The organism is Idiomarina sp. ST20R2A10 (assembly GCF_051842345.1).
Taxonomy (GTDB): Bacteria; Pseudomonadota; Gammaproteobacteria; order Enterobacterales; family Alteromonadaceae; genus Idiomarina; species Idiomarina loihiensis.
The window spans coordinates 1-115343 of sequence record NZ_JBNIEY010000005.1; the positions used below are offsets into that span (position 1 = coordinate 1).

Annotated in this window: 114 protein-coding genes and 1 other RNA gene (1 of these 115 running past the window's edge); 82 read left to right on the plus strand and 33 right to left on the minus strand. The window is 47.9% G+C overall.

All coding sequences use genetic code 11. The annotated features are described in order from the left end of the window. Both ACP7H9_RS08660 and ACP7H9_RS08665 read left to right on the plus strand, forming a co-directional pair. On the plus strand, window positions 1–70 hold a 70-nt coding region (locus ACP7H9_RS08660), incomplete at its 5' end, for a hypothetical protein (protein WP_317498017.1). A 208-nt stretch (window positions 71–278) separates the two neighbouring features. Beyond that, a complete protein-coding gene (locus ACP7H9_RS08665; RefSeq protein ID WP_243734927.1) occupies window positions 279–1034 on the plus strand; it encodes an amino acid ABC transporter substrate-binding protein in 756 nt (251 codons plus the stop codon). Here ACP7H9_RS08665 and glsA read toward each other — a convergent pair. From glsA to uvrA, 3 genes are read right to left on the minus strand one after another with little or no spacing between them, the layout of a single operon-like run. Continuing rightward, entirely contained in the window at window positions 1031–1987 is a 957-nt protein-coding gene (gene glsA, locus ACP7H9_RS08670; protein WP_011233613.1) for a glutaminase A, read from the minus strand. The genes ACP7H9_RS08665 and glsA overlap by 4 nt on opposite strands. After that, window positions 1977–2384 (minus strand): acyl-CoA thioesterase, encoded by a 408-nt coding sequence (locus ACP7H9_RS08675; protein ID WP_034818742.1) that lies wholly within the window; start codon window positions 2382–2384, stop codon window positions 1977–1979. The genes glsA and ACP7H9_RS08675 overlap by 11 nt, the downstream gene beginning before the upstream one ends. Before the next feature lie 12 nt (window positions 2385–2396). Next, window positions 2397–5222, minus strand: a complete 2826-nt coding sequence (gene uvrA / locus ACP7H9_RS08680) for an excinuclease ABC subunit UvrA (protein WP_439222573.1) — start codon at window positions 5220–5222, stop codon at window positions 2397–2399. A gap of 116 nt (window positions 5223–5338) precedes the next feature. Between uvrA and ACP7H9_RS08685 the strand changes: the two genes are divergently transcribed. From ACP7H9_RS08685 to ACP7H9_RS08705, 5 genes are all read left to right on the plus strand, one after another. Continuing rightward, window positions 5339–6715 carry an MFS transporter gene (locus ACP7H9_RS08685; protein WP_034818730.1) on the plus strand — a complete coding sequence of 459 codons (1377 nt, stop codon included), beginning with the start codon at window positions 5339–5341 and terminating at the stop codon, window positions 6713–6715. A gap of 44 nt (window positions 6716–6759) precedes the next feature. After that, window positions 6760–7320 (plus strand): single-stranded DNA-binding protein, encoded by a 561-nt coding sequence (ssb, locus tag ACP7H9_RS08690; RefSeq protein WP_011233617.1) that lies wholly within the window; start codon window positions 6760–6762, stop codon window positions 7318–7320. A gap of 170 nt (window positions 7321–7490) precedes the next feature. Beyond that, window positions 7491–7979 (plus strand): MarR family transcriptional regulator, encoded by a 489-nt coding sequence (locus tag ACP7H9_RS08695; protein WP_034818727.1) that lies wholly within the window; start codon window positions 7491–7493, stop codon window positions 7977–7979. After that, a complete protein-coding gene (locus ACP7H9_RS08700) occupies window positions 7976–9037 on the plus strand; it encodes an HlyD family secretion protein (RefSeq protein WP_034818725.1) in 1062 nt (353 codons plus the stop codon). The genes ACP7H9_RS08695 and ACP7H9_RS08700 overlap by 4 nt, the downstream gene beginning before the upstream one ends. 13 nt (window positions 9038–9050) lie before the next feature. Next, window positions 9051–10079: a DUF2955 domain-containing protein gene (locus tag ACP7H9_RS08705; protein ID WP_110013547.1), complete on the plus strand. Its 1029-nt coding sequence runs from the start codon at window positions 9051–9053 to the stop codon at window positions 10077–10079. A gap of 89 nt (window positions 10080–10168) precedes the next feature. Here ACP7H9_RS08705 and ACP7H9_RS08710 read toward each other — a convergent pair whose 3' ends face one another. Then, entirely contained in the window at window positions 10169–11401 is a 1233-nt protein-coding gene (locus tag ACP7H9_RS08710; RefSeq protein WP_417439063.1) for an adenosine deaminase family protein, read from the minus strand. 100 nt (window positions 11402–11501) lie between these two features. On the opposite strand from ACP7H9_RS08710, the gene ACP7H9_RS08715 reads away from it, so the two are divergent. From ACP7H9_RS08715 to tldD, 28 genes are all read left to right on the plus strand, one after another. Further along, window positions 11502–12083 carry a thymidine kinase gene (locus tag ACP7H9_RS08715; protein WP_011233622.1) on the plus strand — a complete coding sequence of 194 codons (582 nt, stop codon included), beginning with the start codon at window positions 11502–11504 and terminating at the stop codon, window positions 12081–12083. An 86-nt stretch (window positions 12084–12169) separates the two neighbouring features. Further along, a complete protein-coding gene (gene pyrC, locus ACP7H9_RS08720; protein ID WP_034818719.1) occupies window positions 12170–13204 on the plus strand; it encodes a dihydroorotase in 1035 nt (344 codons plus the stop codon). A 130-nt stretch (window positions 13205–13334) separates the two neighbouring features. Beyond that, window positions 13335–14246 (plus strand): Type II secretory pathway component, encoded by a 912-nt coding sequence (locus ACP7H9_RS08725; protein WP_114982039.1) that lies wholly within the window; start codon window positions 13335–13337, stop codon window positions 14244–14246. Beyond that, the gene (locus tag ACP7H9_RS08730) at window positions 14243–14851 is read left to right on the plus strand and encodes a PilN domain-containing protein (RefSeq protein WP_114982040.1); all 609 of its coding nucleotides are present in this window, start codon (window positions 14243–14245) and stop codon (window positions 14849–14851) included. The genes ACP7H9_RS08725 and ACP7H9_RS08730 overlap by 4 nt, the downstream gene beginning before the upstream one ends. Then, window positions 14844–15479, plus strand: coding sequence for a Type II secretory pathway component (locus tag ACP7H9_RS08735; RefSeq protein ID WP_114982041.1), 636 nt, complete (start codon window positions 14844–14846; stop codon window positions 15477–15479). The genes ACP7H9_RS08730 and ACP7H9_RS08735 overlap by 8 nt, the downstream gene beginning before the upstream one ends. Further along, complete coding sequence (locus ACP7H9_RS08740) at window positions 15472–15813, plus strand: Type II secretory pathway component (protein WP_439222574.1); 342 nt, start codon at window positions 15472–15474, stop codon at window positions 15811–15813. The genes ACP7H9_RS08735 and ACP7H9_RS08740 overlap by 8 nt, the downstream gene beginning before the upstream one ends. Then, on the plus strand, window positions 15810–17495 hold the full coding sequence (gene mshL / locus ACP7H9_RS08745; protein ID WP_439222575.1) for a pilus (MSHA type) biogenesis protein MshL: 1686 nt from the start codon (window positions 15810–15812) through the stop codon (window positions 17493–17495). The genes ACP7H9_RS08740 and mshL overlap by 4 nt, the downstream gene beginning before the upstream one ends. A 10-nt stretch (window positions 17496–17505) precedes the next feature. Next, a complete protein-coding gene (locus tag ACP7H9_RS08750) occupies window positions 17506–18414 on the plus strand; it encodes an ExeA family protein (RefSeq protein WP_114982044.1) in 909 nt (302 codons plus the stop codon). Then, window positions 18411–19484, plus strand: coding sequence for a tetratricopeptide repeat protein (locus tag ACP7H9_RS08755; RefSeq protein ID WP_439222576.1), 1074 nt, complete (start codon window positions 18411–18413; stop codon window positions 19482–19484). The genes ACP7H9_RS08750 and ACP7H9_RS08755 overlap by 4 nt, the downstream gene beginning before the upstream one ends. Continuing rightward, complete coding sequence (locus tag ACP7H9_RS08760) at window positions 19481–21196, plus strand: GspE/PulE family protein (protein WP_439222577.1); 1716 nt, start codon at window positions 19481–19483, stop codon at window positions 21194–21196. The genes ACP7H9_RS08755 and ACP7H9_RS08760 overlap by 4 nt, the downstream gene beginning before the upstream one ends. Next, complete coding sequence (locus ACP7H9_RS08765) at window positions 21196–22434, plus strand: type II secretion system F family protein (RefSeq protein ID WP_034818698.1); 1239 nt, start codon at window positions 21196–21198, stop codon at window positions 22432–22434. The genes ACP7H9_RS08760 and ACP7H9_RS08765 overlap by 1 nt, the downstream gene beginning before the upstream one ends. Then, complete coding sequence (locus ACP7H9_RS08770) at window positions 22434–22883, plus strand: hypothetical protein (RefSeq protein WP_034818696.1); 450 nt, start codon at window positions 22434–22436, stop codon at window positions 22881–22883. The genes ACP7H9_RS08765 and ACP7H9_RS08770 overlap by 1 nt, the downstream gene beginning before the upstream one ends. Before the next feature lie 75 nt (window positions 22884–22958). Further along, on the plus strand, window positions 22959–23552 hold the full coding sequence (locus tag ACP7H9_RS08775) for a prepilin-type N-terminal cleavage/methylation domain-containing protein (protein WP_227016354.1): 594 nt from the start codon (window positions 22959–22961) through the stop codon (window positions 23550–23552). 30 nt (window positions 23553–23582) lie between these two features. Further along, on the plus strand, window positions 23583–24104 hold the full coding sequence (locus tag ACP7H9_RS08780; protein WP_034818692.1) for a type II secretion system protein: 522 nt from the start codon (window positions 23583–23585) through the stop codon (window positions 24102–24104). 51 nt (window positions 24105–24155) lie between these two features. Continuing rightward, the gene (locus ACP7H9_RS08785; protein WP_439222578.1) at window positions 24156–24578 is read left to right on the plus strand and encodes a prepilin-type N-terminal cleavage/methylation domain-containing protein; all 423 of its coding nucleotides are present in this window, start codon (window positions 24156–24158) and stop codon (window positions 24576–24578) included. Next, entirely contained in the window at window positions 24568–25089 is a 522-nt protein-coding gene (locus tag ACP7H9_RS08790; RefSeq protein ID WP_439222579.1) for a type IV pilus modification PilV family protein, read from the plus strand. Before ACP7H9_RS08785 ends, ACP7H9_RS08790 begins: the two co-directional genes overlap by 11 nt. Then, window positions 25089–25889, plus strand: a complete 801-nt coding sequence (locus ACP7H9_RS08795; RefSeq protein ID WP_439222580.1) for a prepilin-type N-terminal cleavage/methylation domain-containing protein — start codon at window positions 25089–25091, stop codon at window positions 25887–25889. Before ACP7H9_RS08790 ends, ACP7H9_RS08795 begins: the two co-directional genes overlap by 1 nt. Then, on the plus strand, window positions 25879–26325 hold the full coding sequence (locus ACP7H9_RS08800; protein WP_439222581.1) for a Type II secretory pathway component: 447 nt from the start codon (window positions 25879–25881) through the stop codon (window positions 26323–26325). Before ACP7H9_RS08795 ends, ACP7H9_RS08800 begins: the two co-directional genes overlap by 11 nt. A 1-nt stretch (window position 26326) precedes the next feature. Next, entirely contained in the window at window positions 26327–30814 is a 4488-nt protein-coding gene (locus ACP7H9_RS08805; protein ID WP_439222582.1) for a DUF6701 domain-containing protein, read from the plus strand. Window positions 30815–31011: 197 nt separating this feature from the next. Next, window positions 31012–32871, plus strand: coding sequence for an SUMF1/EgtB/PvdO family nonheme iron enzyme (locus tag ACP7H9_RS08810; protein WP_439222583.1), 1860 nt, complete (start codon window positions 31012–31014; stop codon window positions 32869–32871). Window positions 32872–32930: 59 nt separating this feature from the next. Beyond that, the gene (locus ACP7H9_RS08815; protein ID WP_011233642.1) at window positions 32931–33974 is read left to right on the plus strand and encodes a rod shape-determining protein; all 1044 of its coding nucleotides are present in this window, start codon (window positions 32931–32933) and stop codon (window positions 33972–33974) included. A gap of 3 nt (window positions 33975–33977) precedes the next feature. Next, window positions 33978–34835 carry a rod shape-determining protein MreC gene (gene mreC, locus ACP7H9_RS08820; RefSeq protein ID WP_439222584.1) on the plus strand — a complete coding sequence of 286 codons (858 nt, stop codon included), beginning with the start codon at window positions 33978–33980 and terminating at the stop codon, window positions 34833–34835. After that, window positions 34832–35317 (plus strand): rod shape-determining protein MreD, encoded by a 486-nt coding sequence (mreD, locus tag ACP7H9_RS08825; protein WP_011233644.1) that lies wholly within the window; start codon window positions 34832–34834, stop codon window positions 35315–35317. Before mreC ends, mreD begins: the two co-directional genes overlap by 4 nt. Continuing rightward, window positions 35317–35913 (plus strand): Maf family protein, encoded by a 597-nt coding sequence (locus ACP7H9_RS08830; protein ID WP_439222585.1) that lies wholly within the window; start codon window positions 35317–35319, stop codon window positions 35911–35913. Before mreD ends, ACP7H9_RS08830 begins: the two co-directional genes overlap by 1 nt. Next, window positions 35903–37372, plus strand: coding sequence for a ribonuclease G (gene rng / locus ACP7H9_RS08835; RefSeq protein WP_011233646.1), 1470 nt, complete (start codon window positions 35903–35905; stop codon window positions 37370–37372). Before ACP7H9_RS08830 ends, rng begins: the two co-directional genes overlap by 11 nt. A gap of 5 nt (window positions 37373–37377) precedes the next feature. Beyond that, on the plus strand, window positions 37378–41247 hold the full coding sequence (locus ACP7H9_RS08840) for a YhdP family protein (protein WP_439222586.1): 3870 nt from the start codon (window positions 37378–37380) through the stop codon (window positions 41245–41247). Next, window positions 41219–42016 (plus strand): carbon-nitrogen hydrolase family protein, encoded by a 798-nt coding sequence (locus ACP7H9_RS08845; protein WP_286822980.1) that lies wholly within the window; start codon window positions 41219–41221, stop codon window positions 42014–42016. Before ACP7H9_RS08840 ends, ACP7H9_RS08845 begins: the two co-directional genes overlap by 29 nt. After that, entirely contained in the window at window positions 42013–43434 is a 1422-nt protein-coding gene (gene tldD / locus ACP7H9_RS08850) for a metalloprotease TldD (RefSeq protein ID WP_114982056.1), read from the plus strand. The genes ACP7H9_RS08845 and tldD overlap by 4 nt, the downstream gene beginning before the upstream one ends. 15 nt (window positions 43435–43449) lie before the next feature. Here the strand turns inward: tldD and yjgA are convergent, their stop codons facing one another. Next, window positions 43450–43965, minus strand: a complete 516-nt coding sequence (gene yjgA / locus ACP7H9_RS08855) for a ribosome biogenesis factor YjgA (protein ID WP_011233650.1) — start codon at window positions 43963–43965, stop codon at window positions 43450–43452. A gap of 54 nt (window positions 43966–44019) precedes the next feature. Between yjgA and pmbA the strand changes: the two genes are divergently transcribed. Continuing rightward, entirely contained in the window at window positions 44020–45366 is a 1347-nt protein-coding gene (gene pmbA, locus ACP7H9_RS08860) for a metalloprotease PmbA (protein WP_011233651.1), read from the plus strand. 12 nt (window positions 45367–45378) lie between these two features. Here pmbA and mgtE read toward each other — a convergent pair whose 3' ends face one another. From mgtE to ACP7H9_RS08915, 11 genes are read right to left on the minus strand one after another with little or no spacing between them, the layout of a single operon-like run. Next, the gene (gene mgtE / locus ACP7H9_RS08865; protein WP_011233652.1) at window positions 45379–46740 is read right to left on the minus strand and encodes a magnesium transporter; all 1362 of its coding nucleotides are present in this window, start codon (window positions 46738–46740) and stop codon (window positions 45379–45381) included. Between the two features lie 2 nt (window positions 46741–46742). Then, window positions 46743–47018, minus strand: a complete 276-nt coding sequence (locus ACP7H9_RS08870) for an HPr family phosphocarrier protein (RefSeq protein ID WP_011233653.1) — start codon at window positions 47016–47018, stop codon at window positions 46743–46745. Continuing rightward, window positions 47011–47862 carry an RNase adapter RapZ gene (gene rapZ / locus ACP7H9_RS08875; RefSeq protein ID WP_011233654.1) on the minus strand — a complete coding sequence of 284 codons (852 nt, stop codon included), beginning with the start codon at window positions 47860–47862 and terminating at the stop codon, window positions 47011–47013. The genes ACP7H9_RS08870 and rapZ overlap by 8 nt, the downstream gene beginning before the upstream one ends. Continuing rightward, complete coding sequence (gene ptsN, locus ACP7H9_RS08880; RefSeq protein WP_011233655.1) at window positions 47853–48323, minus strand: PTS IIA-like nitrogen regulatory protein PtsN; 471 nt, start codon at window positions 48321–48323, stop codon at window positions 47853–47855. The genes rapZ and ptsN overlap by 10 nt, the downstream gene beginning before the upstream one ends. 3 nt (window positions 48324–48326) lie before the next feature. After that, window positions 48327–48614, minus strand: a complete 288-nt coding sequence (hpf, locus tag ACP7H9_RS08885; RefSeq protein WP_011233656.1) for a ribosome hibernation promoting factor — start codon at window positions 48612–48614, stop codon at window positions 48327–48329. Between the two features lie 27 nt (window positions 48615–48641). Beyond that, window positions 48642–50102: an RNA polymerase factor sigma-54 gene (locus ACP7H9_RS08890; RefSeq protein ID WP_110013569.1), complete on the minus strand. Its 1461-nt coding sequence runs from the start codon at window positions 50100–50102 to the stop codon at window positions 48642–48644. A 21-nt stretch (window positions 50103–50123) separates the two neighbouring features. Continuing rightward, window positions 50124–50849: an LPS export ABC transporter ATP-binding protein gene (gene lptB / locus ACP7H9_RS08895; RefSeq protein ID WP_011233658.1), complete on the minus strand. Its 726-nt coding sequence runs from the start codon at window positions 50847–50849 to the stop codon at window positions 50124–50126. A gap of 1 nt (window position 50850) precedes the next feature. After that, entirely contained in the window at window positions 50851–51393 is a 543-nt protein-coding gene (gene lptA, locus ACP7H9_RS08900) for a lipopolysaccharide transport periplasmic protein LptA (RefSeq protein ID WP_439222587.1), read from the minus strand. Further along, complete coding sequence (gene lptC / locus ACP7H9_RS08905) at window positions 51362–51925, minus strand: LPS export ABC transporter periplasmic protein LptC (RefSeq protein ID WP_439222588.1); 564 nt, start codon at window positions 51923–51925, stop codon at window positions 51362–51364. Before lptC ends, lptA begins: the two co-directional genes overlap by 32 nt. After that, entirely contained in the window at window positions 51922–52476 is a 555-nt protein-coding gene (gene kdsC / locus ACP7H9_RS08910; protein WP_439222589.1) for a 3-deoxy-manno-octulosonate-8-phosphatase KdsC, read from the minus strand. Before kdsC ends, lptC begins: the two co-directional genes overlap by 4 nt. Further along, entirely contained in the window at window positions 52476–53453 is a 978-nt protein-coding gene (locus ACP7H9_RS08915; protein ID WP_011233662.1) for a KpsF/GutQ family sugar-phosphate isomerase, read from the minus strand. Before ACP7H9_RS08915 ends, kdsC begins: the two co-directional genes overlap by 1 nt. A 156-nt stretch (window positions 53454–53609) precedes the next feature. Between ACP7H9_RS08915 and ACP7H9_RS08920 the strand changes: the two genes are divergently transcribed. The 8 genes from ACP7H9_RS08920 to murA all read left to right on the plus strand — a co-directional run bounded on the left by ACP7H9_RS08920 (window position 53610) and on the right by murA (window position 58884). Continuing rightward, the gene (locus ACP7H9_RS08920; RefSeq protein ID WP_011233663.1) at window positions 53610–54185 is read left to right on the plus strand and encodes a TetR/AcrR family transcriptional regulator; all 576 of its coding nucleotides are present in this window, start codon (window positions 53610–53612) and stop codon (window positions 54183–54185) included. An 84-nt stretch (window positions 54186–54269) separates the two neighbouring features. Continuing rightward, window positions 54270–55070: an ATP-binding cassette domain-containing protein gene (locus ACP7H9_RS08925; RefSeq protein ID WP_034818661.1), complete on the plus strand. Its 801-nt coding sequence runs from the start codon at window positions 54270–54272 to the stop codon at window positions 55068–55070. Then, window positions 55067–55846: a lipid asymmetry maintenance ABC transporter permease subunit MlaE gene (gene mlaE, locus ACP7H9_RS08930; RefSeq protein WP_082815427.1), complete on the plus strand. Its 780-nt coding sequence runs from the start codon at window positions 55067–55069 to the stop codon at window positions 55844–55846. The genes ACP7H9_RS08925 and mlaE overlap by 4 nt, the downstream gene beginning before the upstream one ends. Window positions 55847–55848: 2 nt before the next feature. Next, window positions 55849–56316: an outer membrane lipid asymmetry maintenance protein MlaD gene (gene mlaD, locus ACP7H9_RS08935; protein WP_034818660.1), complete on the plus strand. Its 468-nt coding sequence runs from the start codon at window positions 55849–55851 to the stop codon at window positions 56314–56316. A gap of 17 nt (window positions 56317–56333) precedes the next feature. Then, window positions 56334–57005 (plus strand): MlaC/ttg2D family ABC transporter substrate-binding protein, encoded by a 672-nt coding sequence (locus tag ACP7H9_RS08940; RefSeq protein WP_439222590.1) that lies wholly within the window; start codon window positions 56334–56336, stop codon window positions 57003–57005. After that, on the plus strand, window positions 57005–57316 hold the full coding sequence (locus ACP7H9_RS08945) for an STAS domain-containing protein (protein ID WP_439222591.1): 312 nt from the start codon (window positions 57005–57007) through the stop codon (window positions 57314–57316). Before ACP7H9_RS08940 ends, ACP7H9_RS08945 begins: the two co-directional genes overlap by 1 nt. Before the next feature lie 37 nt (window positions 57317–57353). Then, window positions 57354–57608: a BolA family protein gene (locus ACP7H9_RS08950; protein WP_011233669.1), complete on the plus strand. Its 255-nt coding sequence runs from the start codon at window positions 57354–57356 to the stop codon at window positions 57606–57608. Window positions 57609–57624: 16 nt separating this feature from the next. Then, a complete protein-coding gene (gene murA, locus ACP7H9_RS08955) occupies window positions 57625–58884 on the plus strand; it encodes a UDP-N-acetylglucosamine 1-carboxyvinyltransferase (protein WP_439222592.1) in 1260 nt (419 codons plus the stop codon). A 15-nt stretch (window positions 58885–58899) separates the two neighbouring features. Here the strand turns inward: murA and ACP7H9_RS08960 are convergent, their stop codons facing one another. From ACP7H9_RS08960 to ACP7H9_RS08970, 3 genes are all read right to left on the minus strand, one after another. After that, a complete protein-coding gene (locus ACP7H9_RS08960; protein ID WP_439222593.1) occupies window positions 58900–59949 on the minus strand; it encodes a trypsin-like peptidase domain-containing protein in 1050 nt (349 codons plus the stop codon). A gap of 63 nt (window positions 59950–60012) precedes the next feature. Further along, window positions 60013–61368 (minus strand): DegQ family serine endoprotease, encoded by a 1356-nt coding sequence (locus ACP7H9_RS08965; RefSeq protein ID WP_011233672.1) that lies wholly within the window; start codon window positions 61366–61368, stop codon window positions 60013–60015. An 87-nt stretch (window positions 61369–61455) separates the two neighbouring features. Further along, window positions 61456–61917, minus strand: coding sequence for a YhcB family protein (locus tag ACP7H9_RS08970; protein WP_011233673.1), 462 nt, complete (start codon window positions 61915–61917; stop codon window positions 61456–61458). Window positions 61918–62036: 119 nt separating this feature from the next. Between ACP7H9_RS08970 and zapE the strand changes: the two genes are divergently transcribed. From zapE to ACP7H9_RS09010, 8 genes are all read left to right on the plus strand, one after another. Continuing rightward, window positions 62037–63131 carry a cell division protein ZapE gene (gene zapE / locus ACP7H9_RS08975; protein WP_153849944.1) on the plus strand — a complete coding sequence of 365 codons (1095 nt, stop codon included), beginning with the start codon at window positions 62037–62039 and terminating at the stop codon, window positions 63129–63131. A gap of 197 nt (window positions 63132–63328) precedes the next feature. Then, window positions 63329–63757, plus strand: a complete 429-nt coding sequence (gene rplM, locus ACP7H9_RS08980; RefSeq protein WP_034818651.1) for a 50S ribosomal protein L13 — start codon at window positions 63329–63331, stop codon at window positions 63755–63757. Window positions 63758–63774: 17 nt separating this feature from the next. After that, window positions 63775–64167: a 30S ribosomal protein S9 gene (gene rpsI / locus ACP7H9_RS08985; protein ID WP_011233676.1), complete on the plus strand. Its 393-nt coding sequence runs from the start codon at window positions 63775–63777 to the stop codon at window positions 64165–64167. Between the two features lie 225 nt (window positions 64168–64392). Continuing rightward, a complete protein-coding gene (petA, locus tag ACP7H9_RS08990; protein WP_011233677.1) occupies window positions 64393–64983 on the plus strand; it encodes a ubiquinol-cytochrome c reductase iron-sulfur subunit in 591 nt (196 codons plus the stop codon). After that, a complete protein-coding gene (locus tag ACP7H9_RS08995; protein WP_034818647.1) occupies window positions 64983–66251 on the plus strand; it encodes a cytochrome b in 1269 nt (422 codons plus the stop codon). The genes petA and ACP7H9_RS08995 overlap by 1 nt, the downstream gene beginning before the upstream one ends. Continuing rightward, window positions 66248–66982, plus strand: a complete 735-nt coding sequence (locus ACP7H9_RS09000) for a cytochrome c1 (protein WP_439222594.1) — start codon at window positions 66248–66250, stop codon at window positions 66980–66982. Before ACP7H9_RS08995 ends, ACP7H9_RS09000 begins: the two co-directional genes overlap by 4 nt. Window positions 66983–67066: 84 nt before the next feature. After that, window positions 67067–67690 (plus strand): stringent starvation protein SspA, encoded by a 624-nt coding sequence (gene sspA / locus ACP7H9_RS09005; RefSeq protein WP_414018896.1) that lies wholly within the window; start codon window positions 67067–67069, stop codon window positions 67688–67690. A 26-nt stretch (window positions 67691–67716) separates the two neighbouring features. Beyond that, on the plus strand, window positions 67717–68109 hold the full coding sequence (locus tag ACP7H9_RS09010; RefSeq protein WP_439222595.1) for a ClpXP protease specificity-enhancing factor: 393 nt from the start codon (window positions 67717–67719) through the stop codon (window positions 68107–68109). Window positions 68110–68121: 12 nt separating this feature from the next. Here the strand turns inward: ACP7H9_RS09010 and dolP are convergent, their stop codons facing one another. The 4 genes from dolP to ACP7H9_RS09030 are packed head-to-tail and all read right to left on the minus strand — an operon-like array spanning window position 68122 to window position 71462. Further along, on the minus strand, window positions 68122–68697 hold the full coding sequence (gene dolP, locus ACP7H9_RS09015) for a division/outer membrane stress-associated lipid-binding lipoprotein (protein ID WP_439222596.1): 576 nt from the start codon (window positions 68695–68697) through the stop codon (window positions 68122–68124). 5 nt (window positions 68698–68702) lie between these two features. Next, window positions 68703–69245 (minus strand): SIS domain-containing protein, encoded by a 543-nt coding sequence (locus ACP7H9_RS09020; RefSeq protein ID WP_439222597.1) that lies wholly within the window; start codon window positions 69243–69245, stop codon window positions 68703–68705. A 2-nt stretch (window positions 69246–69247) separates the two neighbouring features. After that, window positions 69248–69598 (minus strand): YraN family protein, encoded by a 351-nt coding sequence (locus ACP7H9_RS09025; RefSeq protein WP_034818631.1) that lies wholly within the window; start codon window positions 69596–69598, stop codon window positions 69248–69250. Further along, on the minus strand, window positions 69576–71462 hold the full coding sequence (locus tag ACP7H9_RS09030) for a penicillin-binding protein activator (RefSeq protein WP_439222598.1): 1887 nt from the start codon (window positions 71460–71462) through the stop codon (window positions 69576–69578). Before ACP7H9_RS09030 ends, ACP7H9_RS09025 begins: the two co-directional genes overlap by 23 nt. Window positions 71463–71537: 75 nt before the next feature. Here ACP7H9_RS09030 and rsmI point away from each other — a divergent pair, with 75 nt between their 5' ends. Further along, window positions 71538–72392 carry a 16S rRNA (cytidine(1402)-2'-O)-methyltransferase gene (rsmI, locus tag ACP7H9_RS09035; protein WP_034818626.1) on the plus strand — a complete coding sequence of 285 codons (855 nt, stop codon included), beginning with the start codon at window positions 71538–71540 and terminating at the stop codon, window positions 72390–72392. Window positions 72393–72438: 46 nt separating this feature from the next. Beyond that, an RNA gene (gene rnpB, locus ACP7H9_RS09040) (RNase P RNA component class A) lies at window positions 72439–72788 on the plus strand. Window positions 72789–72800: 12 nt separating this feature from the next. Here the strand turns inward: rnpB and ACP7H9_RS09045 are convergent. Beyond that, the gene (locus ACP7H9_RS09045) at window positions 72801–74939 is read right to left on the minus strand and encodes a putative bifunctional diguanylate cyclase/phosphodiesterase (protein ID WP_439222599.1); all 2139 of its coding nucleotides are present in this window, start codon (window positions 74937–74939) and stop codon (window positions 72801–72803) included. A 224-nt stretch (window positions 74940–75163) separates the two neighbouring features. Between ACP7H9_RS09045 and mraZ the strand changes: the two genes are divergently transcribed. The 16 genes from mraZ to lpxC all read left to right on the plus strand — a co-directional run bounded on the left by mraZ (window position 75164) and on the right by lpxC (window position 92893). Beyond that, entirely contained in the window at window positions 75164–75622 is a 459-nt protein-coding gene (gene mraZ / locus ACP7H9_RS09050; protein WP_011233688.1) for a division/cell wall cluster transcriptional repressor MraZ, read from the plus strand. Beyond that, window positions 75622–76569: a 16S rRNA (cytosine(1402)-N(4))-methyltransferase RsmH gene (rsmH, locus tag ACP7H9_RS09055; RefSeq protein WP_439222600.1), complete on the plus strand. Its 948-nt coding sequence runs from the start codon at window positions 75622–75624 to the stop codon at window positions 76567–76569. Before mraZ ends, rsmH begins: the two co-directional genes overlap by 1 nt. After that, a complete protein-coding gene (gene ftsL / locus ACP7H9_RS09060; protein WP_034818618.1) occupies window positions 76562–76879 on the plus strand; it encodes a cell division protein FtsL in 318 nt (105 codons plus the stop codon). Before rsmH ends, ftsL begins: the two co-directional genes overlap by 8 nt. Then, window positions 76870–78603, plus strand: coding sequence for a peptidoglycan D,D-transpeptidase FtsI family protein (locus ACP7H9_RS09065; RefSeq protein ID WP_417439113.1), 1734 nt, complete (start codon window positions 76870–76872; stop codon window positions 78601–78603). Before ftsL ends, ACP7H9_RS09065 begins: the two co-directional genes overlap by 10 nt. Further along, window positions 78600–80066, plus strand: a complete 1467-nt coding sequence (gene murE, locus ACP7H9_RS09070) for a UDP-N-acetylmuramoyl-L-alanyl-D-glutamate--2,6-diaminopimelate ligase (RefSeq protein ID WP_439222601.1) — start codon at window positions 78600–78602, stop codon at window positions 80064–80066. Before ACP7H9_RS09065 ends, murE begins: the two co-directional genes overlap by 4 nt. Further along, window positions 80063–81466, plus strand: coding sequence for a UDP-N-acetylmuramoyl-tripeptide--D-alanyl-D-alanine ligase (locus ACP7H9_RS09075; RefSeq protein WP_034818614.1), 1404 nt, complete (start codon window positions 80063–80065; stop codon window positions 81464–81466). The genes murE and ACP7H9_RS09075 overlap by 4 nt, the downstream gene beginning before the upstream one ends. Continuing rightward, complete coding sequence (gene mraY / locus ACP7H9_RS09080; RefSeq protein WP_114982068.1) at window positions 81460–82542, plus strand: phospho-N-acetylmuramoyl-pentapeptide-transferase; 1083 nt, start codon at window positions 81460–81462, stop codon at window positions 82540–82542. The genes ACP7H9_RS09075 and mraY overlap by 7 nt, the downstream gene beginning before the upstream one ends. 6 nt (window positions 82543–82548) lie before the next feature. After that, window positions 82549–83940 carry a UDP-N-acetylmuramoyl-L-alanine--D-glutamate ligase gene (gene murD / locus ACP7H9_RS09085; protein ID WP_034818610.1) on the plus strand — a complete coding sequence of 464 codons (1392 nt, stop codon included), beginning with the start codon at window positions 82549–82551 and terminating at the stop codon, window positions 83938–83940. Next, window positions 83924–85153 (plus strand): putative lipid II flippase FtsW, encoded by a 1230-nt coding sequence (gene ftsW / locus ACP7H9_RS09090; protein ID WP_011233696.1) that lies wholly within the window; start codon window positions 83924–83926, stop codon window positions 85151–85153. The genes murD and ftsW overlap by 17 nt, the downstream gene beginning before the upstream one ends. After that, a complete protein-coding gene (gene murG, locus ACP7H9_RS09095; protein WP_034818606.1) occupies window positions 85150–86238 on the plus strand; it encodes an undecaprenyldiphospho-muramoylpentapeptide beta-N-acetylglucosaminyltransferase in 1089 nt (362 codons plus the stop codon). The genes ftsW and murG overlap by 4 nt, the downstream gene beginning before the upstream one ends. Beyond that, on the plus strand, window positions 86231–87703 hold the full coding sequence (gene murC, locus ACP7H9_RS09100) for a UDP-N-acetylmuramate--L-alanine ligase (RefSeq protein ID WP_034818604.1): 1473 nt from the start codon (window positions 86231–86233) through the stop codon (window positions 87701–87703). Before murG ends, murC begins: the two co-directional genes overlap by 8 nt. After that, window positions 87693–88622 (plus strand): D-alanine--D-alanine ligase, encoded by a 930-nt coding sequence (locus tag ACP7H9_RS09105; RefSeq protein WP_034818602.1) that lies wholly within the window; start codon window positions 87693–87695, stop codon window positions 88620–88622. The genes murC and ACP7H9_RS09105 overlap by 11 nt, the downstream gene beginning before the upstream one ends. Window positions 88623–88624: 2 nt before the next feature. Next, window positions 88625–89371, plus strand: a complete 747-nt coding sequence (locus ACP7H9_RS09110) for a cell division protein FtsQ/DivIB (protein WP_011233700.1) — start codon at window positions 88625–88627, stop codon at window positions 89369–89371. A 6-nt stretch (window positions 89372–89377) separates the two neighbouring features. Continuing rightward, entirely contained in the window at window positions 89378–90610 is a 1233-nt protein-coding gene (gene ftsA, locus ACP7H9_RS09115) for a cell division protein FtsA (RefSeq protein WP_114982071.1), read from the plus strand. 39 nt (window positions 90611–90649) lie between these two features. Then, a complete protein-coding gene (gene ftsZ, locus ACP7H9_RS09120; protein WP_110013578.1) occupies window positions 90650–91849 on the plus strand; it encodes a cell division protein FtsZ in 1200 nt (399 codons plus the stop codon). A 123-nt stretch (window positions 91850–91972) separates the two neighbouring features. Next, window positions 91973–92893 (plus strand): UDP-3-O-acyl-N-acetylglucosamine deacetylase, encoded by a 921-nt coding sequence (gene lpxC / locus ACP7H9_RS09125; RefSeq protein ID WP_114982072.1) that lies wholly within the window; start codon window positions 91973–91975, stop codon window positions 92891–92893. On the opposite strand, the gene ACP7H9_RS09130 is transcribed toward lpxC, so the two are convergent. Then, entirely contained in the window at window positions 92890–93294 is a 405-nt protein-coding gene (locus ACP7H9_RS09130; protein WP_227016357.1) for a DUF721 domain-containing protein, read from the minus strand. The two genes, lpxC and ACP7H9_RS09130, sit on opposite strands and share 4 nt — an antisense overlap. An 88-nt stretch (window positions 93295–93382) precedes the next feature. On the opposite strand from ACP7H9_RS09130, the gene ACP7H9_RS09135 reads away from it, so the two are divergent. The 3 genes from ACP7H9_RS09135 (at window position 93383) to mutT (ending at window position 97539) form a co-directional block, all read left to right on the plus strand. Then, window positions 93383–94315: a M23 family metallopeptidase gene (locus tag ACP7H9_RS09135; RefSeq protein WP_439222602.1), complete on the plus strand. Its 933-nt coding sequence runs from the start codon at window positions 93383–93385 to the stop codon at window positions 94313–94315. An 83-nt stretch (window positions 94316–94398) separates the two neighbouring features. Then, complete coding sequence (gene secA, locus ACP7H9_RS09140; protein WP_034818594.1) at window positions 94399–97116, plus strand: preprotein translocase subunit SecA; 2718 nt, start codon at window positions 94399–94401, stop codon at window positions 97114–97116. A 6-nt stretch (window positions 97117–97122) separates the two neighbouring features. Continuing rightward, entirely contained in the window at window positions 97123–97539 is a 417-nt protein-coding gene (mutT, locus tag ACP7H9_RS09145) for an 8-oxo-dGTP diphosphatase MutT (RefSeq protein WP_011233707.1), read from the plus strand. Between the two features lie 35 nt (window positions 97540–97574). Here mutT and yacG read toward each other — a convergent pair whose 3' ends face one another. The 8 genes from yacG to nadC all read right to left on the minus strand — a co-directional run bounded on the left by yacG (window position 97575) and on the right by nadC (window position 104002). Next, entirely contained in the window at window positions 97575–97769 is a 195-nt protein-coding gene (yacG, locus tag ACP7H9_RS09150) for a DNA gyrase inhibitor YacG (RefSeq protein ID WP_011233708.1), read from the minus strand. Next, entirely contained in the window at window positions 97766–98530 is a 765-nt protein-coding gene (gene zapD, locus ACP7H9_RS09155) for a cell division protein ZapD (RefSeq protein ID WP_034818590.1), read from the minus strand. The genes yacG and zapD overlap by 4 nt, the downstream gene beginning before the upstream one ends. A gap of 40 nt (window positions 98531–98570) precedes the next feature. Then, complete coding sequence (gene coaE / locus ACP7H9_RS09160; protein ID WP_439222603.1) at window positions 98571–99179, minus strand: dephospho-CoA kinase; 609 nt, start codon at window positions 99177–99179, stop codon at window positions 98571–98573. Between the two features lie 2 nt (window positions 99180–99181). Next, on the minus strand, window positions 99182–100042 hold the full coding sequence (locus ACP7H9_RS09165) for a prepilin peptidase (RefSeq protein WP_439222604.1): 861 nt from the start codon (window positions 100040–100042) through the stop codon (window positions 99182–99184). Between the two features lie 15 nt (window positions 100043–100057). Continuing rightward, the gene (locus ACP7H9_RS09170; protein WP_439222605.1) at window positions 100058–101236 is read right to left on the minus strand and encodes a type II secretion system F family protein; all 1179 of its coding nucleotides are present in this window, start codon (window positions 101234–101236) and stop codon (window positions 100058–100060) included. After that, a complete protein-coding gene (locus ACP7H9_RS09175) occupies window positions 101223–102536 on the minus strand; it encodes a GspE/PulE family protein (RefSeq protein WP_439222606.1) in 1314 nt (437 codons plus the stop codon). The genes ACP7H9_RS09170 and ACP7H9_RS09175 overlap by 14 nt, the downstream gene beginning before the upstream one ends. Continuing rightward, window positions 102536–103033, minus strand: a complete 498-nt coding sequence (locus ACP7H9_RS09180; protein WP_439222607.1) for a pilin — start codon at window positions 103031–103033, stop codon at window positions 102536–102538. Before ACP7H9_RS09180 ends, ACP7H9_RS09175 begins: the two co-directional genes overlap by 1 nt. A gap of 99 nt (window positions 103034–103132) precedes the next feature. Beyond that, on the minus strand, window positions 103133–104002 hold the full coding sequence (gene nadC / locus ACP7H9_RS09185) for a carboxylating nicotinate-nucleotide diphosphorylase (RefSeq protein WP_110013584.1): 870 nt from the start codon (window positions 104000–104002) through the stop codon (window positions 103133–103135). Between the two features lie 67 nt (window positions 104003–104069). Here nadC and ampD point away from each other — a divergent pair, with 67 nt between their 5' ends. From ampD to ACP7H9_RS09230, 9 genes are all read left to right on the plus strand, one after another. Next, window positions 104070–104618 (plus strand): 1,6-anhydro-N-acetylmuramyl-L-alanine amidase AmpD, encoded by a 549-nt coding sequence (gene ampD / locus ACP7H9_RS09190; protein ID WP_110013585.1) that lies wholly within the window; start codon window positions 104070–104072, stop codon window positions 104616–104618. A gap of 10 nt (window positions 104619–104628) precedes the next feature. After that, window positions 104629–105453: a beta-lactamase regulator AmpE gene (ampE, locus tag ACP7H9_RS09195; protein ID WP_439222608.1), complete on the plus strand. Its 825-nt coding sequence runs from the start codon at window positions 104629–104631 to the stop codon at window positions 105451–105453. Window positions 105454–105538: 85 nt separating this feature from the next. Continuing rightward, window positions 105539–106285 (plus strand): pyruvate dehydrogenase complex transcriptional repressor PdhR, encoded by a 747-nt coding sequence (gene pdhR, locus ACP7H9_RS09200; RefSeq protein WP_011233718.1) that lies wholly within the window; start codon window positions 105539–105541, stop codon window positions 106283–106285. Between the two features lie 25 nt (window positions 106286–106310). Further along, a complete protein-coding gene (aceE, locus tag ACP7H9_RS09205) occupies window positions 106311–108983 on the plus strand; it encodes a pyruvate dehydrogenase (acetyl-transferring), homodimeric type (RefSeq protein ID WP_011233719.1) in 2673 nt (890 codons plus the stop codon). Window positions 108984–108995: 12 nt separating this feature from the next. Next, the gene (gene aceF / locus ACP7H9_RS09210) at window positions 108996–110774 is read left to right on the plus strand and encodes a dihydrolipoyllysine-residue acetyltransferase (protein ID WP_439222609.1); all 1779 of its coding nucleotides are present in this window, start codon (window positions 108996–108998) and stop codon (window positions 110772–110774) included. 111 nt (window positions 110775–110885) lie between these two features. Beyond that, the gene (gene lpdA, locus ACP7H9_RS09215; protein WP_011233721.1) at window positions 110886–112313 is read left to right on the plus strand and encodes a dihydrolipoyl dehydrogenase; all 1428 of its coding nucleotides are present in this window, start codon (window positions 110886–110888) and stop codon (window positions 112311–112313) included. Window positions 112314–112447: 134 nt separating this feature from the next. Continuing rightward, a complete protein-coding gene (locus ACP7H9_RS09220) occupies window positions 112448–114517 on the plus strand; it encodes a M13 family metallopeptidase (protein ID WP_439222610.1) in 2070 nt (689 codons plus the stop codon). A gap of 11 nt (window positions 114518–114528) precedes the next feature. Next, window positions 114529–114882 carry a hypothetical protein gene (locus ACP7H9_RS09225; RefSeq protein WP_145914804.1) on the plus strand — a complete coding sequence of 118 codons (354 nt, stop codon included), beginning with the start codon at window positions 114529–114531 and terminating at the stop codon, window positions 114880–114882. Between the two features lie 43 nt (window positions 114883–114925). Then, window positions 114926–115343 carry the beginning of an efflux RND transporter periplasmic adaptor subunit gene (locus ACP7H9_RS09230; RefSeq protein WP_273024561.1) on the plus strand. 824 nt of this gene lie beyond the right edge of the window, so the window shows 418 of its 1242 coding nt (coding positions 1–418); its start codon is at window positions 114926–114928; its stop codon lies beyond the right edge, outside the window.

Below are 115343 nucleotides of genomic sequence, written 5' to 3' on the forward strand. Positions count from 1 at the left end.
TCTGCGTTTCGCTATCCGTGAGGGTGGCCGTACCGTAGGTGCAGGCGTTGTATCAAAAATCATGGACTAAGCAGTCCTGTTGATTTTAAGAGCCCGGCTTTGGCCGGGCTTTTTTATGCCTGCTCATAATTTTTCATCAAAATAGCTTATCAAAAGTAAGCGAAGGCTCGCTCAAGTATTGACATTCAAGACTAAAAAATGAACTATTGAGATAGATACTCAACTTATAGTCAGCCAATCAATTGAAATTACTCAGATACTTTTCTGTGTTCGTTTTTATGGGACTAAGCTGTTCTGCTACAGCACAGGTACCGGTCTATGTTGCTGCCTACGATTACCCTCCTTATTTTTCCGATGTACTGCAAACGGATCTTACCCGTGAACTGATAAGTTTGTTGAATGAGCATCAGGACAGCTACGAATTCCGCATTCAGGTGATTCCCCCTGCAAATCGTCATAAAGCCCTGAGTGTGAAAGGGTGCTGTGATGTTATATTCTTCGAATCGCCCCTTTGGGGTTGGGAAAAAAGTGGAGTAGGGTTTCAGCAAACAATGCCTTTAGTCAGAGGACAAGAGCGGCTGGTCGCCTTACAAAAAGCAGACAGAGACCAGACGTTTTTCGATACATACGATGGCAAAACTTTAGGTGGGGTTAAGGGCTATCATTACCTGTTAGGCGGAGAACTTCTGGCCTCAGATGAAGTTCAGGAAAAGTATACGACGTATTTGGCAGATTCCCGAATTATCAACTTGCAGATGATATTGGGCGGTCGAATCGACCTTACTATTATCAATGATGAACTGCTGGCTGCTTTAAAAGGCTCCAATCAAATTAAGGTAGACGGTTTATTGTTATCCGATAAGGTTAGTCTGGAGTACAAGCTGCACTTACTTGTTGGCGAGAATAAGAGTATCAGCGCAGATACATTACAGAGACTACTGCGGGAGCTTGGCCGACAGGGAGAGTTCGAAATACTCTTTAGACGATTTAATATGGAACGATTTCAGTTATATCGGCCGACAATAACGCGCTAGTAAACACTAAGACCCAAGCGGTTTGCCAGCTCGCGCACCATGTACATTCCACGGGCACTGTTACCGTAGCTGTTTAACCTTGGGCTCCATGAACAAATAACGCCAAAGTCAGGAACAACTGCAATCATACCTCCGCCAACGCCACTTTTTGCCGGAACGCCTACGGTAAAGGCAAATTCACCGCTTTGGTCGTACATGCCGCTGGTTGATAGCAAAGCATTAATGCGTTGTGAGTCTCGTTTTGACATAATTTTCTTTTTAGAAAAAGGACAAATTCCGTCATTAGCAAGAAACGTAAAAGAGCGAGCGAGGTTTTCGCAAGACATGGTTAACGCACACTGCCAAAAGTAATGATCCAGCAGTTCATCAACCTCTGCGTCAATATTACCAAAGCTTTTCATTAGGTGAGCAAGGGCCGCATTGCGATGGCCGTGTTCTTTTTCTGACTGGTGAACAATGTTATCGGCGTAAACGTTGTCGTTGCCGCATAAAGTACGAACCAAACTCAAAACCGCATTTTTACTGGCAGAGTAGCGGCTAACGAGTACGTCGCTAACAACAATAGCTCCGGCATTTATCATAGGGTTGCGCGGAATGCCTTTTTCCCACTCTAGCTGCACTATAGAATTAAAGGCCTGGCCTGAAGGCTCCATTTTAACTCTGTCCCACAAATCTTCTCCAAGGCGCTCCATTGCCAGCATAAGGCCAAAAATCTTCGAGATGGACTGGATAGAGAATTGCTCCTGGGTATCACCGACGTTAAATACCTCGCCGTCGAGGGTGGCCAGAGTGAGTCCGCAGAGCTCGGGGTCGACCTCTGCTAACGCCGGAATGTAATCAGCAACATGCCCCTCGGTGATCTTCATGGCCTGCTGATGAATCTCCTCCAGCAGGCTTTTGAGATCATCCGGGGCATGTATTTGCTGCCCGCCACTGACCAGATCACGCGTCAAGAGAATGCTCCGGATGCGTGATGGTGGACAGGCGGTCTTTTAATTCGTCAGACAGCTTCACAGAACGTTCCTGTTGAAAATCAAAGTACACCAATACCGTTTTACCTTTAGCGCACATTTTTTCTTTCTGCCAAATTTCGGTAGTGATATCAAACGAGCTGCCACCTAAGCGGCTGACGTAAGTATTCACCGTGACATGACCGCCAAAATAAATAGGTAAGAGGTAATCTACTTCCAGCCGCGCGACAATTAAGCTTTGTGTCTTCGGAGACATTTCTCCAAAGAACTCAAAAATAGGTAAACGTCCGGTTTCTATCCACCCCGGTATAACCGTGTTATTGACGTGCCCAAGGGCATCGGTTTCATAAAATCTTACTTTAAAGTCTTCCGTTAACATATTGCGTCCTTTTTATGACAGCTTAAGCATAGGTTTTAAGAAACGAGCCGTGTGAGAGCGCTCATTTTCACAGATATCTTCTGGTGTACCTTCGCAAAGAATTTCACCACCGCCGGAACCACCTTCAGGACCTAAGTCGATGATCCAGTCAGCGGTTTTTATCACGTCTAAGTTGTGCTCAATAACCACTACCGTGTTGCCGTGGTCACGCAGACGATGAATCACCGCCAGCAATTGCTTAATGTCGTGGAAATGCAGACCTGTGGTCGGTTCATCCAGAATGTATAAGGTTTTGCCAGTATCACGCTTGGACAACTCACGTGACAATTTGACCCGTTGCGCTTCACCACCAGAGAGTGTTGTCGCTGACTGGCCTAACCGGACGTAAGACAAGCCCACATCCATTAAGGTTTGCAACTTGCGTGCAATAGCCGGAACCGGGTCGAAGAACTCACGAGCGTCTTCAATGGTCATATCCAGTACTTCGTGAATATTCTTGCCTTTGTACTGTACTTCCAGCGTTTCGCGATTATAGCGCTGACCTTTACAAATATCGCAAGGAACATAAACATCCGGCAAGAAGTGCATCTCAACTTTAATGACTCCATCGCCCTGACAAGCTTCACACCGACCGCCGCGTACGTTAAAGCTGAAACGACCGGGTTTGTAACCGCGGGCACGTGATTCCGGCACACCTGCGAACAGTTCGCGAATTGGTGTGAAAATACCGGTGTACGTCGCCGGGTTGGAGCGCGGCGTACGACCTATTGGGCTCTGGTCAATGTCTACCACTTTATCCAGCAGTTGCATGCCATCGACACTTTTGTAAGGAGCAGGCTCCCCGGTCGTTGCGCCATTAAGTTCACGATGCGCAATATGGAACAGCGTATTGTTGACCAGCGTTGACTTACCTGAACCTGATACTCCAGTCACACAGGTCATAATACCTAATGGTAAATTAAAATCGACATTCTTCAGGTTGTTCCCGCTGGCTCCATGAATGGTTAACCGGCGTTTATCCGGTTTGTGGCGTTGCTTAGGAACTTCTATTTCTTTTCTGCCGGACAGATAGTCGCCGGTTAGTGAATCTTCACTTCCGACAATATCTTCAACCTGACCCTGAGCAATAATTTCACCACCATGTACGCCGGCACCAGGGCCAATATCAATAACGTGATCGGCCTGACGAATAGCGTCTTCGTCGTGTTCAACCACAATCACGGTGTTACCGAGGTCACGCAGGTGAGTCAGAGTGTTCAACAGCCGTTCGTTGTCGCGCTGGTGCAAACCAATACTGGGTTCATCCAGTACGTACATAACACCAACCAGCCCCGCACCAATTTGGCTGGCCAGACGAATACGCTGCGCCTCACCACCAGACAAGGTTTCTGCGCTACGGGACAAACTTAAATAGTTGAGTCCCACGTTTACTAAGAAGCGTAGACGGTCATTAATCTCTTTTAGAATTTTCTCTGCAATTTGCGCACGCTGACCTTCCAGGCTCAGTTGCTGGAAGAACTCAAGTGCGTCGCCAATGGACTGCTCAACAACTTCCGGCAGGGTTGTACCCTGAATAAACACATGACGAGCTTCGGTACGTAAGCGGGTGCCACCGCAGCTTTTACAGGGTTGCGTCGCTACGTATTTGGACAACTCGTCGCGCACAGCCTGTGATTCAGTCTCGCGGTAACGGCGCTGCATGTTAGGAATAATCCCTTCAAACGGATGCGCTCTGACCACTTTGTCGCCGCGGTCGTTCATGTAAGTGAACTTTATTTCTTCTTTACCGCTACCAAACAGAATTTTTTCGCGAATGTCATCGGGCAATTCGTTGAAAGGCTGCGACAATTTAAACTCGTAATGCTTCGCCAGTGACTGCAGCATTTGGTAATAGTAGAAGTTGCGCTTGTCCCAGCCGCGAATTGCACCGCCTGTTAGCGACAGCTCTGCATTAACAACAACTTTGGCCGGATCAAAAAACTGCTCAACGCCCAGACCGTCACAAGTAGTACAGGCACCGGCCGGATTGTTGAACGAGAACAACCGTGGTTCCAGTTCCTGCATACTGTAACCACAATGCGGGCAGGCAAAGTTCGCTGAGTAAACTTCGGCATCACCGTCGCCTTCCATAGGCACGACTAAAGCCGTTCCGCCACTAAGCTCCAGTGCGGTTTCAAAGGACTCCGCCAGGCGCTGCTCCATGCCGTCGCGAACTTTAAAGCGGTCAACGACCACTTCAATGGTGTGCTTCTTTTGCAGCTCTAACGTGGGAGGATCGCTTAAATCACAAATTTCACCGTCTATACGGGCGCGGATGTAGCCCTGCAAGGCGAGGTTTTCTAGCACTTTCAAGTGCTCGCCTTTACGGTTCTGAATAATAGGCGCAAGCAACATGCGCTTTTCGCCTTCAGGAGCTGCCAGCACGTTATCGACCATTTGCGATACGGTCTGTGCCGCCAGCGGCACGTCGTGAGTCGGACAACGCGGCTCGCCCACCCGGGCAAACATCAGACGTAAATAGTCGTAAATTTCCGTAATAGTACCGACCGTCGAACGCGGGTTATGCGATGTCGACTTCTGCTCAATTGATATAGCGGGTGATAGACCCTCGATACTGTCAACATCAGGCTTTTCCATCAGTGACAAAAACTGACGTGCATAGGCAGAGAGCGACTCAACATAGCGTCTCTGTCCCTCTGCATATAGGGTATCGAAAGCAAGTGATGACTTACCCGAACCGGATAAGCCGGTGATCACAATCAGCTTATTGCGGGGGATGGTCAGATTGAAATTTTTTAAGTTGTGCGTGCGCGCACCGCGTACTTCGATAGTATCCATAATTCCCGTCTGTTGTTCAGTAAATGACTGACGACAAAACGCTATTATCGCACAGTGTTAGGCATCTGGTACAATAACGGCATCATTTATCATGTTACTGATATAAAAGCAGTGAAATGACGCCGCAAAAATTAAATAAAACAGAGAAAAAAGCCGCTTTAGCACTAGCTTCCGTCTTTGGTATACGGATGTTAGGGCTGTTTTTGATCATGCCAGTTTTAGCGGTTTATGCACAAGACTACCCTGACTATTCCCCGCTTTGGGTCGGTATTGCTCTGGGTGCCTACGGCCTGACACAGGCACTGTTGCAAATTCCGTTAGGTATGCTGTCTGACCGCCTTGGCCGAAAGCCGGTTATTGTCGGTGGTTTGCTGGTCTTTATTCTAGGCAGTGCGGTGGCAGCTCAGGCTGATACTCTATTGGGTGTATCCATTGGTCGGGCGCTACAGGGGCTGGGCGCTATTGCGGCTGCTATTCTGGCATTGGCAGCTGACTTATCGCGTGACGAACAACGGCCGAAAGTGATGGCCACTATTGGTATGTGCATTGGCCTGGCGTTCGCTATTTCGCTGGTAGCCGGACCTTTATTGGGCAATATTATTGGGCTTTCGGGTTTGTTCTGGTTTACCGCCGCCAGTGGCGCTCTGGGCATTCTGGTGTTGTTGCTGAGCGTCCCCAAAGTGGTGACAACTTCTGCGAGGCGTGAATCCTTACCCGTGTTGTCAGAACTGGGGCATTTGCTTAAACACAAACAACTGTGGTGCCTGAACAGTGGTATTTTTGTATTACACGCTATTTTAACGGCATGGTTTGTGACTTTACCCATGCAACTGCAAAACGCAGGTTTTGAAAGTCAGACTCATGCCTGGTTTTACTTACCTACGCTGGCAGCGTCCATTTTGTTCATGGTGCCAATGATTATCAGCAGTTCGCGTAATAATAATTCTGTGCAGTGGCTGCGGTTTTCTATTATTACTTTAATTGTTGCGCTGCTAATTATTGCCATAGCGGGGCAAAACCCCTGGCTGCTGGTTGCTGCTCTGGTTATATTTTTCACTGGCTTTAACTTTATTGAGGCCAGTTTACCTTCGTTACTCACCCGAATTGCGCCAGCGGGAAGCAAAGGCAGTGCCAGCGGAATTTATTCAACAGGTCAGTTTTTAGGCTCTTTTGTTGGTGGGGTCGTAGGCGGCTCAGTCTTACAGTTTTTTGGGATATCTGGCGTTGTTGTTTTCTGCCTGATCTTGCTAGTATGTTGGTTGCTAATCAGTTTAGTCATGGTTAACCCCGCAGGTGTCACCAGTGTCTCGTTATCATTGCCCGGGTTAACTGAAAGCAAGGCTACCAAGCTAAGTGAGCAGTTACTTACCGTAACCGGCGTTACGGAAGCAAGATGGGTTGAAGAAGATCAGGCCACTTATTTAAAAGTTGATAAAAAACATTACGATGAAAAGGCGGTTAATCAGTTGCTTAAAGAAGCATCGGTCGCTTAATAATTTGAAGCAGTTGTAACGCGTACAAGGAACAGGAGAATCTAATGGCCAGTCGCGGTGTAAATAAAGTAATTTTAATTGGTAACTTGGGCGCTGACCCAGAGGTTCGTTATACCCAAAACAGCACAGCGATAGCCAACCTGTCGATTGCTACCAGCGAAACCTGGAAAGACAAGCAAACAGGCGAACCGCGCGAACAAACCGAATGGCACCGTTGTGTGGCTTATCGTCGCTTAGCTGAAATTGCCGGTGAGTACCTGAAAAAGGGCTCTAAAGTTTATGTTGAAGGGCGTTTGCAAACGCGTAAATGGACAGGCCAGGACAACGTAGAGCGTTACACGACAGAAGTGGTCATTAACGAAATGCAAATGCTGGATTCTCGTGGCGGCCCGCAGGGTGGTGCTCCACAACAAGGCCAGGGTTTTGGTGGCGGTCAGCAGCAAGGCGGTGGTTACGGTGGTGGTCAACCACAACAGCAATCACAGCAACAACAGCGTCCTGCGCCTCAGCCAGCGCAGCAGCAAAATCAACAGTCACAACAAAAACCGGCAGAACCCGCGCCGTTTTCACCTGACAATGATTTTGATGACGATATTCCGTTCTAGTTTGCCGAGTATAGGATTTACCCGCTCGGGTATCTGTATCATGTGAAAAAAGCCCCTTTTGCAGGGGCTTTTTTTGTATCTAATTTTTAGTTCAAACCTATCGCTATTTTCATTTTAGTTAGCACGCTAAGTTTGTTATTATACTTAGCGTGCTAACTAAAGAGGTTGCTATGACATTAACACAAGAACAGCTCAGACAGTTATCTGTACCTGAACGACTCGGTCGCGTTGCGCGTCAGTGGCAGGCTATTGCGGATAAGGAACTGGCGCCGCTGGGGTTAACCTACCCGCGCTGGAGTGCTATGTGGAAACTGGCACGTATTGGAGATGGTGTCAGCCAAAAGCAGCTTGCGGAAGCGCTTGAGCTAGAACTTGGTTCACTCATGCGCACGCTCGCGCAACTGGAAGAGCAAGAGTTGATTACGCGCGAAGCAAGCCCGGACGACGGCCGTGCTAAGCAGGTGTTTTTGACGAAGTCAGGTCATGCGCTGGTTAAAAAAATGGAAGCGAAAATTCTAAAAGTACGAAGGGCGTTGCTGGCCAATATCGAAGACGAAGAAATTGAAACGGTTAAGAAGGTTCTGGCGATGATTTCATACAATGCGAATCACATGTCTGAAGCTCAGAAGCTTGACCAAAATAATGAGGAAAAAGTATGACCGCAGACGAAAAGTTTGCCCGTTGGGTTAAGCGGGCATTGGTGCTATTTGTGCTCGTATTTGCCTATTTTCTGTGGGCCGACTTGAGCCTGCCGCTAACCCCGCAGGCAATGGTGACCCGGGTGGTGACTCAAGTTGCACCGCAGGTGAATGGTACGGTAGAGAAAGTCTTGGTTAATAATAACCAGTATGTTGAAGAGGGCGAGCCACTATTTGAAATTGACCCGCGACCTTATCAACTGCAATTACAGCAATCAGAGCTGGCACTGGCTCAGGCGCAACAGTCAAACCAACAGTTTGATGCCCAAATTCGAACTGCTCGGGCAAAGTTAAAGTCAGCACAGGCAAAAGCTCAAGAGCTCAGCCGTGAGGCGCGGCGCATTAAAGATCTGGTAGAAGACGGTAGTTCGTCGCAACAGGCATATGACCGTGCGCAGAGCAGTAAGCTAGAGGCCCTGGCAAATGTTGAAGCCGCCCAGTCGCAACTACAGAGTCTAGAAGTGCAACGAGGTGCCGAGGACGATGCAAACAACTTACTTATTCAACAAGCTGAAAATGCGATAGAAACAGCGAAGCTTAACTTAAGCTACACCACCGTGCGTGCGAAACATGCCGGACGTGTCGGTAATCTAAAGCTCAGCGAAGGCGCTTATGCCCGTCAAGGCTCGCCGCTAATGGCGCTGGTATCACCCAATGCCGACATTGTCGCCGATTTTCGTGAGAAGAATTTACGGCACATAAAGTCCGGGCAGCAGGCTCTGGTGGTATTTGATGCTGAACCCGGCACGCTTTATGAGGTGAAAGTGGAGAGCATTGATGCCGGTGTCAACGCAGGTCAGTTAAGTGCCGACGGAGCCTTAGCAGCACCGGTTAACTCTAACCGTTGGGTGCGAGACGCGCAGCGACTTCGGGTTCACCTGAGTTTAGCAGAACAACCGGATTCAGAGCGCCCGGCCGGAGCGAAGGCCACGGTACAGATAGTTCCTGAAGGAAGCGTCAAAGCTGCTATCGCGAAAGCGCAAATCCGGTTGCTGGGCTGGTTACACTACATTTATTGATCAGGAAGGAACTATGGCAACTTCAGTCTTGAGTGAAAACGGCCTACGGCAATGCTTACGAATCGCCTTTGGTGGCTCCATCGGTTTTCTGGTCACGGCACTGTTTGACTTGTCTTATGGCGTGTTTTTTACCGTATTACCAATGCTGCTATTGGGGTTAGTGCCAATGATAAACCGGCAGGTCGCCAGGCAAATACTTGCGGCGTCGGTTATGTGCGGACTGGAAGTGGGTATTCTGGCGCAGATACTGGGCGGGCATTCAGTATTAATGACAATGGTCGCCTTTGTCTTATTTCTGTATAGGTTTGCTTTTATGGCGCGCGGCACGGCGTTCCTGTTCGGCGCAAATGGTGTACTGATGTTGAGTATTATGCTGCATTACGCCAGTTATCCGGGCACCGACGTTAATAACTTAATAGCCAGTAACTTCTTTGCGTCGATACTGGCAATAGCCATTGCCTTTGTTATGCATGCGATTATACCCAATAAAGAACATAACGCGGCACCACCGCCTTTGCCGGACAAGTCACCTAACCGCGTGCGCCATGAAGCTATTTTGGGCGCTACGGTGACAACCCTGTCGTTTTTGGTGTTTCAGCTGTTCGATTTGCAGGATTCTATTTCTGCGCAGGCCACTACTATTTTGGTGCTATTTCCCATGAACTGGAACGGGGCATTAACTTACGCGCGCAAGCGAGCGGCAGGGACTCTAATTGGTGTTATGTTTGGTCTAGGTGCTCAGGTTCTACTTTACGGCTGGTATGACATACTGTGGTTGATTGTGCCGTTGTTCTGGCTTGGGGTGATGTTGTTTGCCCGCATTCATGTACTTGAAGCTTCGGGAGCCGGAGTGGGTTTTGGGGCAATGACCACTATGGGCATTCTTTTCGGTCAGTATTTATCGCCGGCACAAGACTTGGTGTATTCCGGTCTTTACCGTTTGAGCAGCACCTTTGTCGCAATTATTGCGGCTATGATGGTGTGCTATTTGGTACACAAACTCTTGAATCAGTTTGCGGGAACGCGATTTGGCGCTGCTTAAAATTGATACCCATAGTGCCTGGAAGAGCATGCAGCCACTTAATCAGCTGCATGCTTGTCTAAAATATCTAAACTCGAACGGTTTTTTACTTAGCTTGCGTCGTTTAACCCAAACTGTTTAACCACTTTGTCAAAATACTCCAGGTTTTGCTTAGCGTAATCGCGTTTTTCTACATAGCGACCCGGGAAGAAGTTTTTCTTAAAGCCGTAGGCGACAATGTCTTTCAGGCGCTTCAGCGAAATATCAAAATTATCCACAGCTAACTGATATTCGTTGCTGACCGTGGTACGAGAAACCAAACGGTTATCGGTACAAATAATGGTAGCTAAGCGGTTATCCAGCATATGCTGGAAATTGTGGTTTTTAATGTCGCCAATATCGGGATTAGTTTGCAGGTTACTGGTCAGGCAAACTTCAACGGCAATACGACGGTCAGCAATATAAGAGGCCAGGCTTTCACCATAAGCTTTTGGGTCTTCAATAGACGGGTCCTGAGTCATTTCAGGAGAGAATAAGGAATAACCATGACCTAAGCGGTCGGCATGGCACTTGGTTAACGCCTCAAAAATGCTCTCAGCGCCGTAAGCTTCTCCGGCATGTACGGTTTTCAGCAGAAAGTTCTCGTGCGCGTATTCGTACACTTCTTTGAACTCGCCTGCCGGGTAACCAATTTCCTGACCGGCAATATCCAGCCCGACAATTGGCATGCCTTCTTCGTCACGCATACGGACGCTGGCGCGAACTAAGTCCATTGCGGCCGTTTTAATAACCTGCATAGGTTCAAAGTCACGCATTAACTGAAACATTTGTGTGTAATAAGGGGAAAACCCTTTTTTACCAAACATCCGCATGGCGCAGTTGATAATGCCGTAGTCAAATGGTGGCTTATCGCCGTTTTTAACGTCTGCGCTGTTATTGTACTCTTTCTTTGCGCGCAAAAGGCCGTCGTTTACTACGTGCATTATGGTGTCAAAAGTAACACCTTTACCTGGGTCCATGAGTAGCTGAGGAGCAAAACGTACCTCAATGTAATTAACCCCTTCGTTTTGATTATCGACGGCTAATTCATAAGAGGCTTGCTCCAGGTTTTCTAAATCGCGCAAAGCGGCACAGGTGTACTGAAACCCATTTAGGTATTCACCCAAATTGTTGTAATGCGATTTAAATACCAGATCAAACAGGCCTTCTTCGGTATAGCTTGGAAGTTCGATATCAGCGCGCTTAGCCATATCAATTAAGCTGCTGGCACGAAGGCTTCCATCAAGGTGCAAGTGCAAGTCAGCTTTAGGAATGGCTTTGATAAATTCGGGGGAATATTGCATTGAGAACTCCTGCCTTAAGGTTGCTTTGTCCCATAATGCCATAAAATCGTGCTAATCTCTGCCAGGATCTGACCACATTAACTTAAAAAAATAGAACAAAATGGCTTCTCTATATTTCACTTATTCGGCAATGAATGCAGGCAAAAGCACGTCGTTATTGCAAGTGGCGCACAACTACGAAGAGCGCCAACAACATGTCCTGCTGATGACGCCAGCTTTAGATGACCGGGCAGGTAAAGGGCGTATTGCTTCCCGATTAGGTATTGGTCGCGATGCGGTGTCTTTCACACACCGGACAGATTTAGCTGCCGTAGTCCGGGCTCGCTACATGCAACAGGCAATTGACTGTGTGTTAATTGATGAAGCACAGTTTTTAAGTGAAGAGCAGGTGTGGCAACTGTCCAGTCTGGCTGACACCGACAATATTCCGGTAATGTGTTACGGCATCCGCACCGACGCTTTTGGCAACGCCTTTCCGGGTAGTGCGGTGTTGTTGGCTATAGCCGACAAACTGGTGGAAATGAAAACCATCTGCCACTGCGGTCGCAAAGCGACCATGTCATTGCGGGTTGACGAACAGGGCAATGCGATACGCATGGGGCAGCAAATAGCTATTGGTGGCAATGATCGTTACGTTTCCTGTTGTCGTAAACACTGGAAAGAAGCCATGGGGCTGCGCTAAAACGGTCAAATAGAGTACGGAATATGGGTTTTAGCGAAGGCACTTGATGGTATACTGAGTTTCTCATTTTTTAGCCAGAAGTGACTATGCAAAGCTTAACAATTCCAAGACCTGATGACTGGCACCTGCATTTACGCGATGGTGCTATGTTACAAACAACCGTACCTGCAACCGCAGCAGTGTTTCATCGTGCTGTGGTTATGCCAAACCTGGTGCCTCCGGTAACAACCGTAGCGGCCGCTATGGAGTATCGTGAGAGAATTTTGGCCGAAATTCCCGCTGGTATGAGTTTTCACCCGCTTATGGCTCTGTATCTCACGGCAGACACGACTCCAGAAGAAATTGCTGAAGCTGCTGCGAACGAGCATGTTATTGGCTTCAAGCTATACCCGTCAGGAGCCACCACAAATTCTGCCGCTGGTGTAAAATCGGTAGAAGCTCTTGCTCCGGTGCTGGCTGCTATGCAGGAGCATCAGGTGCCTTTGCTGGTGCATGGTGAAGTAACCGACAGCGACGTTGATATCTTTGACCGCGAAAGAGTCTTTATTGAGCGGCATTTAATTCCGATAACCGAGCGCTTCCCGCAATTAAAGCTGGTGCTGGAGCACATTACCACCGCCGACGCGGTTAAGTTTGTCGAAAATGCCAACAGTAATGTCGCAGCAACAATGACCCCGCAACACTTACTGATGAACCGCAACGACTTGCTGGTCGGTGGTATTCGTCCACACAACTATTGTTTGCCAATTTTAAAACGCCAGTCACACCAGCAGGCTTTGCAGCAGGCGGCCTTGTCCGGTAACCCTAAGTTTTTCCTCGGAACTGACTCAGCTCCGCATGTGCAGGCAAGTAAAGAGACTGCCTGTGGTTGCGCTGGTTGTTATTCAGCTCCAGCAGCAATTGAGCTTTATGCCGAGTTTTTTAGTCAGCATAACGCGCTGGATAAATTGGCAAATTTTGCCAGTGTTTTTGGAGCTGATTTTTATCAGTTACCCCGCAACACTGAGACCATTGAACTGGTTCAACAACCATGGACTGTTGCTGAAACGGTAGACACGGCAACAGGGCCTATGGTGCCTTATTGGGCAGGGTCTGATTTGCAATGGAAACTGCGCGGCTAGCCATTAAAGTTGTAGTGCGAAAAATGGGTTATGACGAAGATCATAAACTGTAGCGAACCCGCGCTTTTTCTGATGAGCTTTGCAAAGTTTCTGTTAACATGGTTGAAAATAAAATAAAGGATGTTGTTGAGTGCTAGGATTTTCAAAGCAAAAACAAAATGATCACCGTATTTGCTTTCAAATAACGCAAAACAGCGTCCGTCTTCTCGTTGCTAAAGGCTCTGCTAACGCCCCCGAATTGATCGTTAATGACTACGAGCCAGTGCAGCGAGGTTCGTTACTTAAGCACGCGGATACCCTTTTGGGTAAATATTCCCGCTTGTCGTTAAAGCATGCGCAAGTCACCCTGGTGTTGGGAACGGATTTATACGAGTCGGTTCAGGTGGATAGGCCCATGCTGGATCCGGAAGAAATTTCGGAAAGCTTAAAATACAGTTTAAGCGACTTAGTGTCCTTTGCGGCTGATGAAATCATTGCCGACTATTATGAGTTTCCGGAGCAACCATCCGGTCAGGATAAAGTGGTTGCGGTTGCGGCGAATAAAAACGATTTAATGCCCTGGGTTGAGCTATTCAGTGAACATGACCTGAGCTTAACGGATATCGCCATTACTGAACTGACGTTACCGCGGTTAGCTGAAACTCAGAACCACGCTGAACTCACTTTATACCAAAATCCTGCTGGTAATTACCTTGCACAAATTAATACCCCCAAAGGGCTTATGTTTACTCGCTTGCTGCGCGGTGTGACCGATGTGTCTAAATACACAGAGAGTGAAATAGCAGCTGGTGCTTTAGAACCTTTGGCAACAGAGCTACAGCGCTCGGTTGATTATTTCGAAAGCCATTTGCGACAGGCCCCCATTAGCCGAATTATTATTGCCGTAGAACATATGACGCCGGCGTCCCTTGAAAAGAGCCTGGCTGAGCTGTTAGCAGTAGAGTGCACTATGTATCAGTACCCGCAATGGTCCGCTGACTTACGCGAGGGCGACTACTCCGATCTTGCCGGTTTAGGTGCGTTAGTTGAGGGCGATTTATGAAGCAATGGGTAAATCTGTACCGCAGTGAGCTGAAGCCGGTAAAGCAGAGGCTCACACTAACAAAGGTAAGCTCTGTTTTGGGTGTTTGGCTGGCGCTGTTGCTCATTGTGGTAGGTGTTACTCAGTGGCAAAAGGCAACAGTTGTGCAAAAGAATGAACAATTGTCAGCTACCCTGACTAAGCTCAATAATGACCTGGAGAGCAGTCGCGAGAGAATGTCCCGGCGGCAGCCAAGCCCGCAACTGCAGGCAGAAAAAGAGCAGTTGCAACAAGAATTGCAGGACGCCAGAAGTTTCAGTCAGCAAATTGCAGAGTTTCGGCAAAACCGGTCTTCATCCGTTAGTGAGTTTTTACAGGAACTTGCAGATATCACCCCGGAAGACATTTGGTTAACCGATTTTTCAATGTCTGGTGAAAATATCCGTTTACACGGGCAAGCTCTAAACAGTGAAGCCTTAGTGCTGTGGATGGATAAATTTGGTCAGTCGAGCTTACTGGCAAATAAACGTTTTGCGGTTGTAGAACTTAAGCGCAGTGAGCAGGGTTATCAGCAGTTTTTGCTGCAAAGCGTCAGAAGCAGCGAGGGCGAATCAAACAATGAATAACTGGTGGTTACGCGCACAAGAAACTTTTAATTCTATGCCCGGAAGACAGCGAGCGCTTTTGTCGTTGGCCGGTTTTTTAATTATTACCCTGCCAATTATGAGTTACGTTATTTTTCCAACGCTGGAACAAAATAAAGTTCTTTCAGCGGATAACCACCGTATTGCTACTCAAATAGAACAGTCTGAGCAATTAGAGCAGGACTTGCAGGCGCAGTTAGCTAACGACATTGATGCTCCGGTCAGGGCTGAAATTAAGCAGTTGAAGCAGCGGTTAACGCAGGCAAAAGGCGATTTTTCGGAAAGCGAGGTTTTATTGCCCGCACAACAACGAAAGCAGTTTCTCAACAGCGTGTTACGTCATGCCTCGGAACTGGGAATGGATAGTTTAGAAGCTAAAGAGCCGACCGTCGTATTTGAAACCGGGTCTATTAAACTCTATCAGCATGCTGTGCAGGCGGAATTTACCGGGCGTTTTTTCGCGGTATCCGACTTTGTGGATACGCTGCAAAAAGAGTACCCCAATGTCCAGTGGGCCCGCTTTGATTATCAGGTAGGCGACTACCCGACAGCGAAGGTGACGATAGTCTGGTATCTGCTAAGTACGGATAAGGAGTTTATCAGTGCTTAAAGGAATTGCGTTGTTATTACTTATGGTCGCGGTCTCGGCTTTTTCGCAAGAGCGGGATCCTACCCAGCCGCCGTTTACAGTAAGTCAGCCCACAGTGGAAATGGATAGTTGGGGACAGAATATAAAACTGTCTCAAATTTTTTATTCAGAGCAGAGTCAGTCAGCCCGTATTAACGGTGAATGGGTTAAGCCTGGTGAAAATATTGATGGGTTTCGGGTTAATTCAGTTAATCCAAACAGCGTTATTTTAGAGAAGAACAACGAAAGAGTAGAGATTACTTTGTTTAAGCCGATAAAGCAGAACGAGAAAGGCAATTCGGGGGCCGTAAAATGAAAAAAGTTGCAGCAGGAGCGTTATTGTTGGCACTAAGCGGCTGTGCTTATCAACCGAGCTATTCTCCGGATGAAGCCAATAAAGCAATGAAACCGGAAGCTTCTGAAAAGAAAAAAACGGAGGCGAAGAAAGAACTGCCAGCAGAAGTCAGTAACTTCTTAAATCAGACGGCAAATAAAGAACAGGAAGACGGACTCGCCTTACTCGAGGAGCCCCGGTTTGTGCTGCAGGCCGATGATGTTGATGCGAAAGCTTTCTTTTATGGGCTAGCGGCAGATTCTCCTTACAACATTCTGGTACACCCCAATGTCAGTGGCGAAATCTCGTTAAGCCTGAAAGACGTGACTTTAGATGAAACGCTGGATGCTGTGCAGAACATGTATGGTTTTGAAGTTCGTCGTTCCGGACGTACTATTCAAATATACCCTGCCGGGGTAAGAACTCAGACGTTCTCGCTGGACTACCTGTCACTTCGCCGTTTTGGTATGTCACAGACCGAAATTTCAGGTGGTGGTGTCAGTGAGGAGCGTAACAATAACAGAGGATTAGGTAACAATTCAGGAAACAGCAACACCCGTGTAGAAGGAACTCCTCTGCTTGGTAATAACGATGGTGAGTACCGTCGGGACAGTCAGCAGAATCAGTTGCAAGGTAATGGTTCCAGCATAAATACCCAGTCAGAAACCGACTTATGGGGCGGTCTGAAAGATGTTATTGAAGGCATTATTGGTGACGGCAATGTGGTGCTTTCGCCGCAGGCGGGTATTGTTAGTGTTACTGCTTCACCAAGTAAGCTGCGCGCTGTTGGTGATTTCATCACGGTTCTGGAATCTCGTCTGCAGCGTCAGGTTATTCTGGAAGCTCGTATTATTGAAGTAACTCTGAACGATGGCTATCAACAAGGGATAAACTGGAGTGACTTATACAATGGTAAAGCTGGTTGGGGAGTAGGGGTCGGTGTAGATTTTGCTGGAACAAATCCGCTTCCTGCAGCTTCAACTATAGGTGGTCTATTTGGGTTAACATATAGTGATGAAAGCAATAACTTTTCCGGCATGATTGAAATGCTGCAAACCCAGGGCACTGTACAAGTACTTTCTAATCCTCGTGTTAGTGCGTCGAACAATCAGAAAGCGGTTATTAAAATTGGTGAAGATTCTTATTTCGTAACCAACGTAGATTCGACAACTAATTTTGGAAGTGGAGGTAGTACACCTGTATCGAACTCAAATGTCGATTTAACACCGTTCTTCTCAGGTATATCTTTAGATGTTACCCCCCAAATTAGCGACGATGGTGAGGTCATTCTTCATGTACATCCGTCAGTTGTCGAAACGGAGGAGCAACAAAAAGTCATTACCTTAACCGACGGTGAGCTGGTGTTACCTCTGGCTCGTAGCAATATTCGTGAGTCAGACACCATAGTTAAAGCTCGCAACGGCGAAATAGTGGTTCTCGGTGGTTTGATGCAGACGACTAACTCCGAAGAAGTCAGTAAAGTACCGCTATTAGGTGATATTCCTTTGTTGGGCGAGTTATTTACTAACCGTCGCAACCGCCAGGAAAAGAAAGAACTGGTTATATTACTGAAACCGACTGTGGTGGGTGTTGATACCTGGCGCGATGAACTGAAACGATCTCGCGAACTGCTGCAAGAATGGTTCCCGGATATAGAGCAATAACTAAGGTAGTATGTACTTATACCATTACGGCTTACGCGAACTGCCCTTTACTATAACGCCGAACACGCAGTTCTACTACGACTTGAAAAGCCACCACGAAGCTTTCGAGGTGGTTTTAACGGCGTTAAAAACCGGTGAAGGCTTTATTAAAATTACCGGAGAGGTTGGAACCGGTAAAACTCTTCTGTGCCGACGGTTATTAAATGATATCCCTGACTTTTTTAAAACCGCTTACATTCCAGACTCATACCTTGACCCGGCTGAACTGAGGCTGGCCATTGCTCAGGAACTGGACCTGGAAACCGGACAAATGACCAATCAGCAGCAGCTGGCGCGGGCATTGCAACAGCGCTTGCTGGATATTAATAAAAACGGCCAGGCCGTGGTGATACTCATTGATGAGGCACAGGCGCTGCCGGAAGAAAGTCTGGAAGCTTTGCGTTTATTATCCAACCTGGAAACTGAACGGCGTAAATTGGTGCATATTATTTTACTGGGTCAGCCGGAACTGGATGAGCGTTTGTCACAAAAAGCCTTTAGGCAACTTCGTCAGCGAATCAGTTTTTCGCATAAATTAACCGCCATGAATGCGGATGAAACAGCCGAATATATAGCGCACCGGATGGATGTCGCCGGTTATCAGGGGACTCCGATATTTGACTGGAAGTTAGTCCGGCGATTACACCGTTGCAGCCGTGGCGTGCCCCGTCTGATTAATATGCTGTGCCATAAAATGCTGTTGCTGGCTTATGGTGAAGGACGTCATCAGCTGTCGACGCGGGACTTAAAGCTCGCGGTTAATGACACCGAAGACGCGGAATTGACTCGTTCTGTATGGCTTCCCGTAACGGTGTCTGTGTGCGTATTTTTTCTGGCGGCAGCCGCGCTCAGTTATTGGCAAATGGGTGGTTCGCTATGAGCGTTATTAATAAAGTTTTAAAAGATTTAGACCGTCGGGGGCAGCAGCCCTTCTCGAAAAGGGCGGCGAGTAGCGCCGTTGAGCGCCGCAGTAGTCATCGTTTAGGGTTATGGTTGCTGGCGCTGATGCTATTGATTGTTCTGGCCTTAGTGGTTTTTTGGTGGCAGTCGCGTTCAGAAAACACAATGACGGTAACGGAGAGCGAGCCGGCTGAAATGCCAAAACTGCAAGAGCGGGTCGAGCCATTCATTGATACTGCAGTGATAGAAGTGCCAGCTGAGCGCACCCCTCGCTCTGAAAGTGATTCACGGCAATCTAGTGAGATAGTATCACAAGACTTGGCTTCGGTTGTGATTCCGGAAACGGAACCGGAAAAGGCCGGAAAAGCAGAGTCCATGCCAGAAGAGCCTGTTGTTGCCACTGAAGACACCGAAAACGAGACGCAAAAAGGCGGTGAATTTAGCAAGCAAGCCGTGCAGCTCTCGCCAGCAGAAATTTCCGCACAACATATTGAGAAAGCGCAAAAAGCTCAGCAACAGGGACGCTTAACGTCGGCAGAAGACCATTGGCGTAAGGCGCTTGCTGTTACACCGGAAAATAAAGAAGTGAGAAAAAAGCTGGCGGCTTTGCAGTTTGGCCGGAATAAGGTATCGCAGGCATTAACAACGCTAGAAGCCGGTTTTAAACTGAACCCAAATGACTTTGAGTTTCGTCTGTTAAGTGCCCGTATTCTTGAAAAAGAAGCGCGGCCTGCAGCGGCACTGAGTTTATTGAAGCAAGCGACACCAGACGCCGGTGCCTATCCGGAATATGTCCAGAAACAGGCGTTGTTGGCCCAGGCGCAGGGTGACTACAAATCCGCTGCTGACGCATATCAGCGCCTGCTTGAGGCTGAACCTACGCAAGGCCGCTGGTATTTAGGTAAGGCAGTGGCTCAACAGGAGTTCGCACCTGAGGCCGCTATAGCATCGTATCAGGAGGCTTTAAACCGGATACAACATCGGCCAACTCTGGACTTTATTGAGCAGCAAATTGCGTCTTTACAGGCAACTGAGGCAGGTGAGCAATGAAGCGTCCTCGTCTTAAAATGCGATTAGGCGATTTGCTTGTTCACGAGCAAATCATCAGTGAAGAGCAGCTGCAAAAAGCACTTGAGCAGCAGCGTGTAAGTGGACGCAAACTGGGCGCAACCTTAACAGATCTCGGCTTTATTTCTGAGCAACAGTTACTTGAATTCCTGGCGCAGCAGCTCAAGCTGCCGCTTATCAGTATTTCTGAACGCAAGATCCCGGCGGAAGTTTTTAAATTACTCCCTGAAGTTCAGGCGCGTCGACATCGGGCATTGGTTATAGAAGCCAGTGAAGAGCAGGCGTTAGTTGGCATGAGTGACCCGGCCGACCTGTCCTCAATTGACGCCATTAATCAGTTACTTGCTCCGCGCCAGGTAGAGTTGGCAGTGGTTCCTGAAAGCGAGTTGATGCAGGCTTTTGATAACCTTTACCGGCGCACCAAAGAAATTGAAACCTTTGCCAGCCAACTGCAGGACGAATACGAAGACACCAGCGAGTTTGAGCTGGGGCGGCTAAGCCTCGATGACGATACCGATGAAGCTACGGTGGCTAAATTACTGCAGTCCATTTTTGAGGATGCCGTGCAAGTTCGAGCCTCGGATATTCACATAGAGCCGGACGACCGCAAATTACGGATTCGACAACGTGTGGACGGAGTGTTGCAGGAAAATGTGCTGGAAGAAACCAACATTGCCAATGCGTTAGTTTTGCGTCTGAAGCTTATGGCCGGGCTGGATATTTCTGAACGACGTCTGCCGCAGGACGGCCGGTTTAATATTAAAATTCGCAAACACAGTATCGACGTGCGGGTATCAACCATGCCGGTGCAGTACGGCGAGTCCTGCGTATTGCGTCTGTTGGATCAGTCTGCCGGGCTGTTGTCGCTGGAGCAAACCGGTATGCCAGCCTCTATTATTAAGCGTATACGGGCTTTAATAAAACGTCCGCATGGCATGTTGCTGGTAACCGGGCCTACCGGCTCAGGTAAAACCACAACCTTGTATGGCGCGCTTAGCGAGCTGAATACCGAAGGTAAAAAGGTGATTACGGTTGAAGACCCGGTTGAGTACCGTTTGCCGCGTATTTCGCAAGTGCAGGTGAACAGTAAAATTGGGCTGGATTTCTCACGGGTTCTGCGCACCACCTTACGTCAGGATCCGGACATTATTATGGTTGGTGAGATGCGCGACCACGAAACCGTTGAAATTGGTTTGCGCGGCTCTATTACCGGTCACCTGGTTTTATCTACTCTGCATACCAATGACGCCATTACCAGTGCTATGCGCTTAATTGATATGGGCGCGCCTTCCTATTTGGTCGCTGCTGCGCTACGCGGCATTTTGGCACAACGTTTGGTGCGTCGGGTGTGCGATAAATGTGCAGAGAGTTATCAGCCGGATGAAGCCGAAAGTCAGTGGCTGGAGCATTTACGTGAGGGTAGCTCGGGCTATTCTTTTAAACGCGGAGTTGGTTGCCAGACATGTAACCATACCGGCTACCGTGGGCGCATAGGTGTGTTTGAACTGCTGGAAATGAATACGCCAATGATGGATGCCTTGCGTGATGGTAATACGCGAGAGTTTGCAATAGCTGCGAAAGCGCATCCGGGTTATCAGTCTATGGCCACGGTTGCACTGGATTATGCCCGTGAAGGTATTACCAGCGTCGACGAAGTCTTGTTTCTGGCTGAAAGTGTTGAGGACAGTATCTGATGCAGTTTCGGTATCGTGCACGGGACAAAGCAGGGCAACTGCAGCAAGGTTCACTGGATGCGAGTGATGAGCGCAATGCTGCCGATGTACTGATGCGTCGCGGCTTGGTACCGTTATCGATTAATTCTGTAAAAAGTCAGAGCTTTTCCTTCTTGAATAGTGGCTTTGGGGAAAGTTTAAAGTCTGCGTTTCAGCAAAAAGTGTCGCTGGACGAGCTGATTATATTTTGTCGTCAAATGTATTCACTGACCCAAGCCGGTATCCCTATGTTGCGGGCTATTGAAGGGCTGGCAGATACCACCCAGAACAAGCGCTTACGTAAAACCTTGCAGGATGTGCATGAGCAATTGGAGCGGGGGCGCAACCTGTCGTCAGCCATGTCACATCACCGGGGCGTTTTTCCACGGCTGGTTATTGCTATTGTGCATGTGGGTGAAAATACCGGGCAGCTGGAAGAGTCCTTTCAGCAGCTGTCGGTTTATTTAGAAAAAGAGCAAGACACCAGAAAGCGAATAAAAGCAGCCACCCGCTACCCAAGTTTTGTTCTTATCGCGCTCGTCATTGCCATGTTTGTATTGAACATTTTTGTGATCCCAACGTTCGCTTCTATGTTCAGTCGGTTTAATGTCGAACTGCCATGGGCAACCCGCGCCCTGTTGGGCTCGTCTGAATTTTTTGTCGGCTATTGGCATGTGTTGTTGATTGCAATGGTCGGTGTTTTTTTCGGCCTCAGGTATTACATAGCGACAGACAACGGAAGACTGAAATGGGACAGCCTGAAGTTAAAAGTACCCATTATTGGCTCCATTTTAATGCGTTCCATGTTAGGTCGTTTTGCCCGCAGTTTTTCGGTCATGATAGGTGCCGGCGTTCCGCTGACACAGGCTTTATCTTTAGTTGCTGAAGCGGTGGATAACGCCTGGATGGAAAAGCGCATTATTGAGATGCGCCGCGGCATTGAACGAGGCGAAAACCTGTCGCGGGTTGCCCGACAGTCAGGCCTGTTTACGCCATTAATTTTGCAAATGATATCGGTTGGTGAAGAAACCGGCCGGGTTGATGTTTTGCTGTTAGAGGTCGCTGAATATTACGAACGTGAAACCGACTACGATCTCAAAACCTTAACAGCGCGTATTGAGCCATTAATGATAGCCGTTGTAGCCGTTATGGTATTGATTCTCGCGCTGGGCATATTTACCCCAATGTGGGATATGATGAGTGCGTATCAGGGACGATAATGACCAGAACCGCAACGGATGAGCGCAAGGGTATTCAGCGGCTGCAGAATATTCTGGTGGTTTTGCTGTTGTTGGTATTGGCTGCAGTGGCGGCCAGAATGGTTCTGGTTGAAGAGCCGCAAAAATGGCGTCAGACCGAGTTAGATATTGCGGTTTCGCGTTTTATAGACTCGCTTTGGCTGGCCAGAACCGAGTGGATGCGACGTGGTAAGCCAAAAGAAATTGCTTTGTTGTACGAGAATAAAGCGCAGCAAACCACGGTAGTAATGAATGAACAAGGGTGGCCGTCGGTTGAGCCGGGATGTTTGCAGTTATGGCAGCATCTGGGCAGTAACGTGCCCGGCAGCGCTTTAGATACGGAATTAGAGAACGGGAATTGTCATTACAGAATTAACCAAAAACCTTGGTTTTCCTATAAAAGTGACCGGGGTCAGGTTGTTCGGAAATAACCCGGGAACCCGGTGTTAAGTGTTAAAGGAATGTAATAAAATGGATTCTATTGGAGTTTTAGTATGAGAGCTAAAATGAGTAAAAAACAGCAGGGTTTTACCATCATCGAGCTGATTATTGTCGTAGTCATTCTCGGCCTGTTGGCAGCCGCTGCCATTCCTCGCTTCACCGATGTATCATCGGATGCTGAAGACGCCGCCCTAGAAGGTGTTGCCGGTGGTTTTGCCAGTGCGGTTGGCATTGTTCGCGGCGAATGGGAACTGAGCGGTCGTCCGAAAGGGGCCAGTGGCACGGGAGCCGGGGCTGAGGTGTCTATGGACCAAATTCAGCTTTACGTAGACGGTAGCACGGGGTATCCGGTGAGTGGTGACAATGCAAATGCGCACGACGAAAACTTAGCGGCAACAGACTGCGTCAGTGTTATGCAATCTATTTTGCAGGGCGCACCAACGGTCACAACCAATTTTAATAACCTGAACGAAACACGCTATTTTACTTACGTGACACAAGATAGCGCAGCAGGTAACGATATGTGTGTTTACTATTTAGCGAACACCATAAAAAATGAAACAGAAGCTCCGTCGGGTGATGATTATCTGACAGTGGGCAATGCTTTCGTTTATAATCCACGCAACGGCGGCGTGAGTATTCACAGCAACAACCAGTAAGTTTTTTTACAACAATTGAGAGTTTTAATTATGCGCAATCAAAAAGGTTTTACCCTGATCGAACTGATCATCGTTATTGTAGTTTTGGGGATTTTAGCAGTAACGGCTGCGCCTCAGTTTATTAATTTTTCTAGTGATGCTCGTACCAGTTCTCTGAAAGGTATGGAAGGTTCTATTAAGGGCGCTATGCAGCTGACTTATTCTAAGGCTGCGGTCGAAGGAAAAGAATCGGCCGCCTCAGGTGAGACTATTTCAGTTAAAGGTAGCACTGTGGGCTTAGTCTACGGATACCCTGCGGCTTCAGAATCCGGAATTATTAATGCTGTTGATGGTGATTTTGCTGATTCAGCTTTAACAAACGATTGGGTTTATGAAGTTGGTACAGATACAGTCGTAGTCGCTCAATCTTCATCAATAGGTGGAGATACATATAGTGAGGGTGATGTTGAGGCTTCAGAGTGCTATTTAACTTATACAGCTGCATCTTCAGATGGAGAAGAGCCTCCTGTAATTTCATCAGCCTCTGTAACGGTTACAGATTCAGGTTGTTAAAACTGACGAAGCCCGTAGTTCTCTCTGCGGGCTTTCAAACCAAGGCCGCATATGAAGTCCAGAGGCTTCACACTCATTGAACTTATCATCATACTGGTGATCATCGGTATCCTCGCTGTATCCGCAGCTCCCGTTTTTTTTGATAGCTCCGGTACGCAAAGCCAGGTTTTACGACAACAGGCAATGAGTATTTTGCGCAGCATTCAGCAACAAGCGATGCAAAATACCGATAAACCGATTGAGTTGCAGGTAACCCAAACAACACTGGGTATGCCTCCTTATAATAACGAGAACAACCTGCAAATAAGTAATAGCGGCATAGAGTTTTCACCTGCGGATTTTACAATAGGTTTCGATGGCTTAGGCCGACCGACTCAAGACTGTGAAGGTGGTTGCGTTATTACCCTTAAAGAAAGTTCAGGTGTAGACCGGGTTATTAGCATTAATAAAGAGGGCTTTATTAATGCGCAATAACTTCTCTAAGGGCTTTACGCTTATTGAACTGATTGCCGGAATTGTGGTTATTGCTATTGCCACACTTGTGGTGACGTCTGGTCTGGGTCTGCTTTTTCGACAAAGCGTAGAACCCTGGCAGCAGGTAAGAACAGCAGAAGCTGGGCAAAGCTTAATGAACGAAATAATGGCCCGGCGCTTCGATGAAAACTCTAATGCTGGTAATCGGTATCTACGGTGTTCTGAAGATGACGCGAAAGACTGCACTGTTCTTGAACCATGCCCAACTGATGGTAGTACACCCAACGCTGAAGAAGCTCAGCGAAAACAATTTGATGATGTTGATGACTACAATGGTTTGATGTTGACAGGCGCTGAACTCAGTGGCTCTTCATCTAACCGCTATAACGGTTTTAAAGCAAGGATCTGTGTTAGTGAAAAAACGGCTAATCAACTGAAGCGTGTAACGGTCGCAGTGACAACGCCTCAAGGCGAAAGTATCGAATTCAGCGCCATAAAAGGAAACTGGTAATGAATGCGCAGCGAGGCTTTACATTAGTCGAACTTATAATCGTAATTGTACTGCTGGCAATTATTGCTGGTTTTAGTTTCCAGTTTGTAGGTATTGGTGCGCAAATGTTTTCTACAGGGGCAGAGCGCTTGCAAACTATTGAAAAAAGTCGATTTGCTATTGAGCGAGTGACGCGTGAAATTCGAGGGGCTGTCCCTAACAGTGTTCGAGAGAACGATCAATGCATTGAGTTCGTTCCTATTGTAGTTGCCGGTACCTATTACGATGCGCCTATCCGGCCTGACTCCTCAGATGAAATGACGTTGGTTACCTTTGCCGGTAGCCGGTATGCTGATAATATTTCCTGGACGTTAGAGGGAACCGAGCGCGTGTTTATATACGCAACTCGGTCAAACTTCATCTATTCTGATAATTCTCAGCGTTATGTGAATATTGACGGAGATTACTCTTCTGACAGCGTAGAAAGTATATTGCCGCTAGAAAATGGTAGTCAGTTTGCTAAAGAGAGCCCCTTCAAGAGGGCTTATGTCGGCGCTCAGCCAGTTAGCTTTTGCCTAAGTTTAGGGAATCTTTATCGTGTCAGTGGCTATAGTTGGCAAAAAAATCAACCGATACCGTCAGCCGGTTTTACGGAGAGAAATATCCTAGCCATGGGAATTGATATGGCTACAGCGGACTTTGACGTAACCGCTAATAACCAGCAAAGTAATAATATTATCACCATCCAACTTCAGTTTGGTGAAAATGCTGAAGAACAAATTTTCTATTATCGCGAGGTGCAGATACCCAATGCACCATAACAATTCATTTAAATCAGTTAACAAGCAGCGGGGAAACACGCTTGTCATAGCAGTGTTTGTTATTGTTGTGCTCGGCGGGTTGGTCGTTGCTTTGGCTAGTTTGCTGAGAACTTCATCTGAGAGTGTGGTGGTTGAGGTGTTAGGAACACGGAGTCATTTGGCGGCGCAATCGGGTTTAGAGCAGGCTATGATGACGGTTTACCCTCTAAACGAAGAACCCGTCACTGATTGTAGTGTTGATGGCCAGAATTATGAGTTCCCAGAGGACAGAAGCCTTCAGCAATGCACAGCGAGTATTAGCTGTGATAGCGAAAGCTATACTAACAACGCCGACGAAACCTTTATTCATCTCACCGTGACGTCGATAGGGGTTTGTAAAGCAGGTTCACAGGAAACTTCACGACAACTGCAAATAGAAACGCGAGTGGAGAATTAAAATGCATATTCGCTATTCACCAGTTTGGGTTTTAGCATTTTTATTCTTCACGTTCATGGTCGAAGCAGAAACCTATGAGATACCTCCACCGGGTAATTCCGGGAAAGGGGGACTGCCTGATTGTAATTACGAAAGAAATACTAGCACATTTCAATGTAACTCGGGTTTGGAACTTAATGACGACGACATCATTGAGTTTAGAGGAAACCCATCGTTACCAATTACTATAAGTGTAAAAGGGGATGTTTCTTTCGGTGACCGAGTAAGAGTTAACAGAGGCGGCAACGCGCAGGACCTTCAATTTAGTATCGACGGCGACTTCTCTGTTGGTGATGACGCATCTGTGGCTGCAACGATTCAGAAAGCTAATGAAGTTTCTATAGGCGACAGAACGAAAGAGCTTGGAGATATATCTGCAGATAAAGTAGAGCTTGGAAGTCAATCGCAAATAAATGGTGATATAGGCGCTTCTTCTGATGTTGAAATTGACAGCCAGGCTACCGTTAGTGGAACAGTACGAGCTGGAGGGAATGTATCAATAGAGAGTCAGGCCAAAATTTTTGGCGATGTAATATCCGGAGGTGAAATAGAGAGCGGCGATGGTGTTGAATTCGTTGGAAACATTCGGTCAGACGATTCAATTGAACTGGGAGACCGTGCTGTAGTCGCCGGAAATATTATCGCTGTGGATGAATTGGAAGTTGGTGATGGTTCCAATGTTCAAGGCGGAATAACCACATTTTCTTCCAAAGGCGATATTGATATCGGGAATGGAACTAAAGTAATAGGTGAAATAAATGGTTCAGCTGATTTCAGGGCGGGAAAAGGAACTGTATTTGAAAATAATATAAATAGCTCTGGAAAAGTCGATTTAGACGATAGGGCACGTGTTGATGGTTTTGTAGATGCTGGTAGCGATCTTTCGCTAAATCAACAGGCCAGCGTTAGGGGAGATATTAAATCCGGCGGTGAAATAGATTTAGCCTTTCTGGCGGAAGTAGGGGGCTCAGTTGATGCCGATGACGATGTTTCGCTAGGAACACAAGGGCGTATTAAGGGAAACATTAACTCGCGTGGTGATGTTGAACTAGAGATTCGTTCGACAGTCGAGGGGTATGTTAATGCAAAGAATGGTGATGAAGACGGTGATCTGGGAGAAGGTACTGTTGTCGGTCAAACATGTAACCGGAACAATAATCGAGGGCCTTGTGATGGCGAGCCTCCCAACCCGTCGTTAGGAGAATTAGGTTACTGGACGTTTGACGAGCCTCAATGGCAGGGAAGTTCAGAGGAAGTTTTGGATTCCTCAGGTAATGACTTAAACGGTGTAGCGTTAAGAGGTGCTGATACTCAAGGCATTGCCCCCGCAATAGCCGGAAGCCCAGGTACTTGCCGCTACGGGATGTTTGACGGTAATAATGCGGTGCGCGTGAATAATGCGGCTTCAATTGCTAGTGCTGAATCAGTTTCTGTAGCTTTTTGGTTTAAGGGAGAAGCACGACAGCAGGATCGATGGGAAAGATACCAGACTTTACTTATGATGGGTGACGGGCCTACAGAAAGTGCATTTGGGCGATTTGAAGTTTACCGACAAGATCGCTCCGATGGAGGTGGAATTTATTTCGAGATACGCAACGATAATGGCAACCTTTTTAAAGTAGAAGCAGGCAACTCACAGCGAGGCCAAGATAATTTATTTGATAACACCTGGCACCATTTGGCAGCTTCCTACGATAAAGACGCCCGGCGTTTAAGGCTTTATATCGATGGTCAATTGGTGGATGAGACTTCGTTTAATCGAACTCATACTTTAAATCCGGTATCGGATAAGCTGTATATTGGTGGTCAAGGAACCTCCGACTTTAGTTTCAACGGTGAAATTGACGAAGTTTTTATTGGAAATCGACCTCTAACTTCAAATGAGGTGACTACGTTAAAAGAAAGAACCCGGCCGTGTGGTAACGAGAGACCTTTGTGTGAAGCCGTTTGGGCGGAGCCTGCCAGCTCAAATAACTCAGTCCCTATTCCTTTTAGCTTACCTGGTAGTCAATGGGAAAACCAATTACCTGCGAATCTCCAGCCTATGGATTATTTGCGAACGGGAGATTTTGAGGATGTTGGTGAAAATTATTCAACTAACGGCCAAACCTCACGTGTTTATATTGACGGCGACTTAACCATAAAGCCGGGGCGGCGAATTAATATAAATGGAGATGCGAACGAACTGATACTTATTGTAACGGGTGACCTACATTTAGAACGGGATGTTAAAATTAACGGTTATATTTATGTCTCCGGTGATTTGTCCTATGAATCAAGCATTTTCTCTCAAACGGAAATTACCGGCAGTATCAGTGTCGGTGGAAGAGTTCAGGGCAATGATTGGTGGGACTGGTGGAGTGCATTTGGCCCTGATATAACCTATCAGAAACCAATAGAGCCCATTGACGGGGGACACTTTTGTCGAGCTACAAATAGTAGTGAACCGCCCGTACCTTCGGTTGATCATTATCAACTCTCATATAATACTCCTGCTTTAACCTGCAGTGGTGCGAATGTTGACATAAAAGCATGCGCTAATTCTGATTGTTCAGAAACGTACCCTGCCGAAGCAACTGTTGAACTGAGTTCGTTGGCTGGTGAGTGGTCAAGTAACCCTGTAGCCGTATCACCTTTGGGCCGTTCAACTCTCAAGCAACTCAATGCAGGCACTTATACCTTAGCCGTCGATAATGGGGGGACTTCACCTCAACCAGAGAACTCAGCGAGGTGCGTCGTTGACGGTAGTTTGTCTGAAAATTGCAATATTGAGTTCCGCGATACTGGCTTTATTTTTACTAATAGGGACAACTTAGATAATAAGGATATACCTCGGCAGATTTCAGCGGAACCATACAACAACCTTAAGCTCTGGGCAGTAGAAACTAATACTCAGACCTTTGCTTGTGAGGCTATTCTTGAACCGCTGAGTTCAGTCTCTATGAGTATGAACTGTGTCGATCCTGATGAATGTTTAATGGGGACAACAGTCAATGATCGCGACGTCGTGGAAAATACATTCAGTGATGTAGATATTGATTTTAATAACGGAAAAGCTGACTTACGAGTGAACTACGCAGATGCCGGAGCCATTACGTTAACGGCGAGAGCGGAACTGCCTGACGGCGAAATACAAGGAACCTCGGAAGCTTTTGTTTGGGCTCCTACTTCGATTCGAGTCGAGCCGTTTCAGAGTTCCCCCGGCAGCTACCAAAGTGGTATTCTGGCTAAAGCTGGAGAGGCATTTACTGCAGAGCTAACAGCTCGTAATAGCCAAGACGATATAACGCCAAACTTCGGTAATGAAACAGTCCCTGAAAGTTTGCAACTTAAATCAGAAAGTCAAGAGTTAAGCCCCGCTGTTCGGCCAGGCGTCCTAAGCAATGCCGAAGGCTTCATTAACGCAGGAAATGGTACTTTTAGGAATGAGGGACTGAGTTACTCCGAGGTAGGTTTAACTCGAGTAACTGCTTATATTGAGAGTAAGAACTATCTACCGGGATATCATTCGTCGGAATTTGAGCTTGAAGTTAGTAATGAGTTGACTGAAATAGGTCGTTTTATTCCTTATGAATTTGAGCCGCTCACGGCTGAGTTTGTCGGCAACTGCACTGACTTCTATTACATGGGGCAGCCTCAACCTGTCGCGTTGTCTGCCCGGGCAGTGAATGCCTCAGGAGAGCTCACAAAGAACTACACTGGTTCACTCGCTAAAGCGATTCCGATGTTTTTCGCCTATGACAGCAATGAGACGGAACTGCGAGGTCATAGCGTCGACCACGAAGGTAGCTGGGAATGGAGTGAGGGTACTGGCCAGTATACTGGGAGTGCGTCTGTCACCGTTTCCCGGTTAAATTCGGGTGAGCGAGATGGCCCCTTTGAGAACTATGTATTAGGTTGGCAACTGGATGATCAGGAAAATGATAATTTCTACTCTGTGATTGAGAATGGCGGTTTGCCCGTATCTACATCATTTGAAGCAACAGAGCTAGATTCTTCGTCACTCTATTACGGTCGCATAAACTTGCAGGATACCTTCGCGGCAATGAATGACGTCATGCCTGTAGAAGGGGCTGTGGAGTATTGGGATGGGGCTAGATTCGTGATTAACCGAAAGGATAACTGTGAGACTTTTGATAGCGATGCTCTTAGGTATGTTGACGATCTATCAACGGGACCCGAACCAATTCCAGCTGACTTGGCTTTACCAGTAACCTTAGAAAACGGGAAGTTGAGTCCGTCGTCAAAAGACATTGACGAATTACTGCGCTGGGAGCCTGAGTTGGTGGACGACCCATACAGTTTTACTTTCGAACTAAATGTACCTGAGTTTTTGCAATACGATTGGGACGGCGACAGTAACTACCAAGATAACCCCACAGCCGAGGGTACATTCGGTATTTATCGTGGCAGTGACAGACAAATTTACTGGCAGGAAGTGGGTTGGTAGAACGAATTATAACGATTAATCGACAATTCGATGACAATGCCTCTTGCTCTTTTGTTAACAAGCAAATAGCATAAAGCAGAGTTTAAACGAAAAATGCGGACGTTGACGAACGTTCATAATTATTACAATAACGATAGTGCGACTACAGCTTTGGCTTTTACGCCGCTTTGTTATTTTTTCAAGCTTGGAATGGAAACATGATGCGATTGGCTCGACTGGCCCTGGTAATGGCCTCTACATTGACATTCGCCTCGACGGCTCTTGCTCAGCAGGAGATGACTGTCGAAGAAATTGCTAACCAAATTTCGACTCTAGAGAGCGATTTTGAAAACTTTTCTGGCACCGTAAACACGCTTCAGCAAGAAGAGCGGGATCTGCGGGAAAAGTTACAAAACTTGCGTGAGCGCAATAGCGAACTGGAAACGAAACGCGAATCAGCACTGGCGGAAATGAATGACCGCTACCAACGTTTGGTGGAAGACCCAACAATTGATATTGCTGGCGCTCAAGAAGCGTACAAGCAAGCTGTTATGGCTCACCAGCAGAATAAAGCAGACATTAAGCAGCAAGTGAGTCTGGTTAGTGAGAAAGCGCGCGAAGTAGAAGAAGCGCGTGTGAGCAAACATAGCCTTATTAATGAAATTGAGACGCTAAAAGAGCAACGCAATTTAGCGCGTGTTGGTCGCTTAGAAAATGAATTTAACCGTACTGGCGAACTTGAAGTGAGTCAGTCAATTAGCTGTGACCGCCAGGAAACACTGGGACAGTGTGAAAATCGCGGCAAACTCATGGCTAAGCAAAAAGCATCGAAACAGTATCTTGATACCATTCTGGATGGTTTAAGTGAGGCTTCTCTGGCTCGCGAAAACATTGAAAAAGCCAGTCCGAATGTACAAATTCTAGGTTCTAAAACGGTCAGTAATGGCTTTAGCGGTGCCGGTAACTACGGTGTCAAACTGGCGGTTGAACTGCGTGGACAGTTACCTCAAAGCCAGGCTTGTACGTTATTGAACGTTGACATGCGCTATTGTGCGTCGGAGCAACGGCCGGGGGAGCTGCAAGCGGGTGATGAGGAAACGGTTGATAGCTCCGTCATGCACCCGTTAACCATACGCTCTAACGTGTATGACGATGAAGTTGTTATCGATGGTGTTAGCTACGGTTCTACCCCGCTGGAGGTTATGCTCCCGGGTGGTGAACATCAGATTGAAATTCTTAAGTATGGTTACTCTGCCTACGCGGAGAAAATATTACTAAAAGACGCTACCGCTATCCGGGCTGAATTAGAGAAGTCGGATTACTCTTTTACTCGCGGCGAAAAAATTCAGGATATTCTGTATCGCGATGTTCGTGGTCCTGAACTGGTTGTCGTTCCTGCGGGTAAATTTAAAATGGGTGACCTGGTCGGCAATGGTTTACCAAACGAACGTCCGGCAGAGACGCGTGAAATTCCAACCGCATTGGGTATTTCTGATACTGAAATTACGGTTGAGCAGTTTGGCAACTTTGTAGAAGATACCGCTTATGTCACAGAGGCAGAGAAAAACGGTACTTGCGCAAGCCTAAGTAATGGTCGCCCTCAGTTTAATGAAAAGCTGAGCTGGAAAAATCCTGGATTCAAACAGTCTGAAAGCTCTCCGGTGGTTTGCGTCAGTTATAACGACGCACAGGCTTATGCTGAATGGTTAACTCAAAAAAGTGGTTTTAAATACAGCATTCCCACTGAAGCGGAATGGGAATACGCTGCACGCGCCGGGTCGGAAACCGATTTCTGGTGGGGAAATGATGTTGGTTATGGCAAAGCAAACTGTCGTAACTGTGGAACAGATTGGTCAAATACACGTCCAGCTCCGGTAGCTAGTTTTCATCGTAACCCCTGGGGATTATACGATACTGTCGGTAATGTCTGGGAGTGGGCTGAAACCGATGAGGGTGTTGTAGTTAAGGGCGGAGCCTGGAACTTTACGCCAAGTTTGGCTCGAGTTTCGACTAGAATGGAACTTCCGTCAGATTTTAACTCCAACTACATTGGATTCCGTGTTGTAAGAGCTCAGTAAGTACTTGCTGAGCTCTTTGCTGTCACTCTGTTAGCTTATAAGTAGGGATATACCGCTTCATGTTTAAAAAAATTCGCGGCCTTTTTTCAAACGACCTTTCTATTGACCTGGGAACAGCGAATACGCTTATCTACGTCAAAGATGAGGGTATCGTTCTGAACGAGCCGTCCGTTGTTGCCATTCGTCAGGAACGCTCAGGCGGGCCAAAATCTATCGCCGCCGTTGGTGCAGCAGCAAAACAAATGCTGGGTCGTACACCAGGAAACATTCGTGCCATTCGTCCTATGAAAGACGGTGTTATTGCAGACTTCTATGTGTGCGAGAAAATGCTCCAGTTTTTCATCAAACAAGTGCACGACAGCCACTATTTCCGGCCTAGCCCTCGTGTTCTGGTATGTGTTCCATGCGGATCAACTCAAGTAGAACGTCGTGCTATTCGCGAATCTGCATTGGGTGCAGGTGCACGTGAGGTTTACTTAATTGATGAACCAATGGCCGCTGCTATCGGTGCTGGCTTACCAGTGTCTGAAGCTACGGGTTCGATGGTGGTTGATATTGGTGGTGGTACAACGGAAGTTGCCATTATTTCATTAAATGGTGTGGTTTATTCATCATCGGTTCGTATTGGTGGTGATAAATTTGACGAAGCCATTATTAACTATGTTCGCCGTAACTTCGGTGCACTTATTGGTGATGCAACTGCTGAACGTATTAAGCACGAAATTGGTTCTGCATTCCCCGGCGAAGAACTGAAAGAAATTGAAGTTCGTGGACGTAACCTTGCTGAAGGTGTTCCGCGTTCATTTACTCTTAACAGTAATGAAATTCTGGAAGCTTTGCAGGAACCTTTAATGGGTATTGTCAGTGCAGTTATGGTTGCGCTGGAGCAGTCTCCGCCAGAGCTTGCATCGGACATCTCCGAGCGCGGCATGGTGTTAACTGGTGGTGGTGCGTTACTGAAAGACATAGACCGTTTGCTTCTGGAAGAAACAGGCATTCCGGTTATTATTGCTGATGATCCGCTAACTTGTGTTGCACGAGGCGGCGGTAAAGCTCTGGAAATGATTGATATGCATGGTGGTGATTTATTCAGTTATGAGTAATTCATGAAGACGCTGTTTGCCCGCGGTCCCACCTTACTCTCCAGGCTAGTGCTCGCACTAGCCTGTTCGTTTCTGCTGATCTTTATTGACCATCGACTTCAGGCTATGAAGCCGGTTCGGTTATTTCTGAATTCTCTGGTGGCTCCGGTTCAGTATTTGGCTATTTTGCCAGAACAGCTACTGGACAGTGTCTCCGAATCATTAAAAACCACGTCGCAGTTAAGCGATGAGAATAAGCGGTTAAAGCGGGCTATTCTCGAATTACAGGGTGAGCAACAGCAGCTTCGCTTTCTTCAGAACGAAAATAAACGACTACGTGAACTTCTTGGCTCCGACGCCCGCGATTCAGTCCGACGTATGGTTGCCGAGGTCATCGCTGTTGCCTCTGAGCCGTTTTCACAGCAACTGGTTATAAATAAAGGTACGCTTAGCGGAGTGTATGAAGGCCAGCCCGTACTAGACAGCCATGGTATTATTGGGCAAGTGCAGGACGTAGGCGGTAACACCGCACGCGTATTACTGTTGTCGGATCAGAGCCATGCGATATCTTTGCGCTCAGAGCGCAATGATATTCGTGTACTGGCGCAGGGAACCGGCGATATCGGACGGCTGGAGTTGATGTTTATTCCTCACAGCACAGAGCTAAAAGAAGGGGATCTCCTAATGTCTTCGGGGTTAGGGGGCATATTTCCTGAGGGGTATCCGGTGGCAACAATTCGACAGATTGTCAGAGATGAATCTCTCCCTTTTGCTAAAGTGATAGCGGATCCCGTCAGTGCGCTTGACCGCGTTCGTAATGTTCTATTGTTGTGGCCAAGCGACGGCGAGCAGCAACCTATTTTTGATGAGGACGAGGAATGATCGTGATAAAACCCGGCTTCATTACGTTGTTGATCACCTACATCATTGCGCTGACTCTTATGGTTATGCCAATGCCTGCCGCGTTCGATACCTTTCGGCCTGACTGGCCAACTTTGGTTATGCTGTACTGGATAATAGCCTTGCCGCACCGGGTAAATATGGGAACCGCTTTGGTGCTGGGCGTGCTGAGCGATATATTATTGGGTTCTATTGTCGGTGTTCATGCTTTAGGTATGGTCGTTGTCACTTATTTTGCGGCACGTCATTTTCAGCGCATTCGTAATTTTGCTTTAATACAGCAAGCATTGGTTATTGCCGTGCTGATTTTTATTAAGCGCTTTGTTGTGTTTGAAGCTAATGTGTTTTTGCACGACGCTGAATTTACCTTCTCTTACTTCTGGCCAGTACTCACTTCAGCTGTTTTTTGGTTATGGGTATTTCCCTTACTGCGAAAAGTTCGTCGTCAATTCGGAGTGGTGTAATGCGCTTGTTGCTCGCTTCTTCTTCTCCCCGTCGGCGAGAGCTGCTAACGCTATTGCATAGACCCTTTGATTGCGAAGTTCCGGAAATAGAGGAGCTACGAGGGGCTAATGAGAATGCTGGTGACTATGTGACTCGCCTGGCGGAAGAAAAAGCTCAGACTGTGGCACAACGCCAACAAACTCCCTGCTTGGTGATTGGTTCTGATACCCTGATAAGCTTTAAGGGGCAAGTGCTGGAAAAACCAGAGAGTTATGAACATTTCAGTCAAATGATGAAGCAGCTTTCCGGTCAGACACATCAGGTTCTGACATCAGTTAGTGTTTGCCACTGGAATGGTCACAGAGTGGTTGCCGGCGAAACGGCTTTAGTAACAACGCAGGTGGAGTTTGCCGCACTGAGCCAGGAAGAAATAGATGCTTACTGGGCAACCGGTGAACCTCATGATAAAGCGGCTGGCTATGGTATTCAGGGCTATGGCGGGAAATTTGTAAAACGTATTGAGGGTAGCTACTTTGCTGTTGTTGGCTTACCTTTATATGAAACTGAACAGTTGTTGCGGATGTTTGAAATGACAGGTGAAGTCGATGAGCGTTGAAGTCCTAATGAATGTGACCCCCACAGAGACTCGTGTAGTGCTTGTTGAAAATGGCATCCTGCAGGAAGTCCACATTGAGCGTCAGGCAAAGCGTGGCTTAGTTGGCAATATATACATGGGAAAGGTATCGCGGGTGTTGCCGGGAATGCAGGCGGCGTTTATTGATATTGGCCTCGACAAGGCGGCGTTTTTACATGCCTCGGACATTGTCGTTCAGGTGGATGGTGATGATTTACCGCGGCCTGACGAAAAGCCACAACAAAGCATTACCGAATTGGTGCATCAGGGACAGCATATTATGGTGCAAGTGGTTAAAGACCCTCTGGGAACCAAGGGGGCGCGTTTAACCACTGACATCACCCTACCGTCGCGGTACCTGGTGTTTATGCCGAAGAGCGACCATGTAGGCGTCTCTCAGCGCATTGAAGAAGGCGAGGAGCGCGAACGTTTGCGGCAGTTGGCAGAAGAGGTCAGTAAAAGCGACGGAAAATTCATTGTTCGCACGGCAGCAGAAGGTGCTTCAGATCAATCGCTGCGGGGCGATGCTGACTTTCTTTTCCGGTTGTGGGAGAAAATAAAGGCGCGGAAAAAATCTCAACGCAAAGTCGGCATGCTGTACGAAGACCTGAATCTTTCCTGTCGTGTACTACGTGACTTTGTCGGCGAAGAAATAGAACGCATTCGGGTTGATTCTAAAGTCACCTTTGACACGCTCAAAGTATTTACTCAGGACTTTATTCCCGAACTAACCAAAGTTCTTGAGTATTACACCGGTGACCGGCCTATTTTTGACTTATTTGATGTCGAAAATGAAATGCAGCGAGCGCTAGACCGTCGGGTTGACTTGAAATCCGGTGGCTCACTGATTATTGACCAAACCGAAGCGATGACTACGGTTGATATCAACACAGGTGCGTTTGTTGGTCACCGCAATTTAGAAGAAACCATATTTAATACCAATATCGAAGCCACGCAGTCGATAGCCCGTCAATTGCGGTTACGGAACCTTGGCGGCATTATCATTATCGATTTTATTGATATGCAGGACGAGGAGCATAAGCGGCGGGTATTGCACAGCCTTGAACAGGCGTTAGGCAAAGACCGTGCAAAAACAACCATTAATGGTTTTACCTCGCTTGGGTTAGTGGAAATGACCCGGAAACGCACCAGAGAAAGCCTGGAGCATGTTTTGTGCTCGGAGTGTCCGGTTTGTCTGGGGCGCGGCAGCATGAAGACGGTTGAAACCGTCTGTTATGAAATTATGCGTGAAATTGTCCGGGTTCATAAAGCTTATGAAGCCGATAAGTTCGTTGTTTATGCCTCTGCACAGGTAAGTGAAGCCTTACTTAACGAAGAATCTCATGCGCTGGCTGAACTTGAGCTGTTTGTTTCGCGTCAAATAAAAATACAAACCGAACCTCTGTATAATCAGGAACAATTCGACGTAGTAATGATGTAAGGCGCATGCGGACACTGTCGTGGATTTTGAACAAACTCTGGCTAACGCTGGCTATTGTGCTGGTGCTGGTTGCTGTCGGCCTGAGTTTATTGCGTTACAGCCTGCCATACCTGCCCGATTTGACCGAACCACTTGAACGGCAGCTGGAAGCTCGTTTCCAACAACCCGTGAGCATTAGTGACTTATCTATGGCCTGGACCCGGGAAGGCCCTTCCATTGTGCTGGATAATTTAGTTTTGCTGGAACGCGAGCAGTCGCCTGTGCAAGTTCGTGTTGGTAAGGTTCATGTGGTACTCGATTTCTGGAAAACTTTACTGGATCAACAGCTCATTGCGCAGCAGTTTATTCTTAATGACGCCCGCATAGCGGTAGATATACGCAAATTCTCGGCAGCTAACGAAGCTGAGAAATTAGATTTAGACTACGTTAACCGCTTATTCCTGCAGCAATTAGAGAAGTTTTCACTGAATAATGGTGAGTTGCTACTGACAAACTTGCGGGGCGTAACGCGAGAAATTGATATTGACCGACTGTCCTGGACCAATGAAGGCAAAAAGCACCAGGGGATTGGCCAATTCCGGATGGAAGACTTTGCGACTAATAGCCTGGATTTCATTATTGATTTGCGCGGTGATCGCTGGTCGGAGTTTAATGGTCAGTTCTATGTTAATTCACAGAACGTTGATATCAGTCCCTGGCTTGAAGAGCAACTGGGCGACATTGACGTACAAGCTTCAAACGTAAACTTTACGGGTTGGCTCGATGTTCGTAATGGTCAATTATTTGAAGGATTAGTTAAGTTAAGAGACAACCGTATTACCTGGTTAGACAATAATTCCGAAGAACTTAACTGGTTGCAGTTACCCGAGGGAGAAATTGTGCTGCGGCCGGAAGAAAATGGCTGGCTACTCAACAGTATGCCAATGACAGTAAATACCTCGGTAGGTCATCTTGAATTACCGCGTATAGCCTGGCAGCAACTGGATGAGATCCACGATATCAGTGTGGATAATATCGCGATTGATGAGGTTACCGGGTTACTACCTCTGCTGCCTTTTAATATATCAGCGGAATCGGTCATGAGCCTGGGGTTAAAGGGTAAGGCCAGCGTGCGCTATCGCCTGCATCCTGTCTCCGGCCAGCAATGGTCTGTAAAAAGCCACAACCTGTCGGCCGACGGAAATGAGCGCTGGCCTGGTTTTAATGGCCTTGATGTCAGTATAAGCAGCTTGTCGAATCACGGTTTGTGGCAAGTAGAAGGTGACAACGTTAGCCTTACGGGAAACAGTCTTTCCGGTAAGCAAGCGTGGGATATTGATACTTTTAATTTGTCCGGCTCCTGGTTGTTACAAGCTGATAACTGGCGGGTAAATTTAGAGCAGCTCCAACTTCGGCGAGACGACTTTCAGCTTACCGGCAGTGGCGGTTTGTCCGGCGACAGTGAAACAACACCACAAATTGACTTATTGCTTTCTACCGCACAGGGCTTTTCTGTCGACACGGCCCGCAAGTTGCTGCCATCAATTATGGGTCAGGGAGTCAAAGACTATCTTTCCGCAGCCTTAGTATCCGGTCGGGCTCGTGGCATGGAATTACTTTGGCGAGGCCCTGTCACTCAGTTTCCGGCGGCGACCAATCAAGGTGTCTTCAATGCGCGGGTGGAGTTCGATGATTTAACCTACCGGTTTCAGCCAGACTGGCTTCCGCTAGCCGATGCTCCGGTAAAGCTCGACTTTTATAACAGAAGCTTGTTCATGTCTACCGATGCAGGGCATATAGAAGATGTACAGGTAACCCGGGTTGACGCGCAAATTAAGGACTTAGCAGATGCTTCGCAGGGCTTGCAGGTTCAGGCTAGTGTTAGTGGAAAGGGTGAATCGTTGTTACCTGTTTTTGAGCAGTCGCCGCTGGACAGCGTAACCGAAACGCTCATTCAAATTGACCCGAGCGGAGAGGTTTCTGGTTCTTTTCAGTTGGATATCCCCTTAAATAGCTCGCGAGATGTCGATGTCGCTGTTGATGCTCCGTTGGCCGGGTTGTCTTTTAATATTGACGCCATACAACAAGATTTTACGGTTTCTGAAGGTATTCTGAAGATTGACAACAGCAAGGTTAGTACCGAAGGGTTGCGCCTTAACTGGTACGGTATGCCTATACCAACGAAAGTATCGGGAGAGCTAAACGGGGCGGATTACTTACTGAATGTGAATACAACTCTGGACTGGCAAAGCGAACCCTTATTTAAGCAATTGCCTTATCCACAGTGGAAACCGTTTTTCTACGGAGCGGTAAATGGTGAAGCTAATCTCCAGTTAACTTTTAACGCAGACGATGTCGGCGTTGCGTTGGAGTCTCAGTTTGATTTGACCGGTCTTGAGACATCGCTTCCAGCGCCGTTGCAAAAAGATTTTGGAGATAACTGGCAACTGTCGGTTCAGCTCAATGGGACTGGAGAAGAACTGCGTTTACGAGCAAGTATTGACCAGCGCCTTAACTGGGATAGTCGCTGGCAGCCGGGCAGTGGAGGCTGGCAAATGGCCAGACTGGATATTGGTGAAGTGAACTCTGCGAATGAACTGGTTAACGGCTTTGCTATAAACGCGCAGCTTCCGCATGCAGATATCGGACAGTGGTACTCAGTACTTTATGCGTTGGCCGGGGATTCAAACGTTGATACTGAAAGTGGTAGTGGGGATGGGTGGTTGCCCGATTCCATTCGTATTGAGACGCCTCAGTTACAGTGGGGACAGCAGAAATTTGCTCAGGCGGATATCCAGGTATGGCCGGATGATTTAGGCTGGCAAGCGCGGGTAGATGCTGAGAACGCCGTGCTAAGCGCGACCATTCCGGAAAGCTTTGTACAGCAGGGAATAACGGTCAGAGCCGATTACCTGGCGTTAAGCAGCGACGTCGAGCTGCCGGAAAACACCGAGAAGACCGACTGGAGCTGGCTTAAAAAAGTACCGAAACTTAACTTTTTCTGTCGCAGTTGTCGCATTGACGAGCATGAGTTAGGCGAAGTTGAGTTAGTGCTTGCTCCGCTTGAAGACGGCTTCAGTATAGAAAAAATGGCTCTTAAAAAGGGTAGTGATGAGTTGGCTGTAACAGGTTATTGGCGCTACACAGACGAGCAGGCTTTAAGTGCGCTTTCGGGACGTTTGGAGGCTGGAGACCTTGGTGATTTATTACGTGACTATGGTCTGGAAACGGCAGTAAGAGACAGTGCTGCCGTTATTGACTTTAACTTAAACTGGCGTGACCACTTGTATCAACCAGACTGGAGTTCGCTGAGCGGGGAAGTGGTCTGGGATTTAGAAAAAGGCTATCTGGCCGAAGTGAGTGACGGCGGCGCGCGTATTTTTTCGTTATTGAGCCTGGACAGTATTCTCCGAAAGCTGACTTTAGATTTTCGTGATATTTTTTCGCAGGGAATGTTTTTTACTGACCTAACTGGCAGTGTTCAGATCGAAAACGGTGTTGCGACCACCGAAGATGCAAGATTACTGGGATCCGCAGGAGATATGGATATTCGTGGCTGGACCAATATGAAAACTGGTGAGCTAAATTATAACCTGACCTATGCGCCGAAGGTCACTTCCAGCCTACCGATTATTCTTGCCTGGATGGTAAACCCGCCCAGCGGCCTGGCTGCGTTGTTCATCGACAAAGTACTGCACGATGCGAAAGTGATTTCGCGTCTGCGTTATCAGGTCACCGGTACTATTGATGAACCGGTGGTTGAAGAAATAGAACGTGACAGCCGCCCGGTTGATTTGCCAGAATTGGAAGAGAACTCAACCGATTCAGAGGCAGACGATGACACAAGTGCAACTGACGGCGCTGCAAATGAGCAGTCGCCCGGATCCGCAAGATAATTTAGCCATTGTTGCTAAACTGCTGGAACAACTTCCTGCCGCACGTCCGCAACTGGTGGTGCTGCCTGAAGCCTTTAGTTGCTTCGGTGCCGGTGACCGTGCGCAGTTAGCGATGGCTGAACCTTACAAGGATGGTGAGGTGCAGAAACAGCTGGCTGCCTTAGCGAAAAAGCACGAGGTTTATCTGGTCGGCGGTACACTGCCGGTAGATGCCGGTGAGCGATTCTCCGCGGCATCTATTCTTTTTGGCCCCGATGGCGCTATTCTCAATCGCTACGACAAAATTCATTTGTTTGATGTTGATGTGGCTGATAATACTAAGGAATACCGCGAGTCAAAGTGGACTCAGCCGGGCAGTAAGGTGGTAACCACAGAAACGGACTTTGGTGTGGTTGGCATGGCAGTATGTTATGATCTGCGCTTTCCAGAGTTATTCAGAGCATTGCGTCAGGCTGGCTCCCAAATCATTGTTTTACCCTCTGCTTTTACTCAGGTTACCGGAAAAGCTCACTGGCATGCGCTGGTTCGCGCCCGCGCCATTGAGCAACAGGTTTTTATCGTGGCACCGGGTCAGGTGGGGGAGCACGCAAATGGTCGTGAAACGTTTGGCCATTCAATTATTGTCAGCCCCTGGGGTGAAATACTGGCAGAACAGGAACTGGATGAAGGTGTTGTTTCTGTCAGCGTTGACGTAGCGGATATTGAATCCATACGAAAACAAATGCCGGTGGCGCAACAAAATCAATTTGAGGTTGTACAAAAGACATGACACTAACTGACTACGAATTGTCACAAGACGACATAAGCAAGGCCTTATCCACGCTATACAGCGGTGATATTGACTTTGCCGATATCTATTTACAACACAGTGTCAACGAGTCGTGGGTGCTGGAAGATGGCATTATTAAAGACGGCGCGTTTCATATTGAAACGGGTATGGGTGTGCGCGCTGTACAGGGCGAGAAAACTGGCTTTGCTTATGCCGATGAGATTACATTAAAAGCGTTACAGCGCACTAGCGAAGCGGCCCGCGGCATAGCGCGTCAGGGGCAAAGCAAAAAGGTTGAAGCCCTGAAGTCGGTGCAGGCTAAGTCGCGCTATGAAGCGCTGAATCCGCTGGATACTTTGTCTGAAGACGAAAAAATTGAATTGCTGAAAAAAGTTGATGCGCACGCGCGGGCACAGGACTCACGTGTAAGCCAGGTGGTGGTTAGTTTGAGCGGCAGTTACGACGAAGTTTTAGTTGCTGCGACAGACGGCACGTTGGCTACTGATAAGCGACCTCTAATTCGTCTGAACTGTTCTGTTATTACCGAGCAAAACGGTCGCCGCGAGCGCGGCAGTGCCGGTGGTGGAGCGCGTGTAGGATATGAGTTTTTCCTTGATGAAGCGTCCGGCAATGCCCGCTGGCAGCGTTTTGCGGAAGAAGCCGTACGTCAAGGACTCGTGAACTTGGAAGCGAAACCTGCACCTGCAGGCAATATGCCGGTGGTACTGGGCTCTGGTTGGCCGGGGGTGCTGCTGCATGAGGCGGTTGGACATGGGCTGGAGGGCGACTTTAACCGTAAAGGCTCGTCTGCCTATTCCGGCAAAATTGGCCAACAGGTGGCTTCACCGCTTTGTACTATCGTCGATGACGGAACTCTGAATGATCGCCGTGGCTCAATGAGTATTGATGACGAAGGCACACCCAGTGGCTATAACGTATTGATAGAAAATGGCGTATTGCGTGGTTACATGCAGGACAAAATGAATGCGCGTCTAATGGGTCAGGCAACCACCGGAAACGGTCGCCGTGAAAGTTTCGCTCACTTACCTATGCCGCGAATGACCAATACGTATATGCTCGCCGGAGAAAGTAGTCCGGAAGACATCATTGGCAGCGTGAAAAAGGGTATTTACGCACCGCAATTTGCCGGTGGTCAGGTCGATATTACTTCCGGACAGTTTGTGTTCTCAGCATCTGAAGCTTATTTAATTGAAGACGGTAAAATTACCACACCGATAAAGGGTGCAACACTTATTGGTAACGGACCAGAAGCTATGGCTCAGGTGTCTATGGTGGGTAACGACCTGTCGCTGGACGAAGGTGTTGGTGTTTGCGGCAAAGACGGGCAGAGTCTACCCGTAGGTGTTGGGCAACCGACGCTGAAACTGGATTCAATGACGGTTGGCGGTACCGAATAAGTGAGTTGCCCGGTATTAACCGAGCAGTTCACGTAAATAAACAAACAGCTGACGGGCAGCGACAGGCGGTTTTTGTTCAGCCCGCTGTTTTTCGGCAAGACGAATAAGCTGACGCAATTTTTGGCGGTCAGCATGAGGGTGCTCTTCAATGAATTCTTGTAGAGCATCGTCGCCTTCATGCAGCAGTTTATCGCGAGTTGTTTCAATCTCGTGAAAAATGGATGTTTGCTGCTGATGCGCATTTTTTAAGTTATTTAAGGCTTGCTCAATAGGCGCGATATCACGTAAGCGCATGAGCTTGCCAATAAATTGAAGCTGGCGTCGGTAGCCTTCGTGCTTGTTACGAATTTTACGGGCAAGTAAAACGGCATCGCGCAGCTCATCATCCAGTGGCATTTTTGCTAACTGGCTGTCAGTTAAATTGACAAGTTGAGTCCCTAGCTCCTGGCGTTCAGCCATTTCGCGTTTTTTTTGGGACTTGCTGACGAAGTCGTCAGATTGTTCAGGATTTTCGGCTGGGCGTTTCGGCATAAGTTCGATTCATTAGCGCTACAAAGCCGTCAGTTTAGCAGTGAGGAGAGTTTTTTGATAGTACAACTGAGTGACTTACAGGTTCAAATGAAGCAGGTAGAAAGTGCTGTTAAAGAAGCACTGCGACTGGCTGAAGCAAAAGGCGTCAGTTCTGCTGAATGCTCAATCAGTCACAGCTCCGGTATTTCGGTCGGGACCCGCCTGGGCGAAGTCGAAACCGTCGAGTTTAATCAGGATGGGGCGCTGGGCATTAGCGTGTATAGAGGCAACCAGAAAGGTTCGGCATCGACTACAGACCTGTCGGAACAGGCCATTAGCGCTGCCGTCGACAAGGCTTGTGATATTGCCCGTTTTACCTCTCCGGATCCATACAATGGTTTGGCTCCGGCCGAATTAATGGCGACCGATGTACCGGATTTAGACTTGTGTCATCCCGGTGACCAGAGCGCAGAGTATGCCATAAAGCAGGCACTGGCTTGTGAGAAACACGCCCTGAACCTGGATGAGCGCATTGTTAACTCAGACGGCGCGCATTACGGCAGCCACACGGGTTTTCGTGTTTATGGGAATAGTCACGGTTTTATTGGCGGTTACTTACAGTCGCGACATAACCTTAGTTGCGTTCTGATAGCCAAAGAGGGCGACAAAATGCAGCGCGACATGAGTTATTCTGTTGCCCGCAAAATGCACGAATTAAAATCTGCCGAGAGTGTTGCCGAAGAGGCCGCCGCAGAAACCTTGTCGCGCTTGGGTGCACGCAAAGTACCAACAGCTAAAGTACCGGTTATTTTCCGGGCTGATGTGGCAGGGAGTTTGTTTGGTCATATGGTCAGTGCTATAAGCGGTGGCAATTTGTACCGCAAATCCAGTTTTCTGCTCGACCATTTAGGCAAGCCGGTGCTGCCAGAATGGCTGAGCATTCAGGAAAAACCACATATTATCGGTGGCCTGGCGAGCTCGCCGTTCGATGCAGAAGGTTTGGCGACAAAGGATAGGGAAATTATTACCGACGGGGTGCTGCAAACCTATCTGTTAACCAGCTATGCTGCACGCAAACTGGATATGCAGCCTACGGGTCACGCAGGTGGTATCCACAACTGGCGAGTGACACAGCAGGACAACTCGTTAGCGCAGTTATGCAAAAAAATGGGTACGGGCTTGCTGGTAACCGAATTGATGGGGCAGGGCGTAAATATGGTCAACGGTGATTACTCACGTGGCGCTGCCGGCTTCTGGGTTGAGAACGGTGAAATTCAGTATCCGGTAGAAGAAGTGACCATTGCCGGTAACTTAAAAGACATGCTGGCGAACATTGTTGCCATAGGGAATGACACCGACGAACGCCATGCGCTGCATACCGGCTCAGTGTTATTAGAGCAAATGAGTATTGCCGGCAATTAAAAAGCCAGGTCTCTAAGACAGTAACAAGGTTGCTGAGCCAAGGAAGGCAAAGATACCGACCACGTCAGTGACAGTCGTCAGAATGACCCCGCCAGCCAGCGCGGGGTCAATATTAAAGCGCTTAAGAACCAGCGGAATGGTCGCACCGGCTAAAGCGGCTGCGACTAGGTTCATCATCATGGCAAAGGCAATAATACCGCCAACCAGCCAGTCTTGCTTCCACAGTGCGACGACTGCCGCAATCAGTACCGACCAGATAATGCCGTTTAAGAAACCAATAGCCAGCTCTTTACCGATAAGCCATCGGGAGTTACTGGTGCCTATGTGTCCCAGAGCCATACCTCGTATGACCAGAGTTAATGTCTGGCTACCGGCTATGCCGCCCATACTGGGTACAATGGTGTTTAAAATAGCCAGTACAGCCATTTGTGCCAGTATGTCTTCAAATAATGAGCTGACCATGGCGGCCAGTAAGGCAGTAACCAGGTTTACCGCCAACCATACGGTACGGCGGCGGGTACTTTTTAATACCGGAGCGAAGGTATCTTCGTCATCTTCCAGACCCGCCATACTCAACATGGAGTGTTGGGCTTCTTCGCGGATAATATCGACCACGTCATCGATGGTAATACGACCTACCAGCTGCTGCTCATTGTCGACGACCGGCGCAGATACCCAGTCATGACGCTCGAACAGTTTTGCGACTTCCGTTTCATCCATAGTCACGGGGATGGTGGTAATGTCGGCCGACATAATTTCGTCAATGCGACGGCTGGGATCAATAGTTAACAACTGGGTTAAAGTAATTTCGCCAATGAGTTTTTCATGGCGATCCACGACGTAGAGTTTATCGGTGGCTTCAGGGAGTTCACCTTTAAGCCGCAAATAACGCAACACAACATCAATAGTGACGTCCGAGCGCAAGGTGATGGTATCGGTGTTCATGATACCACCGGCGCTGTCTTCGGCATATGAGAGCGCGGTTTCCGCACGTTCCCGGTCGCTTTCGTCCATGGACTTCAGAACTTGCTGATAGACTGGCTCAGGTAAGCCCCGCAAAACGTAGGCAAGGTCATCGGTGTCCATGCCTTCGGTGGCCGCCGCAAGATTCTCCGGCGCCATTTGACGAATAATGTCTTTCTGAACCTCTTCGTTCAGTTCTTCAAGAATCTCGCCGTGTTCATCTACGTCAACCAGTTTCCAAACAATGGAACGGCTTTTGGGGGGTGAGGATTCCAACAGCAACGCCACGTCGCATGCCGGCATATTATGCAGCATACGGCGTGCAGCAACGAACATGCCATCGGATAGCGCGGAGTTAACCTCCTGAATGCGCTGCATGGCATATTCTTTGTCGGAAAGCTCTGCAATCATGCTTACTCGTCTTCCTCGAAGCGATCTTCAAACAAAGCACTAACGGCATCCAGTGCTGCTTGTGCGTCTTTTCCTTCGGCACAGACTTCAACAGTTTTTCCCTGTTGACTGGCCAGTAGCATCAGGCACATAACGCTGGCAGCGTTAACGCATTGCTCACCCTGAGTGACAGTAATGTCTGACTCAAATTCCTGCGTTAATTGCGCTAACTTTGTTGCCGCACGTGCGTGCAAGCCTAGTTTATTGCGAATAATTAGCTTTCTGCAAACTTTATCCATGGGTTTTCAGTTCCCGGTGTCTTACCTGAACTTTTACAGCTTTCTGTTCAAAACGCTCGGCTAACTGCTGAGAAATATAAACCGAGCGGTGCTGACCACCGGTACAACCGGTAGCTATGGTCAGGTAGCTTCGATTGCTGCGCTGGAAGTGTGGCAACCAGGTATCAAGAAAGTTTTCTAGCTGATAAATAAATTTAGTCACCAAAGGTTCCTGACGAAAGAAAATCTGCACGTCGGTATCCAGACCGGTAAGCAGCTTAAGCTCGGGTTGCCAGTGCGGATTAGGTAAAATGCGCGCATCAAAGACAAAGTCAGCGTCTTTGGGTAAACCATATTTAAAGCCAAAAGACTGAAACACAATAATCAGCTTTTTATCCGCTCGTCCCAGCACCCGCTCAGTGACCTGTTCGCTTAATTGGTGCAGCGATAAATCACTGCTGTCCAGGCGCCAGGTTGCGCGTTCCATAATGGGTTCAAGCATTTTATGTTCGGCCTGAAGCGCTTCTAGCAGAGGCAGTTCTTTTTGCGATAACGGATGCAGGCGACGAGTCTCGCCAAAACGCTTTAGTAAGGTGTTGTCGTCAGAGTCAATAAACAGAATTTCCGGTTCAACGCCTTTTGGCAAAAAGCTCAGAGAGTCCAGTAGCTCTTCGGAGTGCTCCGGTAAGTTGCGAACATCAATGCTAATGGCTATTTTTTGATACTGCTCTATGACTGCATGCACCAGAGTTGGCAGCAGGCTTATGGGTAAATTATCAACACAATAAAAGCCTAAGTCCTCCAGTACGCGCAAGGCAATTGTCTTACCTGAGCCGGAGCGACCACTAACAATGATCAGTTGCATGGCGACTGTTCACCTTCGCCCACAAATAATTGATATAACGCTTTATCAGAATCTGCGTGGCGCAGTGCGCGAGTACAGTCTTTGTCGTTCATTCTTCTGGCCACTGTGGCCAATGTTTGTAGATGGTTCTCGTGCTCTGACTCCGGCACCAGAAGCGCGAAGATAATATCGACAGGTTGGTTGTCAATAGAATCGAATTCGATAGGTTCGTCTAAGGTCAGTAATACCGCTACTGGGTGATTCGCATTAGGTAAACGGCCATGAGGAATTGCGATACCTAAGCCAATTCCCGTACTGCCTAAACGCTCACGGTTTAACAGGCTCTCAAAAATGTCATGACGGGTAATGCCAGACAGCTTAGGGGCTACGATTTGACTAATGGTTTCAAGTAGTCGTTTTTTACTTGCGCCCTCGACTGCACACTTGGTGCAGTCGGGGCTTAACAATTCACTCAGTTGCATGGATTAATGTTGTTTCATTTTCTCTTTGTGTTTAATCACCTGACGGTCCAGTTTATTAATTAAACCGTCGATGGCCGCGTACATATCTTCGTGTTTTGCGTCGGCGAAAAGCTCACCGCCATTCACGTGCAGCGTAGCTTCCGCTTTTTGAATCGTTTTTTCAACATTTAGGATGACGTGAACATTAGTTATATGGTCAAAATGTCTTTCCAGCTTGGCAAATTTTGTGTCCACGTAGTCACGCAGAGCTTCGGTAATATCGATGTGATGACCGGTCAAATTAATTTGCATAACGTCTTCCTTCTGCAGTTAACAAAGTTACAAAAGACTTTTGCGTTGGCTCGATGATGGAATGTTTAACGATTCCCGATACTTCGCAATTGTCCTTCTTGCTACTTGGATACCTTGTTCGGCTATCAGTTCAGCAATCTTACTGTCACTTAACGGTTTACTGCGATTTTCAGCAGCGACCATCTTCTTAATTAAAGCACGTATTGCCGTGCTTGAACACTCGCCACCGCCCTCTGTACTGACATGACTTGAGAAAAAATATTTCAACTCAAATACGCCACTTGGGCAGTGTAAGTATTTTTGTGTCGTTACGCGTGAAATCGTACTTTCATGCATATCCACGGCTTCTGCAACATCGTTCAGAACCATTGGCTTCATAGCTTCTTCACCATGCTCAAAAAAGCCCTGTTGGCGTTGTACTATGCAATTGGCCACTTTCAGCAGCGTATCGTTTCTGCTCTCCAGGCTTTTTATGAACCAGCGCGCTTCTTGCGTATGGTTTTTTATGTACTGGCTGTCGGCTACTGACTTTGTTGCTTTACTCAAGGCCGCGTATTCTTCGTTCACTTTTAGTTTAGGTACGCTATCCGGGTTTAATTCGACCATCCAACGACCATTTTTTTTAGTAACGGCCACATCGGGAATAACATATTCAACGGGTTGCTGCGCAACTTGCTCCCCCGGGTGCGGGTGCAACTGTTGAATTAATCGCATAGTTTGGCGTAAATCGTCTTCCGATAGCTTCAGTTTACGCTGAATGGTGCGAAAATCGCGACTGCCAAGTAAGTCCATATGTTCAGTCACTAAGCATAGAGCAACCTGCTTGTATTCAGTGTCGTCGCTCAGTTGGCGTAATTGAATGGCAAGGCACTCACTGACGCTGCGTGCGCCGACACCTATTGGGTCGAAATGCTGAATACGCTTAAGCACCATGCAGACTTCTTCTGCTTCCACTTCGGGCAGGCGCACAGCTTCAATAATTTCATTAACATCAACCATCAGATAGCCATTGTCGTCTATGGCTTCAATAATGGCTTCAGCTATGGCGGTGTCTTCTTCCGAAAAATGAGAAAGTTGCATTTGCCAAAGCAGGTGATCCTGCAAAGACTCGCTGGTAGAGCCTTGATAGACCTCAAAATCGCCGTCAAAGGATTTACCTGAAGAGGCTGCACCGTTGGCCGGGGTATGACTGGAGTAGGTGTCGTCCCAACTGCTGTCGACCGGCAGTTCGTCAGGCATTTCCTGGGTTTTTATAACGTCGGATGTTTCCCGTTGGCTGTCGTCTCTTTCTTCAATATTGCGAGTTTCGGGTTGGTCCGCGTCGTTACTCGTTTCACCTTCAACCTCCAGCAGCGGGTTGCTGTCTAATGCATCCTGAATTTCTGACTGAAGATCGAGCGAGGAAAGCTGCAGCAGGCGGATGGCCTGTTGGAGTTGTGGCGTCATGGTCAGGTGCTGACCAATTTTTAGCTGCAGACTTTGCTTCATAATGACTGTCCCGGTATCACGTTATAGGGTGAACTGCTCACCGAGGTAAACGTCTCTAACCTGTTGATTCGATAATATACTTTCTGCATCCCCACTGGCAATAAGCTCACCATGACTGACAATGTAAGCGTGTTCACAAACAGACAATGTCTCGCGCACATTGTGGTCGGTAATAAGTACACCAATACCACGTTGCTTTAAATGTTCAACAATCTTTTTAATATCAATAACCGAAATAGGGTCAACTCCGGCAAAAGGCTCGTCCAGCAAAATAAACGTAGGTTCCGCTGCCAAGGCGCGGGCAATTTCAACCCGACGGCGCTCACCACCTGAAAGACTCATGCCCTGACTGTTTGCTATGTGGCCTATGTGAAACTCTTCGAGCAAAGCATCAAGCTGTTCTTCACGCTCGTTGGTTGACAGTTCTTTACGAGTTTCCAGAATAGCCATTAAGTTATCGCGCACGGTCAATTTGCGAAAAATGGAAGCCTCTTGCGGCAAATACCCAATACCCCGGCGTGCCCGTTCATGCATTGGCAGCAAGGTAAGGTCATTGTCATCCAGCAGAATTTGGCCTTTATCGCTATTAACCAAACCGACTATCATATAGAAGGTTGTGGTTTTACCTGCACCGTTGGGGCCCAGTAAACCAATAACCTGCCCCTGACTAACTTCGAGGCTAACGTCTTTAACGACTTGTCGGCTTTTGTAGCTTTTGGCTAAATGTTTGACTCGTAAAGTTGCCATATTAAGGGTTCTCGTTATTTTTTTCGTCGGTATCGGTTTTTGGTTTAGGCGTAAAAATAGTGATAACACGGCTGTCTTCTTCACCTGAACTGCTTGCCGTTACCGTTTGTTTATTCAAATCATAGGTAATCAAACTGCCGCTTGAGCTACTGCTACCTTGAGAGATGCGAGCGTCGCCACTAAGCTCCAGTCGCTGTTCCGACTGAAAATAGGTGATTTTTTTTGCTTCAGCGTTAATTTCATTGCCGTCGTCCAGCGTCTGGCTGTAAGTAGCAGGAGTGCCTTCTGCTATAAAAATATCTGCTTGCTCGGCGCTTTCGCTGGCGGATGCTTCTAGTCGATCGGCGCGGATTAATAAGGTGCCCTGACGAATAATAACGTTGTCCGTTAAAACCAGGCGGTTATTTTTAATATCAAGCTCTTCCTTACTCGACTCAACTTCCATGGGTTTACTAAAGTCAGACTTGCCCTGAGCCATAACCGCTGAGGGTATTAAGGCAATCAGGATGAGTTTACTCAGCAGGCTGGAAAATCGTTTTAACATGTCTTTTTAGCTCCATTCGTTCAGCTTTCAGATCCGCAGTCATACCGTTCCCCCGAATTAATAGTCGAGGTCCGTGAATACTTACAGGATGTTCGGTGCTCATTGATTCATTTTTTAAATCAACAATCACGTACTCGGTTAACACTTGCTCGATGTGAGTATCCGGCTCTAAAGCAAGTATTTCAACATCATGCTCTAAAATCAGGGTTTGATCGTCGTAGAAAGTGCCTTGCGCGGCACTGACTTCCCAAAGCTCTTCGCCTTGTTCAGAAAAGACTGTGTAAACCGGACGCTTAAGTTCGGTCAGACCAATTTGGTTATAGTGAGACATTTTCTCAGATTTTATCTTGTGAGCCAGTAAACCGTCACTTTCGAAAATACGCGTTTCCAGCCCAAAAGCGGTAAAATCGGGCTGCATAGTGCGTGTTGTAGCCACGTTGTTACCATCAGCATCATCACTAAAAGGGCGCCAGACAAGCAATAGCCCGGCACCGAATAATAAAATTAGAATGACAGTAACGCGTCGACTCACACACTGGCTCCTGTAGCCAGGTGAAGTTGCCCTTGACTGAGCATGATTAAATCACAGACTTCGCGCACGGCACCATGTCCACCATGGCAGCGTGAAATATAATCGGCCTGCTGTTGTACCGATGCGTGAGCGTCCTGGACCGCAATACCCAGACCCGCAGCTTTAATTAAAGCTAAATCGGGGGTATCGTCGCCAACATAAGCAACTTGCTCTGCGCTAAGGCCTAACTTTGTTAGTAGCTCATCGAAAGCGGCTGTTTTATCGTTCTGTCCCTGATAAATAAAGCCGACATCTAAATGTTCCATACGGTGTTCAACAATGCGTGACGTTCGTCCGGTAATGACTGCCGTTTCAACACCTGATTTTTTCAGTGCTTTCATGCCAAAGCCATCCCAGGTGTGAAACGCTTTCAGTTCCTCACCATCATTGCCTAAGTATATGCGACCGTCGGAAAACACCCCGTCGACATCCAGAACCAGTAGCTTTATTTCGGAAAAACGTTTAAACAGGCTTTTTTCAATGTCGCCGTACCAGGTATTAATACATTCCATCAGAGCACTCCCGCCTGCAGTAAGTCATGCATGTTCATTGCGCCACAAGGCTGTCCATCGTCGTTGGTAATTATCAGCCCATTTATTTTTCGGTCCTGCATGAGTTTTAATGCCTCAGCGGCCAGCATATCCTCGTTCGCAGTAATACAGGAGCGGGTCATAACTTCAGCTATCGGAGTTTTATGGACATCGATTCGGTTATCCAGAATGCGACGTAAGTCACCGTCTGTAAAAATGCCGGCGAGACGTTGGTTTTCATCAACTATCGCGGTCATACCCAAGCCTTTACGCGACATTTCCAGTAAGGCATCACTAATAATAGCGTCAGCTGGAATAACCGGGACACGCTCGCCAGTGTGCATCACATCATGTAACCGTAATAGCAGGCGTTTACCCAGCGAACCGCCGGGGTGTGATAGTGCAAAGTCGTCGGCGGTGAAGCCGCGGGCATTGAGCAGAGCAACCGCCATCGCATCGCCCATGACAAGAGTTGCTGTTGTAGAAGCAGTGGGGGCTAACCCGAGCGGACAGGCCTCTTGTTCAACTGCGATACAAACATGAGTATCAGCCAGTCGGGCAAGAGTGGAGCCTGGTTTGCCAGTCATTGAAATTAAGGGCACGCCCAGACGTTTAATGACCGGAATAATATTCAGCACTTCGGCCGTTTCGCCACTGTTAGATATCGCAATGACCACATCCTGAGCCGCAACCATGCCTAAATCTCCGTGGCTGGCTTCGCCCGGATGTACAAAAAACGCTGGTGTGCCGGTTGAGGCAAGTGTGGCAGCTATTTTCCCGCCAATATGACCGGATTTACCCATGCCGGTGACAATAACGCGGCCTTTGCAATTAAACAGAGTTTGGCAGGCGGCATCGAAATTATCATCCAAATATTGATACAGGCCTTCAATCGCCTTCTTTTCGATATCCAGTACTTGTTCGCCCAGTAGCCGAAAGTTCTGGGTGACTTGTTTCATGGTCATGCCTCTGGCGTTGTACTTTTGCCCTGTATAATACGTCATTCGGTACAACTCTGCCTACCGTACACAGGTAAATCTTGTATTTTATTACAAAAATAATTACTATACCAACCAGACGGTTGATAAAGTAAGTGTAGGTAAAGTGAATACACCATGGTAGAGAAAAAAGGCGCAGGGCGACCCAGCAACAGAGACGTCATTCTGGATGCCGCAGATCAATTGGTCGCTGCCGAGGGTGCAGGGCACCTTACATTTGACGCCTTGAGCCAGACAACGGGCATCAGCAAAGGTGGTTTGCTTTATCATTTCAAGAGCAAAGATTGTTTGCTGCAGGCTATGTTAAAACGCCGTGTCGAACGTTATGAAAAACTTCGTGAGCAATATCATCACCAGTTTGCCGATGACCCAAAAGGCGAATTAAAAAGTATTTTACTAGCAGCGCTTGATACGGACGCTGAATGTTCTCGGCTAGGCAGTGGAATGCTGGCTGCCGCTGCGACTAACCCGGAGTTGTTGGGCCCTTTAAAAGAGCATATAGCACTGACTTTACAGCGGTTGGAACGTATCGCCGGAAGCAAAGTTGGGAAAACTCTGTTTTACGCGGTTCATGGTGCGCGTTTGTTCGAGCAACTCAACTTGTGTGACGCTTGCGTGCATGAACGTGAAGATTTTGCACAATATTTACTGAAGCTTGTCGATGAATTGACAGAAATAGAATCAATTCGCTGATAAAATTTGCAACACTTTTTCGGTATCAGACTATACCGACAGTCGTTAAAATAAAGGCTGATAAACTCGTAACAGGAAACTGTCGTGACAAACTTGGTAGAACTTAAAGATCTGACTTTTGCGCATGGAAGCCATCGGGTCTATGACGGCCTGTCGTTAGATGTTCCGAAAGGCAAAATGGTTGCTGTCATGGGGCCTAGTGGCATTGGTAAAACGACGCTGTTGCGCCTTATCGGTGGACAGCTTAAGCCTGACAGCGGCAGTATCAAAGTAGCCGGAGAGGAAGTCCCTCAGTTAAAACGCGACGCTTTGTATCAATTACGCAAGCGCATGAGCATGCTGTTTCAAAGTGGTGCGTTGTTCACCGACATGTCGGTATACGAGAACGTCGCCTTTCCACTGCGCGAGCACACCGACTTACCCGAAGAAATTATTCGCAGCGTGGTTTTAATGAAGCTTGAGGCCGTGGGTCTGCGTGGTGCGCGTCACCTTATGCCGTCAGAACTGTCTGGTGGCATGGCTCGTAGAGCTGCTCTGGCAAGAGCTATAGCTCTGGATCCTGAATTAATTTTATACGATGAGCCGTTTGCGGGTCAGGATCCTATTTCTATGGCGGTCATTGTAAAGCTTATTAAATCTTTGAATGAGTCACTAGGTTTGACCTCTATTGTTGTATCGCACGACGTAAAAGAAGTGTTATCGATTGCGGATTATGCTTATGTCATCGCCGACAAAAAAGTTGTTGGTCAGGGCACCCCGGATGAACTCCGCAATAACGATACCGCAATTATTCAACAGTTTTTGAATGGTGCGCCAGATGGTCCGGTAGCATTTCACTACTCAGATGACGATTTTACAACGGACTTATTAAGGGGCGAAGGATGATCCAGTTTATACAGTCTGTCGGTCGCCGAGTGCTGGATAGCCTGGCGGGTATCGGATACGCCTTAGCTATGCTGATGGGAGCTATTATCGGTAAGCCGCAACCCGCTAAGTCATGGCCGCTCTTTATCAAGCAAATGTACGTAGTGGGCGTATTGTCGATGCTCATCGTTATCGTCAGTGGCTTATTCATTGGTATGGTGCTTGGCTTACAGGGCTACACTATTTTAGTTGACTATGGTGCTGAGCAAAGTCTGGGACCTATGGTTGCGCTGTCGTTATTACGTGAGTTGGGGCCTGTCGTTACCGGTCTGTTATTTGCGGGGCGAGCGGGTTCTGCATTAACTGCTGAAATCGGTCTTATGAAAGCCACCGAGCAACTCTCCAGTCTGGAGATGATGGCGGTTGATCCTTTACGCCGTGTGATTGCTCCCAGGTTCTGGGCTGGTGTGGTTAGTATGCCACTGCTGGCGTTGATGTTCTCAGCCGTTGGAATTTACGGCGGTTACCTGGTTGGCTCCGGCTGGCTGGGGGTTGATGAAGGCGCTTTTTGGTCAGTCATGCAATCGGCAGTCGATTGGCAGGATGATCTTCTGAACGGCATTATTAAGTCTATTGTATTTGCCTTTGTTGTTACCTGGATAGCTTTGTATAAAGGTTATCGTTCGGTTCCAACCTCTGCGGGAATCAGTGCTGCGACAACGTCAACAGTTGTGACTGCGTCGTTGGCAATTCTAGGACTCGATTTTATTCTTACAGCTATCATGTTTGGTGGATAACCATGGAATCAAGAAAAACACAGTTATGGGTAGGCGTTTTTGTTGTCGTCGGTATTTTGGCTTTGTTCTTTATCGCATTAAGGGCAGCCAGCGGCACTATGACAACATCGGGAGATAGCTACACCCTGTACGCTAAGTTCGATAATGTTGGTAGTCTGAAAGTCCGCTCGCCGGTGAAAGTCGGTGGTGTGGTTGTGGGTCGTGTTACTGATATTTCATTGTCGGGTGACTACTATGAGCCGCGTGTGACAATGAGCATTAGCAAAGATTACGACAAGTTTTCTGAAGCCAGTACATTGTCGGTGTTGACGTCGGGACTCCTGGGTGAGCAATATCTTGGACTTGAACCCGGCTTTATTGATGACAGCGTAGGTACGTTAGAAGACGGTGATACCATTACTGATACCAAGTCAGCATTGGTTTTAGAAAACCTGATAGGCCAGTTTCTGTTCAGTCAGGGCAATGAATAAGTGGTAAGGAGAGCACCATGGCAGTAAAACAATGGATAACGGCCGTTTTTGTAACCTTAGTACTGGTTGCATCCGCGTCAGCCGATTTAATTCGTAACGATGATCCGCAAGAGTTATTGAAAGCAGTTGCTGAAAAAACCTTTGATCGCATTGCATCGGACAGAAACAAAATTGACGCAGATCCTAATTATCTAAAGGAAGTCGTTGAAGATGAGATGATGCCTTATGTTGACAATATGTATGCGTCGAAGAAAGTATTAGGCCGTTACTTGCGCGACACGACAAAAGAACAGCGTGAACGTTTTTACCAGGCTTTCTACGATTACTTAGTGGCGACGTATGCCCGTGCTTTTACTCAGTATGACGAGGACAAGCATAAGGTCACTTTTGAACCTAGTCAGGAAATTTCTGATGATGCACGTTCGGCCGTCGTGAAGGCGCGAATAAAAGAAGAAGGGCGCCCGGAAATTCGTCTGGATTTTCGTATACGTTACGACTCTGATGAAGAAATTTGGAAAGCCTACGATTTAGTTGTTGAAGGTGTCAGTCTGCTGAACAGTAAGCAAAGTGAAATTTCTTCGGTTATCCGGGCTAATGGCATTGATAAAACAATCGAGCTGATTGAAAAGAAAGCGTCTGATCCTATTAAGGCAGATGAAAAAGTTGAAAATCCAGCAGAGGGACTCTAATGAGTGCTCAGCAGACAGAGTTAACATCGGTTAAGGTTAGTGATGACAAGACACTGGTTTTCAGCGGCTCATTGACTCGCCACAGTGTTGCTAAACTGTGGTCTCAGCGCAAAAGCTGGTCGGTGGGAAGCGAAACCAAGGTTGATTTAACCGATGTTGAGGTTATTGACACAGCAGGCGTCGCCTTTTTGCTTGAAATTCTCAAGTTGATTGGCGACGGCAAAGGGCCGTTAACCTGCATTGGGGCATCTGAGCAACTAAAACAAATTGCCCGCGTTAGTGGCGTTGAGTCGCTGCTTTCGTTAAGCTAGGCGGTCTTATTAACTTTTAAGCCAACGGCAGATAACAATGAATACTGAAGAACTGAAAACTTTGCTGAACGATGCGCTTTCTCTGGAAGAGCTTCTGGTTAAAGCTGAAGGCGCGAATGTAGAAATTATTGCTGTCAGCGAAGACTTTAAAGATATGAGTCGGGTAAAGCGTCAGCAAGCCGTGTATGGTCCTCTAAACCCGTTGATTGCTGACGGTTCAATCCATGCCGTATCGATAAAAGCATACACGCCCGAAGACTGGGCGCGTGATAAAAAATTAATGATGCCATAAGGTTGTTGGTTAGTTGATGGATAAATTTAAAATACGTGGTGGTCAACCTTTGTCGGGTTCGGTCACTATTTCAGGGGCAAAAAATGCGGCGCTACCTATTTTAATGGCTTCGCTGTTGCCGTCTGAAAAAATAACCCTGTCTAATGTTCCCGATCTTCATGATGTCGACACGACACTGGAATTATTAGATTGCCTGGGCATTAGTCACAGCAACCTGAATAATAATAGCGTTTGTATTGACCCGACCACACTTAATCACTTCAAAGCGCCTTATGAGTTAGTTAAGACTATGCGTGCTTCAATTCTGGTTTTAGGTCCGTTATTAGCTAAAACCGGTAAAGCAGAAGTGTCCCTTCCGGGTGGTTGCGCTATAGGTGCACGGCCGGTAAATCTTCATATTGAAGGTTTGCGTAAAATGGGCGCAAATATTGACGTTGAGAATGGTTACATCAAAGCCTCAGTAGACGGTCGTCTGCAGGGTGCTGAGATTTTGCTGGACACGGTAAGCGTTACCGGCACTGAAAACTTAATGATGGCAGCGGTACTGGCCGAAGGTGAAACGGTCATAGAAAATGCCGCTCGCGAACCCGAAGTCATTGATTTAGCAAACTTTCTTAACAGCCTGGGCGCGAATGTCCGTGACGCAGGAAGCGATACCATCCATATTACTGGGGTCAATAAGCTGCATGGTGGCGAATACAGTGTGATGCCCGACCGTATCGAAACGGGGACGTTTTTAGTCGCAGCTTTGGCAACTGGAGGCTCGGTGCGTTGTGAAAAAACTGACCCGGCAAGCCTTGATGCGGTATTGAAAAAGCTGGAAGAAGCTGGCGCGACAATTGATAAAGGTGATAACTGGATAGCGATACAGAGCCATGGCCGGCCTAAAGCAGTCAATATTATTACGGCTCCTCATCCGGCTTTTCCAACCGATATGCAGGCTCAATTTTGTGCGCTAAATGCCATTGCAGAAGGTACCGCCGGTATTCGCGAAACGATATTTGAAAACCGCTTTATGCACATTCCTGAGTTACGCCGCATGGGCGCAAATGTCGAGTCGGAAGGCAATACTGCACTATGTCACGGAGTTGATGAACTGACCGGCGCAGAGGTTATGTGTACCGACTTACGGGCTTCTGCCTCGCTCGTTATAGCGGGACTGGTTGCGACCGGAGAAACCGTTGTCGAGCGCATTTACCATATTGACCGGGGCTATGAAGGGATTGAGAAAAAACTTCAGGGCTTAGGTGCCGATATTGAGCGAGTAACGGCTTAGCAGCCGTTTTACTTGTTATCTAGGTAATTCGGCCACTGTTACAGTGGTCGTCATTCGCTTTTCATCCCGATAAAACTCAACTTCTAACTTCGTACCAGGTTCACTACTGGCTACCCGATCAAGACCTTCGGGCGCAGAGCGAACCGGATCGCCACCAATAGCGATTAAAAAGTCGTTTGGTTGTAGTCCTGCTTTTGCCGCCGGACTGTTTCGTTCGACTTCCGTTATCAATATGCCAGACAGTGACTGCTCTTCACTAAAGTTAGGATTAACGCTAATACCAATGTATCCGCGGACCACTTTACCTTCCTGAATAAGCGTTTTCATTACTTTGCGGGCATTCTCATAAGGTACGGCAAAATAGATGCCTTCGCCGCCGTCTCCGAAAGCCGAATTATAGCGGGCGTTATTAATCCCGATAAGTTCTCCGGCGGTATTAACCAAAGCTCCGCCTGAGGCACCCTGGTTGATCACTGCGTCCATTTGAATCAAATCGGAATAGGAATTGCTGACACCAACCCGACCGCCGCTGGCACTGACAATACCTTGCGTAATTGTCTGGCCAATATTGTATGGATTACCTATGGCGAGGACAATGTCACCAACCCGTACGCGGCGTGTTGACTGTACAGGAATTACCGGTAGGTTCTCTGCATCAATTTTCAGCACAGCTAAATCGGTGTAACGGTCACTACCAATTAACTGAGCGGCATAGCGTCTGCCGTCCTGCAGCGCGACTTCAATTTTATCAACATTATCGACAACGTGATGGGCGGTCAGAATATATCCCTGAGAGTCCATAATAACGCCTGAACCTAAACGCCAGACACGTGATGATTGAGGTTGATAATAAGACCCCTGAATTTCCCCCATACTATAAATATTCACAACGGCGGGGGCGGCTTTTCGGACTGCCTGATTAAAGGAGGTAATTTCGTTGCCGTTTTGTCTTAATGATTCGGACTGTGCCCAGAAAGGTTTAGCGATAATAACAATAGCCGCAACAACTAGGCCTAAGCCAACTGACTGAAGTAAAAATCGTAAAGTTGAAGAAAGTTGTTGCATACCAGCTTCCGGTTAAATCAGGTGGTATCAGCATAGCACTGATACCACCTGCCTGTCACAATGTCAGTTTGCGTTACGCAACACAATAAAGAGTGAACTGTCGCCTCGTTTTATATTAAGGGCTATAACACCGCTCTTATCTTCAATTGCTGCCCGCAACTCCGATATTGAGCTCACTGCCTTTCTGTTAACGCCCTGAATAATATCGCCTTCCTCTAGGCCAATTCGCGCAGCAGGAGAACGTTCTTCAAGCTCTTCTACTTCAATTCCATTTCCATCCGTTGCAGCAAGAGTAGCGCCCTGTAAAGCCGGGTGAATTGACTCAGCTGTAACAGACATGTCCTGTGCACCAAGGGTGACGTTAATCGATTGCTCTTCACCGTCGCGAATCACCCCAAGCTTTAATGAGTTCCCTGAGCCTATAGAGCCGACCATTGCACCAAGCTCCGAAAATGAGCGGATTGTCTGCCCATCGACTGAGATAATGACATCGCCCGATTCAATACCAGCTTCATCTGCTGAACTACCCGGTACGACCTGTGAAACAAAAGCCCCCCGGTTGACCGGAATATTCAATGCCTGAGCAACGTCGTGAGTTAAATCGTTACCCCGGACTCCCAGTACACCGCGGCGAACTTCGCCAAATTCAATCAATTGTTGTACTAAGTTATTCATCATGTCCGATGGAATAGCGAAACCGATACCGATATTGCCACCGTTAGGGCCTAGTATCGCGGTGTTAATTCCAATGAGTTTGCCGTCTAAAGTGACCAGAGCACCGCCCGAATTACCGCTGTTAATAGCGGCATCGGTCTGGATGAAGTTTTCCAGTTCCTCAATGCCAAGACCTGCTCGACCTAGAGCGCTAACGATACCGGAGGTTACTGTCTGGCCAAGCCCGAAAGGGTTACCAATAGCGACCACGAAATCACCGACTCGCAGCTCGGATGACTTGCCAAGCTCTATGGCGGTGAGGTTTTCGCCGTTCTCTATTTTTAGCAAAGCCACGTCGCTGCGTTCATCAGTGCCTATAACTTTAGCATCAAACTCACGGCCATTTTTTAGGGTGACGAGAATTTCTGTAGCGTCGTCTACAACATGGTTATTGGTTACTACATAGCCTTTTTCAGCATCAATAATCACGCCGGAACCTAAGCCTCTAAACGGGCGCTCACGGACTTGTTCACGTGGCGAATCCGGGCCAAAAAAGAAACGAAGCGCTTCCGGCAGGCGTTGTCGTACTTCTCGCTTACCTTTTACTGAGATATTGACGACGGCGGGTGTTACCTCCTCAAGCATCGGCGCTAAGGTCGGCTGTTCGTCGTCATTGCCAAAAAAAGGAATGCCAGCATGGGCAGAAGGTATAGAGGTGAAGCTAACAACACAGATTAAACTGAATAATGCTAAGACTCTTTTCATGATTCGAGTGACTCCTTAATAAAGCACTAACAAACGGTCGCCAGTTAAGACCGCTTGTCAGCTATATGAGTTCACTCTAAAAATGTTTCAAGATGTTTTTGAGGACTCTTTTTCTTGATCTTGCTCGTAACTACTTGAAAAGAGCCCGCTGGAGCCCTCTGTGTAATCGCGGGGAATATCATTGGCGCTATAGCTGTCACGGCCTGAACGGTGATCTTTATTTAATGAATTGGCCACTCGCAGTTGCTTAATTGTGTCTTCTGCGAAAAAAGGCAGGTCACTTTGTACATCGCTTTTCTCAAGCAGCTCAGCACTTTGGTTTAAGTAGCTTTGTAAACGTTGCTGGGTATCTGCCAGTTGTTCGACCATAGCGTTTGCGGTGGCGAAGTGTTCGGCAACTTCTCTTTGGTAGTCGGTTAAACGCTGCTGACTTTGCTGTACTTGCTCTTCGAGATCGCCTGACTGGCCTTTCGACTGGCTGTAACGAGCCGCAAAAAAGCCAATGATAGCACCAGCAACGACCAACAGAACCCCAATAATCCAACTCATAATTAACTCCTGAACAAGCTGTCGCAGCGGCGAATGATTGCTGCGCTTCACCTTCATGGTAACATATTAACTTATAGGATAATCCCAACTGAGGTGAAGTGGTAGTGTCCAAACAGCAAATGTCTCCACTAGAACGTTATCAGTATGATATAGAACACAATGATTTCTCGAAAGATGCTGCGCAGCTAAACGCTGTTAAACATTTGCAAAGACTGCATGATGAGCTTATTGAGTGGCATCAATATCAGACTCTGCCAGGCTGGCAAAAGTGGTTTAACAAAGAGCCGGAACAGCCTCAGGGCATCTACTTTTGGGGTGGTGTCGGCCGTGGGAAAACCTATCTGGTTGATACCTTCTTTGAAAGTCTGCCAATTGAGCGTAAATGGCGAATCCACTTTCACCGATTCATGCACCGGGTTCATAATGAACTTAAACAACTGGATAAGCAGAGCGATCCGTTACGCATTGTGGCTGATAACATTGCCGCCGAAGCACGAATTGTCTGCTTTGACGAGTTTTTTGTGCAGGATATTACCGATGCCATGTTACTGGGTAGGCTGTTTGAGTACTTATTTGAGAAAGGGGTGGTGCTGGTAGCGACTTCAAACATCGTTCCTGACGAACTCTATAAAAACGGACTGCAACGCGCACGTTTCATTCCTGCTATTAAACTCATCAATCAGCACTGCGAAGTGGTTAATGTGGATAGCGGCATTGATTATCGTCTTAGAACACTTACCCGGGCGGAAATTTTTCATTCGCCACTGGATGAAAAAGCCGATAAGAATTTATGGAAATACTTCAAAGAGCTAGCGCCTGAATGTAAAGAGCGTTACGAATCAGACTGTATTGAAATTGAAGGACGGGATATTGACGTTCGGGCAGAGTGTGACGATGTGGTATTTTTTGATTTTACCTCCATTTGTAAGACAGCCCGTAGCCAAAATGACTACATGGAAATAGCCAGACTTTACCATGCGGTATTGATTAGTAATGTTGAGCAAATGGGCGCGGGGAAAGATGATACGGCTCGCCGCTTTATAGCGTTAGTTGATGAATTTTATGAGCGTCGGGTGAAACTGATTTTGTCAGCAGATGTGAGTATTGAAGCTCTCTATACGGAAGGCCAGTTAACTTTCGAGTTTCGCCGTTGTGTCAGCCGACTGCAGGAAATGCAAAGTCAGGAATATCTGGCAATGGCTCATAAAGCATAAATTTCAGAAAATGCGTGATCTTTAACCGCATTTTTCCTATAATCCGCGCAGCCCACGTTACAGTCCGTTGTGTTACATAACGTAATGCAGCGGTCGCAGCAGATAACTAAATGATTTCTATCATTTTTTTATTGTTGTGATTCGCGGGGAAGCCCGGAATTACTGTCCGTGAACTTTTAAAATGTAGGTTTTATACAATGAAAACATTTGTAGCCAAGCCAGAAACGGTAAAACGCGACTGGTACGTAGTAGACGCTGAAGGCAAAACTTTAGGTCGTTTAGCTACTGAAATCGCTCGTCGTTTACGCGGCAAGCATAAGCCTGAGTACACTCCTCACGTTGATACCGGCGACTATATCGTCGTCATTAACGCTGAGAAAATTACTGTTACCGGTAATAAAGCTCAGGGCAAGATGTACTACTCGCACACTGGATTTCCGGGTGGTATCAAATCAATCAGTTTTGAAAAACTGATTGCTAAGAAACCAGAGATGGTCATTCAGAAAGCGGTGAAAGGTATGTTACCCCGTGGTCCATTGGGTCGTGCCATGTTCCGTAAACTGAAAGTGTACGCAGGTACTGAGCATAACCATATTGCTCAACAACCTAAACAACTGGATATATAATACGGAGCAAGAACACTATGGCAGATAATCAATACTACGGTACTGGTCGTCGCAAAAACTCCACGGCTCGCGTATTTTTGCGTCCTGGTAGCGGCAACATCAAAATTAACAACCGTGAACTGAACGAATACTTCGGTCGTGAAACGGCTCAAATGGTTGTTCGTCAACCATTAGAATTAGTTGAAATGACTGAAAAGTTTGACATGTACATCACTGTAAGTGGTGGTGGTACTACCGGTCAGGCGGGTGCAATTCGTCACGGTATTACTCGTGCATTAATGCAATACGACGAAGCTTTACGTGGTCCATTACGTAAAGAAGGTTACGTTACCCGTGACGCTCGTCAAGTTGAACGTAAGAAAATCGGCTTGCATAAAGCACGTAAACGTCCACAGTTCTCAAAGCGTTAATTCGTCTTTGTTTTTTGTGGCAAAACCCAGCTTCGGCTGGGTTTTTTTATGTCAAAAATAAATGGAAATAGACCAATAAGGGCGGCTATTAAGCTTGTAAAAAGTGTGTCTTTTCATTATCATCTCAAAGCATTTTCTGTAATCCGCATCAGCGGACAAAGCAGCAGCTAATTCCCGACTTCGCGACAACGCATCGTGGAGCGTCCAAAACTGGAGAATAGATGGATGAGCAATGCGCCTGTAGATAAAGGCCGCCGTCGTTTTTTGACTGTCGCAACCTCAGTGGTAGGTGGTGCAGGAGCGGTAGCAGTAGCCGTTCCTTTCATAGCATCGTGGAACCCAAGTGCGAAAGCAAAAAACGCGGGAGCGCCCGTAGAAGTAAATATACGCAAAGCTGAGCCTGGCCAGCTAGTCCGTGTTAAATGGCGTGGCAAGCCTGTGTGGGTGGTTCGCCGTACACCGGACATGCTTGAAGAGTTGGGTGAAATAGAAGGTAGGCTTCGCGATCCGAATTCTCAAGAGCCGCAGCAGCCACCTTATGCGGCAAATCAATATCGCTCAATTAAAGAAGAATTCTTCGTTGCGGTTGGTATTTGTACCCACCTTGGTTGCTCTCCATCTTATCTTGCGAGCGGAATGGGGGAGCACGTTGAGGGCGTTGAGTCTGGCTTTTTCTGCCCATGCCACGGTTCTAAATTTGATGTCGCAGGGCGCGTATTCCAAGGTGTTCCTGCACCACTGAACCTGGTCGTGCCGCCACATTATTTTATCGACGATAACACCATTTTGGTGGGTGAAGATAAGGGGCAAGCATAATGTTTAAGCGATTTGTAGAGTGGATGGATGCCCGCATCCCCATGACCAAAACCTGGAACATCCACCTGGCGCAGTATCCAGCTCCAAAAAACTTTAACATGTGGTATGTTTTTGGCTTTTTGGCAACCATCGTATTAATTAACCAAATACTGACTGGTGTCTGGTTAACCATGAACTATGTGCCAAGCGCCGACGGTGCCTTTGCCTCGGTTGAATACATCATGCGTGATGTCGAATACGGCTGGTTGTTGCGTTATATGCACTCCACCGGTGCCTCTGCGTTCTTCGTTGTCGTTTATCTGCATATGTTCCGCGGTATGATGTACGGTTCTTACCAGAAGCCTCGTGAGCTTATTTGGCTGTTTGGTATGTTCATCTTCCTGGTACTGATGGCCGAAGCCTTTATGGGCTATTTGCTGCCTTGGGGACAAATGTCTTACTGGGGCGCACAGGTTATTATTTCACTATTCGGTGCCATACCGGTTATTGGTGATGATTTAACCTTATGGATACGTGGTGATTACGTTATTTCCGGAGCGACGCTAAATCGTTTCTTTGCGCTGCACGTTATTGCTTTGCCGCTAGTACTGGTTATTTTGGTGTTCCTGCACATTGTCGCTCTGCATGAGGTTGGTTCGAACAACCCTGACGGTATCGATACTAAGAAGCCGAAAGGCTCTGTGCCAGACGAAGAAAAGCCGAAGTTTAAGTTCCACGAGCGCTTTACTAACAAGAAAGACATTGTCGATTCTATTCCGTTTTTCCCTTACTACATTATTAAGGATTTGTTCGGGTTCGGCGTGTTCTTGTTCTTGTTCTGTTACGTTATTTTCTTCAACCCGGAAATGGGAGGCTTTTTCCTTGAGCCGCCTAACTTTGAGCCGGCGAACCCTTTGAAAACACCGGAACACATTGCTCCTGTATGGTATTTCACGCCGTTCTATGCCATTTTACGTGCGGTGCCTGACAAGCTGTTTGGTGTTATTTTGATGTTCGCTGCTATTGTCTTCCTGGCCCTGTTGCCTTGGCTAGACCGTGGGCGAGTACGTTCTATTCGCTATCGTAGCCTGTTGCATAAGCTAAACCTCGGCGTATTTGCCATCAGTTTCGTTGTGCTGGGTTATCTGGGAACGCAACCGGCAACTCCTGTTGCAACAATATTCGCACAGATATTTACGTTCCTGTACTTTGCATTCTTCGGGCTGCTTTGGTTCTACAGTAAGCGCGAGAAGACTAAACCGGTACCAGAAAGGGTGACGTCGAAATGAAAAAATTGTTAATCGCTCTTATAACTTTGGTTCCGTCGCTGGTATTTGCGGCGGGTCCTGAAGTTCCATTGGACAAGGCCGAAGTCGACTTACACGATAAAGCCTCACTGCAGCGTGGCGCGCAGTTATACATGAACTATTGCCTGGGTTGTCACCAGTTGCAGTACCATCGCTATAACCGCACCTTTAAGGATATTGGTATCCCGCAGGATCTTGGTGAAAAGAACTTGCAGTTCACAGGCGATAAAGTCGGTGACCGCATTACCAATAATATGAATCCTGATTCAGCCGCAAACTGGTTTGGTACTGCGGTACCGGATCTAACGAACGTTGCTCGTGTTCGTGGAGCTGACTGGATTTACACTTATCTGCGTTCATTCTATAAAGATGACAGTCGTCCTTTCGGCGTCAATAATGCGGTATTCCCAAATGTGGGAATGCCTCATGTATTGCAAGAACTGCAAGGGCTTCCTGAAAAGACTTATGAAGAACGCATGATAGACGGTGAAATGAAAGATGTGTACGTCGGTATTGAAACCGATGGCAGTGGCCGTTTATCCGAAAGTGAATATGATCAAGCCATGTTGGACTTAACTGCTTTTCTGGTCTATACCGGAGAACCTATGTTGCTAGAACAACGCCGCACGGGTTGGTTTGTTTTTGGTTTCCTGCTGGTATTCACCATTTTGGCATGGTTACTGAAAAAAGAGTTTTGGAAAGACCTGAAATAATCGGGGCTTATCAGTCTGTTAGACAACGACTTAAGAAAGGGTGGCTTGCCACCCTTTTGCCGTTGATATTATCTGGAGAAAGGAATGGCTGTTGCAGCAAATAAACGCTCAGTAATGACGTTGTATTCAGGAAAGGATGACTTAAAGAGTCATCAGGTACGTCTGGTGTTAGCTGAGAAAGGTGTTGGTGTCGAAATTACCTATGTGACCGACGAGAGTACGCCGGAGGATTTGTTACAGCTTAATCCGTACCCAGAGGCTAAACCCACTCTGGTTGACCGTGAGCTTGTGCTCTATAACGCTCAAATTATTATGGAATATCTGGATGAGCGTTTCCCGCATCCTCCGTTAATGCCTGTTTACCCGGTTGCCCGTGGTACCAGTCGTTTAATGATGTACCGAATTGAACGCGATTGGTACAGCCTGGCTGAGAAAATTCAAAAAGGCGACACTCAGGCAAGACAGGAACTGAAAGAGGGTATTCTTTCTCTGGCTCCTATTTTTGCTGATACACCGTATTTTATGAGTGAAGAGTTCAGTCTGGTTGACTGTTATCTGGCTCCTTTGCTTTGGCGTCTGCCTGCCTACGGCATTAATTTAGAAGGTCAGGGCGCGAAAGAAATAAAGCAATATATGGTACGTTTGTTTGAACGCAAAACGTTCCAGGACTCTTTAACAGAAGAAGAGAAAGAACTCGCGCGTAATTAATTTCATCGACGTCGAGGAGTTTTACTATGACGCCGAAAAGACCTTATCTGCTGCGTGCACTATACGAGTGGATAGTTGATAACGACCTGACACCGCACTTAGTGGTTGATGCTACTATTGTTGGCACTGTTGTGCCTCAGAACTTTGTTAGTGAAGGGCAAATTGTACTAAACATTTCGCCAACAGCGGTTCAGGGCTTGCAGCTGGCTGACCATGAAGTACGCTTTAACGCGCGTTTTGGTGGGCAACCAATGCAAGTCGTCGTGCCTATGACGGCGGCTTTAGCAATTTATGCCCGTGAAAACGGTGCCGGAGCAATGTTCGAGGCGGAGCCCGAGCTTGAGGACGAAGAGCCGGTCAGCGATGAAGCTGAACATAAACCAGCTAAGAAAAAGCCTAACCTGAAAGTTGTTAAGTAAAAATCAAAAGCACTAACGCTTAATGGTTAGTGCTTTAATTACTCGCTCAACGCCATCTACATTTCGTGCTACCTCTACTGCAGCATCTGCCTCAGCCTGGCTTACATGGCCCAGCAAAAAAACCTCAGCATTTTCCGTCACTACTTTGATATTAGTCGCATCTATAGACTTATTGTTAGCAAACTTAAGCTTAACTTTGCTGGTTATCCAGCTATCCCCGGCGCGCACAGCAGCGGATGCTTTAGAGCCAATACGCAACTGGTTAAAAATTTTATTGATGCCGTTAGTGTCTTTGATAACGTCTTCAGCTCTTCTTTTCAGAGCCTCGCTAGGAACCTGGCCAACTAAAAGAACATTGGTATCGTAGCTGACGGCAACGACTCGAGAGTCATCAAGTTGTTCATCATTTCCCAGCTTAGCGTTGGCTTTCAGTTCGATAGTTTGATCATCTACTTGTGTTCCAATGGTACGAGGGTCGGTGGCTGAAGATATACCCACGGCTGCTGCTCCTACGGCAACTGCAGCGCAGCCCTGTAAACTTAATAAACTGATAAAAACGATGGGTAAAGCGGTTTTAGATAACGTCATATGCTTCAGTGCTCCTGCGGAAAGATCGTGTTTTCAATTTGTTCACATAAGCCATGGACAATAAATAGCTGAGTTTCTAGTATACGAGCTGGATTTAAACTGGGGGCTCTTAATTCGATATCGTTAGCGCCCAACAGCCCCGAAACAGAGTCGTTACCCTCTCCGGTTAAAGCAATAATAAGCATATCCCGGCTAATAGCGGTTTCCATAACGGACGGCAGCTCCTCATTTCCCTGGTTATCCGCTATGACCAGTAAAATATCACCTGCCTGCCCTAGGGCTGCAAGCTGTTTCTGCTTGCCAAGAGTCAATGCCAGTACCGGAAAAGGAGGACGTTCTAATTTCATACCTTCGGTCATGAGGTTAGCAAAGTGTTCTGCAACGATGCTCGTCGTGCGGTCGCCACAGCAGAAGACACGTTGGCCATTCAACAGGTTAGCCACTAACAGTTCAACTGTTGTGGCCATTTCGTCGGTAAGACTCTCTACCGCTGAAATTTGTGTCTGTATGCTTTCTGTAAAAAGCGCCTTAATTAACTCGTCATTCATAGTCAGAATGCGTCCTTAAACCATTCAATTTTTGTTGGCTGACCCACTATTGCAATTACGTCGAAACGTATAGCTGCAGTATGTTCATCGATATTATTACTGAGTAAATAGTGACGAGCCGTGTGTCTAACCCGGCGGCATTGCTGCGGCTGAACCTGCTCTATAACCGATGCAAAGCTTTCATCGTCGCGGAATTTCACCTCGCAAAATACCCAGTAATGCCTATCCCGGGCAATGATATCAATTTCACCGCCGTCAATACGGTAATTTTTGCAAATAATTGTAAGGTTATTTTTCTTCAGAAACTCGGCTGAGAGTAATTCAGCGCGCTTACCGGTAACGACTTCCTGCATTGTCTGCTTCCTTAGCTAAGGTGATTTCTCCTTTACTAAAGGTAGCCCAAATAAGCTTCCGCTGAACAACTGAGTTATCAATATGGAGTTCGCCACTTAGGCCGGACCAGACCAACCCTGGCATGCGATTCATCATTTGCAGTCGTTGAATCAAGGATACGCTGTCGTAACCCATAGCAGTTAAGCGTGCCAGCGACAGCCCCCAACCATTTCGCAACTCAAGCCACTGACTTAAAAGTATATTTTTACCCGAATTCTCAATTAACCAGGGAATATCTGAAAAAACGATACCGTTAAGATCGGAGTCGCCTAAACGATTTCTGAGTTCATGGGTAGCAGAGCTGGCGTAGACCTGAATAGGTTCTGCAAACGGGGAAACGCTGACATCAATAAAAGGTTTTAACAGACGTGTCTGTTGTAGATTACCCGGCAGATAAATAGCACTAATGTCTCGTCGGCTGCGTTCCTGCTCATCGACAATAATTTTCCCTGCTGCAATTTTAACTGCGCGGATACGTTGCTGACTGTCAGTTAAACCCAGTGAACGCTCCACTGTCGCTTTCATATCTTCGCGTTCAGAGAAGTAAGAAACCCTGGGTTCTCCAGCTTCGTTATTGTTCCAGCTCGACTTAAAGGCATCAACCATTCTGCGCCCACTGGAGCCATCCGCGGTAATGACCAGTGCACTCTTCGAGCCGGAAAATTGCGTGTTAATTTGCTGCGCGGCTTGCTGCGCTTCGCTGTCGGGGCTTAATGCGAAAAACACATTGGTCAATGAGTTTGGGGCTAATTTCTCATCGTCTATCTGATTAAGGTAAACCTGAGGAATCCCGGCAAGAGGTTGCTCCGCCCAGGCCGCTACTTTGTCCTTTAACAGTGGGCCAATAATTCCAACCGGGCTTAGCTCCTGTATTTGTTTTTGTTGAGACTCAATATCGCCCGTTTCGCTGTCGATGAAAACAACTCTTAAATTTTTTATTTCACCGGTGCGGGCGATAACTCCGTCACGCACTGCCTGGCCTTGTTGCTTGTAGCGGCCGGATAATGGTAATAACACCGCGAGGGTCGGTTCCGGAGATGCCTGCCCGGTTTCCGGTGCATCTTCTGACGGCTTTAATGATGGTTCAAGCCAGATGTCGACCAGTGCCGCAGCATCGTGGTCTGGAAAGCTTTGCTGCCATTGATTTAAGTAAGATTCCAGGCTATCCGGTGAGGTCATTGCCTGATGATGATAATCCACCAGTCGCCACCAACCTGCGAGGGCTAAGTCGTTAGGGCGCTGTTGCGGAAGCTCTTCTCGTTTAATCCGACGGGCTATAGACCAGACTGTATCTGTATTGGGTTGTTCTGCAAAGCGCTGAGCATCAACCTGCCACACCAGCGACTGCCAGTAGTCGTGTTGCTGATAAGCCGCCTGAGAAAGTAGTTGCAGACTAAGAGCGCGAAATTCTCTTTGATTAAACTGAGTGGCGACATCTTCCAGTTCTTCTATCACCTTTGACCAAATTTGCTGCTCTGCGGCCCAACGTGCTTTTGCAAGGCGGTAATATTTTTGACTGTGACGAGTAATTTTTTGAGCACTTAACTGCGAAAGAATAGCGGCCGCTTGTTGCCATTGTTGCTCACTTTGAAAAGCATTAGCGGCTCGTATTAAAGCGGAGTGTTGCTCAACTTCATTTTTTGCAGCAGCGGCTTCCTGTAACCAGTCCCGGGCTGATTTTTCTTCTTTTAAGCTTAATTCCTGGTCAGCAACATCGACCGTCTTTGCCGGTTTATCTGCTGATCGGTCAGGTGCCGAGGTACACTGGGTTAATACCAGTAATGCCATTAGAGCTAAAAGTACAAATGAATGAGTTCTAAACACTGTAAGGTTCCGCTTTGGTGCCTGTTCGGTGATACTATAAACGGCATTGACGTTGGAAACAAACAGAGACTGATTATGGCAGAGCAGGGCATTCTTTATATTGTGCCGACACCTATCGGCAATTTAGGCGATATAACGGAAAGAGCAGTTAAGACATTGGCGGAAGTTGCAGCCATTGCTGCGGAAGATACAAGACACACGCGCAAACTCATGCAGCATTATGGCATACAGAATGACGTATTCGCCCTGCACGAACATAATGAGACACAGCGTGTGGACGCGGTTATCGAGCGTTTGCTGCAAGGTGAGTCGCTGGCGTTAGTCAGTGATGCAGGTACGCCACTCATCAATGATCCTGGTTATGTTTTGGTGCATCGTTGCAGGGAACGCGGGCTGAAGGTTATTGCGTTACCCGGTGCCTGCGCTGTTACGGTTGCTCTGTCTGCAGCCGGGTTACCAACAGACCGGTTTGCTTTTGAAGGCTTTTTGCCATCAAAGCCCCAGCAACGTCGTGCAAAGCTGGAGGCTCTGAAGACCGAAACCCGGACTGTTGTTGTGTATGAAAGCCCTCACCGAATTTTACATACGCTGACTGATATGAACGTGGTTTTAGGCAGTGGCCGGCAGATAGTGCTTGCGCGCGAGTTGACTAAGCAGTTTGAGACATACTTAAATGGCACTGCGGCTGAATTGTTGCAGGCTTTAACCGACGATACAAACCAACAGCGCGGTGAAATGGTTTTGCTAATAGCACCTGCACAGACGGAAACGGATGTTCGTGACGGTCCGGGAGAAGCGGCTAAGCGCACGTTACTGCTGCTACTAGAAGAGTTGCCGTTAAAAAAGGCGGCAGCTATGACCGCAAAAATTCACGATGAACGGAAAAATGAACTCTACCAGTGGGCGCTTGAGAATAAAAATAATGAGTGAAACAAAGATTGAGTTAATGCCTGCTGCAGCGTAGAATCCCCCGCGGAGAGCTGGCCAGACAATCGCCGCCTGTTTACAGGGGGAGGAAAGTCCGGGCTCCATAGGGCAGGGTGCCAGGTAACGCCTGGGCGGTGTAAGCCGACGACTAGTGCAGCAGAGAGTAAACCGCCGATGGCTGCTTGCAGCACAGGTAAGGGTGAAAGGGTGCGGTAAGAGCGCACCGCGCAGCTGGTAACAGTTTGTGGCACGGTAAACTCCACCCGGAGCAAGGTCAAATAGGGGTTCTTTGGCGCGGCCCGCGTTGAACCCGGGTAGACTGCTTGAGGGTCAGGGCAACCTGATCACTAGATGAATGATTGTCCACGACAGAACCCGGCTTATCGGCCGGCTCTCCACCTTTTTAAGCTTTTAAAACTGCCAGTCCTTTAGAAATTTCAATAATTCATTAAGCGGTAACGGCTCACTAATAAAATAGCCTTGTGCAAAATCGCATCGTTGTTGCTGCAGTAATTCCCATTGTTGGCGGGTTTCGACACCTTCGGCAATAACGTTAATATCCAAAGCCCTGGCTACCTGCAACAACGCATCCAGCAGAGCTCCCTGCACTTTGTTCTGAGGTGCCTGACTTAGAAAGCTACGGTCTATTTTTATATAGTCTACAGGATACCGCTGCAAGTAATTGATACTGGAATAACCGGTACCAAAATCGTCGATTGCCAACTGCACTCCCTGAGACCGCAAATAATGTAAAATTTGCAGTTGCCTCTGCTTGTTACTCATTAACAGCGATTCGGTAATTTCAAAGGTTATGCTGGTATTAGGTATTCCATGCTGACTGATGCAGGACAGCCATCGTTTGGCTGACTCCATATCGTTAAGTTCACGTTCGGAGCGGTTGATTGAGACTTCAATGGGGTAACCAGACTTGTGTACAACAGCCCAGTCAACGCAAGCTTGCTCCAGAACAAATTGCCCTAATTCATGAATAAGCCCGGTACGTTCAGCAACCGGAATGAATTCAGCTGGCGAAATCATGTTTCCATCTTCATCCTGCCAGCGCAAAAGCGCTTCGCATTTACTAATTTTACCTGTGCTGAAATCAATGATGGGTTGATAAACCAAAGAAAACTCATGCCGCTTCAGGCCTTCACGCATGCGTCTATGAATGGCATTCTGGCGCTCAGTTTGTTCTCTTAATTCGTCGTTAAAAAAGTAATGAGTGCGTCGCCCAGCCGTTTTTGCTGCGTACATGGCAAGATCGGCATTTTTTAATAGTTCAGAGGCTTTGATGCCGTCGTCAGGGTAAAGCGCAATACCGATACTGCAGGTGGTTTGAACTTGGTTTTGGCGTAAGTTAAAAGGTTCACTCAACTGTCGGTTAATTTGGCTGGCAAGGTCATTAATGATTTGATGCGACGTAAAACGATTAATAACCACAACAAATTCATCACCACCAATACGGGCAATAAAATCTGACCCCCGCAGTTGGTTTCGTAACCGATCAGAAACCGAGACTAAAAGCTCGTCACCGGCATCATGGCCGAGGTTATCGTTAACCTCTTTAAAGTGATCAAGATCGATGAACAGAATGGCAAAGTGTTGTTCCCGGCCTTTCTGGGTAAGTTGGTCAAGGTAGTCGACAAAAGCGCGGCGATTCGGCAAATCTGTAATGGAATCAAAATGTGCCTGATGGTCAATGGTAACAAGCGCCGAGCGTAGCCGGCTTTGCGTTGTCACCAAATTGCACATAAAGGCGGTCATTAAAAAGGACAACAGCAGTCCGGCGACAATGATGATCCAATAAATACTGTCGCGATTGGCCCAAACCGTATTTTTCGGAGCCAGCGCCAATATCCACTTGCCGGTTGAAACTGCGACGTCAATAGCGACGTAGTCCTCCTTCCAGAGCGACTCATCGCCAGAGTCAAAAAGCTTGTCACCGTTACTGTTTTCTTTTTTTAACGCAAAAAGATAATCGTCTACCGAGTTCAGGCCGCTGCTGGCAATTAAGTCTCCTATATCAATGACCACGGCAATCACGCCCCACAGTTGACCGTCATTGATAAAAACAGGTGCTCTGGCAATTAACGCCCAGCCTCCTTGTATTAAGTTAACCGGACCATCAATAACCACTCGTTTTTTCTGGATAGCTTCCTGAACGCTTTCGAATTGCTGCGGAGAAGTGCGATAGTCAAAACCCAGAGCTGCTTTATTTGGAGCCAGAGGGTAAACAAACTCAATGATCAAATTAGGTGCTAACGCTACGTGCCGTACCGGAACATCGCTATCAATAAGCTCCTGCATTAACAGCCGGTAACGTTCAGGAGAAATGTCTGGTGAGAGCTTAATTTCGGCCTGTAGTGCACGAGCCGTAACTAACGACGAATTGATCTGACCTTCCAGCGCGGCGCGAAGTTTACCTAAGCGCTCGGTAGCTACCCGCTTGCGTGACTCTACTACCTGTGAATGCTGGTTTTCAGCAAACCAGATAACGCCCGTTACCAGAATGCAGAAGCTGATGAAAATAACGAATAAGTAGCGTTTCATTAAATACCGTTGCCCACCAAAACTGAAATGAGTATCGCACAAAAATTATACGAGCTCTAACGGAAAAATAATTTTACGCGTTGCATCAACCGCTTAATGTAAATTTACCGTCAAGGCCTGACAAATAGAGAGGTTTTTTCTTGACAGTGGGAAAGAGAGACACCTAGACTGTAACATTGTGGGGATTTGTGGATAATAGTGGATCGCAATGATCAGGTGGGATCATGTTCCGAGGTGCAACAACATTAAGTCTGGATAGCAAAGGACGGTTAGCCATACCGGCTAAATACCGTCATGCGTTGTCATTAGACTGTGAAGGCAAAATGGTCTGCACGATTGATATTAAGCAACCGTGCCTGTTGCTGTACCCGCTTCCCGAGTGGCAAATCATCGAACAAAAGCTTACTCGATTATCCAGTATGAACCCTGCAGAACGTCGCTTACAGCGACTTCTTTTAGGCCACGCCGACGACTGTGAAATGGATAAAAATGGTCGTTTGCTCCTGTCAGCTCCGTTGAGACAACACGCCGGTTTAGAGAAAAAACTGATGCTTGTCGGGCAGCTGAATAAATTTGAAGTTTGGAATGAAGACGCCTGGCACGAACAAGTGGCGCAGGACATGGATGTTGAACGCGAAGGTGACTTTACTCTCAACGAACGACTAGAAGACTTTTCATTATAATGATTACAACGTCACCGCAACACGTTTCGGTGCTACTGGAAGAGTCGATAGAAGCATTAGCGACTGATCCGCAAGGCACATACATCGACGCCACATTTGGTCGCGGCGGACACACGCGTGAGCTGCTTAACAAGTTAGGTGACGATGCCCGCGTTATTGCACTGGATCAGGACCCCGAAGCTATTGCTGCGGCTGCAGCGTTTGCAGATGACCCTCGTTTTCAAATTATCCACACCCCTTTCTCAAACCTGCAACAGGTACTTGATGACTTGCAGTTGAACCAGCAAGTGACCGGAATTCTATTTGACCTTGGCGTATCTTCCCCACAATTAGATGACGCCGAGCGCGGCTTTAGCTTTATGCGGGACGGCCCTTTAGATATGCGGATGAACACCACCAGTGGCGAAACCGCCGCCGAATGGCTTAATCGTGCAGAAAAAGATGACATCAGCTGGGTTCTTAAAGAGTATGGCGAGGAACGCTTTGCTCGACGTATCGCCAGCGCCATAGTCATGGATCGCGAGAAAAAGCCGTTTACCCGCACTAAAGAACTGGCTGAAATGATTGCCCGCGTGAGTCCGGTAAAAGAAAAGCATAAACACCCGGCAACACGAACCTTTCAGGCCATCCGCATTCACATTAACCGGGAACTGGAACAAATTGAACAGGCGCTGGACGCTTCTCTCTCTGGCCTGAAAGAAGATGGGCGACTGGTGGTTATTAGTTTCCACAGTCTGGAAGACCGTTTAGTAAAACGTTTTATTCGCAAACATAGCGAAGGAAAGCAATTACCTCCTGGCTTGCCGGTAACTGAAGCCGAGCGCAATAAAGATAAAGCGCTGGAGAAAGTTGGTAAAGCGATTAAGCCGAGTAAAGCGGAAGTGCAGGTTAATCCTCGTTCGCGCAGCTCTGTGTTGCGTATAGCAAGGAGGGTTCGCAATGACTAAGCGACGCTACCCCAGTCTCATGAAAATGTTGCTGCAGGATTTGTTGCAGCATAAGTGGGTTTTGCTCTTGAGTGTGGTGGTTATCGGCAACGCGTTAAGCATTGTCTACACCGCCCATCTGAACCGTCAGTTAACCGGTGAACGTGATGACTTATTATCGCACCGGGATACTCTGGACAGAGAATGGCGGCACCTTGTGGTTGAGCAAAACGCACTGACTGAACACAGCCGGGTTGAACGTATTGCGCAGGAACAACTGGGCATGCGGGACGTTGAGCCAGAACAGGAGGTGTTGGTTTCATGGCAGTGAATCGTCGCAATAAACGCACAGAGCCAGCCGGTACGCGTTGGCGCTTTTACACCGCAGTATTCTTACTGTTCGGTGTATTTTCTGTGTTAATTGCACGCGCAGCCTATATCCAGGTCATAAGCCCCGATGCTTTTTCGCTGCAAGGCGATATGCGCAGTTTAAGGGCATCCAGCGTCGCGGTTCAGCGAGGCACTATTGTTGATCGTAACGGAAGAGAACTTGCGGTTAGCGTCCCGGTAGAAACCGTATGGGCCGATCCCAAACGTATCGCCGAGCGCGAGGCTTTAGCTGACGAACGTCGCTGGCAGGCCCTGGCTGAAACTTTTCGCATGAACCGTAACGAGCTGGTCAGTAAAGTGGACGACCCGTCAAAACGTTTCGTTTATCTGCAACGCAAAGTGACGCCATCAGAAGCCGACTATGTGAAGCAGTTGAAAATTCCCGGTGTGTATTTAAAAACAGAGTCACGCCGTTATTATCCTACCGGTGAGATCAGTTCTCACCTAATAGGTTTAACCGACATTGACGGCGCCGGGCAGGAAGGCCTGGAGCTTCTGTACGACGAGCATTTAACCGGTACGCCGGGTAAACGAGTTTATCGCAAGGACGCAGAAGGACGGGTTGTTGAAGAAATCAGCCAGACAGATGCACAACAACCAAAACAGCTGACACTGAGTATCGACCAACGTGTTCAGGCAACCGCTTATACCGAATTGAAAAAAGCCGTGCGCTACAATCAGGCAACTTCGGGTTCGGCGGTAGTGCTGAATGTCGAAACCGGTGAAGTGCTGGCTATGGTCAATAGCCCGTCTTTCAACCCTAACAACCGTTCCGAGCTGCAGTCTTTCCGCATGCGTAACCGGGCGGTAACCGACAGCTATGAACCTGGCTCTACAATGAAGCCGCTGGTCGTGCTGAGTGCGCTTGAGAACGGACGGCATAAAGCCGGCGATACCATTGATACCAGTCCGGGCTGGCTCAGAATTGGTGGACGCCGGGTGAGTGACCCTCGGAACTATGGCGAACTGTCACTGGCTGAGGTGCTGGAACATTCTTCGAACGTGGGCGTCACAAAAATCGCACTGGATTTAGGCATTGACCCTTTATTGCAAACCTATGCCGACGCTGGCTTTGGAAACGACACGGGCATTGCCTTGTTAGGTGAGAGCATTGGCATACTGGGTGACAGAAGACGCTGGTCAGACTTTGAAACAGCAACTCTCGCTTATGGCTATGGTTTGTCGGCAACAACGCTGCAACTGGCTAATGCTTACAGCATTATCGCTAATGGTGGGAAAAAACGACCGCTGACGATTTTCCGACAGGAATCACCGTTACCGGCAGAGCAAGTGTTTAATCCGGACAATACCCGGGCGGTTATGCATATGATGGAAACGGTGGTGCGTGATGGTACTGCTAAAGCGGCGCAGGTTCCGGGCTACCGTATTGCAGGTAAAACGGGGACAACCCGAAAAACCAAAGCAACAGGCGGTTACGGTGACGAATACGTAGCACTCTTTGCCGGAATAGCTCCGGTTAGTGACCCCAAAGTGGTTGTGGTTGTAACCATAAACGAACCGGGTACCGACGACTATTATGGCGGCACGGCCGCAGCTCCAGTGTTCTCAAAAATTGTATCGCAAACCATGCGCTTACTGAATATACCGCCAGATAACGTAGATGACACTCAGGTGCACGCTGCGGGCTTTGGGGGTGATAAATGATGAAGCTTACCGAGTTGCTGACAATGCTGCCAGCATCGTTCTCCATTCCGGATGTTATCGTTAGCGGTATAAAGCTCGATAGTCGGCAAGTTGCTAATGGCGATGTTTTTGTCGCTATTCCGGGCTACGAGACTGACGGTCGGGCTTATATTGATGCGGCTATTGATGCCGGTGCTGCAGCCATTATTGCTGAAGCCCCGGGAATGGCGGTTGAACACCGCCGGGGCGTAGTCGTTATCGGTTTTAGTGGCGTTCGTGAGCATCTCTCCCGCATCGCCGGTAATTTTTTCGGCCATCCATCAGAGAAAATGAACCTGGTTGGTGTGACCGGAACCAATGGTAAAACGTCGGTTACTCACATTATGGCGCAGTTGGCAAAAGCTCTGGGTATGGAAGCGGCTGTTATTGGTACAACCGGAAGTGGACTTATTGGTCGCTTATTACCTGAGCGTCATACCACACCAGATGCCGTTACCGTCCAACAACGTCTGGCTACGCTATTAGCTGAAGGCGCAGAACTGGTTGCTATGGAGGTGTCTTCACACGCACTGATACAGCGCCGTGTCGAGGCTTTACACTATGCGGCGGCCGCCATAACCAATATTAGTCGGGATCATCTCGACTATCACGGCACCATGGAAAATTACGTGGCCGCAAAACAACGTTTATTTGCTGACTTTGGCGTGCAAAACCGAGTGGTTAACGCCGACGACGACACGTTAAGCCAGTGGCAGCAGGATGATTTAGCCGATTTATGGGTAAGTCTTAATGCCAGCCCCAACGAACCATGCCTGCAGGCGACTGGTGTTCAGTTCCATGAGCAGGGCTCGGTGTTCAGTTTAAACTGGCAGGGTGAATCCTGCGTCGTTGAAACTCCATTGTTGGGCCGTTTCAACGTTTATAACTTACTCTGCGCGGTTGCTGTATTGCTGAAACTGAATAAGCCTCTTGCGGATATCGGCAAAGCCTGTGGCAGTTTGCAGCCCGTTCCCGGACGGATGGAAGCCTTTCATAATAATCAGTCGCCGCTGGTGGTGGTTGACTACGCGCATACATCGGACGCTCTGCATCAGGTATTGAGTGCGCTGCGCCTGCATTGCAAGGGTCGTTTGTGGTGTGTGTTTGGCTGCGGCGGTGACCGTGACCGTGGCAAGCGTCCGCAAATGGGTAAAGTCGCGGCAGATTACGCTGATGTTGTTGTGGTTACCGATGACAACCCGCGGACAGAACCCGCGGAACAAATTATTGAAGATATTTTGACCGGCATTGCGGATAAAACTCAGGTTAAGGTTTGGCCGGGTCGCCGCGAGGCGGTGATACGTGCAATGCAGGAAGCCGGAAAAGATGACGTTGTATTACTCGCCGGTAAAGGACACGAAGACTATCAGGTTATTGGTACTCAACGCATTGACTATAACGAACGAGCGGTAGTCAGTGAATGGCTGCAAGGAGACTGCGCATGATCTCAGTATCACTGAAATGGATTGCGGAGCAGGTGGAAGGCCGCCTGATTGGCTCTGATTGTACAATTGATGCGGTGTCCACGGACACTAGAGCGGATTTAACCGACGCGTTATTTATAGCCTTAAAAGGCAAGAATTTTGATGCCCACGACTTTGTCGAACAGGCTATAGCTAAAGGCGCCGCGGCAATTATTTGCGAAAAGAAAGTGGATAGCGAGTGCCGCCAGATTATTGTCGAGAACAGCCGTCATGCGCTGGGGCGCTTAGGTGCGGCTATTAAGGCGAAGGTAGCGCCGAAAACCGTGGCTGTCACCGGCAGCAACGGTAAAACCACAGTAAAAGAAATGCTGGCGGCCATCTTATCTATTCGTCATCCGGTATTGGCCACACAGGGTAACTTTAATAACGATATAGGTGTTCCGCTGACCTTATTAAGGTTAGAGGAAAAGCATAAATACGCGGTAGTAGAGCTGGGTGCGAATCATCCGGGCGAAATTGCTTATACCACAGACTTAGTAAGACCCGATGTTGCCATATTGAATAACGTGAGTGCAGCGCATGTTGAAGGTTTCGGAAGCTTACACGGGGTTGCCCGTGCTAAAACTGAAATATTCCGTGGAGTGAGTAGCCAGGGAACGGCCATTACCCCGCGCGATTCTGAGTTTTATCCTTGCTGGGAACGCGCCTGTGCTGACATGAAATGGAAGAGCTTTGGTTTAACCGACTCCGCCGATGTTTATGCAAGTGACGTGGTATTGAACAGTGACGGACACCCTGCGTTTACTCTGCATTTGGGCGGTGAAACGAAGCGTATTGAACTGAAGTTAAGCGGTCGTCACAACGTGCTTAATGCGCTTTCAGCCGCTGCTGCGGCAAGTGAGCTGGGTATATCGCTGGATGACATTGTTACTGGGCTGCAAAGGGTCGAGCCGGCTCAGGGACGTTTGACAACGATAAAAGTGAGTGACCACTTACGTATTATTGATGACACCTATAACGCCAGCGTTGCCTCAACTAAAGCTGCCCTGGATTTGCTGGGAAGTTATCAGGGGTATCGCATTTTTGTATTGGGCGATATGGGTGAGTTAGGTGCCGATGCGCGCGCTTATCACGAAGATATTGGTGAACATGCTATCGGCACTGGCATTGATAACTTATACAGTCTGGGCGTACTCAGTCAAAGTGCCAGCGAGGTCTTTAACGGCCACGGAGGTAAGCACTTCGGTAGCTTACAGTCGCTGGTTGAATCTGTTTTACAAAGACTTACAGAACAGACAGGTAAGCAACCTGTCACAGTGCTGGTTAAAGGCTCACGCTCCGCACATATGGAGCGCGTTGTTGCAGCAATACAGCAGGCTGTCGCGGTCAGTGGCAGCGTAGAGGATAAGCACGCATGTTAGTTTGGTTGGCGGAGTACCTAACCCAGTTTGAAAGCGCGTTTAACGTGTTTTCCTACTTAACCTTGCGGGCAATACTCAGTGTTTTGACCGCACTGGTTTTGTCGTTGTGGTTAGGACCAACATTAATTCGTCGTTTGCAGCGTTTGCAAATAGGGCAAACGGTACGGGACGACGGTCCGGAAAGTCATTTAGTAAAAAGTGGTACGCCGACTATGGGCGGCGTATTGATACTGGCAGCGGTTCTGGGTTCCTCACTACTCTGGGCTGACTTAGATAACCGTTATGTCTGGGTCGTTCTAATGGTTATTACCGGCTTTGGTATTGTCGGCTTTGTCGATGATTATCGCAAAGTTGTACGCAAAGACCCGAAAGGGTTAATTGCTAAGTGGAAGTATTTCTGGCAGTCGGTTATTGCCAGTGTGGCTGCCGTTTACCTTTACTGGAGCAGTACTCAGAGCGCTGAAACTGCTCTTCTTGTTCCATTCTTTAAAGACGTTATGCCGCAGTTGGGTATGCTTTATATGCTCATGGCCTATTTTGTCATTGTCGGTACCAGTAATGCCGTCAATTTAACCGATGGTCTGGACGGCCTGGCCATTATGCCAACCATTATGGTGGCTGCTGCACTGGGTATTTTCGCCTACGTGTCCGGCAATGTGAACTTTGCTGAATATCTGCAAATTCCTTATTTGCCGCTGACCGCTGAATTGTTGGTCGTGTGCACCGCTATTGTCGGAGCGGGTCTCGGATTTCTCTGGTTCAATACTTATCCTGCGCTTGTATTTATGGGCGACGTGGGTTCTCTGGCCTTAGGTGCTGCACTTGGCATTATCGCGATATTGGTTCGGCAGGAGCTGGTGCTGTTCATTATGGGTGGTGTGTTTGTTATGGAAACCTTATCGGTGATGCTGCAGGTGGGTTCCTACAAATTGAGAGGCAAACGAGTTTTTCGAATGGCTCCAATTCATCACCATTACGAATTAAAAGGATGGCCAGAACCGCGGGTAATCGTGCGTTTCTGGATATTGTCACTCATTTTTGTGCTGATAGGACTCGCAACCTTGAAGTTGCGTTAAAAAATAATGACTAAAATAGCCTGGCAGAATACAAAACACATTGTTGTCCTTGGTCTTGGAAAGACCGGGGTGTCTGTGCTGCGCTATTTACAACATAAACGGCAGCAGGATCAGAAGCTTGCCGAGATCAAAATTCAGGTTTTTGATTCGCGTGAAAACCCTCCTGGCCTGGAAGAAGCAAAACAAATACTGGGAGATGCTGAACTGCTTAACCGGCATTGGGAATTAGAAGACACGCTGGCGGCCGACTTAATTATTGCCAGTCCGGGTATCGATTTACGTGAAGACCCAATCGTTTTGGCGCGTGATGCAGATATTCCGATTGTTGGTGATGTTGAGCTGTTTGCGCAAGAATCAAAATTGCCGATAGTAGCGGTAACTGGCTCTAATGGAAAATCCACAGTAACTCGCATGGTCGAGTTTGTTGCTAAGCAATGCGGCAAAAATGTGGCTGCAGCCGGCAATATAGGCGTACCAGTACTCGACTTGCTGCTGCAGGAGCAGCACCCCGATGCTGTAATACTGGAGCTTTCCAGTTTTCAGTTGGAATCAGTTTCCAGCTTGAAACTTAAAGCGGCGGCACTTATGAATATTAGTGCCGATCATATGGATCGTTACTGCACTCTGGATGAATATGTAAAAGCTAAGCAACGCATTTTCACTCATGCAAAAACCTGGATACTGAACCGTCAGCAGCAGGATACCTGGCCACACCCGGTTACGGGAAAATTAATGACCTTCGGTAATGACTCGCATCCCAAACACTTTGGTTTGCTGTCTGGAAATATCGACCGTGTCAGTGGGCCGGTTGCCGTGACTTTCGATGGCAGTGTTGTACTGCGGGCAGATCAATTGCAACTCCAGGGCATTCATAACCTGGTGAATGTGCAGGCAGCTCTGGCTTTGTGTCAGGCAATAGATATTGATATTGAAGCTGCGGTTCGTGCGGTAAAAGAGTTTAAAGGTCTGCCGCACCGCTGTGAATTAGTCAGTGACAATGAGGGCGTGCTCTGGGTTAACGATTCAAAAGCCACAAATATCGGTGCTACTGCTGCCGCGGTTGAGGGGCTGAGACCAATGATAAACGGGCGTTTACTGCTAATAGCGGGTGGGGTCGGCAAAGGAGCAGACTTCCGTGAGCTGCAGTCGACCCTGGAGCGGGTCGATATTCTCTTAACCATAGGTGAAGATGGTCCCCGCATTGGTCAGTTGTTTAACGGTTCACGGCAGGTAAAAAGTTTACAGCAGGCCGTGGAGCTAGCGGCATCTTTAGTGCAAACCGGCGACATGGTGCTGTTATCGCCTGCGTGTGCGAGCTTCGATCAGTTTCAGAACTTCGAGCATCGGGGCGACAGTTTCCGTCATGCAGTGGAGGCGCTTTATGTCAACAGTGCGTGAAGAACAGTTAAATCTTGAGATACCGGCTTCCGATGTCGGTAGTCGTTGGCAAAAGCTGATTAACTGGTTTCAACCAAAAGCCAGTCAGCCACTGTACGACCGTATGCTGTTTACCCTGGCAATGGCGTTGCTGGCTTTTGGCTTTGTTATGGTCACGTCTGCGTCTTTACCTACGGCAGACCGGTTAACGGGGAATCCGTTCCATTTTGCCATTCGTCACGGCATTTATATTCTGATTAGTTTAGCCGTTATGCTGGCGACTTTACGGGTACCGGCGAATAGCTGGAATCAACAGAGCGGTAAGTTGTTGTTGCTCGGCTTGATTATGCTGTTAATGGTTTTAGTTGTGGGATATGAAGTTAACGGTGCACAACGCTGGATAAAAGTCGGGCCAATTACTTTTCAGGCGGCAGAGGTCGCTAAACTTTTCTTCTGTATTTATATGGCCAGTTATTTGTCCCGCAGGGAAGACGAAGTCAGAGAAGCGACTAAAGGCTTTATAAAACCTCTGGCGCTGTTGTTTATTGCTGCAGTGCTTTTATTAATGCAGCCGGATTTCGGAACCGTGGTTGTCTTGTCGGCAACAACCGTCGCCATGCTGTTTTTAGCTGGCGCTAGATTGTGGCAGTTTTTTGCTGTGTTCATTACCTGCGTACTGGCATTAATTTTACTGATCATCGTTGAGCCTTACCGGATGCAGCGTCTGCTCACCTTCCTGGAACCGGAGAAGGACCCATTCGGTGCCGGATATCAGTTAATGCAGTCGCTTATTGCCTTTGGGCAAGGCCACTTTAGCGGCGCCGGTTTGGGTAATAGCATTCAAAAATTACAATACCTACCCGAAGCACATACTGACTTTATTATGGCTGTTGTTGCCGAGGAACTAGGTTTTCTTGGCGTGCTGGCGGTTATTGCAACCGTATTAATGTTGGTATGGCGAGCTTTAATTATTGGCCGTCGCTGCTTAATGCAGGAGCAACGTTACGGCGGTTATCTGGCTTATGGTATCGGTATTTGGTTTAGTATCCAGGCCTTTGTGAATATCGGTGTTGCGTCCGGTGCATTACCAACTAAGGGACTGACACTGCCTTTGGTGAGCTACGGTGGTAACAGCCTGATCATATCGGCTCTGGCCGTTGGGCTGTTGTTACGCATAGACCATGAACGTCGGATGCTGGGTCGCAAAGTGGCACCGCGCGGAGGTGCCGAATGAACAAAGTTTTGATAGCAGCAGCCGGCACCGGTGGTCATATTTTTCCGGCCTTAGCCGTAGCAGAACAAATGCGCGACAACGGCTGGCAAGTTGACTGGCTGGGTACGCAGGAAGGTCGTTTAGAAAGTCGGGTGATTCCGGCAGCTAACTTCCCTTTACACAGCATTAGCATGACTGGAGTTCGCGGTCATGGGCTGAAAAGAAAGCTGTTCATGCCATTCACTTTGGCGAAAGCCGTGCTGCAATGTCGACGCTTGCTGAAAACACTACAGCCACAGGTAGTGGCAACCTTTGGCGGCTATGTCTGCGCCCCAATGGGGTTAGCTGCGAAACTGCTGGGCATCCCCTTAGTGGTGCACGAACAAAATGCCATACCGGGCATGACCACCCGGTTGTTAGCCCCCAGAGCAAACAAAGTTATGTTGGGGCTACCGGTTGCTCTCCCGCAATGGCAACAGTACCCGGTTGTTGGTAACCCTCTGCGCAAGGGGTTATTGGCACAAGCGGCTGAACAGACAGAAAAATCAAGTACAGACGGAGCCTTGAATATATTGGTGGTTGGCGGAAGTTTAGGTGCGCAGGTATTGAACGAAGCCGTGCCGGAAGCCGTCAAAGCATTAGAAGGTGTTGAACTTAATGTCCTGCACCAATGTGGTGCTGAGCGTGAGGCAACAACTGAAAAGGCTTACTTAGGTGCATCAGTGCTTAAAACGCTGAAAGTCACCGAATTTATTGAAGATATGGGCGACGCTTTTAAAAATGCTGATTTGGTTATTTGTCGCGCTGGCGCATTAACCATATCTGAGTTGGCGGTAATGGGCGTAGCGTCCATTCTGGTGCCATTGCCACACGCTGTGGATGACCACCAAAGCGCCAATGCGAAAGTTTTAGAAAGCCGTGGTGCGGCAGTTTTATTGCCGCAAACTGAAGTAGTGGAAGGCGCATTGAAACAACAGTTAAAACGTTTATTGCATGACAGACAACAACTGTGGACAATGGCGCGTTTCGCTCGCCAGTGTGCGATGCCAGAGGCAACGCAACGACTGGTGAATGAATGTATGGAATATAGACAGAGCGATGACTAGCATGACCGCAACCAACGCACAGCCATTTACTATTGTGAACGTCCCGGAAATGCGCCGGGTACAGCGAATCCATTTCGTTGGTATCGGTGGTGCAGGCATGGCCGGTATTGCCGAGGTTCTGTTAAATCAGGGCTATCAGATTTCGGGTTCGGATATTGCCGAAAACGCCAATACTGATCGTTTACGTTGCCTTGGAGCGACGGTGATTCTGGGGCATATGGCCAACAATATCGAAGGCGCCAGTGTGGTTGTGGTATCCAGTGCAATAAAAGCGGATAACGCTGAGCTGGTAGCTGCACACCAGTTGCGGGTGCCGGTGGTACGTCGTGCAGAAATGCTGGCCGAGCTTATGCGTTTTCGCCATGGTATTGCGGTAGCCGGTACACACGGCAAAACAACGACCACGTCATTGGTTGCGAGTATTTTTGCCGAAGCCGATCGCGATCCCACTTTTGTTATTGGTGGTTTGCTCAATAGTGCCGGTTCGAATGCTCGTTTAGGTAACAGTAAGTACCTCATTGCAGAAGCCGATGAAAGCGATGCGTCGTTTCTGCATTTACAACCGATGGTTGCGATAGTGACGAATATCGAAGCAGACCATATGGACACCTACGAAGGTGATTTCAATAAGCTGCTGGACACCTATGTTGAATTTTTGCATAACCTGCCGTTTTACGGTTTAGCTGTTATGTGTGTCGATGACCCTGTCGTATCTGATCTAATACCACGACTCGGCCGTCAGACCATGACCTACGGCTTTAGCGAAGCCGCTGATGTACGAGCAATAGATTATAAACAAACCGCCAGTGAGAGCTGCTTTACTATTTTACGCAAAGGGCTGAAACCACTTGACGTGTGTCTTAATCTGCCGGGTAAGCACAATGTGTTGAATGCTCTGGCCGCAGTAGCTGTAGCAACAGATGAAGGAATTAACGACGAAGCCATTAAGTCAGCATTGAATAAATTTGAAGGTATTGGCCGTCGTTTTCAGCATTACGGTAACTTTGCCATCTCAGATAAAGAGTCGAATAAAGAGCCGGGTGAAGTGATGCTGGTTGATGATTATGGTCACCATCCTTCAGAAGTTGCTGCCACTATTCAGGCGGCGCGGGAAGGTTGGCCTGAGCGTCGTTTGGTAATGGCATTTCAACCGCACCGTTATTCGCGCACCCGGGATTTATACGAAGACTTCGTTAACGTGCTGTCGCAGGTTGACGTATTACTGATGCTGGAAGTTTACAGTGCCGGGGAAACGCCGGTAAGCGGTGCCGATAGTCGCTCATTATGTCGTTCCATTCGTCAGCGCGGGCAGATAGACCCGGTTTATGTGGCAACCGTGGATGATATGCCGGAAGTTCTTGAATCGGTGCTTGCTCCGGGAGACTTGCTGTTAACGCAGGGCGCTGGAAATATCGGCGCATTGGCCAAGCGAATTGCAACTGAGGTGTTGAGTCATGAAAGCTAATGCCTTTGGTAAAGTGGCCGTCATGCTGGGCGGTACGTCGGCTGAGCGCGATGTTTCGCTGAAATCCGGAATGGCGGTATTAAAAGGCCTGGTTGCGAAAGGCATCGATGCACACGCATTTGACCCGGCGGCGCATAGCTTGCAGGAGCTTGTGGAGCAAAAGTTTGATCGCGTATTTATCGCTTTGCATGGCCGCGGCGGTGAAGATGGCAGCATGCAGGGGGCATTGCAAATACTGGAAATGCCATACACCGGCAGTGATGTTCTGGGCTGTGCGCTGGGTATGGATAAAGTGCGTTGTAAACAAATTTGGCATTCACTGGGTCTGCCAACCGCCAATTGGCGGGTGGTAACGCAAGCTGAAATAGAGCAAGTGAACGTGGAAGCTATGTTGCAGGAGCTCGGTGGCCGGGTGATTGTAAAACCAGCACGTGAAGGCTCCTCTATAGGTATGAGCATTGCCGATAACGGGCGAAGCCTGGCTTTAGCCTTGCAGCATGCGGCACAGTTTGACGACGACCTTTTGGTCGAACAGTGGGTTGAAGGTGCGGAGTATACCATTGGCATACTGGAAGGTAAGGCATTACCGGTTATTCGACTGCAAACGCCACATGAGTTTTATGATTTTGAAGCCAAGTATCAGGCAAATGATACCCAGTATCACTGTCCTGCAGGGCTAAGTGAAGATGACGAAGCAAGTTTGCGAATGTTGGCTGAACGCGCTTTCGCGGCCATAGGAGGTAGTGGCTGGGGACGTATCGATGTGATGCGCAATAACGCGGGTGAGTGGTTTTTGTTAGAGGCAAATACGGTACCGGGAATGACAGAAAAAAGCCTGGTACCTATGGCGGCAAAAGTTGCTGGTTTACAGTTTAATGACTTAGTGGAGCGCATTTTAGCGCAAACGCTGGAGCGCTAACGATGGCTGCTGAACAGCGCCTGCGCTCAGTCAACTTTTGGTCAGGTGTGGTGGTGTTATGCCTGACTATTGCGGGGGCACTGGTTGGTATCTATCAGTTAAACGAAGTGCTGACAGACGAACAGCAAGTACCGCTGGCTGAATTAAGTGTTCAAGGCGAGTTGCATTATACCGCCAGCGAAGAGGTTAGGCAGGCATTGACAGCAGAGCCGTTAGGAAGCTTTTTTACGGCCGATGTGGATGATTTAAGGCGTCGGGTAGAGCAGTTGCCGTGGGTGCAAAAGGTCTCTATTCGCAAGGTTTGGCCGGATAAGTTGTCGGTTTATGTGACGGAGCACAAACCCGTGGCCATGTGGAACGGCGATCGACTTATCAATCAGCATCAGGAAGTTTTCCGGGCTGATATAACGAGAGCTGACAGCAGTTTGCCACAGTTGTTCGGTCCGGAGAACGCGGTGAAAGAGACCTGGAAGGAATTTAACCGGGTACAGCAAATGCTGGAGGTTAATGGCTTTCAGATAAGAGCGTTGAGATTAACCGAACGCTTTGCTGTCAACGTGGTTCTGGCACAGGGAATTGAAATTAAGTTAGGGCGCGAAGCCACATTAGAGAGAATTAAGCGGTTTATCGATGTGTTTCCCAGCATCGTTGAGCACGAAAAAAGTAAAAACAACGAAATCGATACTGTGGATTTACGATATGACACCGGGGCTGCAGTGGCCTGGCGTGAAGCAAAAAGTGAGAGTTAGACGGTTATGTCGAAAACATCCGAACACAATATGGTTGTAGGTCTGGATATAGGCACCAGCAAAGTCACAGCGCTTATAGGTGAGTTATTGCCTGATAATGAGATCAGTGTTGTTGGCGTTGGCACGGCTACGTCGCGTGGAATGGATAAAGGCGGCGTGAATGACCTTAATCTGGTCGTGCAGTCGGTTCAGCGCGCTGTTGATGAGGCTGAGCTTATGGCTGACTGCCGCGTGGCATCGGTGTATTTGAACATTTCCGGACGTCATATTTCCTGTCAGAACGAAAGTGGCATGGTACCGATTAACGAAGCTGAAGTGACTCAGGATGATGTCGACAGCGTGATTCACGCCGCGCAGTCAGTGCCTATTGCAAAGGAACGTCGTATTTTACACGTCTTGCCGCAGGAGTACGTCATTGACTCACAGGAAAGTATCCGCAGCCCAATAGGCATGTCCGGTGTCCGTATGGAGTCGAAAGTGCACATTATTACCTGTGCCAACGATATGGCGAAGAACATTATAAAGGCTGTAGAGCGCTGCGGCCTGTCAGTCGACAAGCTGATATTTTCAGCGTTGGCATCGAGCATCTCGGTGCTGACTGACGACGAAAAAGATTTGGGTGTGGCCCTGGTCGACTTAGGCGGCGGCACCATTGATATTTGCATTTACGCGGGCGGGGTATTGCGCCATACGGCGGTGATTCCGGCAGCGGGTAATCAGGTTACGAGCGACATTGCCAAGATATTTCGCACGCCGACTAACCATGCAGAGGAAATTAAGACGAAGCATGCCTGTGCGTTGCGACAGATGGTCAGCATGGAAGACACTATTGAAGTGCCTTCGGTGGGTGGTCGTCCATCGCGGGTCATGTCACGTCATACGTTGTCCGAAGTGGTAGAGCCGCGTTATCAGGAATTATTTGAATTGGTCAGGGATGAAATTCAGCAAAGTGGTTTAGATGAGCAAATTGCAGCGGGTGTCGTGATAACCGGCGGCAGCGCTAAGATGGAAGGCTGCGTGGATTTTGCCGAAGAAATTTTTCAAATGCCGGTTCGTGTCGGCGTTCCTCTGGGCTTGAAAGGCCTGCGGGATTACGTCGAAGATCCGGTTTATGCCACAGCGGTGGGACTGTTACGGTATGGGCAGGAAGATGCCGCTGTGTCACAAAAAGAAAGCTCTAAAACTGACGTGATCGGACTCTGGCAAAAAGTGCAGAGTTGGTTCAAAGGTGAGTTTTAACTTGGGGTAGCACGTTAAAAGCAGGTAGGGAGAATTATTATGTTCGAACTGATGGACAATTACGAAAGCGAAGCCGTCATTAAGGTGATTGGCGTCGGTGGTGGTGGCGGAAACGCTGTCCAGCACATGGTGAAAGAATCAATTGAAGGTGTGCAGTTTATTGCCGCTAATACCGATGCGCAGGCTCTGCGCAATCATACGGCGGATGTCACCATTCAATTAGGTCAGGACATTACTAAAGGTCTTGGTGCTGGAGCCAACCCGGAAGTAGGCCGCCAGTCGGCAGAAGAGGACCGTGAGAACATCCGCGTCCACTTAGAAGGTGCCGACATGGTCTTTATTGCAGCCGGCATGGGCGGCGGTACCGGAACCGGTGCAGCACCTGTGGTTGCTGAGGTTGCCAAAGAACTGGGTATTCTGACAGTTGCTGTTGTGACTAAGCCATTCCCGTTTGAAGGGAAAAAGCGCATGGCCGTAGCCGATGAAGGTATCAACGCACTGGCACAAAGTGTCGACTCGTTAATTACCATTCCAAACGAGAAGTTGCTGAAGGTGATGGGTCGTGGAACCAGTTTACTGGATGCCTTTAGTGCTGCAAACAACGTATTGTTGGGTGCGGTTCAGGGTATTGCTGAGCTGATTACTCGTCCGGGTCTTATCAACGTCGACTTTGCTGACGTTCGTGCGGTTATGAAAGAAATGGGTACCGCCATGATGGGAACTGGTGTTGCCAGCGGTGAAGACCGTGCGCAGGAAGCTGCGGAAATGGCCATTAACAGCCCGTTACTGGAAGATATCGACTTGTCCGGAGCTCGTGGTGTGCTGATTAACGTCACAGCCGGCATGGACATGAGCATTGAAGAGCTCGACACCGTCGGTAATACGGTTAAAGCCTTTGCTTCAGATAACGCAACCGTGATTGTGGGTACCGTTATCGATACGGAAATGTCTGACGAGCTGCGCGTGACAGTGGTGGCGACTGGTATTGGCGCGGAGCGCAAACCCGATATCTCTTTGGTGAATAAGACCAGCCAGGCAGCACCTAAGCGGGAGCCTCAGCAAGCATACCGCAGTAGTGATATTGACCGCGGTGCAGCAGCCCCTCGTTACGAGGAGCAGGAAGAGTTGCAGCCAGAAACGAAAGCGGAACCAAAACGTCAACCCGCTGCCAAAGCTAAACAGGATAAAGAACTCGATTACCTGGATATTCCGGCTTTTTTGCGAAAACAGGTCGACTAAATTAGCGTAACGCTTGATAAGTATGCGTAAAATTTGATCGGACCATGACAAATGTCGTATAATATGCGGCCGCTTTGGCTTCAGCCATGGCGAACCGAATAAAAGGGTAGGTGAACAAGTACCATGATTAAGCAACGTACATTACAGCAAGCAATATCAACCACCGGTGTTGGACTGCATAAAGGCAATAAAGTAAACCTTACTTTACGCCCTGCGCCGGCCAATACGGGGTTGATATTCCGTCGTGTGGACCTTGACCCTGTGGTGGATATTCCAGCACGGGCCGACTGGGTGCGTGATACGCAGCTGTGTACCTGTCTTATCAATGAGGAAAACGTTCGCGTTTCTACCGTCGAGCATTTGCTCGCTGCGCTGGCCGGCGTTGGTATTGATAATGCGATTATCGAAGTCGATTCGCATGAAATTCCAATTATGGACGGCAGCTCGCACCCGTTTGTTTACCTGCTACAAAGCGCGGGTATTGAAGAGCAGTCAGCAGCGAAGAAGTTCATCCGGATCAAACAGCCGGTACGTGTCGAAGACGGTGATAAGTGGGCGGAACTGCTACCCCACGATGGTTTCCGTATCGACTTTGCTATCGACTTTGAACACCCGGCTATCGCAGATACAGGCCAGACCGTTAGTATGGATTTCAGCGCGAATTCTTTTATCAAAGAAATTAGCCGCGCCCGTACTTTTGGCTTTATGAAAGACATTGAGTATTTACGGGAAAACAATCTGGCATTAGGCGGCAGTTTTGATAACGCTGTTGTGCTGGACGAATTCCGCATTCTGAACAGTGACGGCTTGCGTTACGACGATGAATTCGTAAAACACAAAATGTTGGATGCTATTGGTGATTTGTATATGGGTGGCCACAGTATTTTGGGTCATCTACGTGCCTACAAATCAGGGCATGCGCTGAATAATCAGTTATTACAGGCACTATTAGCGCAGCAGTCAGCGTGGGAGTTTGTGACCTTTGACGAAGAGCAGGCCACTGCGCCTATTGCTTTCTGGTCACCCGCAACGACAACAGCTTAATCTTTATCGTTGGCGGTAAACTTTGCCGCCAACGCTTTTAACTCCGACTTTAACGGTTCATCACAACCCTCAGCCATTGTCAGTAGACGCTCTGCGCTACTTGAATCCTGCTGATCTTTCATGCTCTTCTGAAAATTATTCATTGACGGGGACACCTTAATTGAGAGGCTGTGTACCGGGATCGTCGCATTGTGACGAAAATACGTTATAATGGCCGCTTGCTGAAGTTTTAGCCTGGTTGCCCAGCTACCGTTATCTACCTGAATGATCATTTGGCCATCGCGGATATTCAGCAGTTGGCAGTGTTGATAGGTGTTTTTATCTACGCATTGTTGAAACAATTGTTGCCAATGCGAAAGTTGGGCGGCAAACTGTGCATAGTGTCGTAATGTTGACGACAAAGTTTTTTGACCGGAGCGAAGCCATTCTGATGGTGTTTTCGGGTGTCGTGACATAATTGCGTAGTAGGCAAATAATAAGAGAGTTCGGATGAGTTTATCAGTCTTTTATCGAGGCTCCAAAGTACGTTTTCGTATTCGTTTAAGTCGACGTCGGTTTTTTTCTTTTGTTGGCATTGCAGCCTTCATCGGCCTTGCCAGCTGGCAACCATGGCAGTACCAGGGCATTGATCCTAAACTGGCGCAGACTAAAATTAGCGAAGAGCAGAAAAAGCTCGTATTGCAGGAAGAAGCGCTAAAAGAATTAAAAGAAGACACTCAGAAACGTCTGGGTGCTATGACGGTGTATCTGGGTGAATTAAGAGCTCAAATGCGTCGTCTGGACGCGTTAGGTGAGCGTTTAGCCGGGGTAGCTAATCTCGATAACGGCGAGTTCAACTTTAATCAGGAGCTGCCTATTGGTGGCCCCGAGGTAGAAGTTGCTGAGCTCCCGCATAGCTCTGGCACGGACGTCATTACTGAAATTGAAGGTATGCTGTCGCAGATCTCTGACAAACAAAAACAGCTATCGCTACTTGAATCTGTGATGATGAATCACCAACTTACTAATGACGCTTATATTGCGGGTCGTCCCATCTCAGATGGCTGGCTGTCGTCGCAATACGGTGTCCGTAAAGACCCTTTTAATGGCACACCCGCTATGCATAAGGGCTTAGATTTTGCTAGTTATAATGAAGAGGTCAAAATTATTGCGACCGGCGCAGGTGTCGTTACCTGGGCCGGCGACAGATACGGTTACGGCACCTTAGTCGAAATTGACCACGGTGGTGGCTTAAAAACCCGTTACGGTCATAACGACGAGTTAACAGTTTCAGTAGGGGATGTTGTTACCCGCGGTCAGCAAATTGCGAAAATGGGCAGCAGTGGTCGGTCGACTGGACCACATGTTCATTACGAAGTGTTGCGTAACGGCCGTCAAATTGACCCTAATCAGTTTGTGTATCGTAAAGCTGACCCAAAATAACTCGGTAAATTATTTAGAACGTAGGCGGTACTTTAGGTACCGCTTTTGTTGTTCAGGAAAGTAACACAGGATAAATCAATCTCATGCTAGGCAGTCTGTTTCGAAAAGTATTTGGTAGTCGCAACGATCGCATTCTCAAAACTATGAAGAAAGACGTTGAGCGAATTAATTTGCTGGAACCCGAGTTTGAAGCGTTAAGTGATGCCGAGCTAAAAGAGAAAACCGCTGAATTTCGCAAGCGTCTGAACGATGGTGAGCGCATAGAGAAAATTTTACCCGAAGCCTTTGCTACCGTTCGTGAAGCCAGCAGACGTGTTTTCGGGATGCGTCACTTCGATGTACAGCTTATTGGCGGTATGGTACTGAACGATAACCGCATAGCAGAAATGAAAACGGGTGAAGGTAAAACGCTGACAGCGACCTTACCGGCTTACCTTAATGCGTTACCGGGTAAAGGCGTTCACATTATTACGGTGAACGATTACCTGGCCAAGCGTGATGCTGAATTCAACCAACCATTATTTGACTTCCTTGGGTTGACCGTAGCGTTCAACATTCCGGGCATGGCGCCTGAAGACAAGAAAGCGGCTTATCAGGCCGACATTACTTACGGTACCAATAACGAGTTTGGTTTTGATTACCTGCGCGACAATATGGCCTTTGCGCCACAGGACAGGGTTCAGCGCGAATTAAACTACGCTTTGGTCGATGAAGTCGACTCAATTCTGATTGATGAAGCCCGTACGCCGCTGATTATTTCCGGTCCGGCTGAAGACAGTTCAGAAATGTACCGCAAAATGAATGAGCTGGTTCCACACTTGGTTCGTCAGGAAAAAGAAGACACTGAAGAAGAACAAGGCGACGGCGACTTTACCATTGATGAAAAAGCCAAGCAGCTGCATCTTACCGAACACGGTCAGGAACACATTGAAGAGCTGCTGAAAGAGAAAGGCATGCTGGACGCTGATGATTCGCTATACTCAGCCGCTAATATCAGTTTACTGCACCATATCAATGCTGCTTTACGCGCTCATCATCTATTTCAAAAAGATGTGGATTACATCATCAAAGACGACAAGGTTGTCATTGTCGATGAACATACAGGACGTACAATGGAAGGTCGCCGTTGGTCTGAAGGTCTGCATCAGGCAGTAGAAGCCAAAGAAGGCGTGCCAATTCAGAACGAAAACCAGACATTGGCATCTATTACCTTCCAGAATTATTTCCGTCTATACAACAAGCTAGCCGGTATGACCGGTACAGCCGATACTGAAGCCTTCGAGTTCCAGTCTATTTATGGTCTGGAGACCATTGTACTGCCAACCAACAAACCAATGGTTCGTGATGACAGAGCCGATCTTATTTATCTGACCACACTGGAAAAATACGAAGCTATAGCCGAAGACATTGAAGAGTGTCGTAAGCAGAAGCGCCCGGTGCTGGTGGGTACGGTTTCTATTGAAAACTCTGAACTCTTGTCGCAGTTGCTGAAGAAAAAGAAAATTCCTCATGCGGTACTGAACGCTAAATTCCACGAACACGAAGCCGACATTATTGCTCAGGCAGGCCGTCCGGGAACGGTGACCATTGCGACCAACATGGCCGGACGTGGTACCGATATCGTTCTGGGCGGAAGCTGGATGGCTGAAGTTGAAAAGCTGGAAGAACCATCTAACGACAAAATCGAGAAAATAAAGCAAGACTGGCAGAAACTGCATGATGCCGTAATTGAGGCTGGCGGTTTGCACATTATTGGTACTGAGCGCCATGAGTCGCGTCGTATCGATAACCAGTTACGCGGTCGTGCTGGTCGTCAGGGTGACCCGGGTTCATCGCGTTTCTATTTGTCGCTGGAAGATCCACTTATGCGGATTTTCGCTTCAGACCGCATTGGAACTATGATGAAGCGTCTGGGTATGAAAGAAGGCGAAGCCATTGAACACCCTTGGGTAACGCGAGCTATTGAAAATGCGCAACGTAAGGTGGAAGGACGTAACTTTGATGTCCGTAAACAATTGCTTGAGTATGACGATGTAGCCAACGATCAGCGTAGTGTTGTCTATGACCAGCGTAATGAATTGCTGGACGAAGGTGATATCTCTGAAACCATCGTTGCGATACGTGACGACGTGATCAATTCAGTGATCAGCGAGTACGTTCCGCCTCAGTCTCTGGCTGAGCTCTGGGACTTAAAAGGTTTGGAAGAGCGTCTGCGTGGTGACTTCCACATCGAGCTGCCACTACAGCAATGGCTGGACGAAGAAGAGCATTTCCATGAGGAAGTGTTGCGGGAGCGGGTACTGGAAGAGCTGGTTAAAGCTTACCAGGAAAAAGAAGAGATGGTGGGGCCTGAAGTGCTGCGCCGCTTCGAAAAATCCATCATGTTGCAAAGCCTTGACCAGCACTGGAAAGAACACTTAGCAGCAATGGATCATCTGCGTCAGGGTATTCACCTACGTGGTTATGCTCAGAAAAACCCGAAACAAGAATACAAAAAAGAGGCTTTTGAACTCTTTACCGAGATGCTGGAAGCCCTGAAACTCGACGTTGTGACTATTCTGAGCAAGGTGAAAGTACGAGCTCAGGAAGATGTGGACGCAGTAGATGAACAACGTAAAGCAGCCGATAGCGCGCCACGTGAGTTCCGCCATGAGCAAAGTGGCCCGGCAGCTGAAGAGCCTCAGAAAAACACTGATAATGCTCAGGGACAACCGGTTCGTAAAGGCGCAAAAGTGGGGCGTAACGAGCCATGCCCTTGTGGGTCAGGCAAAAAATATAAACATTGTCACGGTAAACTATAGGTTTTTATGGAGACCCAAAAATCGCCTGCTGTCCATGTGGCAGTAGGCGTGATTGAAAATGAACAGGGCGAAATTTTTATCGCTCAACGTCATCCTGAACAACATCAGGGTGGTAAGTGGGAATTCCCCGGCGGTAAAGTCGAAGCTGGCGAGAATGTTCAACAAGCATTGCAGCGCGAACTAAAAGAAGAGTGCGGTATTGATGTGACCGACATGGCTCCATTAACCGTCATAGAGCATCAGTACAAAGATAAGCGAGTTTTACTCGATGTCTGGTGGGTGCTTTCATACAGCGGTGAAGCGCGTCAGTTAGAAGGTCAGGACTGGTGTTGGGTTGATAAAAACCAGCTGGATGCATTCCAGTTTCCGGAAGCTAATCAACCCATTGTCGAATGCATTATGCAGTCATTGAACGCTTATTAGTACAGCAACTCGTACTCTAATGGCTACTACCTGAACTAATAATCTGATTCTTCGTTGTTATAGTCGTCGTTAGCTATGACAACTGGCTCGCCCGGGATGCTTTTTTCCTCGTTTGCCCATTCACCTAAATCAATCAGCTTGCATCGCTCACTGCAAAAAGGTCTGGCAGGGGATTTTTCTGACCACTCTACCTTAGTCTGGCAGGTTGGGCAGTTAACACTAATACTCATGGACTACACCTTGCTAGTTCAAATTCAATATCGTGCAGGGATGTTTCTTTGCTCTCCCCGGGTAAAGGCATGAATCGTACCGTAAATCGCTGCCGATGCCCACTGATGACCGGATAAATCTTGGCAGAGCGGGGGACCTTAATTCGCAGCATGGCAAGCAGTTGCTCTGAACTTTCCTGCAGGAAACCATTTTGCAATTGTATTGGCGCAAAAACGGATTGCTCGCGTAATAATGTCAGTTTTAAGGTAATAGCCAGTTCAACAAAAGCCAGTGTCTGACTCCAGCTTTCACATTGTTGCCGCTTTTCTTCAGCAGACTGACTTAACCATAAATGTAGCTGAGGTAATTCAAATAAGCCGCTCATGCCCGGCTGGCTGAATCGCTGGCGTATACTCGTTAGCAGTGCATCGTCTTTGAGTTGGCGCAAGTACTTTGGAATATCCTGAAGCGTGTTGATGCAATGCTCAATTTCATTAATGGTTCTTCGCAATGCATCGCGGTCAACATCGGGGTGCTCTTCCCATTTTTGTAAACGCTGTTTGTCGAGCTCTAAGTCTTTCGTCAGTTCGGTACGGATGTCACAGCGCTCAAGTAGTTCGGTGACAGCAAACAGGGCGTTAAAAAAGGGTTCAGCCTGTTCATCAAAACAGACTCGGCTGGCTTTTAACTGTTCGAAGCCATGTTCTAAACGCAAATAAGTTCGCATACGCTCCTGAAGCGGATATTCATAGAGAATGTTGTCGTTATCAGTAGATGTCATGCGGTTGCCGATTGTTGAACTCTGTTTCTATGATAGCGGATTACTTTTCCTGTGCAACGGTTGCCGCAAGATAGCGCTGATGCAGTTGGTTAACTTGTCGACGCAATTCGTCGATACTGCCCTCGTTATTCAGAATATCGTCCGCTTTGCGAAGTCGTGTCTCGCGACTCAGTTGAGCTTTCATAATAGCCTCAACTTCCTCTTTTGGACTCTCGTCGCGCTGAATCGTTCGTTGTAATTGTAATTCTTCTGAAACATCTACCACTAATACGCGCTGGCAGTATTTATCCAAATTATTTTCCAGCAATAGCGGCGCCGATAAAATCACATAGGGCGAATTGGCCTGTTCCAGTTGAGCCAGAATTTCTTCACGTATGGCGGGGTGCAACAAGCTGTTCAACCAGTCTTTTTCTGTGGGGTCAGAGAATACTCTTTGGCGTAGCGCTTTGCGATCAAGCTCGCCTTTGTCCGTCAACAGGTCACGACCAAAATGCTCTGCAATAGCCTGCAGGCAAGGACTGCCCGGCATCACCACCTGACGGGAGACAATATCAGCATCGATCACGGTTATACCCAGCCTTTCAAACTCGGCTGTGGCTGCTGACTTTCCGCTACCAATTCCCCCGGTTACACCCACTACGTAGGTCACTTTTAAACGCCTCCTAACCAATGCCAGTAGCTGAACAACAGCTCCATACCATAGAAGTAACTCAGCAGCCCTCCGCCGATTAGAAAGGGCCCAAAGGGTATAGGTTGTGAGCGACTTTGCCGGCGCAACATAATCAGGCCTATTACGGCTCCGCAAACCGAGCTGGCAAGAATAGTGACAGGCAACAGAGTCGCGCCGGTAAAAGCGGTAATAGCTGCCAGCAGTTTAAAGTCACCATAACCCATACCTTCTTTGCCTGTGATGAGCTTATAGACCCAGAACACGCTCCAAAGACTAAGATAACCCGCTGCGGCACCTATAATTGCGGAGGCCGGAGTCATGTCACTTAAATCAGAGATAGACCAGAGTAAACCAACCCAGAGTAAAGGGTAAGTGAGCTGATCCGGCAGTAACTGATGACGCCAGTCGATAACGAATAGGCAAATTAATAACGAAAAGACCGTAACATACACCAGCGCCGGTAGCGTGAACCCGAAATGCCAGCCTATTAAGCCAAACGCCAGACAACTGATAATTTCAACTAGCCAGTAGGTAACCGGAATGCGAGTTTGACAATGGCGGCAGCGAGCGCGCAAAACCAGATAACTCAACAGCGGAATATTATCGTACCAGGCAATAGAGGCCTTGCATTCAGGACAATGGGAGCCCGGAAACGCGATGGAAAAGCGGTCCTGTTCGGTTACCGGCGTACCGTTCATTTCGGCACATTCGCGCTGCCATTGGCGTTCCAGCTGTATTGGCAGTCGGGTGATCACTACGTTCAGGAAGCTACCGATAACGGCGCCCAGCGCCAGCGCGACCACCAATGTCGGTAACGACCCGGCAGCAAGCAAGTATTCCATACTTCTATTCCTTAGTTATTGAAACTGCTGCCCCATGGAAAACAGCGGTAAATACATAGCGACCAAAAGAGTGCCTATAATGCCGCCTAAAACGACCATCAGCAAGGGCTCTGCCAGTGCAATCAGGCGCTCACAATTTTCCTCAAAACGTTGTTGCTTGAAATCGGCAAGTGCGGCGAAGGCGTTATCGATTTTACCATTTTGCTCGCCAACTTTAAGAAAACTGAGAGTGCGGGGCTCATTCAGCGTACTGGAGCGGAAACTGTCTACCCAACCGTTACCAGACTCTAGCTGATTATGAATTTGACGCAAGGCTGCTTTATGGGGGAGCCAGCTCAAAGACGATTCGGTGCTGAGAATAGCTTGCCGGGTTTCAATACCAGCACGCAAAGCTACCGCCAACCGATGAAACAATTGCTGCAGTTTAATATCCTGCAGCAATTGACCAATAACGGGTAATTGAGCAAGTGTGCGTTGGGAGAACAGCGGAGCTTTGTTTTTAAAGGTCAAAAGAGTAACTGCCGCAGCTAATATCGCACTGAAAATGACAAATGCCTGCTCTTTCAAAAAAGCTGATGAATTCAGTAAAACGGCAGTGAGCCAGGGTAGTTCGCCTTCGCCAAAAAGCTGAGCAAAGGCAGGCAAAACCCAGCCCATCATCATGAAGCAAACACCAGCTGCCACGAGTAATACAATGACGGGATAACGCAGCGCTTTGGTTAATTGCTTTTTCAGTTGATGCTGGCGTTTTTCCAGTTCTTGTAACTGCTGTAACGCATCCGCAAGCTGTCCGTTTTGTTCCGCCCAGGCTATGGCATTTATGTCAGCTTTGGGTAACCAGTGTTCATAATAAGTCAGTGCTCGACTGAAAGAGAAGCCATGCTCAATGCTGCGAATACAATCTTCAATTAACCAGCGCAGGCTTCTGGACTTAGTTTCGCAAATACTGTGCCGCAGAGCTTCTGAAAGCGGCAGGCCACTCTCCAGTAAACTGGCGGTTTGTTGCAACAGAATGTACCAGAGCGATAATTTAGGCCTAATAAGTTTTCTCTGACGCTTCGATAAGCGTTTTATTTTTGTACAACGGATATGATGTTGCGATAACAGCTGTTTCGCCTGCAACAGTGAGTCTGCATGAACCAGCCCGGATGAATTGCCTGCCTGCCACTGCCAGCAGTGATTAAGAGTCTGCATAACTGAAACGCTCCTTCTCTGCACTGCTAATCAAACCGGTATCGATATAATGCTGTAGCGCCTGCGAAAAATCCGGAAGCTTCAAATGGCCCAGATAGTGGCGCAAATCTTTAATGGAGGCTCGCGAGCTGATTAGTTTCTGAACTTGCTCTTCAGAGTCATCCAACCAGGGCACAACCTCAAACACCGCCTGGCGGTTTTTCTCCGTTTGGTTGTGGCGCTCGGCTACTGGCAGTAAACGTTGGCTGACAATAAGCTTTAATGAGCTGCGAATATCCAGCGGGTTAACACCCAAGGAATGCAAACGCTTTAACGTATCCAGGCAGTTGTTGGTATGCAGTGAACTCAGAACTAAATGACCCGTTTGCGCTGCCTGCACGGCAATTTTGGCTGTCTCTGCATCGCGGATTTCGCCAATAAGGATAACATCGGGGTCTTGTCGGAGGAGGGCGCGTAGAATCGATGCGAAGGTCAGTCCCTGGCGTGTATTGACCATTACCTGACTGCAGCCCGGCAGCGGAACTTCAACCGGATCTTCAACACTGCAAACGTTGCTGCGCTCAGTATCCAGTTGGCTCATTGCACTGTACAAAGTTGAAGTTTTGCCACTACCGGTTGGGCCGGTCACCAGAATTAACCCCTGCTTCTGACCTAAGCAGCGTGCAAACCAACGATACTGTTGTTCCAGCAGTCCGGTTTTCTGTAAGGGGGTAATGTTGTGTGTTGGCTGTAAGCACCGCAGCACCAACTTTTCTCCACCGATAACCGGACAGCAGTTTAATCTGAATTCCAGTTGCGTGTTATCACCGGATTGCACGGACAAGCGTCCGTCCTGCGGTTGGCGTTGTTCGGTTAAATCAAGGTTGGCCTGTACTTTAATACGCGAATAAACCTGTTGAGCAAATTCTCGCGCTATAAAATCTAAACGGCGCAGCTCTCCGGCTTCCCGGCCTCTGACAACAACACCTTGGTTCAGAGGTTGCAGGTGCAGGTCAGATAGCCCTTTTTCTGAGCAGTACAACAGTAGCTGGTCAACGTATTCGATAGCTGAGTCCTTTGGCAATTGAATACCAGGTCGCTTGCCTTTACCACGAATCAGCAATACTTTTTTATCGCTGTAAAAGCTCAGTAATACCTCGTCGACCGGGGCAAACCCGGGTTGTTGTACTAACATGAGCCATGTTTTCCCCTGAGCAAAAAGCAGCAAACCATGTTGTTGTAGAAAAGGGTCGTGCTCATTCTCAGAAGAACTCGTCTGCCCGGCCAGATGAGTGAGTGAACAACACGCGAAGTCAGTCATTAGTAGCTTACCTGCTGTTCACAGTTTTGCACCACTGAGCGAATTTCGCTGTAATCGGAACAGGCAATGTTCCAGTCTAAATGCGTATTCTCGGCGTTGGGTGTCAGTTCAATCTGCAGTGGCTGATTGTTAATATTGACTGAGTTTAGAGTTAGGCGCACGGCAGCGGATTCGGTCAGACTGATGTCGCTGAGATCATCGGGTAAAGGCGAAGGTAAGCCGGGTATGCCTTTATTTCCGGCCTGATTGCATTGGTTTAACTGCCCCTCAATTTGCCAGCACAAAGCAATACCCAGCTGTAGTGGCTGAGCATGGGCTAAGGCTTTACTGACTTTGGCCTGCTGGGTGTAATAGGTGTACGACGGAACGGCAATAGCCGAGAGGATGGCAATGATGGCCACCACGACCATCATCTCGATAAGACTAAAACCCTTACCTGGAAAACGAAGAACGGATAAACGAAGAACGGGTAAACGGTGAAAATGTGCTTCCTGCATAATTCAGCTCCCTGTTTAAGAACAGCAGAACTGTGGTTCACCCGGGCGAATTAGTAAATTCTATTTTCCTGTAAGTTATTGGCTATCCACCGCCATTTTCTAGCTATCTTCTGAAATTCTCATTGATAAATCAATTGCCTGGACGTTCTTTGTCAAAGCGCCGGAGGAGATAAAATCAACCCCGGTGGCAGCCAGTTCCGGCAAACGCTCATCGGTAATATTACCCGAAACTTCTAGTTGCGCGCTGTGCCCGGCATTGTCATGGTTTTGCTGTACGGCCTGCTTAATGTCTTCAATACTGAAGTTATCCAGCATAATCACGTCGGCTTCGGCCTTCAGAGCCTGTCCGAATTCATCCAAATTCTCGACTTCAACTTCCACCGTTTTACCCGGATTCAGGCGTTTGGCCGCAGTTACAGCCTGAGCAATGCCCCCACAGGCAAAAATGTGATTTTCTTTAATCAGGTAGGCATCAAATAAACCAATGCGGTGATTCACACCGCCGCCGCAACGCACCGCGTATTTCTGCGCTAAACGCATGCCAGGCAGAGTTTTTCGGGTATCCAGTAGTTGCGTTTTATAACCGTCGAGCAATTTGCTGTAGTGATAAGTGGTGGTCGCAGTCGCTGATAAGGTTTGTAAAAAGTTCAGCGCCGTGCGTTCACCGGTTAGCAAAATGCGGCTGGGGCCTTTTAAACGGCAGAGCTCCGTATTGGCTTTCACGTTATCGCCGTCTTTTACCAGCCATTCAATTTCCACGTGATTTCCCATTTGGCGAAACACCTGATCAACCCAGGCACAACCACAAATGACAGCGTCTTCGCGGGTAATAATGCTGGCGCGGGACTGGCTTTGTTCCGGAATCAGTTGCGCAGTAATATCATAACTGGCGTCTTCGCCGGATAAATCTTCCTTTAGTGCGGCGCGCACACCGTCCTGAATAGCAAGTTGCAGCTCGGGCTGACTCATAGATGGCTTTACCTTTTAACAGACAATACGGATACTAGGGGGCAAACTTTACCGTTTTGTTGAGCCTGTGAAAAGCGACCCGATAAAAAATCATAAAATAACGACTGCGGTGCAGCATCCGTCCCCGCATTACGATGAGCGCCCACAGACCGCGGAAGTCAGTCTGCTGGTCATTCATTGTATTAGTCTGCCGGAAGGACAATATGGTACACCTTATATTCGCCAGTTGTTTCTGGGCGAACTGGAACCCGATGAACACCCGGACTTTGCTATTCTGAACGGACTGAGGGTGTCTGCCCATTGTGTGATCCGCCGGGACGGTACGCTTGAGCAATACGTGCCCTTTGATAAACGAGCCTGGCACGCCGGTATGTCCCGTTACTGCGGGCGCAGACGATGTAACGATTTCAGTATAGGCATTGAGCTCGAAGGAACCGACTACAGTGCCTATACTCAACAGCAGTACGAACAATTAATTGCAGTCACTAAGGCGTTAATCAGCACATATCCCAAGTTAAACCGTCGACGTATTGTCGGTCATCAGGATATCGCTCCGGGCCGCAAGACCGACCCGGGCAGTGAATTTGACTGGCAAACCTATTTAAATGCCCTATAAGGAGTCATGAATGGTCCTCATTGCGTTGCTGATAGCACTAAGCGTTGAGCGTTTGTACCACAGCCCTGCATTCTTGCACTGGGCTTTCTATATGGAACGTTGGCAACACTGGAGTGCGGCACGGCTTACAAACGAAAAATGGGAAAGTGAGCCACTGCAACTGGTTCGCCTGCTAGTTCCTGCTTTGGCTGTCGGTTTTCTAGTGGTGGTGTTGGACAACCTGATGGTGACCTTTATTGTCAGTATTTTGTCTTTACTGCTGGCGATGAATTGCGAGCCCGCCCGCAAAAGCTATAAGGCTTATTTAAAGGCCGCAAACCGGGGCGATGAACAACAGGTAAATGAACATCAACACGCATTAACTGAATTTGCCGGGCAGCATCAGCCAAAGCAGTTAAGTGACTCGTTAATCTGGATCAATTACCGGCAATATATTGCGGTAATGTTCTATTTTGTGCTGTTTGGCAGTTTCGGCGCTCTGGTATACGCCAGTCTGCGTTATGCCGAGAAGCAAATAAGCGAACCGGAGTCGACTAAACTCTGGCAGCAATTTATGTGGTTTGCAGACTGGGTTCCGGCTCGCTTAGCTGGATTCGGTTTATTAATTGTCGGGCATTTTTCGCGGGCGTTCCCAGTTTGGGTCAAGCACAGTCTGAACCCGCAGGCCGACCCGGATAAACTGCTTTTTAATGTCGCCAGCAAAGCAGAAGACATCCCTCAGCACCCCGACGACAGAACCGAGCACATCGCTTGCCAGTTGCGCTTAATGCGCCGCCAGCAGATTTTCTGGGTGTGTGTTATTGCCGCCTTAACCTTAACGGGTTGGGTGAATTAGAGGTTGTACCAGCTGAGAAAAATTTGGGCTCAGCCGTTAAATGATTTAGAATAACCGCATCTTTTGGTCTGACCAATTCACCGTTATGCCAGATTTACCCATAAAACAGACGAAGCTTTCCGACACTATCGTGGCGCATCTGGAACAGATGATCGTCGATGGTCGGCTTAGTGCCGGGCAAAAACTGCCGGCAGAGCGTCAACTGGCTCAGCAATTTAATGTTTCACGCCCATCGCTGCGCGAAGCCATTCAAAAATTGGAAGCCAAAGGTGTGGTAGAACGTCGCCAGGGCGGCGGAACTTACGTTGTGAATAGCATCAATGAGCAACTAACAGAGCCACTGTTTGAGCTCTTGGCCAAGCACCCTGAGTCGCAGTTTGATTTGCTTGAGTTCCGTCATGCACTGGAAGGCATCTCGTCCTTTTATGCAGCATTACGAGGCACCGAGGCCGATCTGGATCGGATTTCTGAGAGTATAAAAGACTTAGAGAATAGCCGGGCTAACAGCATCGATGATCAGGTCAATGCAATAGTGGAATTCTATCACCGTATTGCAGAGGCCTCGCACAACGTTATTTTGTTGCATGTCATTCACGGCATGCAGGAATTACTGGCCGAAAATATTAGGCAGAACCTGGAAATACTGGCGGGTCGTGACGACTTGCTGGGAAAACTGAATCAACACCGTCAGCAGCTGGTTAGTGCCATTGTTGCCGGTAAACCGGAGCAAGCGCGGGATGCGTGTCATCAACATTTAGCCTATATTGAACAGACATTGTTAAACTTAGGCAAAGAACAGTCACGCATTCAACGTTCGCTACGACGTTCCTGAATTGATAAAAAGGTAAGGAATAGCTATGAGTGAAGAATTAAACAAAGATGTCGACCAGCAGGAAACTCAAGAGTGGTTAGACGCTCTTGAGGGGGTGCTTGAGGCTGAAGGCCCGGAAAGAGCGCACTATCTGTTAGAGCAACTGGTCGACAAAGCTCGTCGCAATGGCGCTTATTTACCGTATAAGCCAACCACGGCATATCTGAATACCATTCCTGCCAGTCAGGAACCCACTATGCCGGGTAACCAGACGCTGGAATCGCGCATTCGTTCAGCCATTCGCTGGAATGCCGCCATGATGGTGTTGCGTGCATCGCAAAAAGGCGAAGAGTTAGGTGGCCACCTTGCCAGTTTTGCTTCTTCGGCGATGTTATACGATGTTGGCTTTAACCATTTCTTCCGTGCGCCAAATGAAGACGATGGTGGTGACTTCCTGTTTATCCAGGGGCATGTGTCACCTGGTATCTACGGCCGGGCCTTCATTGAAGGACGTTTGACCGAAGAGCAATTGAATAACTTTCGTCAGGAAGTCGACGGTAAAGGCTTACCTTCTTATCCGCACCCGAACTTAATGCCGGACTTTTGGCAGTTCCCGACGGTCTCTATGGGCTTAGGCCCAATTCAGGCTATCTATTTAGCCCGCTTCCTTAAGTACCTGACTGACCGCGGCATTAAAGACTGCTCGAAACAACGCGTTTACTGCTTCTTAGGTGACGGTGAAACCGACGAGCCAGAAAGCTTAGGTGCTATTGGTCTGGCTGCTCGCGAAGAGCTGGACAACCTGACCTTTGTTATTAACTGTAACCTGCAGCGCTTAGATGGCCCGGTACGTGGTAACGGGAAAATCATCCAGGAACTGGAAGGCAACTTCCACGGCGCTGGCTGGGAAGTGATTAAAGTTATCTGGGGGCGCTACTGGGATCCGCTGTTGTACCGCGACACCGAAGGTAAATTGCAGCAGTTAATGGAAGAAACCGTTGACGGTGATTACCAGAACTTTAAAGCCAAAGGTGGCAAGTTCACCCGTGAAAACTTTTTTGGTAAGTACCCTGAAACCGAAGAAATGGTCGCCAACTTGTCTGACGAAGACATCTGGCGCTTAAACCGTGGCGGGCATGACCCGGTAAAAGTCTACTCGGCGTACCATAAAGCCGCTAATACCAAAGGTCGGCCACAGGTTATTTTAGCGAAAACCGTAAAAGGTTATGGCATGGGTGCTGCGGGCGAAGGTAAAAACATTGCCCACCAGGTTAAGAAAATGGATTTAGACGCGGTTAAGCACATGCGTGACCGTTTCAATATCCCGTTTGAAGACAAAGAGCTGGAAGACCTGCCTTACTACAAGTTTGACGACGACAGCGATGAAATGAAGTATTTGAACGAGCGTCGCGAGAAGCTCGGTGGTTATATGCCAGTGCGTCGTCCGGAAAGCGATGTTGAGCTTGAGCTGCCCGCACTGAAAGCTTTTGATGCGGTTCTGAAAGGTTCAGGGGATCGTGAAATTTCCTCAACTATGGCCTTTGTTCGTGTACTGACAGCGCTGCTGAAAGACAAGAAAATTGGTAAACGTATTGTGCCAATTATTCCGGATGAAGCTCGTACCTTTGGTATGGAAGGCTTGTTCCGTCAGGTGGGTATTTATTCGCACCATGGCCAGAAATACACGCCGCAGGATAAAGACCAGGTTGCCTATTATCGTGAAGATAAAAAAGGCCAGGTGATTCAGGAAGGCATCAACGAACTCGGTGCTATGGCGTCCTGGATTGCAGCGGGTACCAGTTACTCGTTAAATAACGAGCCGATGATTCCGTTCTACATTTACTACTCAATGTTCGGTTTCCAGCGAGTCGGTGACTTAGTCTGGGCCGCAGGTGACAGTCAGACCCGCGGCTTCCTGGTCGGAGGTACTGCCGGTCGCACAACGCTTAACGGTGAAGGTCTGCAGCACCAGGACGGACACAGCATGGTTCACTTTGGCACGGTGCCAAACTGCATTAGCTATGACCCGACTTACGGTTATGAAATTGCAGTTATCGTGCACGATGGTCTGAAGCGCATGTTTGGCGATCAGGAAAATGTTTTCTATTACCTAACCGTAATGAACGAAAACTACCATCAACCAGAAATGCCGGAAGGTGTCGAAGAAGGCATCATCAAAGGTATTTACGAACTGGATAAAGTGAAGGCCAAGAACAAAGCTAAAGGCGATGTTCAGTTGTTAGGCAGTGGTACTATTTTGCAGCAAGTGCGTGAAGCAGCGACAATCTTGTCTGAAGAGTACGACGTGAACTCAACGGTTTACAGCGTAACTTCATTCAATGAGCTGGCGCGCGATGGTCTGGATACTGACCGTTGGAATATGCTGAACCCTGAGAAGAAAGAAAAAGAAGCCTACATTACGCAAGTGATGAAAAAGGCGAAAGGACCGGCAGTAGCGGCAACCGACTACATTAAGCTGTACGCTGATCAGGTTCGCGCCTGGGTACCAACCTCTTACCGCGTATTAGGTACCGACGGCTTTGGACGCTCAGACAGCCGCGCTAACTTGCGTAAGCACTTTGAAGTGAACCCGCACTATATTGTGGTTGCAGCACTGAAAGAGCTGGCAGACCAAGGTGATATCGATAAGAAAGTGGTAGCTAAAGCTATCAAAGACTACGATATCGACACTGACAAGCTGAACCCGCGTTTAGCATAAGGAGGTACTGAGATGGCCGATCAAATCGAACTCAAAGTCCCCGACGTGGGCGGCGAAGAAGTAGAAGTCATTGAAATTTTGGTCAGTGAAGGCGATACCGTTGAGCAGGAAGACGGTATCGTTACTGTCGAAAGCGACAAAGCTTCTATGGATATTCCGGCGTCTTCAGGCGGTAAAATTACCGAGCTGAAAGTAAAAGTTGGCGACACCATTAGCGAAGGCGACGTGCTGGCTATGATCGAAGCTTCCGGTGACTCGGAAGAGTCGGATGACTCTGACAGTGAAGACTCTGAAGAAGCCAGCGATAAAGCCGACGAGGAAGAAAGCGACGATAAAGAAGCCGATGACGAGGCTGAAGAATCGGAAGAGAAAGAGGAAGAGGAGAAAGACAAAGACTCTGAATCTGAGAAAAAATCTTCTGGTGGTAGCAGCAAAGTCATAGACGTGGAAGTGCCGGATATTGGTGATGAAGAAGATGTTGAAATCATCGAAATTCTGGTCTCCAAAGGCGATTCAGTGTCTGCTGAAGACGGTTTAATTACACTAGAAACCGATAAGGCCACCATGGATGTGCCTTGCCCGGAAGACGGTGAAATTGAAGAAATGCTGGTTGAAGTCGGCGACAAGGTGTCGCAGGGCTCGGTTATTGCCAAGCTGAAAGTTTCTGGTGGCGCTGATGACTCTGAAGCTGAAGAGAAAGACTCAGCGAAAGAAGAGAAGTCAGAATCTAATAAAGACTCTGGCGAGAAGTCCGAAGATAAAGACCAGAAGCAAGAAAAAGACAGTGGTAGTAGCGTTAAGCCAAGTAGCGAACGCCAGCCGCCGGTTCCTGATCATCCAAGCCAACGTAGCGATCGTAAAGAAGGCATTCTGCATGCGTCACCTGCGGTACGTCGTGTGGCACGTGAATTTGGTGTCGACTTATCGCAAGTGAAAGGCTCGGGCCCTAAAGACCGTATACTGAAAGAAGACGTGCAGGAGTTTGTTAAATACGAACTGTCCCGTCCAAAAGCCGTGGCTGGTGCAACAGGCCAGGGTGGCGGTGGATTACAGGTTATTGACCCGCCTAAGGTCGACTTCAGCAAGTTCGGTGAAGTGGAAGAAGTTCAGTTGTCGCGCATTCAGCGTAAATCTGGACCAAACCTGCACCGTAACTGGGTGACTATCCCTCACGTAACACAGTTCGATGAGGCCGATATTACTGAGCTGGAAAACTTCCGTAAGTCAGAAAACGAAGTGGCTAAGAAGAAAGATCTGGGCTTCAAGATAACGCCGTTAGTGTTTATTTTGAAAGCGTGTGCCAAAGGCCTGCGTGAGTTCCCGACCTTTAATTCGTCCTTATCAGAGTCTGGTGAATCACTGTACATGAAGAAGTACGTGAACATTGGCGTTGCGGTTGATACGCCAAATGGTCTGGTGGTTCCGGTTATTCGTGATGTCGACAAAAAAGGCATTTACGAGCTTTCGGAAGAGCTGGTGGAAATTAGCTCGAAAGCGCGTGACGGTAAGTTGAAAGCAACCGATATGCAAGGTGGGTGTTTCTCAATTTCCAGCCTGGGCGGTATTGGTGGTACAGCCTTTACGCCTATCGTGAATGCTCCTGACGTGGCCATTCTCGGGGTTTCTCGTAACGAGATGAAACCGAAATGGAACGGCAAAGAGTTTGAACCACGTCTGACTCTGCCATTATCGTTGTCATACGATCACCGTGTTATTGATGGTGCTGAGGCCGCGCGTTTCACCGCCTATTTAAGTGGTGTATTGGGAGATATCCGCAAATTGGTGCTTTAAGCACCAATTGGGGTAGGAAATACGAAAAAATTCGCGCTACAATAGCGCCACATTTAGCGTTGACTGAGCGCAGCTGGTGGCTCAACTGGCTGTGACAAAAAAGGGGTTAACATGAGCGACAAAATTACAACACAGGTAGTGGTGTTAGGTTCGGGCCCGGGCGGATATTCAGCAGCTTTCCGTGCAGCTGACTTGGGTCTGGATGTTGTTTTGATTGAGCGTTACAGCACCTTAGGCGGTGTTTGCCTGAACGTTGGCTGTATCCCGTCAAAAGCATTGCTGCACATGACCAAGCACATTGAAGAAGCTCAGCACCTGGCAGAAGAAGGTATTGAGTTTGGCGAACCGAAAATCGACCTGGATAAGCTGCGCAAACACAAAGAAAAAGTGGTTGGCCAGTTAACCGGCGGTCTTGGTCAGATGTCAAAAATGCGTAAGGTAAAAGTTGTTAACGGTTACGGCAAATTTACCGGCAGCAACACCATTAAAGTTGAAGGCGACGACGGCGAAACCGAAGTTAAATTCGATAACGCGATTATTGCTGCAGGCTCTCAAGCCATTAAATTGCCGTTCATTCCACATGACGACGACCGCGTATGGGATTCCACCGACGCGCTGGAACTGAAAGAAATTCCTAAGAAAATGTTATTGTTAGGCGGTGGTATCATCGCTCTGGAAATGGGGCAGGTTTACGCATCACTAGGTTCTAAGGTTGATGTGGTTGAAATGACGGACCAACTGGTACCGCCAGCGGATGCCGACATCATCAAGAACTTCAACAAGCAAATCAAAGGCCGTTTTGAGAATATTATGCTCAATACCAAAGCGACCAATGTTGAAGCGAAAAAAGACGGTGTGTATGTGACCTTTGAAGGTGATAAAGCGCCAAAAGATCCAGTCAAGTACGACGCTGTACTGGTTGCTGTAGGCCGCGCACCAAACGGTAATAAAATTGACGCAGACAAAGCTGGCGTTAATGTCGACGACCGTGGCTTTATCAAAGTTGATAGCCAAATGCGCACCAATGTTGACCATATCTTTGCCATTGGCGATGTTGTTGGCCAACCCATGTTGGCGCACAAAGCGGTACATGAGTCGCATGTGGCGGCAGAAGTGATATCCGGTAAGAAGCACTTCTTCGAACCTAAAGTCATTCCTTCTATCATGTACACTAACCCGGAAGTTGCTTGGGCAGGTGTTACTGAGAAAGAAGCGAAAGAGCAGGGCATCGAATATGATGCAGTGACTTTCCCTTGGTCAGCTTCAGGCCGCGCTATCGCTTCAAACGCACAGCAAGGCATGACCAAGCTCATCTTTGATAAGAACAACCGTATTATTGGTGGTTCTATGTGTGGCACTAACGCTGGTGAATTGTTGGGCGAAGTTTGCCTGGCAATTGAGATGGGCTGTGATGCAGAAGATATCGCTCTGACTGTTCATGCACACCCAACCTTACATGAATCAGTTGGTTTAGCTGCTGAAATTCAGGAAGGTGCTATTACCGATATGCCGAATCCTAAGGCGAAAAAGAAGAAGTAACATTTTGTTACGATAAATCATCGGTAAAACGGCTGCATTCATCGCGAATGCAGCCGTTTTTTTTGCGCTGAATTTAACAATGCGCTAGTTTAGTGGGGTTAAAATAACGAACACAAAAGAAAGGGTAATAACCGATGAAAAAATTAACCGCTGTAGCGCTTGGCGTATCTATGGCTTTAACTCTGGGCGCCTGTTCTCCACAGCAGGAAGAATCAAAACAACAAACCCAGCAGGCTGAAGAAGCAAAAAAAGAACTGAGCTCTGGCGTTGTACTTGAGAACTTTGATCACAGTGTTAAACCGCAGAACAATTTATTCCATTATGTAAACGGTACCTGGATTGATAAAACAGAAATCCCTTCTGATCGCTCATCTGTAGGTTCGTTTTTCGATTTGCGCGAACAAAATCAGAAACGTTTACGCGATATCATTGAATCAGCAGCCTCTTCTAACCCTGAACCAGGCACAAACGAGCGTAAAATTGGCGACTTCTTCAATGCCTATATGGATGTTGAAACACTGAATGAGCTAGGCGCAAAACCAATTACGAGTGACTTAGACGCTATTCAGGCACTGGAAGATTACGACTCAGTTGCTGAGCATATGGCACGCATGTTCCGTGGTGGCGTTTCAGTTCCATTTGGTTTTTATGTTTACCCAGATGCGAAAGACCCGCAAATTAACGCGATGTATGTTTCTCAGTCAGGCTTAGGTCTGCCGGATCGTGACTATTACCTGAAAGACGACGAAAAGTTCGAAGAATTCCGTAACGCATACGTCGAATACGCGGAAGACATTCTGGGTATGGTTGGGGTCGAAGACGCAGCAGGCGCCGCAGAGCGTATTCTGAAGTTAGAAACTCAACTGGCAGAAATTCAGTGGAGCCGCGTAGAAAGCCGCGATGCGAATAAAACCTACAATAAAAAATCAGCCGACGAAGTTGCTGAAATGCTTAACAACTTTGATTTCAAAAAGTTTATCGAGACGTCTGAGTTATCTGATGTAAAAGAAATGGTTATTCGTCAGCCATCTTATTTTGAAGAATTTGGTGAACTGTTTAATGAAGTGGACTTACAGGCGTGGAAAGACTACTTGAGCTTCCGTCTTGTGAACGAGTACGCTTCTGCGTTAAGCGAAGATATCAGCAAGCGTCGCTTTGATTTTTACGGCACAACATTACGTGGTACACCAGAGCAGGAACCTCGCTGGAAACGCGCGGTTGATGCAACCAACAGCGTATTAGGTGAAGTGTTAGGTCAAGTCTACGTTAAAGAGTACTTCCCGCCAGAAGCTAAAGAGAAAATGGAAGGTTTGATTGAAAACCTCCGTGACGCTTATGATCAGTCTATTCGTAACCTGGAGTGGATGACGGACGAAACCAAAGAAAAAGCTTTGGAAAAACTGAAGAAATTTGACCCTAAAGTAGGTTATCCAAGCAAATGGCGTGACTACAGCGAACTGGAAATTTCGTCAACTGACTTAGTTGCTAACTACAAAGCTTACGCCGAGTTCAATTATCAGGAAGAAATTGCCAAAATTGGTGGTCCTGTTGATGAAGAAGACTGGGGTATGACTCCGCAAACAGTCAATGCCTACTACAGCCCGGTACGTAACGAAATCGTTTTCCCGGCTGGCATTCTGCAGCCTCCATTCTTTGATATGGACGCCGAAATGGCAGTAAACTACGGTGGTATCGGTGCGGTAATCGGTCACGAAATGGGACACGGTTTTGACGACCAGGGCGCCAAATATGATGGCGACGGTAACCTGCAAAGCTGGTGGACTGATGCTGATAAAAAGGCGTTCGAGGAACGGACTCAGCAACTGTCTGAACAGTATAGCCAGTACGAGCCAATTGAAGGCCTTAATGTTAATGGTGACCTGACTCTGGGTGAAAACATCGGCGATTTAGCCGGCCTGACCATCGCGTACGAAGCCTACAAAATGTCATTAGAGGGCGAAGAAGCCCCAGTTCTTGACGGCTTTACCGGTGAACAGCGCGTGTTCATTGGCTGGGCTCAGGTATGGCGCGGCAAGTATCGCGAAGACGCAATTCGTGAGCAGGTTATGAGTGACCCGCACTCGCCGGCGGAGTATCGAGTAAATGGTACTGTTGTTAACGTTCCGGCGTTCTACGAAGCCTTTGATGTTGAAGAAGGTGACGAATTGTACGTTGCACCTGAAAACCGCGTTACTATCTGGTAATATAGCGGACTATGAAAACATTAACGGTTGTCTGGATATTGGTTACAGCACTGCTGGTGGGGAGTTTCTCCTCACCAGCAGTGCATGCTATGCCGATGTCAGACACCGTTAGTGCTTCGTCATCTCAGGATATGTCACAGCATGACTGTTGTGATGAGTCCGATATATCAATGGAGCAATCGAACTGCGACAGTGAAAGCTCCTTTTGCCAGCAGTGTGAACAACATTGTGCGGGTCAACTGGCGCTGTTGAACCCATTCAAACAACTTTCGCCAGCAGCATCCACGCACGCTGCCCATCCCCTTTATTCAAACCTTCCGGTTATTACTGAAACGCTGATACGTCCGCCGAAATACGCAGTTTAAGCCCAGTTTTTACGTCTTAAACCTTTGTTTTCGAGGAAATACCATGCGTTATTGGATAGCGATATTACTCCTGATCCCACTTCTATCTGTGGCTCAGGAACACAATCATAATCATTCAGAAGATCAAAACCCGTTTGAGCAGAGCTCCGAGTACGTGTGCCCTATGCACAGTCAGGTGGTTCGGAACGAGCCGGGAACCTGCCCAATTTGTGGGATGGATTTAGTCGAGAAAGAGCCTAAACAGGACCTTTCTGAGCATGAAGGAGAAAAAAGCTTCACCGTGCCGGAGTCCAGTCAGCAGGCTATTCGGGTAACTACCGCAAAAGCGGTTCGCAAAGATTTGCAACCGCAGCTTATGGCACAGGCTCAGGTACGCTGGCAGGAGTCCGCTCAGCGGCATATCCACAGCCGCGCCGAAGGCTGGGTAGAAGAATTACATGCTGACGTTGAAGGACAGTGGG

Excerpts from the sequence above, each read along its gene's own strand:
- ACP7H9_RS08960 (WP_439222593.1), bottom strand. The coding sequence starts at position 59,949 with ATGCAACAACTTTCTTCAACTTTACGATTTTTACTTCAGTCAGTTGGC.
- petA (WP_011233677.1), top strand. The coding sequence starts at position 64,393 with ATGAGCAATGCGCCTGTAGATAAAGGCCGCCGTCGTTTTTTGACTGTC.
- ACP7H9_RS09170 (WP_439222605.1), bottom strand. The coding sequence starts at position 101,236 with ATGCAGACTCTTAATCACTGCTGGCAGTGGCAGGCAGGCAATTCATCC.
- ACP7H9_RS08765 (WP_034818698.1), top strand. The coding sequence starts at position 21,196 with ATGCAGTTTCGGTATCGTGCACGGGACAAAGCAGGGCAACTGCAGCAA.
- mgtE (WP_011233652.1), bottom strand. The coding sequence starts at position 46,740 with ATGATTGCAGAGCTTTCCGACAAAGAATATGCCATGCAGCGCATTCAG.
- ACP7H9_RS09010 (WP_439222595.1), top strand. The coding sequence starts at position 67,717 with ATGACGCCGAAAAGACCTTATCTGCTGCGTGCACTATACGAGTGGATA.
- ACP7H9_RS08950 (WP_011233669.1), top strand. The coding sequence starts at position 57,354 with ATGAATACTGAAGAACTGAAAACTTTGCTGAACGATGCGCTTTCTCTG.
- ACP7H9_RS08760 (WP_439222577.1), top strand. The coding sequence starts at position 19,481 with ATGAAGCGTCCTCGTCTTAAAATGCGATTAGGCGATTTGCTTGTTCAC.
- yacG (WP_011233708.1), bottom strand. The coding sequence starts at position 97,769 with ATGAGTATTAGTGTTAACTGCCCAACCTGCCAGACTAAGGTAGAGTGG.
- secA (WP_034818594.1), top strand. The coding sequence starts at position 94,399 with ATGCTAGGCAGTCTGTTTCGAAAAGTATTTGGTAGTCGCAACGATCGC.
- ACP7H9_RS08970 (WP_011233673.1), bottom strand. The coding sequence starts at position 61,917 with ATGAGTTGGATTATTGGGGTTCTGTTGGTCGTTGCTGGTGCTATCATT.
- aceE (WP_011233719.1), top strand. The coding sequence starts at position 106,311 with ATGAGTGAAGAATTAAACAAAGATGTCGACCAGCAGGAAACTCAAGAG.
- rpsI (WP_011233676.1), top strand. The coding sequence starts at position 63,775 with ATGGCAGATAATCAATACTACGGTACTGGTCGTCGCAAAAACTCCACG.
- ACP7H9_RS09075 (WP_034818614.1), top strand. The coding sequence starts at position 80,063 with ATGATCTCAGTATCACTGAAATGGATTGCGGAGCAGGTGGAAGGCCGC.
- ACP7H9_RS09105 (WP_034818602.1), top strand. The coding sequence starts at position 87,693 with ATGAAAGCTAATGCCTTTGGTAAAGTGGCCGTCATGCTGGGCGGTACG.
- ssb (WP_011233617.1), top strand. The coding sequence starts at position 6,760 with ATGGCCAGTCGCGGTGTAAATAAAGTAATTTTAATTGGTAACTTGGGC.
- murE (WP_439222601.1), top strand. The coding sequence starts at position 78,600 with ATGATGAAGCTTACCGAGTTGCTGACAATGCTGCCAGCATCGTTCTCC.
- ACP7H9_RS08845 (WP_286822980.1), top strand. The coding sequence starts at position 41,219 with ATGAGCAGTCGCCCGGATCCGCAAGATAATTTAGCCATTGTTGCTAAA.
- ACP7H9_RS08920 (WP_011233663.1), top strand. The coding sequence starts at position 53,610 with ATGGTAGAGAAAAAAGGCGCAGGGCGACCCAGCAACAGAGACGTCATT.
- ACP7H9_RS08730 (WP_114982040.1), top strand. The coding sequence starts at position 14,243 with ATGAAGCAATGGGTAAATCTGTACCGCAGTGAGCTGAAGCCGGTAAAG.
- zapE (WP_153849944.1), top strand. The coding sequence starts at position 62,037 with ATGTCTCCACTAGAACGTTATCAGTATGATATAGAACACAATGATTTC.
- ACP7H9_RS09225 (WP_145914804.1), top strand. The coding sequence starts at position 114,529 with ATGAAAACATTAACGGTTGTCTGGATATTGGTTACAGCACTGCTGGTG.
- ACP7H9_RS09175 (WP_439222606.1), bottom strand. The coding sequence starts at position 102,536 with ATGACTGACTTCGCGTGTTGTTCACTCACTCATCTGGCCGGGCAGACG.
- mraZ (WP_011233688.1), top strand. The coding sequence starts at position 75,164 with ATGTTCCGAGGTGCAACAACATTAAGTCTGGATAGCAAAGGACGGTTA.
- ftsZ (WP_110013578.1), top strand. The coding sequence starts at position 90,650 with ATGTTCGAACTGATGGACAATTACGAAAGCGAAGCCGTCATTAAGGTG.
- ACP7H9_RS08710 (WP_417439063.1), bottom strand. The coding sequence starts at position 11,401 with ATGCAATATTCCCCCGAATTTATCAAAGCCATTCCTAAAGCTGACTTG.
- ACP7H9_RS08870 (WP_011233653.1), bottom strand. The coding sequence starts at position 47,018 with ATGGATAAAGTTTGCAGAAAGCTAATTATTCGCAATAAACTAGGCTTG.
- ACP7H9_RS08780 (WP_034818692.1), top strand. The coding sequence starts at position 23,583 with ATGCGCAATCAAAAAGGTTTTACCCTGATCGAACTGATCATCGTTATT.
- ACP7H9_RS08800 (WP_439222581.1), top strand. The coding sequence starts at position 25,879 with ATGCACCATAACAATTCATTTAAATCAGTTAACAAGCAGCGGGGAAAC.
- pyrC (WP_034818719.1), top strand. The coding sequence starts at position 12,170 with ATGCAAAGCTTAACAATTCCAAGACCTGATGACTGGCACCTGCATTTA.
- tldD (WP_114982056.1), top strand. The coding sequence starts at position 42,013 with ATGACACTAACTGACTACGAATTGTCACAAGACGACATAAGCAAGGCC.
- ACP7H9_RS08945 (WP_439222591.1), top strand. The coding sequence starts at position 57,005 with ATGAGTGCTCAGCAGACAGAGTTAACATCGGTTAAGGTTAGTGATGAC.
- lptA (WP_439222587.1), bottom strand. The coding sequence starts at position 51,393 with ATGTTAAAACGATTTTCCAGCCTGCTGAGTAAACTCATCCTGATTGCC.
- ACP7H9_RS08685 (WP_034818730.1), top strand. The coding sequence starts at position 5,339 with ATGACGCCGCAAAAATTAAATAAAACAGAGAAAAAAGCCGCTTTAGCA.
- rsmH (WP_439222600.1), top strand. The coding sequence starts at position 75,622 with ATGATTACAACGTCACCGCAACACGTTTCGGTGCTACTGGAAGAGTCG.
- ACP7H9_RS08995 (WP_034818647.1), top strand. The coding sequence starts at position 64,983 with ATGTTTAAGCGATTTGTAGAGTGGATGGATGCCCGCATCCCCATGACC.
- ACP7H9_RS08965 (WP_011233672.1), bottom strand. The coding sequence starts at position 61,368 with ATGAAAAGAGTCTTAGCATTATTCAGTTTAATCTGTGTTGTTAGCTTC.
- rapZ (WP_011233654.1), bottom strand. The coding sequence starts at position 47,862 with ATGCAACTGATCATTGTTAGTGGTCGCTCCGGCTCAGGTAAGACAATT.
- rsmI (WP_034818626.1), top strand. The coding sequence starts at position 71,538 with ATGGCAGAGCAGGGCATTCTTTATATTGTGCCGACACCTATCGGCAAT.
- ACP7H9_RS09165 (WP_439222604.1), bottom strand. The coding sequence starts at position 100,042 with ATGGAATACTTGCTTGCTGCCGGGTCGTTACCGACATTGGTGGTCGCG.
- zapD (WP_034818590.1), bottom strand. The coding sequence starts at position 98,530 with ATGACATCTACTGATAACGACAACATTCTCTATGAATATCCGCTTCAG.
- ACP7H9_RS08695 (WP_034818727.1), top strand. The coding sequence starts at position 7,491 with ATGACATTAACACAAGAACAGCTCAGACAGTTATCTGTACCTGAACGA.
- ACP7H9_RS08715 (WP_011233622.1), top strand. The coding sequence starts at position 11,502 with ATGGCTTCTCTATATTTCACTTATTCGGCAATGAATGCAGGCAAAAGC.
- ACP7H9_RS08700 (WP_034818725.1), top strand. The coding sequence starts at position 7,976 with ATGACCGCAGACGAAAAGTTTGCCCGTTGGGTTAAGCGGGCATTGGTG.
- ACP7H9_RS08750 (WP_114982044.1), top strand. The coding sequence starts at position 17,506 with ATGTACTTATACCATTACGGCTTACGCGAACTGCCCTTTACTATAACG.
- ACP7H9_RS08735 (WP_114982041.1), top strand. The coding sequence starts at position 14,844 with ATGAATAACTGGTGGTTACGCGCACAAGAAACTTTTAATTCTATGCCC.
- mreC (WP_439222584.1), top strand. The coding sequence starts at position 33,978 with ATGAAGACGCTGTTTGCCCGCGGTCCCACCTTACTCTCCAGGCTAGTG.
- mutT (WP_011233707.1), top strand. The coding sequence starts at position 97,123 with ATGGAGACCCAAAAATCGCCTGCTGTCCATGTGGCAGTAGGCGTGATT.
- ACP7H9_RS08755 (WP_439222576.1), top strand. The coding sequence starts at position 18,411 with ATGAGCGTTATTAATAAAGTTTTAAAAGATTTAGACCGTCGGGGGCAG.
- rplM (WP_034818651.1), top strand. The coding sequence starts at position 63,329 with ATGAAAACATTTGTAGCCAAGCCAGAAACGGTAAAACGCGACTGGTAC.
- kdsC (WP_439222589.1), bottom strand. The coding sequence starts at position 52,476 with ATGGAATGTATTAATACCTGGTACGGCGACATTGAAAAAAGCCTGTTT.
- ACP7H9_RS09020 (WP_439222597.1), bottom strand. The coding sequence starts at position 69,245 with ATGAATGACGAGTTAATTAAGGCGCTTTTTACAGAAAGCATACAGACA.
- ACP7H9_RS09000 (WP_439222594.1), top strand. The coding sequence starts at position 66,248 with ATGAAAAAATTGTTAATCGCTCTTATAACTTTGGTTCCGTCGCTGGTA.
- ACP7H9_RS09180 (WP_439222607.1), bottom strand. The coding sequence starts at position 103,033 with ATGCAGGAAGCACATTTTCACCGTTTACCCGTTCTTCGTTTATCCGTT.
- ACP7H9_RS08665 (WP_243734927.1), top strand. The coding sequence starts at position 279 with ATGGGACTAAGCTGTTCTGCTACAGCACAGGTACCGGTCTATGTTGCT.
- ftsL (WP_034818618.1), top strand. The coding sequence starts at position 76,562 with ATGACTAAGCGACGCTACCCCAGTCTCATGAAAATGTTGCTGCAGGAT.
- lptB (WP_011233658.1), bottom strand. The coding sequence starts at position 50,849 with ATGGCAACTTTACGAGTCAAACATTTAGCCAAAAGCTACAAAAGCCGA.
- ftsA (WP_114982071.1), top strand. The coding sequence starts at position 89,378 with ATGTCGAAAACATCCGAACACAATATGGTTGTAGGTCTGGATATAGGC.
- ACP7H9_RS08775 (WP_227016354.1), top strand. The coding sequence starts at position 22,959 with ATGAGTAAAAAACAGCAGGGTTTTACCATCATCGAGCTGATTATTGTC.
- lpxC (WP_114982072.1), top strand. The coding sequence starts at position 91,973 with ATGATTAAGCAACGTACATTACAGCAAGCAATATCAACCACCGGTGTT.
- aceF (WP_439222609.1), top strand. The coding sequence starts at position 108,996 with ATGGCCGATCAAATCGAACTCAAAGTCCCCGACGTGGGCGGCGAAGAA.
- uvrA (WP_439222573.1), bottom strand. The coding sequence starts at position 5,222 with ATGGATACTATCGAAGTACGCGGTGCGCGCACGCACAACTTAAAAAAT.
- ACP7H9_RS08790 (WP_439222579.1), top strand. The coding sequence starts at position 24,568 with ATGCGCAATAACTTCTCTAAGGGCTTTACGCTTATTGAACTGATTGCC.
- ACP7H9_RS09220 (WP_439222610.1), top strand. The coding sequence starts at position 112,448 with ATGAAAAAATTAACCGCTGTAGCGCTTGGCGTATCTATGGCTTTAACT.
- yjgA (WP_011233650.1), bottom strand. The coding sequence starts at position 43,965 with ATGCCGAAACGCCCAGCCGAAAATCCTGAACAATCTGACGACTTCGTC.
- mreD (WP_011233644.1), top strand. The coding sequence starts at position 34,832 with ATGATCGTGATAAAACCCGGCTTCATTACGTTGTTGATCACCTACATC.
- mshL (WP_439222575.1), top strand. The coding sequence starts at position 15,810 with ATGAAAAAAGTTGCAGCAGGAGCGTTATTGTTGGCACTAAGCGGCTGT.
- ftsW (WP_011233696.1), top strand. The coding sequence starts at position 83,924 with ATGTCAACAGTGCGTGAAGAACAGTTAAATCTTGAGATACCGGCTTCC.
- ACP7H9_RS08810 (WP_439222583.1), top strand. The coding sequence starts at position 31,012 with ATGATGCGATTGGCTCGACTGGCCCTGGTAATGGCCTCTACATTGACA.
- mlaD (WP_034818660.1), top strand. The coding sequence starts at position 55,849 with ATGGAATCAAGAAAAACACAGTTATGGGTAGGCGTTTTTGTTGTCGTC.
- ACP7H9_RS09065 (WP_417439113.1), top strand. The coding sequence starts at position 76,870 with ATGGCAGTGAATCGTCGCAATAAACGCACAGAGCCAGCCGGTACGCGT.
- ACP7H9_RS08830 (WP_439222585.1), top strand. The coding sequence starts at position 35,317 with ATGCGCTTGTTGCTCGCTTCTTCTTCTCCCCGTCGGCGAGAGCTGCTA.
- rng (WP_011233646.1), top strand. The coding sequence starts at position 35,903 with ATGAGCGTTGAAGTCCTAATGAATGTGACCCCCACAGAGACTCGTGTA.
- nadC (WP_110013584.1), bottom strand. The coding sequence starts at position 104,002 with ATGAGTCAGCCCGAGCTGCAACTTGCTATTCAGGACGGTGTGCGCGCC.
- ACP7H9_RS08915 (WP_011233662.1), bottom strand. The coding sequence starts at position 53,453 with ATGAAACAAGTCACCCAGAACTTTCGGCTACTGGGCGAACAAGTACTG.
- dolP (WP_439222596.1), bottom strand. The coding sequence starts at position 68,697 with ATGACGTTATCTAAAACCGCTTTACCCATCGTTTTTATCAGTTTATTA.
- ACP7H9_RS08795 (WP_439222580.1), top strand. The coding sequence starts at position 25,089 with ATGAATGCGCAGCGAGGCTTTACATTAGTCGAACTTATAATCGTAATT.
- mraY (WP_114982068.1), top strand. The coding sequence starts at position 81,460 with ATGTTAGTTTGGTTGGCGGAGTACCTAACCCAGTTTGAAAGCGCGTTT.
- ACP7H9_RS08770 (WP_034818696.1), top strand. The coding sequence starts at position 22,434 with ATGACCAGAACCGCAACGGATGAGCGCAAGGGTATTCAGCGGCTGCAG.
- ACP7H9_RS08840 (WP_439222586.1), top strand. The coding sequence starts at position 37,378 with ATGCGGACACTGTCGTGGATTTTGAACAAACTCTGGCTAACGCTGGCT.
- murD (WP_034818610.1), top strand. The coding sequence starts at position 82,549 with ATGACTAAAATAGCCTGGCAGAATACAAAACACATTGTTGTCCTTGGT.
- lpdA (WP_011233721.1), top strand. The coding sequence starts at position 110,886 with ATGAGCGACAAAATTACAACACAGGTAGTGGTGTTAGGTTCGGGCCCG.
- sspA (WP_414018896.1), top strand. The coding sequence starts at position 67,067 with ATGGCTGTTGCAGCAAATAAACGCTCAGTAATGACGTTGTATTCAGGA.
- ACP7H9_RS09025 (WP_034818631.1), bottom strand. The coding sequence starts at position 69,598 with ATGCAGGAAGTCGTTACCGGTAAGCGCGCTGAATTACTCTCAGCCGAG.
- murG (WP_034818606.1), top strand. The coding sequence starts at position 85,150 with ATGAACAAAGTTTTGATAGCAGCAGCCGGCACCGGTGGTCATATTTTT.
- ACP7H9_RS09135 (WP_439222602.1), top strand. The coding sequence starts at position 93,383 with ATGAGTTTATCAGTCTTTTATCGAGGCTCCAAAGTACGTTTTCGTATT.
- ACP7H9_RS08940 (WP_439222590.1), top strand. The coding sequence starts at position 56,334 with ATGGCAGTAAAACAATGGATAACGGCCGTTTTTGTAACCTTAGTACTG.
- ACP7H9_RS09045 (WP_439222599.1), bottom strand. The coding sequence starts at position 74,939 with ATGAAACGCTACTTATTCGTTATTTTCATCAGCTTCTGCATTCTGGTA.
- ACP7H9_RS08815 (WP_011233642.1), top strand. The coding sequence starts at position 32,931 with ATGTTTAAAAAAATTCGCGGCCTTTTTTCAAACGACCTTTCTATTGAC.
- murC (WP_034818604.1), top strand. The coding sequence starts at position 86,231 with ATGACTAGCATGACCGCAACCAACGCACAGCCATTTACTATTGTGAAC.
- ACP7H9_RS08785 (WP_439222578.1), top strand. The coding sequence starts at position 24,156 with ATGAAGTCCAGAGGCTTCACACTCATTGAACTTATCATCATACTGGTG.
- mlaE (WP_082815427.1), top strand. The coding sequence starts at position 55,067 with ATGATCCAGTTTATACAGTCTGTCGGTCGCCGAGTGCTGGATAGCCTG.
- pdhR (WP_011233718.1), top strand. The coding sequence starts at position 105,539 with ATGCCAGATTTACCCATAAAACAGACGAAGCTTTCCGACACTATCGTG.
- ACP7H9_RS08705 (WP_110013547.1), top strand. The coding sequence starts at position 9,051 with ATGGCAACTTCAGTCTTGAGTGAAAACGGCCTACGGCAATGCTTACGA.
- ACP7H9_RS08805 (WP_439222582.1), top strand. The coding sequence starts at position 26,327 with ATGCATATTCGCTATTCACCAGTTTGGGTTTTAGCATTTTTATTCTTC.
- ACP7H9_RS08890 (WP_110013569.1), bottom strand. The coding sequence starts at position 50,102 with ATGAAGCAAAGTCTGCAGCTAAAAATTGGTCAGCACCTGACCATGACG.
- ampE (WP_439222608.1), top strand. The coding sequence starts at position 104,629 with ATGGTCCTCATTGCGTTGCTGATAGCACTAAGCGTTGAGCGTTTGTAC.
- ACP7H9_RS09110 (WP_011233700.1), top strand. The coding sequence starts at position 88,625 with ATGGCTGCTGAACAGCGCCTGCGCTCAGTCAACTTTTGGTCAGGTGTG.
- murA (WP_439222592.1), top strand. The coding sequence starts at position 57,625 with ATGGATAAATTTAAAATACGTGGTGGTCAACCTTTGTCGGGTTCGGTC.
- ptsN (WP_011233655.1), bottom strand. The coding sequence starts at position 48,323 with ATGCAACTGAGTGAATTGTTAAGCCCCGACTGCACCAAGTGTGCAGTC.
- ACP7H9_RS08675 (WP_034818742.1), bottom strand. The coding sequence starts at position 2,384 with ATGTTAACGGAAGACTTTAAAGTAAGATTTTATGAAACCGATGCCCTT.
- hpf (WP_011233656.1), bottom strand. The coding sequence starts at position 48,614 with ATGCAAATTAATTTGACCGGTCATCACATCGATATTACCGAAGCTCTG.